Origin of the sequence: Paralteromonas sediminis, from assembly GCF_003820355.1 — a bacterium.
Taxonomy (GTDB): Bacteria; Pseudomonadota; Gammaproteobacteria; order Enterobacterales; family Alteromonadaceae; genus Alteromonas_F; species Alteromonas_F sediminis.
Genome location: NZ_RPOK01000002.1, coordinates 1 through 115,343 on the forward strand (window position 1 = coordinate 1; position 115,343 = coordinate 115,343).

Genomic DNA, 115,343 nt, shown 5'->3' on the forward strand with positions numbered 1-115,343 from the left:
CAGTGATTCTGGACAAGGGCTAAAAGTGTTCACCATCAGACCAGAATAGGTGTTCACGATGTGCCAGAATCAGTGTTCACGTTCGTCCAGAATGAGTGTTCATGATCGGCCAGAATATGCAGTTTGTTTATATCAGTTCTCGCGTACGGTGGCCGAACTGTATCAATCGACTTTGTGATAAACGCTTTAAGTGAACCTTGTGAATTGCGATTTGTACGCTCTAGCTCGCCCAATTCTATTATCCAATGACGAATACAAGTTAAAACACTGTCTTTTGAATCCGGGTTTAATTCAGCACCTTCCAGAAACGCGCTAGGCATTACAAGTGCAATGCGCTCAACAAAAGCTGTTTTTCGAAAAGACTGATCACCCTGTAGGACAGGTACCAATTTACTCTTGAACATCGGCTCATATACACTTGCCACACATGCCACCAGCCAGCGTTTTAAAACAATTTTTGCTATCTCTGGTGATTTGGCATTAAGGCAGCCGATAACATCACTGACACGCTCTTTACCGTCCCATTCACCGCTGTCTAACCAATCTTTTATTGGGTGATATTCGTGATTCAAACAAACAGCAGAAAGGTGGTCGTCAATAGTAGTTTTCGGTAAACCGTAACGACTTGCTGCGCTAATTAGTTTACTGCGGACTTGATCAAAGTTGTTCAATACCAAATCACCGCATATATCGTGTACCTCAGGTTGAAACTTCATCATATTAAAGCGAAAACCTAGGCCATGATAATTTGCAAGGGCTAACAAGTTTTCGTCTGTATTTGCTACTCGGAGATTGCCATTTGAATCCTGACTATAATCGGGAAATCTTGGCGAATCTTTCTCTGTGTTTTCTGGCAGAGCAATAACCAGTTTCTTAATTGGCAAAACGCTCATTTGGCTCCCCCACTAAAAAGGAGCTGTGCTTTTTGGTTGTGATTATTGATAGCCCATTCTTTTTTATTAAATCGGTCTACATCGGGAAAATGACGCAAGGCCACCTCTTTTAGAGCTTGTTTAGTATCACCTCCATATTCACGAATGGTAATAAAGTCGAACTGATCAATGGCTTTTCCTGTCGCGCATGGGTCACTCTCATGATGTGAATAATAGCGTTCCCGGCCATCTGTAGGACTTTGGAGAATATACGCACCAGCCGTTTTGCTGGTGGACTCTGGCGGTAACCATGCTTTGTTTTGCTTTACATAACCAAAACTTGTAAGTAACTCATCCCAGCCATAATTACTGTTGAACAGGTCAATAATGCTCACCTGTTTGCCAACAAGACTTTCTTTAATTGTTGGTTTAATTGCATGACTGCTTAAACCTGCAATCGCTTTCTCTTGTTCAATATGTTGCTTTTTACAGAACTCGATAGCTCGTTTCATTAATATGCTGCAATTTGTCTTTAACGGCATGCCCTTGGAAACGTGGTATTCATAATGGCTACCATCATAAGTAACAGGCAAATACATTATTTGCTGCGGCCTACTGGCGCAATCATCAGCACGAAATACATAGCACAAATAGGCTTCTAAGGTAGCCCAGGTCTTATAAGTCAAAGACTCGGCTATTTCGATGTAAACACGAAAGCGGTTGCCGTTACCCCGTTGTTTGTGACTGGCAGTTGTATGGACTACGAAGGATGAAATACCCATGTTTTCTAGCGTATCCGTAACACCCTCCATATCGAAAGGTGTTTCATCAAGGTCAAGTCTGAGCAGGGTGAAATTGTTGTGCTCTAGTATCGTAGACTTTTGTTTGTCTGGCGCATCTGTTGCGGCGATGATGGCTGATTTAGCCTTAGCTTGCTTTGTGTCAATCGCGCCTAAATAAGGTGGATTTTCTACAACTTTAACTAAATCATCCCAACCTATAAAACTAAAATTTGTGGTCACTTTGTGACTTTTTGCTGATAAAAATTTAAGCATGGTTTAAACTCTCGTTGGAGCTGGTGGTTGAACTCGCCAAAGCTATGCCACCAGCTAAAGAAAAGGAAAAGACTACTCTTCGGATTGGTCTTTTTTTTGCCTGAATTGCGGGCTATTGGCCGCTTCTGGGTAAAGCTCGAATAGCCTTGTTTGAGCAATCACAAGTTCTCTGCTCAGCTTTGTTAACCTGAGATAGGCACTTTTTGCATGTGAATATGATCCCAGTAAGTAAAGAACTTCGCGTTCAGCTCTAGCAAGGGCATCAAGCTGCTCATCGCCAGATAAGTGCCTAGGATCGAGCTTCAAAAACGTTTGGCGCTCTCCTTTTATTCTGACGTTGTGTATGTACCAATATCTATACTTTTTGCCTCTTAGATCTTGGAGAGGACTGCGCATATCCTCTCCAATCAATTGAGCGATTTCATTTCTGTCGTGCGCTCTTCCGTCACTTAATAATTCCAGTAATTTTCTAGCAGGCGTTCCGCGTTTGGGAAAAGACTTCTGTTTCATTGTTCACACTCCTTACCTGCTACTTTTCCTAACCAGTTTTCCAGCTCAATCTTTGAGTAACGAACTGTTTTCCCAATTTTTATATGTGGGGGAGGGGGATGGCCAAGTAGTTTGCCGCCAGCCATTCTTGATGCTCTAAGAGTATATTCAGCCAAGTCTAGAAATTCAGCTGATGATTTGGTGCTTAAGTAGTTGTTGTCACTTGCCATCGGTTTATCTCCGTTATTTAAAATACGGTGATTAAATTACATTTGGCTTGCAAATGACTAAATACAAAAACTCATATTAGTTTTTGTATTGATTAAACAATCTGTAACGGTAGTGGCTATTTAGTGCGTTTTTTAGTGTGTCTTTGAGAGTTGATGGACTTGGGTGGTTCTTAAGGCCCTCAGTGAAAAAATCTAGTTCCATCAATTTTGTAGGTGTTAGCGGTGCTAACTTATTGACTAACCTATAGTTTTCGATGTCTAGTAGCTGTAAAACTTTATACTTGATGAAGTTTTCCTTCTCTATATCGATACTCCTTTTGGCTTGTTCAATTTTACCGTAGAAGTGTTCGTCATAGAGTTTTTTTGTATTGTCCAAAAATTTTTCAAAATCATCCTTGATCTGATGTCGATCAATATTTAGGTTAACTTTGATTATTGCTGTGCCTATAGCAAGATCTAAAGAAGGGTCATCGGCATCAGTATCCAAAAGTCCTGAGCGGATCATTTCGATTTCCTTAGAGAGTTCCAAAACCTCATCTTGGGTTATTGGTGCTACAGATGTGTGAGCTGGGCATACTGATTCTTTTTCGCTAAATTCTATTCGAGGTCTGCCACAAATTATTTGGAGGTAATTCCGGTTTGCTCTTTCTTTAAACTCATTCCCTAAGGTCTCTGGATACTCATGTTGCTCGTAATATCGTATCTCCCATCGAGCTGTTAGCTGCTTCGCTAACTCTCTTGCGCTAATTTCATCTACCCAATTGTAGTTATTCTCATCAAACCAACTTGGAGTGTCAGGCGTATTGCGGCTATAGCGTTTGTTCAACTTTACCTCCGATAGCTGAAGACACCTTATTAGACCAATCACTAAGAGCTACCTTTCGCTCTTTCATATAGTCATATTTGTTGTACACCCGCATCATCCCTTGTAGTTCATGATTTAGGATTTTTTCAATTACAGTTAACTCTATTCCCATCGAGGCCATATGAGTTTGGATAGTTCTGCGAAAATCATGTGGTGTAAATTTTTCAATTTCTAATACTTTAGAGTGTCTATTGATTGCTCTGGCTACGCTTCTCTTGTCCATTTGCTTTTGGCCCTTGTTAGCGCCAGTTAAACAAGGGAATACAAACTCTGAACCCAATCCTTCATAGCGCTTTTGAACTATTCTAAGCAAGTTTATTAATGTCTTAGTCAATGGCAACTCATGACCTTTGTTACTGTTTTTACGACCTTTTACATTTTCTGGCGGAAACCGCCACACCTCGCTATTAAAATCAATGTGCGACCATTCTGCTAGCGTTACTTCACCAACTCGACACCCTGACAATAGAAGGATTTTAATGACGGTTTTAATTTGAAAACTAATGTCAGTTTTTTCTAAGTTGTTTAATAGCAGTTTGATTTCATCCAATGATAAGTAACGATCTTTTGGTTTTTCTTCTCCACCGACATTTATTTTTTTTATGCTAATCAGCGGATTTGTATTTACCAGCCCTCTAGATATGCCAAAGTCAAAAGCTTGCTTCAATAACGATAGAGTCTTATTCGCTTGAACGCCACCAGCATCGGGCTTCTCTTTGGTTTGGGCTCTGCGTTTTATGGGGTCTAATACTTGAGTAACAATTTGACGACTATCTATTTCATCTAATGGCACATTACCGATCTTGGGTAAAACGTCCTTGTCAAACACCCGAATAGCTTCATCAGGTCTTTTTCTTTTTGGTTTTATGTACTGTTCCACAAATTCAGAGATTAGATTCGAAACTTTCTCTTTGCCTTTTTCTTCTAGTCTAGCTTTATACTCTTGGTTTTTGATCTCTTGCGGGTCTTTGCCAAGAGCTACGACTCCAGCCAAGGCTTTTGCTTGTTTACGAGCTTCATCGGACTTCAATACATCAGTATGAGCTATTTTAAAGTTCGCTTCTTTTCCTGCTCGTCCTCCTAGCTTGTAGTAAAAGTAATATGTTGACTTGCGTGTCCCGTCAATTTTGATGCGTCCGAATCTGACATGAAAACCTTTTATTTCCGTATCGCTGATACGATTGATCTCTGGAGGTGCTTCCAGAATTCGCTTGTCGGTAATTTTCAGATTTAACGAGGGCATATTTTCTTATGTCGAACCTGTGTCGAACATTATTGTGCAACAAGGATAAACAGTAGGCAATGAATAAAAACTAAAAAATCTATTTAAATACTGATAGTTGTTGCTTATATTTTATTGAAATGTGTTTTTGATAGTTTACGATTGTTTCTCGCAAACTCCATGGGGTGTCAGGGGTCGGAGGTTCAAATCCTCTCACACCGACCAACTATCTTCCTGATATCATAAGATTTTTCCAATTTTTTACGGCTCTACCCCATAAACGGGGGATCAGCATTCACCTTACACGATTGATAACATATCTGCCCTAATCAAATAACACAAAATTAGTTTGATTTGAGCTTAACTATATTTGTATTAACCGGATTATTGTTGCCAAAATAGGCCTTCAAAAGTTTACGTTTGCTGCGTGAAATGGGGATCCTTTTCTTATCCTGCATAATACATTGAGCGTTATTACCCGTTATAACTACTCGATTAACATAGGCTTTATTTACCCAGTGTGAGCGATGAACCAAAAAGCCATCATCTTCAAAAGCGTCAGCCAGTTTATTTATACTTCCTAATATTAGGGCTGAACCTAATTCGGTGGTCACATTTAAATAATGTAGGTCTGAAGATGCGTACATTATGTTTTTGCCAATGTTTTCCGGTAGCTTCAAATAGAACTGGTCTCTATCGCTGTAACTGGTGTTTTTATCTTGTGCTTTGTCCAACTCTTTTGTGTTAGGTGGTTGGGGCGGTTCGTCCTCGGGTTCAGACGTTATTCTATCATCGTTGAGAAAGGTACTATTTAGTAGAATAGGCAAATTAACCAATACCCAAACAATAATCAGTGCTGGCATTGTTTCTATTGATTGTACCAACAGGGCTGGGGCAAATCCGGTTTCAGCAAATTCGTCCAACAAACTATCAGGCACCCGGTCCAAGTTAGGAAACCAGCTTTCAATAATTACAAATGCTGGACTGATTATAATACTCGCGATAAGTCCGGTAACTACGATTAGAAATAGATCAGAAATTGCAGCAGACGCCAACCGTCTGACGATAAGACTTGCAATCAGAATACCCACAAGAGAGATACTAATTTGTGCTGTCCAGAATAGCAGGCGTTGCCAAAAGCCTAAGCCAGCACTCGCCTCAGGTTCTATGGCGGTGAATAGCATAATGATAGTTATCCCGACAACTGTCAGGCTGACACTAACTGGCGCCTGTCCTATTACACTTCGATTGATCACCATAGTCGTCTGCTGGCTGAACATTACTTTTTTGTCATTTACCCATTGGTTAGCACCCATAGTCAAGCACCCTAACATGTTCGGCTGTTTTTTTTCATGAAAGGAATTTAATGAATACTCTAGTACACAACCGTTGGTGAAAATCTTGTGCCATTCGTACAATTCTCCTCGTGCTACAGCGCATAAGTCAGCATCCTAGCCAGACCGAAATCAACGTAGTTTGGATATAACGTATTTAAAGAAAAAAATTTCACTGCTATTTATTCTGCTGGGGTTATCACTGCAGACGATGGCCCAAGTCACCGCTGCAAATACTAATTCACAATTGGTTATAAAGGTAATCAACGCGGCAACTAAACGCCCAGTCAATGATGCGAATGTTAGCATTCAGTCACAGGTAGATGGAGCTACCTTTAATGGAGTGGTAACCAATGGCGAATATGTTATCTCGCTTCCAAGAGGGCAATATGCGGCAACGGTAGTTCATCCCAACTTTAAAGCTACGCAGCTCCCACGCTTAGTCATTGAATCTAATCGGGTTAACACCTTTACGATAGAGATGCTTGCTGCTGGCTCTGATGTTGAGGTAATACAGGTGTTTGCGGATCAATCACGGGTACAAAACAGCGGATCTGCCGGTACTCGTTATCTTGATCGAGAATTATTGCGCAGTGCTACTGGCAGTGGCGGTGATATCTTGCGGGCTCTAGATGGCCTTGCCGGTTTATTTTCGAGAGGTGAGTTTGCCAGTTTTACTGTTAGAGGCAATGGACCGCGAGATAACTTGATATTTGTCGATGGTTTCCCATTTCAGAAGATCGTGCACTTTGCAGATGGTTTTGGCGAGCAAGAGGCCATTGAAGGTGGAGGGCGTTATTCTATATTCGCCCCAAATATTATTAACGGTGCAGAATTTCAGCCAGGCGGTTGGAGTGCCGCCTATGGTGGTAAAGCTGGCTCGCTGCTTAAGTTGAGTGTTGCGTCGGGCAATAGTGAGCAATCAACGTATACTGGCTTGTTCGATTTTGCTGGATTTGAAGCCGGTTACGAAGGGCCCAACCCACTAACACAAGACGGCACAATGCTGCTGTCGTTGCGCCAGCAAGACTTTGGTCGGCTGTTCGATATTATCGGAATTGAGGATATCGGCTCTCCGAAGAATACTGATCTTATTTTCAAAACCAGTACGTCGCTTAATGCCGACACTGATCTTGAGACATTATTAATTTATGCAACCGAAAAAAATACTCGGGATTTGACCAACGCTCTGGCGTCAGATGAGGATGATCCTGGTAACTATGAAGACTTGGAGTTAAGTAACAGTGAAGCCGACAATTTGCTACTTGGTTTAACATTAAGCCGCTTTGTCGGAGAAAGTGGTGTATGGGATAACCGTCTTTACTATCGCTTGTATGATGAAGACGGTACATTCGGTGAGGCTTATCCTGATCTAGTACCTGAGGATACGCCTATGGAAGCCATTCCGATCCGCGAAGGTATATTAACCTCTGCGAGCAAAGAAACTGAGTTTGGCTTGCGCAGTGATTTTAGCTACCTCAATGATTTTGGTCAGATGAGCGCAGGTCTACGTTTAGCTTATCTGGATTTGGACTACTCATTATCCCTGCAAAACAATTGGATCCGCTTTCAATATGATACAAAAGACGCGCCAGCAGACCCAACTCAACGCTACGTAGTGCTCACACCTGATTTAATAGATACGGCGTACCAAGACAGTGCGCTATTGAGTTCAGCATATATTGAGCAGAATTTTGATTTCAACGCTTTTAGCTATCGCGCAGGTTTAAGAGTTGAAAATGATGGCTTTGCTGATAAAACCGAAATCCTTCCTCGCTTTGGGGTTAACTGGACATTGTCTTCTCGAATTAATCTCGCCGCAACAGTTGGCCGTTACACGCAAAGCCTACGCTTTAGTGATAGAGCCAGTGACCCAGGCAATTCAAATCTCCAGAATGAACGTGTGGATTCGTTCAGTGTGGGTGTGACTTATCAAATCAACAATAATTGGCAGTTCTTGCTAGAGCCTTATTATCAGCGCCTATCCAACTTACTGGTAGAGACAGACGGGCTGGCGAATGCTTTCAGCAATGCGGGTGAGGGAAAGTCGTTTGGTTTCGATACGGGACTATTCAAACGGTTCGATAATAGTTGGTCATTAGACATCCAGTATTCATACAACCAAAGTGAAGTGAAAGATGGGCCACAACAAACCTACTATGATTCTGATTTTAATCGACCGCACTTTTTCAGCGTTGGCGGGCTTTGGGATATCAACGAAAGCTGGAGCGTGTCAGCACGCTTTAAGTTTGCCTCGGGAACTCCAACGGACGATTTCATTGTTCATGCAGATGTCTTGGGTGAAACACCAGTATTCGAAAACTACCGTGGCCTCAGATTTTCGAAAGAAAATATCAGTACGAATACGCAGCGCTTTGAGAACTTTAACTCATTAAACTTTAGAGTCGATTATCGAACCGAGTATAAGAGGACTGCGATTAATATCTTTTTGGATGTCATCAATGCTTATGGTGCAGATAATCCAAGCTCGACAGAGTTTAATGAACGTACAGGGCAGGATGTCATTGAAGAAGGTGAAGTATTTCCGTTCTTGGGAATTCGCGTAACACTGTAGTTGACGATAGGGCGGTAGGTTAGATGTCAAAAAGCCTACCGTTCATGCATCAATTCATCCATTCATACAAAAGTGGTCTGTAACAATGGGCTGTGTAGAGAATAGCTGAGTAGTAACGAAGGTATTTGACAACAAAGGAAACGAAACATGAAACAAGCAAAAGTGATCGGCGGAGTTTTGGCTACCGCAGCTTTCCTAACGTCTTTGTCCAGTAGTGCGGAGGATTTCGACTGGTACTTAAAACCAACATTTGGGCTCAGCACGTTATCTGATCAAAGTGGGCGAGTAAGCGATGTACTGAACCAAACTGGGGCCGTCGACGTGAATCTTGATGCGGGCTTAAACGCTGGACTTGGTGTAGGGTATTTCGTGGATGAATATTGGGCAGTTGAACTGTATTGGGAATATAGGTCAAACGATTCTGAAACCATCTTGCCGGGTGATATCGTATTCACTGACGGGAATTTTGCTTCTAGCATGTTTGCCCTAAACACTTCCTACTATTCCAATCTAAACGCTGATTGGCGCTGGTTTATTGGGGCCGGAATAGCTGTCTTGCAGGAAATCGACATTGATCTAGAAGATGATTCTGGCGAGCGCTCGTTCTCAGGAAGTGGAGATCTCGGTTTTCAGATATTCGCAGGTATAGATTATGAACTCACTCAAAACTGGTCATTGCAAGCCGAAGTTCGATATTTGACTGTGTCAGGAATTGATATGGTAGCAGAAGAAAATGTGACCGCAGGAGTCTTCCAAGACTTTGACTATACGCCTATCAGTCTGCAAGCGAATTTAACTTATAAATTTTGACGAGAACTTGAGTTTCCAAGGTGGCAGAAGAATACGCTTTTTTAAAATGCGTATTCTTTTGTGTTGTTGCCATTGCTAGCGGTGCCCAACACCCTTTTTTGCACCCCAAATGTAATGCTATGTATCACTATATGTTGCTATGTAATGTGATCAGGTAAATTTCAAATCCTCTCACACCGACCAATTCTACTGCTCTCCAGCTTGTTAGCTAAAATTCAATAAAGATAATATTGGGCTCTACTCCATAAACTAATCTTTCTTCACTCGAGAGAATAACGCTAGCCTTTTACCCACCTCGGTGAACAATGCTACTACCAGTAAAATAACAATACCGATGATAGCTATTTCCATGCCTTTTCCAATGTCTGTAAATATTGAGAGAAGCCCGCGCGAGAGCAATACATTTACAAATATCATTACCAATGCGTATATCAGTAAAAGTATGCTTTCTTTTAAATTTCGCAACATATCAACTCCCTACAAGTGATTAGAGGGCTTTTACACTTTGAAAAAGAATCTCTTTATTAAATAAATTAATCGAGTTGCTTTTTCGTAATCAGCATTTGCAGACTACTTAAGATCATTCTTTCGACTGCAAGATGCTTAATATGGCAACAGAGGGGAGTAGGTAGAACACACGGTATGCTACTGTAGTCAATAACCTAAGTATTGGTCTTCTTGGATGTACTTGTATGATTGATGACGGTTCAGGGAATGTTTCTTAAGCGTCAGAAGTAATAGCCTGAGGTGTAATCAGGTATCATCGATCCATTATACTTTATTGCATCGAGAGTTAGAGAGGAAAAGTAATAGTGGTTGTAAAAGGATTTACTATAGGGCTGTTATTCATTAGCTTGAGCGGCTGCGCTTCATTTATCGCCAATCAAATGACAAGCCCCAAAAAATCTAACATAGATGGCAATATCTCAGAATGGGCCGTTGTGCAACAATTGTGTGACAGCAACAATTACTGTGTTAAAGCAATAGGTTTAGGTGAGCTTGCCGCAGGTGATCATAGTCTAGAATTTAGTTTTCACATCAATGATAACAATAAGATCTGGCGCTACGAAACTAAAAATAGCGGTGTAGAAACCGCTAAACCACTTGCGGATCATTTGATATTGCTCTTCGCGGGTTATAACCAACCCACTGAAGTCTTGTATATACATCAATTATGGCTTCAACGCATGACGGGTGCAGAGGTCATCGTTATACCTAGTGCTGAGAACACAGAAACGTTTAAATTTGGATTAGATTACGCACCTCCAATCGTTGCTGAAATTCAAAGATTAAACCCTGAAAAAGTGCACCTTATTGGTTTTTCAATGGGCGCATTAGCAGCAAGCGAGGTTGAAAGAAAAATTGACAATGCCAAACTCTATTTAGTCGCGCCAATGATCGACTTTGATTATTCAGCAAAAGCGATTTACGACATTCTGTATAGGGATAAAATATACGCGACGTTTATCTCCGAAGATACGCTAGAGGATGCAATTCAAATTGTTTATGAGGAGTCAGGAACAACATTAAAAGATACTGACTTAATAGCAAAACTGAATAGGGTGAAATCTCCTACATTTATCTATGTATCTGATAAAGATAGGGTTGTTGAGTATTCTTCTTTTGGCTCCATTCCAAATGAAAATGTTTATGTAAATTTCTACGGAGAATTAAATCACTTGGAAATGGTTGCTCTGTTAAGTCAAGATTTAATGACTGACTTCGTATCTGATTTGCTTGAGAGACCAGTGCTTCAAAGTGAAGTTTCAACTTTAGGTATATTGTGTGATTTTGATGATGATAATTGTCTAAATCAATTGCCTGATTAGCGCACAAAAAATAAGGCGAGTTCAGGGGGAATTGTCATTCTGTATGAGTTTAGCCTCTTGCTTTAAACAATGCTTCCAGTTGCTCAATTGACAATGTTTGTGAAATTAGCTGTCTTTCGTTTATAAGGACGGATGGAACGCTTCGCACTCCCAACTCTACAGCTCTGTCATTGTCTTTATTTACTGCGTTAGCTGTTCTACGTGAGGCCATTACATTTATAAAAGTTTGTTTGGAAAAACCCACGGATTCGGCTACATCCAGAAGAACCGGAATGTCTGATATATTGCGATTTTGATACAAATGAGCGTATTGAACAGCATCAAAAAAACGCCAATGCCCACGTTGTCCTCCTAATTGCTCAGCAGCCTTTGCTGCTATTGCAGCATAAAGGCCGCAGGGATAGCTAAAGCTGGCTTGGCGCATTCCTTCGATATTTATTAAGCTAGGATTTTCCGAAAATAGCTTACACTGCTCCCATTGTTTTAGAGCATTAATCTTTGCATTTTCTAGCGTCACAAATCTAGCAGCTAAATCGTTTTCGTTACGCTCAAGTACAAAACAGCGATGGATAATTTTTACATCAAACCTACGAGCTATTTCATGCAGACGTGGAGATAATAAATAACACCACCCACATACAGCATCATGAAAAAATTCGATGTTGTTCAATTATAAATCCTTTGCCGTTTTGTGAGCATTTTAGATTTATGTAGCTCAGTTAAATAATGAAATAAATAGTTTGGTAGTAATGAACAATTTCATACATCTATCTCATATGGATTGGTATCTTAATGTGTGAGCATATTCTAAAAAGAATGTATTCAATTTTAATAGTGAAAGTAATGGAGAGAATTATGTTTCATGTCATTTATGAATGGTGGGTAGCAAAGGAAAATATTGATAATTTCATTGACGTTTGGCGCAAAGCTACAAATCGAATCCATAATACTGTTGATGGAGCAAAAGGGAGCTTTATGATCCGTTCCTGCAATGACTCTAATAAAGTCGTAACAATAGCTAAATGGCGCTCTCGATATGCCTGGGAAAAGTTTTGGCTGGATGCTGATCCAAAAGAAATGAGGCAAATGCGTAAGATTGGAGAGAGAGTCTCTGTGGAAGTTTTTGAGGAATTAGGTGATGAGACTGTTTAGTACGTTTTCATTTTTATTAGTCAGTCAATAATCAGTTCGAAGTTTGCCCAATACTCTGTTGAATTCGAAAGATTGATTCATTACTTCAACTTTTATCCCACTTACATTTTTTCGTGCTTAATCACCCTTATCGTTCTGATTAAACAGAGTGAGATTCAGCATGATTTTTTCTTCTTCAAATTTTAAAGAAGGCTGCATTGATAATAAATAACGCAGTATTAATTTGAATGTTCAAAAACTATCGTAGTTGCAAGAAGAAACTAACTCGCATGAAACAATCAATGTGACTTTTCGTTTATCAACATCGATTTTAATCATTTTTTTATCATCTAGCTTCGCACTAACCTGACTGCTATCAAAAAATGATGGATGAGGCTAGTCATGACTACGATAGAGTTTTTTCATGATGCGGTGTGCGGATGGTGCTATTTGCTATCCCCCCGTTTACGTAAGATCGCTGAAAAATACCCAGTGAGAATAGTGCACCGTACTTTCGTATTGCAACACAATGAACAAGAGATGATTGCTCGCTTTGGCTCTCTCTCAAATGCAAAGCAAGAAATATTACAACATTGGAAACAATGTCAGCTTTTTTCTGAGAACCCGGAGTTAATTAATGTTGAGCGCATGCGTATTGCACCTTTTGACTATCCCACCGGCTATCTGGCAGCTCTTTATGCCAAAGCTATTGAGCAGCTGTGCGGACAGCAAGCACATTGGGATTTTTTTGATGCAGTGCAGCGTGCGCACTTATATGAAGCCAGGAATATAGCTGATGCTCAAGTGTTAAACGAAATCGCTAAAGCTCAGGGTTTTGTCAATGCAGAATTGTTTACGAAGCTTTGTTCTCCGTGCATTAAGCAAGCTGTCATGAAGGACAAGTTGCGTGCTAAGGACTTTGGTATACATACAATCCCCTCGTTAGTTGTGAATGGTAAAAAAGTCGTTTCCCAGACGCTTTCACTTGCCCAACTTGAGCAACTGATTTCAACGAATGAAACAGATCAATATGCGGAGGAGAAACTATGAATATTGTATTAGGCGCGCTGTTTGCCATTGCGATGCAGTCAGCAATGGCCCAACAGTATGTGGGTACCAGTCCATGGGGTGAGCAGGACGAAATCGGTCGCCTCAACATGATGACGCCAGAAAGCCAAGCGGCTGTCATGGCTAACATTGATGCCAGAAACGTTTACGACCTTTCGGTCGAATATTTTGTTGGAATGCCGAGCTGGCAAGCTGCCGGTGACCCTCACTATCAATTCTGGATGACGCATACGCCACGTGGGGCAGTGGTTGATAACGTGCTCGGTATGGGCAAACGGGTTAATCAGCATGTTAGCTACTCGGGTAGTGCCATATCTATGTATACCCACACCGGCACACATATTGATGCGTTCAGTCACTTTGGTTTGGATGGTAAAATCTATAACCATTTCAGTGCCGAAGAACACCTTGGTGACAAAGGCTGGAAACGCAGTGGTGCGGAAACCATTCCTCCGCTAGTCGCTCGTGGCGTACTGATTGATTTACCGAAAGCAAAAGATCTCGATATGTTGCCCGACAATTACAGAGTAACAGTTACAGATATCGAACAAGCTCTTGAGCAACAGAAGGTGACGTTGCAGGCAGGCGATGTTGTTTTAATACGCACAGGGCGCATGCAAGACTACGAACAAGCTACACAATTCATGGCCAATTCACCGGGCTTAGGTATGGCAGCAGCGACTTACTTAGCCGAAAAGGGTAAAGCGATGATCATTGGGGCCGACAATCTCAGTTTTGAGGCATTTCCGTCAGAAGTCGAAGGTAATTATGTTCCGGTTCACACGTACCTGTTAACCCAAGTCGGCGTGCCTATTATGGAGCTAGTGAACCTAGAAGAACTTGCAGCAGCAGAGGTTTATGAGTTCGCTCTTGTCGGCGGCTCGTTGAAGTTACGTGGTGCTGATGCTGCACCGCTGCGTCCCCTTGCCTTCCCATTCAAAACGCCGTCAACAAATACAAACGAGGACTAAACCATGGCTATTTTAGAAGCATTGAACTGGCGTTATGCCGTTCGTGAATTTAGTGATATGAAATTATCGGACGAAACTATTGCAGAGCTGGTAGAAGCTACTCGCTTGAGTCCTTCGGCATATGGCCTTCAGCCTTACAAATTGCTGGTGGTTAAGTCTCCAGAAGTGAAAAATAAGCTGCTTCCATATGCGATGGGTCAAACTAAAGTTCGCGATTGTTCGCATCTATTTATATTAACAGTGAATACCATAATTGATGCGCAATTCATTGAACAGCACTTTGCACATGTAGAACGTGAGCGCTGTCTTGACGCTGGAGAATTGGCAGGCTTTACGCAGCACGTCAAAGAAGTCATGTTGTCGATGTCTGTTGAGCAACTTCAGCACTGGGCTGAGAACCAAGTTCATATTGCACTTGGAAACTTATTGACGACCGCTGCATTGAAACAAGTCGATGCTTGCCCAATGGCAGGCTTTGAAAAGCAGGGCTTCGACCAGGTGTTAGGTCTTACAGAGCAGGGGCAAAAAAGTGCGGTTATTTGCGCTTTAGGTGAGCGCGCGGTTACTGATACGAGCAGCAGTGAACGAAAAGTGCGTTTACCAGCTAACAACTTCAGTTTGGAGATCTAGGTCATGCTATTGCTAATGGCGTTATTCGCTGGCGCCCTCATTACATTGCAAGCGGGAATAAACAGCCAGCTAGGTGTTTTACTGAAGAACTCCCTGATGGCCACCGTGGTTGCATTTGCTTTGAGTATCTTGGTCAGCGGTCTTGCGCTCATTAGCTTTACCAGCCAATGGCCCAACTGGAGTGATGTGCGCGCAGTCCCCTGGTACTTATGGTTTGGCGGTGTAATAAGCGCCACAGGTGTAGGCCTGTTTTACTTCTTGATACCTAAAATGGGGGTGGGTGCTATGATGTCCTATGCACTTACTGGGCAACTAGTTCTTGCTGTTTTGGCAAGTCATTTTGGTTGGTTTGGTTTACCGCAAGTCTCGTTGAATCAAGCTAAGTTGATCGGGTTAAGCGCAATGATTGCTGGTCTTGTTTTGTTAAATAGGTAATTAAATGAATACTTACCTTACGAAAAACTACATGAACTTGCTCGACCTTTGGCGTTGCTATGGTGCTAAAAAGCAAAACGGCTTGTGGTTTTCAACTGGATGGCCCAATCGCGTTTGGCACGAGTTGCTGGATACAGAGCAGACGCTGGCGAGATTAAAAGAAAACGAGCTAAGCTCAAAGCAGCAACTCGCGTTGGTAACGGGGCATGAAACGAAGCTGGAAGGATTACGTGCAGAGGGAAGTCTCACTTTGATGCATTTACACCTCACGGGGGAGCACCAAGAGCTTTCTAAGGGAACGGACTTGGAATTTATTCATAGTAACGATGAGGTTGATATCGGTGCTTTTATAGAAATGTGCAGCGAAGGTTTTGGCTATTCAATGGAAGTCGCTCCTTTACAACGGGCTGCTAATACAAAAGGTGTAAGAGTAGGATTTTTACGTGAGCACGGCGAGCGTGTGGCGACCATACTTTTGTATCAGCAGGGAAAAACCGTAGGCGTCTTCCAGGTGTCCGTGCCGAATGCATTTAGAGGCAAAGGTTACGCGACTGAAGTAATGATGCACTGCATACAGTGGGCGCAACTGCAGGGCATAGAATTAATGACCTTACAGGCTTCTCAAATGGGGCTAAATCTCTACCGACGTTTGGGCTTTAAGGAATCAGGTACGTTAACCTTTTGGAGAATGTAATGCATCGTATATCCCTAGAACAGTGGCGTATGTTTATTGCAGTTGTCGATAATGGTGGTTTTGCACAAGCGGGGGATGCGCTTTATAAAACGCAGTCAACGATAAGTCATAGCATTAAAAAACTCGAAAATACCGTAGGAAAGTCATTGTTTGAGGTAGTTGGGCGAAAAGCAGTACTTACAACATATGGAGAAAGCCTGTTGGCAGAAGCGCGTACTCTAGTCAGTCATGCTGACGCACTAGAACACGAGGCCATCACTCAGCACTCAGAAGTTCGAACCAACTTCAATCTCGCTGTTGATGTTCTATTCCCCCAACCTCAACTTTGGCGAGCTCTGGCTCGATTGGCTGATGACTTCCCTGAGCTTAATGTTCAATTGCATGAAACTGCACTATCGCGCTGTGGTGAGTTACTTGACGATGGCACTGTTGATATAGGTATAGCGAGCTCGATCCCAAAAGGTTATGTATGTCAACTGGTTACAACAGTTGATCTCTGTGCAGTTGCCCATTCGGAGCACCCATTGGCTGGTGTTAAAACACACTCTCTAACTGACTTAGAACAGTATAGGCAAATGGTCATCCGAGATGCGGGGTTACGCAATAATGTGAACTCAGGTTGGCTTGGTTCTGTGAGTCGTATGACCGCAAGCCATTTCGAACAGGCTTGGCAGGGTGTTGTCCATAAGATCGGTTTTGCTTGGCTTCCGATTTGGTTTATAAAACAAAAAAACAATCCTGAGGTTGAGGAGTTGAAGCTTGATAATGGACACATGCGCACAGTTGCACTACAGCTTGCTGTTCGTCCTGAGCTAGCATCGAGCAATGTGGTTAGCGCATTTGTAACCTACTTAACGGAAAAACAAGAGCATGAGTAGTAAAATTTCGCGTTGGCAGGGGGCAGGGCTAGTTGCCACTACATTACTCGGCACGGGGGTTTTTATTTTGCCGCAGCTGACCATTGTCAGTTCGGGCTCCGACAGTGCTATAGTATGGCTGCTCCTGACTGTAGTGATTATGCCTGTGGCGCTGGTGATGGGTAAACTCGCCGCGAGTTTTCCTCATGCTGGAGGCCCCGCTCATTACGTAGAAAAAGCTTTTGGGGCTCGGTTAGGCCGCAGTTTAGGCCTTTTATTTGTTTGCGTGGTGCCATTTGGAGCGCCGGCAGCCATGTTGATTACCTTTACCTTCTTCACTGGCCTCACCGGGATTACCGGGCCTTTACTTTTGATATGTGAGTTAATCACTCTGTTCGGCTTGTTCCTAATTAATCGGCGCGGATTAAAGTTATCTGCCGTTGTTCAGCTCGGTATCACAATCTTTATAGTTACATTTGTCCTAGCCCTTATATTAACACCGACAGAGCAAGTATCTTCGCCGTGGCAACCTAGGGTTCCTGAGGTGGGGCCCTTATTAAATGGAATTGGCATCGCCTTCTGGAGTTTCCTTGGACTTGAGGCGATTACCCATCTTGCCGAGGAGTTCCGTTGGCCCAGGCGAGACGTTATGCCGGCAATGGTCTATGGATGCCTAATGGTGGGTGGTATCTATGTGGCGACTGCCATTCTGTTATTGTTTTATCCGAGTATGACTGAAATCGCGATAATGGGAGTTGCCGAGTTAAAGTTTGGAAAAGCAGGCGCAATGCTTATCGGCATACTTGGTATAGCGGGTGGCTTGGCTGCGGTAAACGTCTATCTAGCGAGTCTATCGCGTTTGCTGGCAAATTTTGCTCAGCAAGGAGTCCTTCCTGCTACTTTGGGTAAAAAAAATAAGCACGGCATACCAATCTGGGCTATTACTTTTATTCTATCAATCATTGCTGTAATGCTCGTCTTTACTTTTATAACCAAACTTGATTTAGAGGCTTTGATTACGGCCGCCAATGGCGTATTCGTGCTTATCTATATGGCCACAATGTTTTCAGCATGGCGTTTATTAGCCAAAAAGTATCGTTTGCTTGTTGGTATTGGTTTGTTTTTGCTCACGGGTATTATGTGGAGTATCGGAATACAGATGATTTACGCAGTAATTTGCTTTGTTGTTATCGCTAATGGGCTCAGTACTCGTGAATGGTATGTTGCAAAAAATAGGAAATTATCATGATTAAATTGGGCATTATCTATTTTAGCGCAACCGGGGCTACTGAAACCTTAGCTCAGCAAATTGAGCAAGGCGCTCTTGCTGTTGACGACGTTGAAGTTATGCGTTTTCTCATTGACAAAAGACTGCTTATCGATGGGCGCTTTGTTGAGCAAGACGTTCTCACTCAGCTTGGTAAGTGCGACGCCATCATATTTGGCTCGCCAACGTATATGGGTGGGGTTGCTAGTCAGTTTAAAGCCTTTGCCGATGCCACCAGCGAATTATGGTGTGAACAATTGTGGGCGAATAAATTAGCTGCTGGTTTTACCTGTGGCAGCGCCCCGAATGGCGACCAATCAGGTACCTTACATTATTTTTTCACACTGGCTTGTCAGCAAGGTATGTTGTGGGTCAGTATTGACGCGGCGCATGGCTACACCAAGCACAATATTAATAGGTTAGGTAGTCAGCTTGGTGTGGTTGCGCACGTGAACGCCGAAGGCGTACATGAAACCGATAAAGCTACAGCAAACTATTTAGGGCAGCGGGTTGCTGTATTGGCAAAAAAATTCAATGAAAGCGAGTTTCAATGAAAAAAATAGCGGTCTTCGGTAAGCCTGGAAAAGGGAAGTCGACATTCAGTAAAGTATTAGCTGAAAGATATTGGCATCGCACTCTACCAATTTGATTCTATTGCTTCCAAGTGCAATAAAACACAACACGATACTTTCGTCTAATAATAGGATACTCGATGGTCTTGGTCCGATAAACGCATTTATCGAGCGTCTTAAAGCTGCCGATACTCTGATTTATTTAAACTTGTCTTATCCTTTGAGCTATTGGTTAGTTACGAAACGACTTTTAAAAGGGGGCTTTGTAAAACCGGAGGGGTGGCCTGATGGCTGCTCCATAATTAAAGGTTCTATTGCCAGTTATAAAGCGCTTCGAATGAGTCCGAAGTTCTGGAATAATGATTTCGAAGCTCGCTTAACAACAGAGTATCCAGACAAGTCTGTTCACATTATTCGTAGCCTTGTAGAGCTAAATAAATTTCTACAATGCGTTCGCAAATAAAACTTCGGAATAGCTACGCAACGTTGTGTTGGCTGTGCTCTTTTTTTTCAATAAACTCGACAATGCCTTCTTCGATAAACTCAGTGTCGCTGGACCACCTAAAGGCTAAAGCGACAGCAGCTATTGTGATTAAACATAAAATAACGATAAGAACTTTCAAATCGCTAGATACCTTTTTTGTTAGCGTCTCCGCAGATTGGGTACTATGCTGAGCCTTTGTTTCGTCACCCAGAGTTAATGTAGGCTGACTTAATAAAACATAATTAGAGGGGCAGGTCTTATCAGCGGCATCGCAACAGCAAAATTTCAGTCCGTACGTTGCTGAGTATGATGATGGTTACTTATATGGATATGGCTGGTCTGTTGTTCCGTTTGAAGACAAGGAAAACCTTGTTTGGCACAATGGTATGAGCTTTTTCGGAAAAGCTGAATATTGGCGCTTACCGGAGCAAGGTCTCATGATTTTTGTGGCGTCTCACGAAGGTGAAGTAGAGCCTTGGTCTATTGCAAATGCTATATACCAAACTCTATACAAATAAAATAATCCAGAGGCGCAATGTGCCAAATGGATCACGTCACGTGGTACATTGCGAGCTTAAACCTAGTGAATTTAGTCGTGCTTTATGTATTCCAAGCTACCATTCATCAATGTGACTTTTCCAGCGTCCGAGACTGACAACTTAATGGAGCGACGCAGTGAACCAAGATTCACAATATAGCCTCCCTCTTCTTCTTCGTACAGGGACCCTTCTAATACGCCAAAGCTCAGCCATAAGTGGTTTTCTTTTTCAGTTAAAGTGATTACCGGCCAGCCATTATTGTTCTCATAAGTGCCAAGGAGGTTTTGCCACGTTACAGAAAAGGGCACACGAGCTTTAGGATCAAGGGCATTTTCTTGTTCACGGGTAATACTTTGTTCGACGCCTTTAAGTTCCTCCCCATAGCGCGACTGCGCCAATTCAGGTGCGATAACTAAGTTATAGGCGAGATTTGCCGCCAGATGAGGTACTAAATACCCACGCTGGTCGTTGAAAAATGCTATCACTGCGACACCTTGCTCAGGCATAAAAGAGGCATGAAAACTTATTCCTGCGTAGCCGCCAAAACGAGTTAGGATAGTGTTGTCATGGTAGGTAGCAATGTCCCATGCCAAGCTATAGCCGGTTCGTTCATAGGTATAGTAAGTTTTTTTCTGAATTGTGGTTGACGAATGTAGAAGCTTAAAAAAGTTAGCCGCCGCGGAAAGTTCTTCCCCTTGGTTTAAATTGAATTGTAGCCATTTTGCCATGTCACCTAAGGTCGAAACGCTGCCGCCTGCAGCATGCAGCGTCTTATCTGTTTTGTACAGCCCTGTACGTAAAACCTCGCCATCAGCTCCAATCTCGATACTGGGTAAAATAGTGCCTGTCGGGTAGGCACTTAATGTTGAGCTAGTGTTGTGCATACTAAGCGGTGAAAATAAACTTGCGGCCATTAATTTTTTCCAGTTCTTTCTTGTTGCGTTTTCTATAGCGCGAGCTGCTAAAATGGGGCCTGTATTGGAGTATCTGAAAACGCCTGTTGGTGCTACTAAAGTATCGGTATTAAGCGCATCTATCAGTTCCGCTTCGGTCTCGTAACCCAAAAAGGCAGTTTTAAAAGTATGCATGATACTGGTGAAGCCGGCTGTATGGTTGAGCAGCTGCTCTACTGTAATGGTGTCGCTCGCAATTTTTGAATGCGTAATCTCATTGGCTAAATAAGTTTTGATCGGAGCGTCTAGTTGGAAATTACCTTTGGTAGCCAAAACTTGAGCCAGAGTGCCTGTGAAAGCCTTAGTATGTGAAGCAATCAAAAAAGGCGTCTCAGTAGTAAGCCCATTACTTACTGCGTCATTGCCTTTTGTGTTGAGCGTATAGGAATATCGAAGCCCATTTTTATCTACAACCGCAAGTAACAGATCGCCTTTTAGTTGATGCTTTTGGTAAAACTGTTCAAGTGTACTGGGCAATTGCTGCTCGAGTCGTTGGAGGGACGTGTCGTCGACACCATCAGCATTTGCATAGCTAATTAGTGATGTTATCACTGTCATTACGACAGCAAACGCGAAGCTTTTCATAGTGAGTTTCCAATTGTTCGTTGACTAAAACTGATTAGAAACACCGACAGTAGCTTTTGGATGCAACGATTTAGTTTTCTTCTATGCGAAGTACTAACCCACCTAACAAACCAATACTTGTTATACCAAAAACCAACATCGGTGATTGAGTGAAGAAGCTCGTAATTGCGTCCCAGTTTGAATTGTTTGACAGACCCACGAGAAGCGCGGTTGTTATGGTCGCCGCTGCACCCGCAAGCATGAGCACGCGCCTACGGAACCTATGTCTGAAGTTTACGTTATCAATGACTTTCTCAACAAATTTCTCACTAGATTCAGTTTGTTGGTAGGCAAGTAGCCTGGTGAAATCTTGCTCGGAGGAATTGTTCATTTTGTGCTCCCTGTTTGAGATTCATTTAGCCAGCCGGTCAGCTTTTGCTTTCCTCTATTGATATGAGACTTAACAGTACCTAACGGAAAGTCGGTGATTGTGGCAATTTCTTGATGACTCATTCCTGCGCTAAAGGCAAGGGTCATGCAGGTACGCTCTGAAAAGGAGAGTTTCGTCATAAGCTGTTCTACCAAAATTTCATTTTCAGCATTCGTATAAGTTGGTTGACTAAGTGTTTGGTCAGTGAGCTCCGCTTCTTGTTGATAATGCGCTTTACGCATCTCATTCAAAAAAGCGCGATAGGCAATACTGTGTAACCACGTACTGAAATTCGCCTCCGCCCGAAATGTGGCTAGTTTATCGTAGGCGGCTATAAAAACGTGTTGGGCGAGATCATCAGCAAGTGTTCGGTTACCTTGCGTCAGCCGACAAAGAAATTGCCGAATAGGCTGCTGATAACTTCGTACCAATGTCGTGAACGCATGTTGGTCGTCGTTGACCAGAATGCGCATAATAAGGGTTTGGTCATTCATTTTTATTGATTAGTGAAATACCACCAAAAGCCAAACCGACGAACAGCGGGAAGACGCCAAAAACAGCACCGACAATGAAGTTTTCACTGATAAACCCGCCCGCAAAACAAGCAATACCAATGGCTGTCAGCAGCAAACCTTTTCGTAAATCACGTTTTGACTGATTCACATTTGCGCCAAGGTTTTTTAAAAGTGCTGGCGACAACTCACCACCGTTTTGTAGGTGCAGTTGCAGTGTTGTATGAAGTTGTTGTTTTTCACGCGTACCCATATAAAGGCTCGCAATGATCACAACCGCTATACAGATAATGCCAATAACAGGTATCCAAAGCTCAGACATAGAGGTTCCTCATTAACTCTAAATTATGGTCTAAATATATAGACACGTTGTGATTACGTTTTAGATGCACCAAGGATGATTTTTTTCAAATTATGTCTTCAACGTAGGGGATGATATACATTGAAGATTCCTCGAAATGCATCTCCTGCAAACACCATGTTACTTTATTATGGGTTAAATGATGCGTCTTCGAAGGTGAGAACCGTTGAATGTGCATTAGAAAGGTATCATCAAAAAAAACAGTTCAAAGGTTGTAAGATTAACGTTTCATCATGCTCTGAGACACCAAATCCTCTCACACCGACCAATCTCTCTGATCTTGACAAGAAAAACGTCTCTACCCCAAAAACAAGGCGCTACTACAAAACCCTTTACCCCCTAGTCCAACAATTTGCCCTCAATCCAACTGGCTATAGCATCAGTGTTAGTAATATCGCCCTCATAGACATGTGTTGGCTTATAAGTGGCGTTAATTCCTCTTTCACGACCATAGTGAATTGCGGTTGGATACACGAGTTGATCTATGCCGCTGGGAAAATCTGACGTAATCCTTTTCAAATATTTCGTATCTCTAGAAGTTTCATAAAATCAAATGCTCTGCACGCCGAAAAAGTAATAATTAGCACCGATTTTTTCATACCGTAGTCGCTGTAAGCAGGGTACACTTTTGTAAACGAAATGTTGTAAAGCACGCGGTGTTGTCGCGTAAAAGGACACATATGAAATCGCTTTTCCATCCTCGAAAATGGGGCATTTTAGCCCTTCTTACCACGTTTACCTTGCCTGTTTGGGCACATGAAATCGGCCTGCAACTCTACAGTCTGCGCAATCAAATGGCTGAAGATGTACCATCGGCGATCGAGCAAGTCCGAGACTGGGGTATCAATGCCGTTGAGGGTGGGGGAAATCTTTATGGCTATTCAGTAACAGAATTTAAATCGATTCTGGATAAAAATCATGTTGAGGTAGTTAGCGTAGACACCACTTATGAAGAGGTTCGCGACAACCCTATAGCCGTTGCTTACAAAGCGAAGTTTTTCGGCGCAAGATTTGCCACCGTATACTGGATCCCGCACACCGGCATGTTTGATATAGAAAAAGCGAAAGAAGCGGTGGACGTGTTCAATAGAGCCGGTGCGCTGTTGGCAGAAAATGGGATTACCTTGCAATATCATCCCCACGGTTATGAATTCTTTCCGCATGAAGAGGGTACGATCCTCGACTACATGCTGCAAAATGTCACCGAAGCCAAGTTTCAAATGGACGTGTTTTGGATAAAGCAGGGGGGGCAAGACCCTGTAGATTTCTTGACGCGTTATCCTGGTAAGTTCACGTCATTGCATTTAAAAGACAGGGCGCATGGTACTGCCGACACAACCAATGGTACAGCCGATGTAGAAGTCAACGTGGTGCTTGGGTCTGGTGATGTTGGAATTGATAAAGTGGTTGCGGTAGCCAAGCAGCAAGGCATTAAATACTTTTTTATTGAAGATGAGTCTTCACGAGTTTTATTGCAGGTGCCTAAAAGTATTCGTTATCTGTTGGAGCTTGATGGTCGCACAGTAGGCTTTGATTAACCACAATTAAGAAGGCGCACCATGCATACGTCAGTAAACAGCGGATCCGAGTACAACAACTTACCTTTTATTCTCGCAATCAGTGTTATCGCGACATTAGGCGGCTTTCTATTTGGTTTTGATAGTGGCGTAATCAACGGTACCTTTGACGGACTGCAAAACACATTTCGGTCAGATGCATTCGGTACTGGCTTCGAAGTGGCCAGTATGCTGTTAGGATGTGCGGTTGGAGCTTTTACCGCTGGTCGTTTGGCTGACTATTACGGTCGCCGTAAAATGCTTATGGTTGCCGCTGTCTTTTTTATTGTCAGTGCATGGGGCTCTGGGGCGGCTGACACGTCTACAACCTTTGTAATCTTTCGCATTTTAGGTGGCTTTGCTGTCGGCGCTGCATCGGTAATGACGCCTGCTTATATCAGTGAAATTGCCCCGGCAGCAATTCGTGGCAAGCTCGCAACATTACAGCAAATCGCGATTATATCAGGCCTGTTTATTGCGTTTTTGAGTAACTACCTAATCGCTGATATTGCAGGAGGTTCAACGGCACAGTGGTATCTGGATTTTGAGGCCTGGCGCTGGATGTTTTGGGTGGAGCTTGTTCCTGCAACCTTATTTTTAATTGGGTTGCTATTTATTCCTGAAAGCCCGCGCTTTTTAGTGATATCCAAACAGCAAGACAATGCCTTAGCGGTGCTAACTAAGCTGTATTCAACACGTGCAAAACAGGTTTACGATGACATTAAACTGTCTGTCTCGCAAAGCCATACTCCGGCTTTAAAGGATCTCTACGATAAACCACGTCGCCGTATTCGGCCCATATTATGGGTAGGCATTGGGCTGGCAACGTTTCAACAGCTAGTGGGGATTAATGTTGTTTTTTATTATGGCGCAGTATTGTGGCAAGCCGTGGGTTTTTCCGAGAGCCACGCTTTATTAATTAATGTAATAAGCGGTGCTGTGAGTATTGCAGCCTGTGTGTTAACTATTTTGTTGATCGACAAAATTGGCCGCAAGCCCATTATGATGATGGGCTCCATTGGGATGACGATCACATTGGCAACCATGGTTTTTGCTTTCGCGAACGCAGATGTTGCGACCGGTGGCAGCCTCGATTTGGGTGATTATGGTACGTTAGCATTAGTAGCAGCTAATGCCTATGTGGTCATGTTTAACTTCTCTTGGGGGCCGGTAATGTGGGTGCTTCTTGGAGAAATGTTTCCCAATCAAGTTCGTGGTGCAGGTTTGGCCGTTGCTGGCTTTTTCCAATGGGGCTCAAATTTTCTTATTACGCTGACTTTCCCACTGATGTTAGGCTCGATTGGTTTACTTGGCGCGTATGGATTTTATGCGTTCTGTGCAGGTGTCTCGGTCGTATTTGTCAGTAAGTATGTGTTTGAAACAAAGGGCAAGCGGCTTGAGGAGATGGCTGGGTAGGTTGAAATACACTACGGAAATGGATAAAGATGGAGCAGAAAAAGACTAACTGTTACTGCTCCAACATTTAAAGGCTTGTTTATTTACGCCTTACACGCATTAGGCCCATACCCAACAATAACAAACCGACAGCCGCGGGTGCAGAGACTTCTGATGCTTCAAAGTCAAACGTTGTATTTTGCCCATCAATACCTAGGGTGAACGCATCGACAGCGACCTGTGAACCTGCAGCCCAGCCAGATCCGGCTTTGAACAAAACAGCACCAAAACTTGAATGTAGGCCTGCATTGGGGAAAGCATTCAAGATATCTGCAATCGAGCATGGCGCGCCAATACCGCATATCTGTGCTGATGCTGTGTCATTGGCAATGGGATTTCCGGTCATCCACCAACGCCCTGCAAGCGCATCCCACGTTTGCCACATGCCGTCTTGCACTTGATTATCATAATAGGGCTCATAGACTAACCGACCTTGCCAATTGAGCGCGTTATCTGTTAAGTCATAATCAATATTAAACTGCAGTGCAGCACTTATTGTGTTATTTCCTACCGTGTTATAGGTGGAGTAATTGAGTGCTGTAAGTGCATCGAGTCTTACATCTGATAGGCCGAAACCAAGCACCATCCCAGAGGTGTTGGTGTCTAAGGTAAATTGTGCAGATCCTGTTCCTAATGGCGGTGTACCAGGACCAGAGACAAAATGAACACTGCCTCCGGGGCCACCCTCAGCAAATGGCACCCAACCGTTCATGTCGTCTGGAGTAACGGTAATAACGGCTGCGCTTGCAGATGTCATCCAGAAAAGAATAACCAAAAATAAACCTAACACTTTTTTGTTAATCATCATTTTCCTTACATATTTAACGTCTATGTAGAGCTTAGAAACAAAGCAAGATAGGTACCGGCTTTTAAAAAACAAATAGAAACAAGTAGATACACTCTAATGTGATTTTTGTGTTTAAAATTTGTAAAAAAATAAGACAGTTAATGTAAGTATAAAGTTGATTGAATGAACGTTTTATCCGATGCTTTGCATTGGCCTTACTCACAAAGTGTGATGGTAAGTAGGAAGTCGTTATTGCTTGTGCCCTAGACTATTTCGCTTTCGCAATTTCACGACAAACCCTTCACAATTGACTTGTTAATGTGTCGAAAAATACAACAGATGGGCACATTATATGAAGCGTGTAAGTATACTTTTAGTTTTGATATTGACGTTATCAGCATGTCAACAGCGTCATCTCGACATATTCCCTGAACTTTCTAATGAGGCTCTTCTTACCAAGCAGCTAACCGTAGAGCAGATGCATGATGATATTGATGCCTTTCTTGAAGGGGCGCTAACGCGTCATCCTGAAATTGAAGAATATGCTGATGTTCCATCGTTGAAAGCACAAGCTGAAAAGCTAAAAGCAAGTATAACGTCGCCGCTGACCCGTATTGCGTTTTATCGTGTTGTGGGCAAGTTGTCTCCGTTTTTTCAAGATGGTCATTCTTTCTTGATTTGGCCATATCAAGAGTTAAATCTTGCTCGCGACCAGGGGCATAAAACATTTCCTTTGTCGGTTACGGTTGGGCAAAACGGACAACTCCAACTAAAGCAGGCTTACAAAATAGGCGACCGCTCCATCCCTTCTTCTACTGAAATTCTTTCAATTAATGGTGTCGAGAGCGACCAGATTTTGAGCACATTAAAGCAATATGTTGGAGGTGAAACCGAGCTACTGAGGGAACATGTTGTTGCCATGCGTTTTGGTATTGGTTTGTGGGCGTACTACGGCTGGTTGGACAGCTTCAATATCGAGTTGGAATTACCGGATGGAGCACAAAGCGTTTCTCTTCAAAAGGACGGACTATGGCCTGAAGCCGACGCACAGGCAACAGGTATGACAGCAAGCGAAGCAGGGAAAGATCATTATTACAAGCGGCTTTCTGAAGACGTGGGATTTATTTATCTTGCGCATTTTGATGTTGAACCTGATACGTTCGAAACCTTCATCGATGACACGTTTGCCACTCTTCGGGAGCAGAAAATCAAACATTTAATTATTGATGTACGTGATAATCCAGGTGGGAATACTGATACAGTCACTTATTTAACAAAACATTTAGCGGACAAGCCTTTCAGAATGATTTCTAAACTGAAGGAAAAGCTAAATGAAGAAAATCGAGGCTGGTTCAATTACAAAGGAGAGGTAGGCGAAATATTACTCTCAGATTGGGATGATTGGGAAACCCCGGTAGCGGAAAATAAACGTTTTCACGGTAGCACCTATTTGCTGATTGGCCCAGTAACCTATTCAGCTTCCATTGTGTTGGCAACCACGCTAAAAGACAATGACATAGCAACGTTAGTCGGTAAAACAACAGGAGGCTTTGCGAATCAGTCTGCACAGGGTAACTTATTCAACTTGCCGCATTCTGAGCTAAGGGCCTACATCACAACGCGAATGTTGGTGAGACCAAACGGCGAACTTGCTCGCCAAGGTGTTGTGCCACACTATAATGTAAACGATTATGCGATAGCGCGCTGTCAGCAAGCTGATGGTAATAATGATCCTTCATTAGCGTTAATCGATTTGCTTTTGAGTGGCGAGTTAGAAGAGTGTAAAAAGGTGGTCACACAAAGTGGAAAACAATAAATGTACCGTATTGGTTGTGGAGGATACACACGACATCGCTACGCAGTTGTGTGATTTTCTTGAAGGTAAAGCGTTTATTGTTGATTACGCAGAAACGGGCGGACAAGCTATTCAATTGGCCGCCCAAAACCGGTATGACGTCATCATTTTGGATTTAATGTTGCCAGACATAGACGGTACGCAGGTGTGTAAACACATAAAGCAAACCAGTGACACAGCTATACCCATATTAATGTTAACTGCGCGCGATAGCATTGAACACAAAGTGCAGGGCTTTGGCGTGGGTGCCGATGATTATTTAACAAAGCCTTTTGTACTTGAAGAGGTGTACTTAAGGTGCGTTGCCCTCACTAAACGCCACCGGCTTCACAAGTCAAAAGTAATAGAGTTGGGGGATCTTAAAATTAATGTGAGTACCAAAGAAGTTGAACGTCAAAATCGCGCCATCACGCTATCGACAAAAGATTTTCAAATATTGAGTTTATTGGCTGAGGCTTATCCCAGCGCTGTCAGTAAACGAGAGCTAGTTGAAAAGGTGTGGGGCTCAGACGCGCCAGAAACTGATGCAGTAAGGAGTCATATGTATACCTTGAGAAATGCCATTGATAAACCCTTTGCAACTTCGATGATAAAGACGGTCCACGGGATTGGCTTTAGGCTCGTGGTTTAAGGTCAACCTGAAGTTTGATGAAAGTTAACACCAGCACCCGAATTTCTTACGCTATTACCAAGCTAGTGCTCGCAGTTGCCCTTACCTTAACATTTTTATATAGCGTATTTGTGCTGGGATACTCTTGGGTAATTGAAGACAATATTTTCAACCGCTTAGTGGCTCAGCAAGTTACCGCAATTAAGCGCAACTACGACATGACAGGCATTGCTGATGTCTCCAAAGGGCAAATATACCAGTTGCATCAGGGGTGGGATGCCGTACCAACGTCCATACGGCAAATGTATAGTGAAGAACCACATCGTGTTGAATATACGCTCGAAAATGGAAAAACCTATCACTTGGCACACTTTTACCTTGGCAATGACGAGTTTGTTTTATTGGCCGATGTGGAAGGTTTTGAAGTTAGTCGAGATTATTTGTCAGGTATTCTGATTTCGTTACTGGGTGTGAGTTTATTTTCTTGTGCTTGTGTCATGTTGCTCGGCTGGCGAATGGGCCGTCGAATCGCAAAGCCCATAGAAGCCTTAGCCGGGGAAGTAAAAACACTACATAGTGACCAGCAAAATTCGGTAACGGAATTAATTACCACTACGCAGATCAACGAAGTGAGTGCGCTGGCAAAAGCCATTAACGATAGCTTTACTCAACTTAATAATGCACTTACCCGGGAAATCCATTTTACCAAAGATATTAGTCATGAAATAAGAACACCTATCAGTGTATTACAAAATGCGCTGAGTCAGAGTATTCAAGGAGAAGTGAACGCAGAGCATGGCGCCAATACTGTTTGTTTTTCAGCGCAATCTGTTCAGCAGATGAAAAACGCTACGGAACAGCTGGCTCAGACTACCCATATACTGCTGGCATTAGCGAGAAATGAATCGTCGATTAGAGAGTCTTTGTCGCTTAATCAAGTGATAGAAAAATGTGTATTAAGCCACTTCGGTTTAAATCATACTCAAAAAGGTGAATCACTTGAGCTCGATATCTCTCTGCCCCATGAAGATATCGTCATCAATGCCAACCGAAATCTGCTAGAAATACTGGTCAATAATTTATTGTCAAATATTGTTGCCCATGCCACTGGGAATCGAGTCGACCTTCAATTAGTAGAGCGATGTTTGACGTTAACTAACCAGTATGAACAAGACTTACCCGACAATTTACTTTTCAGCGGTAGTAAGGGACAGGACAGTACCGGAATAGGGCAGGGCCTAAGCTTGGTAAAGCGCATTTGCGACGCTTGTGGCTGGGGTGTCAATGTGCAAGTGAATACTGAAATGCAGTATTTCACTGTCATCATTGATTTTCATTGATAGCATGCATTTTTCTTAGAATTTGCTTCTTTTCTTCACAAAAGCGCGACACCCTGTAGCTTACCATTTTGTTCATCATTGAGGAGAAATATGATGAACAAAATTGTAACCCTGATATTGCTATTGACGCTGTTCCTGTCGGATGTGATTTTGAATGGGATGGCATTTGCTGATTCCACTTCTAAAAAGGGGGGAACGGCAAAGAGAGTCGCCATGTTGATTTCTGGTCATGGGAATGTTGATGAGACCTTGTCCTACGATTTAGAAGAACTGGTTCAAAGCTATTTAATCTTCCACCGTAACCAAATAGACATTGACATCGTCACGCCAAATGGTGGTCCTGTTCCTGTTAAAAGCAACAAAGATGACGTGCCATATGTGTCAACTTTCAAAAAAGATACCAATGCACTGGCAATGCTTGCAAATACACTGTCAGCAGAACAAGCCAGTCAACGTCACTATGATGCCTTGTTCATTGTGGGCGGCGATGGTGCGGTGTTTGACTTACCCTTCGATCAAAATACCCAAAAGTGGATAACCACCTTTGCTCACGGAGGCAAGCCGATAGCTGCTGTATGTCACGGGCCTGCTGCCTTAGTCGATGTAAAAATGCACGACGGGAGTTATTTTGTTGCCAACAAGCTCGTCAACAGTTTTACCTTTGTTGAAGATCACGCATTTAAAAAAGAGAACATTGAGAAATACCCACTGATAACGCAAACAGAATTGGAAAAAAGAGGCGCGCGTTTTGTCGCAAACCGTCCTATGTTGCCTTTTGTTGCCATCGATGAAAACTTGATCACTGCACAAAATCCAACGTCAGTTGCAAAGGCGGCTGAGACATTACTACTTGCCATGGGTATTCAACCTGTTGCGCGCCAAGCTTATAAGGATGAAGCGTCGATGGAGCTCATTGCGAAGGCGCGTAACATGGGAGTGTCGCACATTGACTTTGCCATGCTTCATACGCCAGAGCGTTACGATATGATGTATCTTGCACTATACGGCTTATACGCCTTTCCATTAGCAGAAACTGAGCAAGACAAAACTATTGAGCTTCAAATCATGGAGAAGATAGGCGAGTATTTTAAACACCCGCAATATGCCACGCATATGATAAATACATTCCTGAATGCCGGTGATCGTGAAAAAGCCAAGTTTCATTTTGAGTTGGCAAAGCAGCAGTTCACTGACTTCTCATTGCCTGAGGCAATAAGTAATAAGCTTTGAATATTTGTGGGCAATGACTACGCGCAAACGTCATTGCCCTCGTTACTAAAAAGGTGTTTTTATGATGCACTTAACGAGGTTTACAACAGTAATACTACTATTTGTTTTACCCTCAATCTCATGGGCATCGAGTTGCCCGTCCAGTTGTCAATTAGACCAAATAAAAACCTATTTTTCCGCTTTGGATAAAATAAGCCGACATGGTTCAACTATTGAAGACGTTGATGCCTTTTTGGCGTTGATGCACAGCGACGTCAATTATGTTCATGTGGAATACCACGCCAATTTTGATAAAGCATCATGGCGAAAAGCGTTTATTCGTAATCTTGAAAGAGGGGCATATCAAAATACAGAGAAACATGAGAAGCGCATTATCAAGCGTATTTTTGGTAAAAATCACGTTGCGATTGAATATGCCCATGGCGTAGTACTTGAAAATGGCAGCTGGCAGCCCACGGAGCCTTTATTGGTTTTATTTGGGTTCAAAGACGGAAAAATATCGCTAGTAAAAGAGTTATGGTGATAGCATGGCGCGCTTGTGGCCAATGCAAAGCTAATTTTTGATGCTTCTTACACGTTTGAAGGCAATGAAAGTTCACAAAATTGCATCGCAAAGTGCTGAAGACGCTAGTAAGCTCAAAGGATTGTTGCCTAGAAACATGATGCGAATTTTAGACAATTATAATCATATACGTGAGCAGCCATTGGTATTTTTTTGCTGAATAAGTGTCGCTGTGCTTTAACTTTGTTGGTTTACCTTAGATGCCTTTTTTGTGTCATTGCAGTGCACAAATATTGATTAAAGGCAAAGTAAGCTATGACTTGCTTCTTACAATAAGGCTTTGGTTGATCAATTTCTCGTCAGTAAGAATAGCGTTCATAATTGTTTCTTCTGTTTGTGTAAGCAAATCCAAAACGGTCGCTTTAACATGGGCTGTATCTCTGCTTTGCATCGCTTCAAAAATTTTAAGGTGTTGATCCTGGGAAAAAGGGAAGGCTGCCTTTGATTTGATATAAATCCAATACACCCGCATAGCGATATACTCTAGCTGTTGTACAAAGTCGACCATAAGCGGGAATTCTGAATGCCTCGCAATGATGAGATTAAGGTCTTTATTTACTTTTAATTTTTGTAATGCGATGTCGTCATTTTCTACCTCCAACTCTTCATGCAGCATGCTGGCTAACTCACTAATTTCATCTATATTTACGTTTGAAGCAGCGATCCCAAAAACACTCGGTATCAGCATTTTACGCAGTAGAAAGTTTTGTCTTATATCATGCAATCTCAACGGCGAGACTTTGGTTATCCGTGGTGAAACATCAACCAGTATTTGCTTTGAAATTAATCGTTCCATTAAATTTCGTGAAATTGAGCGACTAATTCCATAGCTTTCATTGAGAATACTTTCCGACACTTTTTGTTCAGGCGCCAGCGTTTGCGTGACTATCGCATCCATAATTTTCTCAAAAGCATTATCTATATCATTGATTACGTCTTGCTTTTTCATTACTGCTCGCTCTCCCAGTTTTCAAAGACCCTAATCTAATCGCATTAAATTAGCAATATTAGCCATTTAAATCCCGGTTAAAGCTTATCAAAATATAATTAATACAGCCATAAAATAAAATAAGGCTGTACAAAATTGATTTTACTGTCTAACCTTAAAATGAAATATGCAATGAAACAGAGTGAAGATCGTGTTGAAGAAGCGGTTCAGCTCATTGATTAAACAATAGAATAGGGTGCGCAATGCTAGTTAACGGACTCGTATCCACACTGGAATTGATTGGTTGCCTCACAATTTACTCAGCCAGCTAGACGAGTAGGAACAATGACCATGAAACGATTTATGACGGGTGGATTTTTGTCCAGATACCTTACTAGATACATGCTATTCACTATCTTTATGGTTGCAGTATTACCTATGATGGCAAAAGCAGAGGATATTTATTCCGCACTCAACGACGATATTGCACGCTATGCACATTCTCTGGGCATTGACGCAGTAGCTATCGAAGTTGTTGATTCGCAAGGCTCCGTTTGGTCTTACGGTCTCGGAGAGGTACATACTTCAAATAAGTTAGTAGACAGAAATACACCCTTCCGAGTTGGTTCTGTAACCAAGTTATTTACAGATATTGCACTGATGCAATTGGTTGAAAAAGGGGTAGTCGACCTTGCCAAACCTGTAAATCACTACCTGCCAACATTTGCTCCTGTAAACCCTTATGGTGTTGAAATTACGGTGGAAATGCTGCTTACCCACAGGTCTGGCTTAGTTCGCGAACCGCCAATTGGTAACTACTTTGATAGTGAAGAGGCGTCACTTGATCAAGTGATCGCAAGTATTAATAGGACAACATTGGTATATGCCCCGGGCAGCAAGGTTCAGTACTCAAACGCCGCCCTAGCAGTCGTTGGACGGATCGTGGAAGTCATGAACAACATGCCTTTTGACAGTGTTATTCAGCAACAACTCATGCATCCACTGAATATGCAAAATAGCTACATGAGTATTGTGGATGTTGATCTGAGTACAATGCCGAAGGGATACATGCGACCTTATCACACCGAGCGTTTCCCCGCGCCAACCTTTGATCTTGGTATTTCACCTGCTGGGAACATGGTTTCCACTATGCAGGATTTAGGAAAGTTAGCGACAGCATTGATCAATCAGGGCAAAGCAGAGAAGGGGCGTATTTTACAAGCGAAAACGCTTACAACAATGTGGACGCCTGTTGATGAGCATGCAAGCGCCCGAGATTATGTTTTTGGCTTAGGGTTTATTCTTAGTTCAATAAATGGAGAGCTAGCCGTATCACATGGCGGGGCTGTTTATGGTTTTGCAACACAGTTTCTAATTTTGCCCGGTTCAGAGCTGGGGGTTGCAGTTTCTGCAAACGTGGATTTCGGTAATGGTGCGGTTAATCGGATAGCAGAGCATGTACTTAGTTATATATTGGCTCTGCGACAGGGAAAGCCAAGTGTTCTATTTCAACACAGTATCGAAATTAACAAGGAAGTGGCCAATTCAATGGTAGGCACTTATGCAAGCAAGGATAGCAGGATAACCGTCCGCAAAAAAAACAATGACATCTACATTGAGTGGCTCGGTGGGCTCTCACTGCGACTTATGGATTCTGTGGACGGCATTGTCATTGATGACCCTGTTAAATTTAGCACAGATGTTCAGTTTGATAATGAATCTGTTACGGTTTTTGGCACCGAGTTTAAAAGGATTATTGACACAAAACCTGAGACTGCAAACCCTGGTTACACAAGGTTTATTGGTGAATATGGCGATGATCATAACCTTCTTTACGTCTTAGAAAAAGATAATCAGCTTCACGTTATCATTGAATGGTTGGCACACTATCCCCTTGAACAGGTTGGTGAAAATACGTTCGTTTTTCCTGAATATGGTCTGTACCCGGGCGAGCAACTTACTTTTTCCGCAGCTACTACAGAACAATTATCGTCATTTGTTGATCTTGGTGAAATCCGGTTTACAAGGAGGCTGGCACAACAAACACTCACCAGTCCCGCACTTTCTAGCAAGAAGAAGGATGTATATTCAACCTTGTTTGAAACAGCTAAGGCAAGCTCGCTTCCCAAGCACTTCAATACGCAGGTTGAGGGTAACGCCGCCTTGGATTTGGTTAACTTGGCTACTCTTTCCGACACCATTGCGATCGATATTAAATATGCAACGACTGACAATGTGTTTGGGTTTCAGGTGTATTCAAGTGCTAATGCTTACCTTCATAAAGATGCTGCCAAAGCATTACTGAGTGTACACAAGCGACTGAGCAAGCACGGACTTGGCTTAATTGTATTTGATGCCTATCGCCCATGGTATGTAACGCAATTCTTCTGGGCAATTACACCAGAGATGCAACGCAAGTTTGTGGCAAACCCGGAAAAAGGATCACCGCATAATCGAGCGGGAGCTGTCGATGTGAGTCTTTATGATCTTGCCACGGGAGAAACGGTAACTATGGTCAGCGCATATGATGAAATGACCGAACGTTCCTATCCTTATTACCCCGGTGGTACCTCCATACAGCGATGGTACCGAGATCTCTTAATAACCGAGATGGCATTGGCCGGCTTCAATGTTCATAAGAATGAATGGTGGCACTTCGATTACAAACAATGGGAACAGTTTCCGTTGATGAATACCTCTTTTGAAAACCTGCAGTTATCGGAATAGTCATATGAAAACAGTTTCCCATATTTTTACTAGTGCTTGGCTCATACTACTTTGTGCCTTTGCGGTTGGCAGTGTTGAAAGTTCATGGTCAACGCCCTTGCAAAGCCCAGATAAAGAAGAAATTGATGGGTTGGAGTTACTCATAACAGAGCAAATGGACAAACATAAAGTGGCCGGTGTGACTGTGGCACTTGTTCATAAAGGCAACCTTATTTATGCAAGAGGTTTTGGCTACGCTGATATTGAGAACAACGCGCCTGTCATCGCACATGACACTTTGTTTCGATGGGGTTCTGTGTCTAAGACATTTACATGGATAGCACTTTTGCAGTTAGTGGAGCAGGGCAAAGTAGACCTGGATGCCGATATTAACAACTATCTGGTTGATGTAAGTATTCCTGATACGTTCGAACAGCCAATTACTGTACGAGATTTAATGTCTCACATGCCAGGATTTGAAGATTTGATACTAGGGCATATTTTTGAGAAAGATCCTGAGCAAGTTCTAACACTTACTGCGTACCTGCAGACTTTTAAACCTGAGCGCGTTCGGCCGCCTGGGGAATTGTTTTCCTACTCCAATTATGGATCGGCACTAGCGGGTCAAATTGTTGCAAATGTGTCAAAAATGTCGTTTGAAGATTACATCGAAAGGCACATCTTTATGCCACTGGGCATGGCAAGTTCAACCTTTCGAGAACCTTTACCAACAAAGTTCAAAGAAAGTATGAGACCAAGGTTGGCATCTAGGGTTAGTAAGTCGTTTTCTCCCTCAGGAAACACTTATGAGCAGGTAAATCATTTTACCTTTATTTCGGGAATTGGGCCGGCTGGTGCCATGTCTGCGCCTGTTACAGATATGGCTCAATTCGCATTAGCACTATTGAATCAATGTAAAGGGCTATTGGCTGTGGAAATGTGTTCCATGATGCGGGAACCCTTAACATCGATGACTGCAGCAAATCAGATTACGATCAATTATGGGTTCTTTGAACACCGTGAAATAGCAGGTCACCTCCGATTTGGACATAACGGAGGTACTGACTATTTTCACTCGGAAATGGGTATTTACCCAGAGTTGGACTTCGCAGTTTTACTCTCTACCAACACTACGACAGGCAAAGGCTTTAACAAAGAAATAGAAAAAGCCATTGTCGAACGTTTTTTTGGCGTTGTTAATAAGCCAGTTGTTCCAGTAAATGCTAACGATACCTCAGAGCCTGCGAAGCTAGCGCGCTATTCAGGTTACTACATTGATACGCGTAGGCCTGTCTCTAACGCAGAAATTTTAGTTACATTCACACAGCCATCGACGCGTGTTTCTGTTGAACCTGATGAACAGCTTTCGATAGCAGTGGGCAGTGAGCTGTTCAAAGCAAATTGGGTATCAGGCCATTTATTTTTCGACAAGGATAAAGGTCGATATTTTGAATTTGTGGAAAACGAAAAAGGGGAGATTATCAACCTTAAATCGTTAGGTTCATTAGACCGCGTGTCAACCTTTCAGACACCAGAGACCAAGTTAACACTTATTCTTATCAGTGTTGCAGTCATTTTCTTATCTTTTTTACTCGTGCTAGTGCTTTCTCTCAAACGGTTTTCGGTGCGAGAACGTCCTTCTCAGCAAAGGTTCAGGCGTGCACTGATCTTAAGTGGGTGCGCATGGGTGATATCTCTGGCACTGTTGTTATATGGGATTATCCATGACATCGGAGCCTACGCCTATCCATACGACTTCCCGTCTATTTGGATAAAGGTGGCCAGTGCATTTTGCTTGTTTTCTTCCTTTGTCACCCTAATACCCATTCAAGCAATGTTGTCTTTATGGTCAGACACAAACGTGGGCAAAGTTTATAAGATGGTTAGTCTTATACTCATCGTTAACTTGCTATTGCTCATTTCTCAATTGTACTCGCTTAACCTGCTCAGATTGTATTTCAGCTAATAAAAAATAATAAAACGGGCCGACAGAGCGTCTCTATCGGCTCGCTAAACTTTTCACCCTACGGATAATGCGATGAGAATAAATAAAGTGTTTAAAAAGGTGTTTACGTTAGTAAGTGTGAGTCTCTTGAGCTTCACCTCAATGGCCAATATGTACGATTTAGTCATAGAGAATGGCAGGGTGATTGATCCTGAGACTGGATTAGATGCAGTGAGAAATCTTGGTATTACAGCCGGTAAAATTTCAGCCGTGACCACTGAGCAATTGTCTGGTTCACATGTCATTAATGCTCAAGGCAAAATAGTCAGCCCTGGCTTTATTGATATGCACGCACACGGCCAAGACATTTTGTCAGGTCGCGTTCAGGCATATGATGGCGTCACTACTGCGCTCGAATTAGAAGGCGGTATGCTACCGGTAAGTGACTATTACGATGCTGCTGCCAGAGAAGGACGGCCAATCAACTATGGCGCATCGGTCAATTGGGGAAATGCCAGAATTGCAACCATGCTAAATGTTGAACCCGTAGCCGATATCGACTGGTTTCTAGCTGCATTCTCACAGCCAGACTGGCAATTCAAAATAGCAAATAAGCAACAATTGAACAAAATAGAGCAGCTTGTGGCGCAAGGACTTGATCAAGGAGGCTTGGGCATTGGGATCCTGATGGGATATGCGCCTGGAACAGGCTATAAGGAGTTTTTTGCTATGAATAAGTTGGCAGCGTCGCGGGGCGTGCCTACTTTCACCCATGCTCGTTATTTGTCCATGCTCGAACCTCGTAGTTCGTTCCAAGGGATCAACGAAATCATTGCTGCGGCCTCTGGTACTGGGGCACATACACACATAGTTCACTTAAATTCGATTAGCCTAAGAGACATCGCCACGATTGGGGATATGATTGAAACGGCCAGAAGCCAAGGATTACGGATCACCACAGAGGCATACCCATACGGAGCCGGTGCAACGGGTATTGGCGCAGCTATGTTTCGTGGTGACCGATGGAGAGAACGCACGGGAGGGATTTCAGCGCGCAATTTCGATGTTGATGGTAAGCGACTTACTGAGGAAGAGTTTGACCAATTCCAGTCTAAACAGCCAAATACGAAAACGATTGTTCATTTCTTAGAAGAAGACAACAGCATGGATATGCAGTTTCTAGAACAATCATTGTTATTCCCAGAAGGCGTTATTGCTAGTGATGGCGGTGATTGGCGTTTTGATGGCGCCTCTGTATCACAAGAAACCTGGCCACTTCCTGATAAGGCATGGAGTCATCCGCGTTCAGCAGGGACCTATGCCAAATTCATCGGTACCTTTGTCAGAGACAAAGCCAAAATCTCACTCATCGAGGCAATTAAACGCGTGAGTTTTGGACCTGCTAAACTACTTCAGGATGCCGTACCTCAAATGAAATACAAAGGTCGTATCCAAGTCGGTGCAGACGCTGATATCGTTATCTTCGATCTGGATGAAATAAGAGATCGCGCCACTTACGTTCGCCCTGCTCAGCTCTCACAAGGCATCGAACATGTGATTGTCAATGGCACACTATTAATTGAATACGGTCAGATTGACCTTTCGGTACTTCCTGGGCAGCCAATCAGAAACCCTATCAAAAATGAGCCTACAAGCTCATGAAAGATTTCTTTCGCATTTACCTCGTTCCCGGTTTTGTTTTTCAGTCTGTCGTTATTGGTGGAGGCTATGCCACAGGGCGTGAACTCATTGAGTTTTTCTTCGCAGCGGGGCCTATCGGAGGAATACTTGGACTCATAGTCGCAGGGACGATATTTGGCTTAGTCTTAGCCGTAGCGTTTGAGTTTGCTCGTGTGCATAACGCCCATGATTATCGCCTATTTTGCAAAGCATTATTGGGTCGATATTGGGTGTTGTACGAAGTCGCATTTTTGGTATTGCTTGTTTTAATTCTCTCCGTACTTGCGTCGGCTTCAGGTGAGCTACTCAATCAGTATGCAGGACTGCCCATTGTTTACGGCACTGTGCTTATGATGACTATTGTTGGTGGTTTAACGTACTGCGGCAGTGACACAATTCAGCGCTTTCTCATGTTCTGGTCACTATTGTTATATGGTGTTTACATCGCCATGTTCGTGCTGACTTTTTGGATTAAAGGCGAACATGTTGCGCATGTGTATCAAGCATCCACTGTGGGACATGGCTGGGTGGCAGCAGGTGTACTTTACTCTGGATATAATTTAGCAATAATTCCAGTTGTTCTGTTCGCAGTTAAGCAGCACATTTCGGCAAAGCAATCAGTGGGGGCTGGCATGTTTGCAGGCGCACTATCTGTGATCCCTGCAATATTGTTCTTTGTGTCTATGATGGCTATGTACCCTCAAGTGGGAAACTTCAGCTTCCCATCTGCTGCTTTGATGAATGCACTGGAGCTGCCTCTGCTTTCAATGATATTTCACATCGTCATATTTGGCACATTCATTGAGACTGGCACCGCACTTTTGCATTCGGTAAATGACCGCATCGAATCAAGCATGCTCGATTTAAACCGCACATTTCCAACGTATTTACGACCTTTGGTTTCCATCGCCTGCCTTGGAGGGGCGATCATCTTAGGCAACAGCATGGGGCTCATAGCGCTTATTGCACAAGGATATAGCTTGTTGACCATGGTTTTCATGGTGGTGCTTGTCTTGCCTCTGATCACTGTAGGTATTTGGAGAATACGGCGCTTCACGCCATCTGTACCTAACTAAATACGCATTAATTATCAAACTTCGAGCCAGAAAAGCCATCTGGTTACGACTCATGGGAGACAACTATGCATGACAACCCAATACACCCACCACACATAGTATTTTTGGGCGCTGAAACCAATATTGGCTATGCGAAAACGGGAACAGGACTATCGTATTGGCGACCGGAAAGGGTGGTTGGTCAATTCTGTTTACCGGGCTGCACCATAGACCTTGGGGTTCCAAACCTGACACTTGAAGACGCGGCTATGGTCGGTGTTCGTTCGGTGGTTCTGGGCACTGCGCCTGTGGGTGGCAGCATACCCGTTGAGTGGGTAACGCATTTAGAGCATGCCATTACGTTGGGGCTAGATATTATTTCTGGCTTGCATCAAAAACTGGAAACCATCGGTTCCCTCAAAAAACTTGCGCTCCAACATAATACGCGGCTCATTGACATCAGAACACCACCCAAAGATATTCCCGTTGGTAGTGGGAAACCACGCACAGGGAAGCGCCTTTTAATGGTGGGTACAGACTGTGCAGTAGGAAAAAAGTATACGGCCTTGCAGCTAGAAAGGGACTTACATGATGTAGGTATAAATGCTGACTTCAGAGCGACAGGGCAAACCGGTATTTTAATTGCCGGCAAAGGGATCCCCATTGATGCAGTGGTGTCTGATTTTGTTTCAGGCGCGGCTGAAATGACGTCGCCCGAAAGCAGCGCTGATCACTGGGATGTGATTGAAGGACAGGGGAGTATTTTTCATCCAGGCTACTGTGCCGTCAGCATGGGCTTGTTGATTGGCTCTCAGCCAGATGGCTTTGTGGTATGCCATCAAGCGAATAGAGAGACATTTTTAGGATGGCCAGATTTTGCGCTTCCATCGATTAGCGAGGTGATAGATAGAACAATTGATATAGGTCGCAAGGTGAACCCTTCCATTCAGTGTGTTGGGTTAAGTATCAATACCTCTTGTTTAGATGAACATGAGCGAGCTGCTTATCTCAACAAGCTATCACAACATTATCAATTGCCTGTAGTCGATCCTTTAATAGAGGGTACCAAGTCGATCGTGCAATACATGGCAGGCAAAAGCTTATTTCAAATTGAAGAAGGGGCAGTGCAATGAAAATGTATATTCAAAAAGTCAGTATTCCGTTAAGACACTCTTTTTCAATTACAGGATATCGGTTTGATGAAACGAAAACGGTACGTGTCAGTTTACAAGATGGACAGTTTTGTGGCAGAGGAGAAGGGGTGGGCGTCTATTACATGCAGGAAACACAGGACAGCATGTATGAGCAACTCTGCGCCGTCCAGCAGGAGCTAGAGGGCATTATCAATCCTGAGCCAAGTGTAAGTGAAATACTTCCTCCAGGTGGCGCAAGAAATGCGTTGGATTGTGCTTTGTGGGATTTACAGGCAAAGAAATCAGGCATTTCGTTGTATGACCGCTTTGGCCTAATGCGGAACCCTCTGACTACGGTTTTTACCATTGGCATAAATAACAAAGCCGTTATGGCTGATGCAGCTCGTCAATGCGCACAATACCCAACCCTTAAGGTTAAACTTGACAGTGTAGAGCCGATTGAACGATTAGAGGCAATAAGAAAGGTGAGACCAGACGCAAGCATTATTATTGATGCCAACCAAGCGTGGACGCTTGATGAATTAAAAGAATATGCACCTGCTTGTAAAAAGTTAGATATCGCTATGATTGAACAACCTTTGGCACGAGGACAGGATGAACAGCTGGTGGAATACCAGTCTCCGGTTCCTTTAGGTGCTGATGAAAGCTGTTTGCATGATGGTGAGTATACCTATGCCGCGGCGCGCTATCAGGTTATTAATATTAAACTCGATAAGTGTGGTGGATTAACGACAGCATTAAAGTTGATTGAGATGAGCAAAGCAGATGGCAAACAGCTTATGGTTGGCAATATGATTGGTACATCACTATCCATGGCTCCCGCTCATTTAATAGGGCAGGCGTGCAGCTTTATCGATTTAGATGGTCCTTTGCATCTAGCGCAAGATGTCATGCACCCAATGCACTATTCGCCACAAGGTATGGTGTCGGCCCCAAGCCAAGCATTGTGGGGGTAATGCAAAACTACGGTTCGCCAGTATAATTGCGTAGGTTATCGATTAAGCAATTACCAAATGCATTCGCCGCTGGCGATTGTGCTCTTCTTGATGGGGTCAGTAAACTCAACGGTGCCTTACCTGATATCCAATCGGGTAAGACTCTGCACAGCAAAACGGTTAGCCACCTAATTACTTTGTCTAGGTAGTCACACCTTTTGCTAATATTTCTTTTTCTCTAGCACTTGCATACACAGTGTCCCATTCTTCCAATTTAGGTTGCATCAGCTTAAACCAAAGAGGTGGTATCAAAGCGATCCCAATGGTTGTAATGTATCCTGCGATCATGGTTGGCGAATCGGGCATTGCTTTAAGTTTTTCGAATGGCACAGCGCCCTGTGCATGATGATGGCTGTGTCTGGGCAAGTTAAACATCGTCCAGCAACTTACTTTGCGATTACTATTCCATGAATGTCTAGGCTTAACTGGTTGTCTTGGGTCGCGAACTAAACCGTAATGTTCCATGTAGTTGACGACTTCCAGTATAAATTTGCAATTTATGCCGACACAAACAAACATGACGAGCCCACCAGTCCCACCGAGTATAAAGGCAATAAGCATCAATACAGCACTCATTAGCCAACCACGGATACAACGATTATGAACCGACAATATGGGCTGATTTACTCGAGCTAACCTTTTTAACTCTATCGCCCAAGCGGCTTTTTGAGTTCCGATAAAGGCTTTTGCAAAATGTACATAGACATTTCTACCACGAGGGGCTGTTGCAGGATCGTCTTTAGTCGCCACTTTGGTGTGATGATTATAAACGTGTTCAATTGAAAAATTAGCGTCAAATGAAAATGCTAGCAGCCAACGTCCTGTGCATACTGCCAAGGGGCTAGCAACGCGGTGCACCAATTCATGTGCCACCACAGTGGCTACACCGCCAAGGAGTAAACCAAGAAATGCAACACCACTTACCTTATGCCACCACAGTGTATTTTGCTTTGCATGATATAAATCGTAGTTTAGCCAATTTGAAACGGTAGTCACTGCGGCAAAATTTTGTGCTGTTCCCAACCAAACAGAACTCAAAAAGATGATAACTGAAAGTGGCAATGCACTATATAGCATGAGATCAAGTACGCTTTTATTTAACAGAGCAGGCTCACTAGTATCATCGCCAAGTAGCGCATCACCTGCGACGTAAAGCGTGACATAAACCGCAAAACCGATTGGGATATACAAGCCTCCCATCCATATGACAACAATGCCTAAACAAGCTGAAAGGTAAAAATTGAAAAACTTAATATAATGCAACACTAAGCGCACCTGTAGTTACTTGAACTGCCAAAGGGCATAGCGCTAGTGTGCATTATGTTGTCTTTTATGAATCATAGCTAAAGCAGACAACGTCCGGTCATTTGTTGCCACATCGCTCGAAATCTTTGTCTGAGTTGGTTACAGTGGTAAAACAAAAAATTACGATGAGCGTGGATAGTGCCCCTTAGCGTCCCAACGTTTTACATTGCGCAATTGAATCAACTATTGATTGAGCAAGGGTTTGATTTGAGAGCGCTCTTGCGCAAAAAAAACGCATCATTGGACGCACTTCAGCGCCCAAGCGCCACGCTATCATTGAAAGCATTTGACGAATTATTAACGGATATTGCCACACAAACAGGCCAGCCTCATTTGGGTTTACTGTTGGGAAAACGGTTGCAAGTCTCTCATCATGGGCCGTTTGGGCTAGCCATGGCGAATAGCGAAAATGTATTTGATGTAATAAATCTTGTTAGCGAATTTCTCAGTGTTCGTCTGCCTTTTTTATCGCTTAGCGCTGAGCACACAAAGCACAATGTAATAGTAACTTTAAGCAGCCTGCACCAAAGTGGTTTTGCCCACCAGTTTGTTATTGATGCGCTCGCAATGGCTTTTCTTAATATACAGAACGCATTATTTAGCAAAACAAAAACACAGCCTATCAAACGGATCTTATTCGATTACCCATTACCTGAAACGATGAATTTGCAAAAGTATTTCGAAGGAATCGCTTACACTGACAGCCATCCATTTTGTGGCATGATTTTAGACAAAGAAGCCTGCCGTACACAGCTAGAACATTATGATCCGGTTGGCCTTCAATATGCCAAGGAAATGTGTGCTCGCGAAATTACTGCACTTAAGGGGGCGCTCACAACATCAGAAAAAGTACGGGCGCTTTTTGAAAGTGAAGCAACCTTGCCTTCGCTGGAAAAAATTGCGTCTTTATTGTGTGTAAGCAAGCGTACATTGCACCGCCAATTGGAAAATGAGAATACCAGCTTTAAGCTACTTCGGGAGTCATGGTTAAAGTCTAAGGCAGCTAATTATCTATTGGTAAAAAATCTAAGTGTTGAACAGACTGCTGACTTGCTGGGTTACACGGATAGTGCCAATTTCAGAAGAGCGTTTAAGCGATGGTTTCATATATCGCCATCGAAGTTTGCGGCGCAAAATACTCTCTGAATAGCGCTTATTGGCGGCACTATGCTCGCTGTTCGACCACTGGCGCATAAAGAAATACGTTGTCGCTAGGCGAATACCAGAATTTGACAGAAAGCAGGGTCCGGCAAATAAACGTAAAGACACTTGGCCAGTATTTACGCGCTATCACCGACATGTGTGTGCAGATTATCCAGCAGATATAGAGCAAGCGCTTTTGCAACAGGCGACTGCGCTCGTCGTGACGGAGTGAGCAAACTCAATTGGGCTTTGCCTGACGTCCACTCTGGTAAGACCCTTTGTAATGTCCCATTACTGATTGCATCACGACATGTATAAGCGGGTAAACTGACAATACCCAGTCCATCAATGGCTGCATGTTTTAACGTGTTCATATCATCACTGCAAAGCTGGGGATGGTGGGGGACCGTCGTTTTCAATCCTTGTTTGTTTTCAAGCGTCCAATGTCCATTTGTAGGTTGCCAGCCAATTTTCAAGCTCTTTCTTTTAAACAGGTCATAAGGCGATCTTGGCGTGCCGGTATCCGAGAGATAGCCGGGGCTGGCAAACAAGTGCCAAGAAACAGCGCAGAGGTTTCTCTGAATAATACTAGAATCTGGCAATGTATCTGTATGTCCTCGGATTGCTAAATCAATACCCGATGAAACCAGGTCAATATTTTGGTTAGTGACCTGTTGGACAAGCTCTACTTTCGGATATTTTTGTAGAAAGTTAACCAGTAATTCCTTAATGGCAAACTGAGCCACACCCAGCGAACAGCTCATTGTTACTCGTCCATTGAGAGAGAGCTTTCTGCTTTCTATTGCTGCTTCAGCTGCTTCCATCTCATCGAGTAAAGCACGTGCATGTTGGTAAAACATCTTGCCTGTTTCAGTAACATGAAACTGACGAGATGTGCGCTGGATCAACTTGATATCCAGTCTTTCTTCCAGTTTTGATACATGCCGGCTTAGTCGTGATTTTGGCATATTCAGAGCCTGTGCAGCAGGTGTAAACCCTTGCTTCTCAACAACATGAACAAAGTAGTAATAGTCATTTAAATCAATCATTTTTACTTCATGTACGCCGTTACCTGTCTTTATTGTTCTAAATATAGAACGGTAATGTCTATTTTTCTATCTTCCAAATCATATTGTTCTATCACTAGAATGGTTGTGTTCGCAAGCAAATAACATTGGGTGAGTGAAAAATGAATGTAGAGATCAAACAATCAGGTAATGCAGCTGAGCAAGTATTGATAGATGAGAATGCGTTGTCGGTTAAGCCAGGCGAGTTGTTTTCAGTTGGAGAGGGTTTTGAAGCCTTGGCTTACCGTGCTAAGAATTTTTCAAAAGCGATGGACCCGCTGGTGATGGTCGACCACTATCGCATGACCAGCCCCACGTTTGGTCCTCACCCACACGCTGGCCTATCGGCTGTGTCTGTTATTTTTGAAGACAGTGAAGGGCCTTTTCACAACAGAGACTCATTGGGAAACGACTTCGACATTATGCCGGGCGATCTTTACTGGCTCAAGGCCGGATCTGGAGTGGTTCATGATGAGGCTCCGCGTGTGGGTTCAAATATCCATGGACTGCAGGTTTTTGTTAATTTACCTGCATCGCTAAGGCACAGCCAACCGGCATCGTTACACGTTAAAGCGCAAGATATGCCAGCAATAAATTGTGAAGGATGCCGAGTTCGTATTGTGCTAGGTGAAAGTAACGGTATTAATGGTCAGCAGTCACCCGCTTTGCCCATGACGATCCTCGATGGTCATATTGAGTCAAATACCTCATTTAGTCATCAGGTTAAGCCGGGTGAAAATGCTTGGATAAATACTATCAAAGGCGAGCTTATGGTAGTTGTCGGTGGCGAGGTAGTGCGGTTATTAACAGGTCAGGCTGTTGCTTTATCTAACATCAATAAAAAAATATTTTTAATCAACCCTAGTGCTGAAAGCACCCATTTCACACTATTTTCTGGTCAGCCAGTAAACGAACAATATATCCAAAAAGGCCCGTTTATTATGGGTTCTGAAGCAGAAATGTTGCAAGCAGAATCTGATTTTACCTCGGGTAAGTTTGGGCAACTGTGACAACACTTTACATTGAAATGATACTGAATATATGGAGAAGAAAATGAACATTTTAGCCTTTGCAGCCAGTAATAGTCGTAAATCGATTAATAAATCCCTGATTGCCTATGCCTCAACACTATTGGCACACCATACGGTTGAGGTATTAGATATTAATGATTATGAAATGCCGATTTATAGTAGTGATCTAGAAGAAGCACATGGGATCCCAAGCGCGGCGGGTCGATTCCTTGATAAGATAACGTCGGCAGACGCTTTATTGATTTCCTTTGCTGAGCATAACGGCAATTATACAGTTGCGTACAAGAACTTATTTGATTGGGCTTCGCGTAAAAATAGAGACGTATATCAAGGTAAGCCTACGATTATGTTATCAACATCCCCAGGCCCCGGGGGCGCAAGCAGTGTATTGAAGTTGGCCCGTGAATCTGCCCACTTTTTTGCTGGAAATGTCATCGGATCTTTGTCCGTCCCAAACTTTTATGACAATTTTGATAGTGAGACGGGCCGACTTGCAGACGAAGCATTGAACACTCAGTTGATGGGTGTTCTGGCCGCACTTCAGAGTCAGTAACAAGCATGCCCACTCAGAAATACTATTTTTTGACGTTTACCTTTATCATGTCGTTTTTTATGTCTGCGGTAATGTCATTGAGTATGCTGGTGTTAGCGTCAGCCAACCTGGCTGACGCTTTAGCAAACTGGCCAAAAGCTTGGGGGGTCACTATGTTGGTGGCTTTCCCGGTCAGTCTACTTGTGGTGCCGTGCACCCAAAAGATCGTGTCTAAAATTCTGTCGGCGTAGAGTACCCCGAAATATGTTGCGTTTTTACTTCGAAGCACTGCGCCTCTCTGTTAATACACAGAGAGTGCGTTTTTGCTATGGACGCAATATCGTTGTAGTCACTGAGTGAAATATTTGTCGCTGGGGTGCCGTTAATGTGTGTAACTACGTCACCCACCTTAATGCTCGTTTGACTCATAGGGAGGTTGGGAAACACAAACCTCACCACAAAATCACCACTTCTTATCTTACGTAACTCCAGACCTAACAGGTTGTAATCGGTAACAAAAGGCTTTTGAGGAATGAGATAAAAGGCTTCATTTTTGTAATCGATAACGGTTTTAAATTGATTCATTAATGCATTGCCTAAAATCCACCAGTCATCTTCATCATCACTAGGGATAAGGTTTACTTTGACATCTTCTATGTCGATGCCACCTAGAGAAAGCTGTGGTAGTGACACACGATCATGCTCAACTTTTCCGCTTAAGCCAAAGTCTGCAGCTACTACGCGGGCAGAGGGCAGCGCAATATTATTAGAAGCAGGGTAAGCGGCACTGAGTTTGACATAATGGCGGCTTCCGGTATCGATAATGAAAGATTCTTCAACAGTGACTTCGTCACTAAACGACAGCGTACCGTTAACCGAAATCTTGTTCATAAAACTGTCCATGGGTAGCTTGTGTGCATTTTCCTCTGCCGTATAGGTGTTTGCAGACAGATGAATCGTGCCAGCATTAGCGTCAAACTCCCAGGTAAAGTGACGCATCATATCGTGGCCGATCACGCCATCATAAATCGCTTCGTCTTCGCGTAAGTAATATTTGGTTTGGGATACCGGTATGAGCGCTGCTTTCATGCCGTCAAAGTAAACGCCCCCTAAATCAATTCGACTGATATCAGTTTGGTAAGCTTGGCTTTTTCCTTCCTCACCCCAACCACTTAGCGCTAAGTCAAAGCCGCGGCTCAGGTTCATTTTTTTGACTTTAGGGGTGTCCATCAGAATTAAGAAGCGGGCACCTGTATCTAGTAAAAAGAGCAGCTTTTCCCCATTAACGGTGGCATATACATATGGCTTCTCTCCCTCGTAGAGGGCTTCAAGGTTGATGCGTGTACTGTCTACAAATACAGGCTCCACATTAGAGTTGATTTGCATCATGCGCAACGAATTGGCAACACTGCAACCATTGAGGATGATAAGTATAAAACAAGCACCAATAAGTTTGATAATAGGGGATGTAAACATAGTAAGTTTGGCTTCTTTAAATTGCGATAATAGCAAGTTAGCAACACCGGTGTGAAAACCCTGTGAAATGTGGTGAATGAATCTTGCTGGCCTAACTAAGAAAATGATTTAGCGCATGGGTAAGCCGGACCGTAAATCTAAAGGCATTAATTTCTTAGTCGTTCATGCCGTTATTGATGTTTAAGCGATGAAAAAAGGTGTCAATTGCAGCAAGATTATGCTGATTCTTCTCGACAAACGCTTCTAGGTGGGATTGATACTTTTTCCACTTATCAGCATTTGGTGGCGAAACGGTTGTTCGCGACAAGGGCAGGCTAGTGGGAAGTTGACTCGGTAAGTCAATGTCACAGAAGTTGGCGAGACGACTAAGTGTATGTGAAGGATTGCTGGTCAGTTGTTGGTAGCTCACACTAGTCAGATTTTCTGATGGAATATCGCTAAGGTTCTCAACTATTGACTGATTGGCCGCAAGCCACTGAAAGGCAGCAATATCAATGATTGACTGACCTTTCATCGTTCGCCATCTTCGTGGCAACAAAAAACACCAGGAGTCACGATCAAAGTCGGGCAAGTTGCGATAGGTAACAAATTGCCCTGTGCGCTTTCCTCGTTCCCAGGCTTCTGCAATACTTGCAATATTTTGTTTCGCTTCTCGATATAAAAATATAAATTTTGCATCGGGAAAAACGCGACGGATAAAAGGGACGGCAATAGCGTTTCTAGGTGTTTTTTCGATCAATTTTATGTGTTCAGGACGACGCTCTGGAGGCAAAGATACAAAAGGTTCACCCTGACTATTTCTGGCCAAGTAAAGTAAGCTCGCTCTAAACAAATTTGCGGTTTTTGGGTCGGCATGAGACGCATCTAAACTCCCTGAGTCACAATGCGTGTTTTCAAAACGTAAGTGCGGCAAGCTTGCATAGACAATATGGCTCTCACCACCGATACTCCACAAGCCTTTCAGTTTTTGCATTTGCTCAAAAAGTAGGTTACTCCCTGATCGCGGTGCAGACAAAATAATCACAGGCTGTTTTAGCTTATTGGCGACGCCTTGCGATGACAAAACACTATCCAAGTGTTGTGCGGATAGGTTGAGTTGCTGTGCAGGACTATTCATTGGTTGGCTATTGTATTGACGAATTTATTGGGTAGCATTCGCACGGTACACGCATCAAAGACGTGTCTTCACACAAAGTGGGGTTGCACATTTCCTCTTGGTGCTTGCTTAACGCACAACAGCAAGGTTCTCCCGGTATAACCCAATCAAAAATTAAATGAACCCGTTCACCACCGCTCTCATTTTTAACGGCGTGCTCTCGTCTATTGTTGATTTCTACGATTTCTCCCTCTTGCAAACAACGGGTTTCATCGCCTACCGTAAATTTAACCTGCGGGTTGGTAATAATGGGAATGTGGATGCGATGAGAGTGTGCTAACGAAAAGTTCTTGTCTTGATGAGGATCGATTTCGCCCTTTGGATTGAGTCTTACCAAGTTGGCTCGAATGCAATAACCTTGACCATACTTCTCGGCCATCGCTTTCCCTATTGATGTATTATCATAATGATCAGCAATCAAGCTCAAAATCGGAGAAATGGCCTGCCCAAACATTTGCAGTGCAGGGTGTTGCGTAGGGTTCATATGCCGAAAATCGAGATCGTAAACCAACCCGATAGACTGGGTGTCTTTGTGCACATTATAGCGCTCTTGTCTTGATTGATCGGCCACCCAATGTTGAGGGGTTAGTTGATTAACCAACGCTTTAATTTTTGAGACATCAGCCCGCCCTAAAAGCTTAAAATTTCCGTCAAAATTCAACCTGTTCTCCTTCAATACTTCTTCTGAACGCTTAGACACTCGCGCCACTATAACGACTAAAGAGAAAAGCGACAATAGTGGTAAATTGGCTTACTAGCATGATATTGCCGCGCAACAGTAAAGAAGATTACTTGTTGCTTTGATTGCCTAATACCGCACAACCCATTAGCATTAGGCAATGGTTGATTGGTTATGTTTAGGTGTAAAGATGAGCAGTGCTGCTCTGCGAAACGTATTTGCCACTTTGCTCTGGTTTGGGTACTTGTTTGTCATTTCATTTGCGCATAGCAACGAATCACTCATTGTGTATACCGAATTGTCTCCACCCTATCAAACCTATGATGGAAAGCGGGTCGGTGGTATCGCAACCGAGCGCGTCAGGGCACTGTTGGCACATGCAAACTTGAAGGCCACAATTGAGATGGTGCCTTGGGCAAGGGCAATGAAAAAAGTGCAAGAGTCCGACAATACATTGATTTTTTCGGTTGGTCGTATCCCTGAGCGTGAAGATCAGTTTCATTGGATTGCGCCGGTTGCACGATATGAAATGAGCTTTGTGGCGTTAACCAAACGACACGACATTACACCAGAAAGGTTAATCGATTTGACGTCATACACCTTTGCGGTACAACGCAATGACATGAGTTATAAATGGTTAAAGAGGAAAGGATTAACAGAAAATAAACAGTTGCTCGTTTGTCCCGATATCGCCTGCTCGTGGCGGTATATCATGGCTGGGCACGTAGATTTAATGTTTGAAGACGCGAGTTTGATAGAACAAACCGCAGCTGATTTTGGTTATGATGCCAATCGTTTGAAAGTATTAAAACGCGTACCAGAATTGGCCGTTGATGCTTACTTAGTCGCGCCGAAAACCATGCACCTAGCCACGGTGGAAAAGCTGAAAAAGGCGGCAGAGAAAATTAAGTAGCTATTGTTCTGAACATAAGCGTTCAGACTAGCGAGAAGTGAATGTGTAAGGCACACTTACACAGAAAATCATTATTGGATTTGCTCAATGGCTGGTTTACATCAACATTTTAATCAACGGGAACAAGGTCGCTTCGAATTTCAATACCTCTTGAGTGCAGGTACTAAGCTAAAACGTACGCCCAATCTGAGTGAGACACAACAAGGTGACTTGGAAGATGCGATTCGGTTGGGCGCAAAGCAGCGAGCCACGACAATTATGATTCCGCGTTGTTCCTCTTTACTCTGTGATTATGTGGCAACACAGATAGAGGCGGCGCTTGATAACACTGTTTGCTTTATTGATGTACCTAAAATGGTGCGAGAGTACGATGGTTCGGCTGTCAACAAAACGGTTAGCCGATTGTATGCTGATGCTGAAACTAGGCATTGGATCCTGTTATTTAACGAAGCGGATGAATTGTTTGGTAAAAGAGCTGTGACAAAAAATAGCCACGAAAACTACCAAAAACAGGACATCAATTACCTACTAGCACGTGCAAACCAGCACTCTGGAATGTCTATTTTTTCTCTTGTTGATGCATTGCCGCCCAGCGTCTCACCAAAAAGGTTTAATTATTTGCTTTAACTTTCAGGTAGTAATCGCATTCTTTCGGCAGATATATGGCGATGCTGTCTCAGTATTGAATTAACATAAACGTACTACTCACTCCTCCTGCTGGTCGTATTTTTCCAATTTGTTGTAAAGCGTTTTTACAGTAATGCCGAGCTGGTCTGCGGTACGTTTTTTACTGCCTTTATTTTCTTCTAAAGTGTTAAGGATGGCTTCTCGTTCAATATCAGCGAGAGGGATCCCAGTTGGTACTGTATTTTCCTCGGTAATTTTTTCTGTCAGCGGAACAAAGGTTAGGTGTGTTTCTTCTATTACGTTATCCGCCATTACAAACGCACGCTCAACGGCGTGTTTAAGTTCCCTGACATTACCCGGCCAATCATGTTCAACAATACGGTTAAGTGCAGCCTGAGAAATAGACTTGTTGGTCTCCTCGACAGCGTTTCGGTAGGCCAAAAAATGCTCGGTAAGCCCAATAACATCATCACTACGTTCCCTTAGGGGAGGGACATGGACGGGTATTTGCGCGAGACGGTAGTACAGATCTTCTCTTAATATCCCGTCGGCAACCGCATCCGAAGGGTCTCGATTAGTGGCAGCAACAATGCGCACATCTGCATATTCGGCGGTATTACTTCCTACAGGCCTGAATTCGCCCAGTTCTAGCACACGCAATAATTTTACTTGATGCTCTATCGGCATTTCCGTTACTTCATCCAAAAACAAGGTGCCGCCTTTCGCTTGTTCAAACAAGCCTGTGTGATCTTTATGTGCACCGGTAAATGCGCCTTTTACGTGACCAAATAACTCGCTATCGATAAGTTCGGGGCTTATTGCACCGCAATTTAATGCAACAAAGGGGCCGTCAGCACGGACGCCCACATCGTGAAGTGTCTGTGCGATTAGCTCCTTTCCCGCACCACTTTCCCCCATCACAAGTACGTTGAGGTCTGAATTAGCGACCTTTCTCAAGGTCCTAAACAACTTCAGCATGCAGGAAGAAGAGCCAAGAATGTGACCAAACTGATTTAGGCTGCTGCTGTGTATCTTTTTTGTATTAGACTGAGCAGTCGCTCCATCTTCGTAAAAGTCGTCGACAAGTGTTTGTACGGTTTTAAACTCATAGGGGCTGCGCAAATGGTAGCCGGCACCCAACTTCATAAATTTGTCTAAGAACACATTAGGTTCACCGCGACTTAAGAAAATGAATTCAGTGTGCAAATGAAGCGATGCAGATTTAAGGGTATGTAAATCGTGCTCAGTAAAGTCATTGGCCTCGATTATGGCCATATCAGTTTGACTGTCTTTTACCTGTTCAACCCAAGGTTCAAACTCACTCGACTTAGCCAACAGGAACTTTCGTGCAATATCACTGCTTAAAATAGCGTGCTCTGTTTCTCTGTCATTAATGTGTAAGAACAGTTTAGGTCGTTGCATTCGCAACCTCTTGTTTTCATCGAATACCGTTTCTTACGCAATTTTTGTAAAAACAGAGCACTATGGCTTTTAGCGAGCGACAATCGACTACCCGTTAGCAAGCTGTCGCAATACGTAATGAAGGATCCCTTCATGTTCGTAATACTGCCATTCACTTTTAGTGTCTATTCGCACATTTACAGTGAATTCTACTTGGTCACCGTCTTGTTTCTTAGCTATCACTGTTACTGTGTCTGGATGATCTGCCAATGAAGGGATTGAGAAAGACTCCGAACCATCAAGACCAAGCGATTGTGCGCTATCACCGGGCTTGAATTCCAAAGGCACGACACCGAATCCAACCAAATTTGACCGGTGAATGCGCTCATAACTTTCTGCTATCACGGCTTTTACACCCAGCAGTCGTGTGCCTTTAGCGGCCCAGTCACGGGAAGAACCGGTACCATATTCTTTGCCGGCGATTACAACCAGTGGAACTTTGTTCTGCTGATACTGCATGGCTGCCTGATAAATGCTGGTGGTTTTCTGAGTTGGGAAATAGCGGGTAAAGCCGCCTTCGGTGTCTGGTACCAACTTATTCTGCAACCTGACATTACCAAATGTGCCGCGCATCATAACTTCGTGATTGCCCCGACGTGAACCCAAACTGTTAAAATCTGATGTCGCAACGCCAGCTTCAGTTAAATACTCACCCACTTCGCTGTCAGCTTTTATCGCGCCTGCCGGTGAAATGTGGTCTGTTGTAATGCTATCGCCTACTAATACCAGACACTGGGCATCGTTGATGGCCTCAATTTTTGGCGGCGTTGCCGGCATGTCTTCAAAAAAAGGTGGGTTTTTGACATAGGTTGAAGCCGGCCAGGTATAGGTTTCGCTGCTAGGTGCGGTGAGGGATTGCCACTTTTCAGAACCCTCAAATACGTGTTCGTAACTCTGCCTAAAGAGGTCAGACGATAAAACTCCTGCTACTACATCACCCACTTCTTTTTGGGATGGCCAAATATCTCGTAAGAAGACGGGGTCATTGTTTCGGTCATAACCTAGCGGCGAATTATAGATATCACATGTCATGCTTCCCGCTAACGAATACGCCACCACAAGAGGTGGCGAAGCGAGATAATTAGCGCGTACTTCCTGATGAATACGGCCTTCGAAATTGCGATTACCAGAGAGGACCGACGCCACTGTAAGGTTGCCCTCCTGTATTGCCGTTTCTATTGGCTCAGGTAAGGGGCCCGAATTCCCTATACAGGTTGTACAACCAAAACCCACTAATTCAAAGCCCAGTGCATTGAGCGCATCCATTACCCCAGCTTTTTCAAGATAGGCAGGCACGACCTGTGATCCCGGTGCTAATGATGTCTTAACCCAGGGTTTTGGTGTCAAGCCTTTTGCCAATGCCTTCTGGGCGAGTAATCCCGCTGCCACCATCACTTCCGGATTGGACGTGTTTGTACAGGAGGTGATTGCGGCTATGACAATGTCGCCATGTTTAAGGTGAAACTCTTTGCCTTTATAGTTGACAGCGATGGCGTCATCTTTTGGCGGGGTGCCTATTGCACCAGCACCACCATCTTCATCGAACACTGACAGCTCGGGGTCCTTAATCTCAATGCCCTGCAATTGCATATGCTCAATAAATGCATTGTGAGTGTCCGACAGTGAAATTCTGTCTTGAGGGCGCTTAGGGCCTGCAATACTAGGTTCAACATCGGCCAAATCTAAGGTTAATGTATCACTATACTGGGCATCTTCTTCACCCTTAACTCGCCACAGGCCTTGCGCTTTGGCGTAACGTTCAACCAACTGGCAATGTTGATCGGAGCGCCCGGTTAATTTTAGGTACTTAATGGTTTCTTCATCTATAGGGAAGATGCCGCAGGTCGCGCCATATTCAGGTGCCATATTGGCAATAGTGGCACGATCGGCCAGCGGGAGGTCACTAAGCCCATCGCCAAAAAACTCCACGAATTTACCGACAACCCCTTTTTTGCGAAGCATATCAGTCACGGTTAGCACTAAATCGGTTGCTGTGGCGCCTTCGGGCAATTTGCCGACAAGTTTAAATCCAACCACCTGTGGGATAAGCATACTAATGGGCTGACCAAGCATGGCGGCTTCGGCTTCTATACCGCCTACACCCCAACCTAATACACCTAGGCCATTTATCATCGTTGTGTGTGAATCTGTACCCACTAAGGTGTCAGGATAAAGTGCAGAGCGTTGATTGTCGTCAGACTGCATAACTACACTGGCCAGATACTCCAGGTTGACTTGATGCACAATACCCGTGCCCGGTGGAACCACTCGAAAGTTATTAAATGCCTGTTGACCCCAACGCAAGAATCGGTAGCGTTCTTCATTCCTGCTGAATTCCAGTTCAATATTTTTTTGCAGTGCTTGCTCGTCACCAAAGTGGTCGACCATAACGGAGTGATCGATAACAAGATCCACAGGCACTTGAGGATTAATCGACTCAGCGCTGCCGCCCAGAGAAACCACAGCGTCGCGCATGGCTGCTAAGTCGACAATTGCAGGCACACCGGTGAAATCCTGCAACACAACACGTCCCGGTGTAAATGCAATTTGTTGTGAAGGTTCCGCAGAAGCTTGCCAGTTAATCAGCGCGTGAATATCGTCGACTGAAACATGCAAACCATCTTCGTTGCGCAGTACATTTTCCAATAAGACTTTTAGAGCAAAAGGCAATTTACTGACCTTTTGTGTCTCTGCCAGCTTGTTAAGCGCAAATATTTGGTAGTTTTTGTCGTTGCAAGAAAACTGGCTTTTGGTTTTTAACGAGTCAATACTCATATATGCTCCCATTGCTTATTTTTGATGAACGCACATTTATTGCGGCTACGCTGCATTCGGTAAGTTGGAAAATACAGTCAGAGAAGCCGGGTGGCTTTCAATGCGCAGTGACTGTGCTGTGCTAACTTCGCCGTCGACCACATAATCAAACTCACGATCTGATTGAACATGTATCGTTTTACACTGTTTGAATTGAACAGCATTGTCGAGTTTTTCATTAAATACGCCATTGGCGGTAAATGTTGCCAGCGTGGTGAGAAAATGGGTGCTGTCCTTGCCTTCAATCCAGTTTACGTCCAGTAATCCATCCTGAATATCTGGGTTGCCTCCTCCTTGTGCCAAGAGCGTAGTGAAGGGGGCGGCATTGGCAATCACAAGACTCTGTGTTTGTATGTCTACTTTTTCGTTGTCGTCTAGGACGATATGAAATGATGCGGCCGGAGAATCAATTAGGGATTCAAAGAAATATTGAATGTATGCCCATTGGCCTTTTTCATTCTTTTCTTCTCTGTCTGATTTTTTGATCATATTGGCTTCAATACCAAGTGCACACAGAAGCAACACGCGCGTGCCATTGCAGGTGGCCGTGTCTATTTTGCAGGTTTGACCGTTTATAATCACATCCAGCGCGCTATCGACAGGTGTTAATTTACTTGATGTACCCAAGAGCACCATGCTCAGGGCGTTAGCAGTTCCTAAGGGAATGATGCCCAAAGTGCAACGGGTATCTGCCACTGCATGCGCGACTTCAGCCAGTGTGCCATCTCCACCACAGGCTATGATCGTTTGATAGCCTTGACTCAGTCCTTCTTCAGCCAGTTGCTGTGCAGAGACATCCGGGGTGGTTTCCTTAATGTTTAATAAGTATTCAGTCGCCAACCGTGCCTTGATGTACTGCTTCTCTGCGGGCCATTTTCCACCCCCCGACACCGGATTGGCGATAATAAGCGAGCTCGGTAGATGGAAGAAGTCTTTATCATTTCGCATTGCCGTCAATGCCCGATATTGCGCGGTATTTAATCTGGCAGTTTCCCGAATGGTACTAATGCTTTTCATTGCATCAGGAAGTGTCAACGTTTCATCCTGAGAGAGTAAATAGGCTGCTGTTACTAATACAGAGCGGCCCCGTCCTAACGCACAGTGTATGACGACTTTTCCGTTGTCTAATATCTGATTATGCAGCCACGTTATTGCCCGTTTTAGATCTTTGCTATTTGGGCTAGTGTGGTCGAGAACGGGAATGTTTAAGTAGCGCAGCTCGTTATCTTCAGAACTCCAGTCTAGTCCGTCAAATTCTGCGGTAACGTCAAGAATACCGGTTACGCCTTTGTCTCTGAGCTCTTGAATGTCGGAGGGGAACAAACGGCAAGCAAGGAAAACGTGCTCATTAATCTGTTGAACGGGCGGCACCTTGTCTAATCTTCGAGCAAAGAAATTGTAGATCGATGCGCCCACTAAGAATGGCCAAAACAACCACCGAATATAGGCTGGGATGGCACCGTTTCCTTTTTTGCGGAAAATGGAGGGCTTGTTCGCCACATAGGCATACGAGACAGTGAACAGGGAGGCTGCAATCCAAATTAGCACCAAATTAAGCAAGAGTAGGGTGGGTCGAATGAATATAAGTGTACTAAAAATGACCACCGCAATGCCTATATAGTACTTTACGATCTTCACGCTTCCTCCTGGTTAGCCCGAGCTTTCTTCTATGAAAGTATTAACTGTAGTCGGGATGACTGCAAAAACCATGCACACAGGCAATTAAGTCGTGTCGTCAGAATAGTAAAACCGCTGAAGTGCTTGAGCTAACTACTCTATGGTGGTTTTAATCAGGCTTGGAGTATGGTGCAGCTTGCCATATCGATAAAATACTCGTACTGAAAAATGTTTCACTTTTCATGTAAAAATTATAAATGATGTTTGGGAACGCTCAGCCTGAGCGCAAAATGAAATTGGTTAAGCTTATAAATATCAGTAGGTTACCTTTTTATTGTAGATTTGGTACATAAATGGCTTTTATTCAATGTGTCTTATAACTAAGGAGCCTACAATGAAAATTTTTGAAGCCATTCGCAAAGATCATGAAAAGCAGCGATTATTGATGAAAATTCTTGTTGAAACATCCGGTGACACGCCAAGCAGACGAGAATATTTCGCCGAGCTAAAACAGCAGTTAAAAGATCACGCTGAAGCAGAGGAGAAGTTTTTCTATAGGCCACTGATAAAGGAAGATAGAACCATTGAGCAATCTCGTCACGGCATGCATGAGCACCACCAAATCGATGAGCTTGTTGAGCAGTTAGATGAGACTGAAATGAGCTCTCCTGCATGGCTGCACCATATGAAAAAGCTGCAGGATAAAGTGCTACACCACTTAGCTGAAGAGGAGCGGGAGGTATTTCAGCAAGCCGGCATTGTGTTGACCGAGGATGAGAAAACCAAGCTGGCAAAGTCTTACGAAGCTGAAATGGCGTAAAATGCAATTATCAGTTACTTATTAGCCAGCCTGATAGTGCGCATTTAGCTCACAGTTGTTAATAATAATGGACATTTCTCTGTACAAGGACGTTTTATTGACGTATTGTCGTGCGGCTTTGGAAATTTAAAGCTCATCTTTTACTGCACTTTGCGATTCTCTTTCCTCTTTACTGTGTTTTAAGTCGAACTGATATAGTCATTTGCTCTAACTGTACGTGTCTTTCGTGGTGTATCTAAGGCTAAAACGGTGCACAGGCACCCGCATATATAACAATAATGGGTAGAGTTACCCAAGAGGTTCAACAATGACGCATATAGTGAATGGCCAGCATATTAGTGCAATGCCACCAATAACAACCATATCGGTAAATAAATTCAATGTCGCTTTTACTGACGAAAAAGGGGCCAAAGTAGTTAGCTTTACAAATGTTGCTGATAAAAAGCAGTTTGTACGTTGGCTAATTTCTATTTGAAGGTAAGGTTAGCTGCATACGCAGAGGCACATTATTTCTTTTCATAGCTGCTTTGTATAACCCGCTTTTTAACCCTAAATGGATTGCTGAATTGACAACATCAAGGGCTTGCAAACTGCTCTTGAATTCTTTGCTAAAAGCAATGTGCACAGAGCGTCGTTCAATCATATTCGGGTCAAATGCGATTGCATTTTTATAGTTGTTTAATTCCGTGTCTAGTAGAAACAGACCGTAGCTTTCAGACATGATGAGACGGTCAATTTTGTTGAGAAACAATAGCCGAAGGCCTTCTTGTGCGGTGGCCACCTCAAGCAGTTCCTTTGGGTGATACTTGGCCAGTATTCTGTCGTGATCACCCACTCTGACGCTGGCGATAAGATCTTTATTTTCGGCGCGGTTGATATGATAAAAGCCGCCAAACACCCCATAGCCAAGCGGTTGGGAGAAAACAGCCCAGTTATCCCTGCCTTCCAAATTGGCAGCGAGGAAAAGACCATCAGCTTGCGCTTGTTGGACATACAGCTTAGCTCTTGCCCAAGGCACAATGATGGGTGTTACTTCATAGTCCAATAATGACAAGCTTTCGGTAATAAATTCCCAGTTAGCCCTGTAAATTGGATAGTTAGCAGATACCATCTGGTTGTGATCATGCCCAACTGCCAGGGTGAGCTGTTTCGATGACGCCTCAGCATATAGCGTTAGCGATAACATTAGGAGCAAAGTACAAGACGCGAATCGCACAGCAGGTTTGTCCAAGTCAACAGAATATACAAGTTACTTGTAAAGATAGCATGCTGTTTCAGAATCTACCGTGTCGATTCGCATAAAGGTACAGTTAGAAATGATAGACGATATTGGCAGACACGCTTCGGCCCGGTGACGAAAAGCGCGCGAGGTTTTCTTCCACAGTGCGTCCTCTGACTTCACTCGCTTGCCAATATTGGCGGTCAGTAATATTGAATAAGCCAAGGTTCAATACAGCATGTTTGGTCAGGTCAATACGCGCCAGCATATCCAGTGTCATGTATCCCGGCGTTTCAAATAATTCTGGCGAGGCCGGATCTGAGTTGAACTGGCTATCATCCCGCTCAACGGCAGTCGCTACGACTTCTACAGACCATGGCTCTTCCTCGGAGCCATACCCAATCCCAAACACGAGTTGCGCAGGCAAAATTGACTCGATTTGCTGCCCGGTTTGTTTGTCTTCACTGTCCAGCCAGCTTGCACTGGCTTGCACTCGCCATCCGTCAAGTGCATCAAAGTGCGCACCTGGATAGTAGCTGATTTGCCCATCTATACCGCGTATTTCAACGTTCTCTCGGTTAGTTGCCTGAAACTGAATAAGCTGGGTTGCCGGATCAAAGCCCACCATGGTGCGTGACTCAATGAAGTTGTCATAGTCATTGAGATAGGCACTCACGCTCCAATCTGTACTGTCTGTGTTTGCGCGTATGCCTACTTCCCAGCTGTCAACACTCTCAGGTTCAAGATTAGGGTTGGGCAAGGAAGTATAGCCTCCTGCGAAATTGGTAAAGCCAATATTTACATCGTCAAAGGGGGGAATACGGAATCCTTGTGCAAATTGCAGCCAAACCGAGACGTTGTTTACGAGCTTATACACAGTGCCAAGTTTAGCCGACAGCTTACTGTCATCATATTGGGCAATGTCTACGCCAGGGTTAGCATTTTCAAACAAGGGATCAGAAAAGGGTGTCACGCTAAAGGTGTCATAACGCACACCAGGACTGACGCTCAATTTACCCTCCATAAACCGAATTTCATCCTGAATAAATAGCGACTTCTCAACCACTTCAGACACAGGGAAATCGCGTGCCGGAAACACAGAAAACTCGGGTAAAAGTGCACCTTCACGGGTCTTTGTGCTGCCGTTTCTAACGGCCTCGCTGTCGGTTTGTTGCCACTCCATACCATAGATAAGATAGTGCTGGCCCCAGCCAGAAAACTGTTTGTCTGCCTGCATAATCAGGCCTTTGTTATCCTGAGAGAATTCACTGCTTCGTTGCCTGTAAAGGTCTTCGGGGCTATCGGATTGACGAGTCGCCAAACCAAAGCGCACTTCCTTTGTGATTTGGGTATTATCAGTCGCTTGGACGAACATGCGCAAACTCGCTTTATCGAGCAATACGTGTTCACCTATGTACTGATAACTTAATTGAAGTCGTTGCCTTTCTCGCTCATCATCGCCTTCGCTTTCTTTTATCAAGACTCCACGTACACGTGTGTCAACACTGGACAATACTTGCGTCTCACTGTTCCCCTTCAGGGAATCAGCCTGAATTGTTAATCTGTGATGGTCTGAGGGCTGATAAATAAGTTTTGCCTGTAGTGCGCGACTGTCATTGTCTTGTGGGTCGGAAGACTGCCTGTTAGTCCCAGTGCTGTTGTCGCTGGTGAAATAGGAATGTGTCTCTTGGCTATTGCGTTGTGTGGCGCCTATTACCCATTGCCAATCACCTGCTACACCGGCAAATTGTCCATTTAGCAGCTTTTCATTGGCTGCCGAGTCATAACCCAGCTTAAGTTTTGCTGCTACAGTCTTGCCGTCTTGTAAATAATCAGAGGGGTCTTTGCTGGTAAAGGCCACCACACCACCAATGGCGTCACTTCCATACAGTGTGGATGCCGGACCTCGTATGATCTCCACCTGTTTAATGGTATCAATATCGATAAAGTCACGACGAGCAGATAAAAAGGGGCCAAAACTAAATTCATCTGCCATAGGCACGCCATCTAGAAGGATCAATACTCGGTCGCCATTGATACCCCTAATGTTGAAACCTGCCAGGCCATATCGTCCGTTACCCTCTACCGATACACCGGGTTCGTAACGCACGAGATCGCGAATGTTTCGTGCCGCGAGCTGGTCAATTTGCTTTTCGTTATAGGTAGAGACGGTTGCCGCAATTTCATTAATTTGTCGCGATGATCGAGTGGCATGCACCGTTATGGTTTCAAAGGTGCTTTCATCGTTGTCTAGGTTCTCTGCACTCTGTGCACTCTGAGGAGAGGTGAGGGCCATAGCTATTGCAAGAGTCAGAAGGGTGTTAGGGAACAAGCGTTGCATTTTTCGTTGCGTCTCCAAGTTTATTGTGAAAAAATAATGTAAACGATAATGATTCGTATGTGCAATAGGGGTTTAAATGAAAATGTTTCAGTTGCTGTTTTTTACAGCAGCCTTGTGCGTGTTTTCGTGTGGGGTATCGGCAGAAAGGCGAATTGTGTCTGCAGGGGGGAGCGTGACTGAAACCTTGTATGCACTTGGTGTAGGAGACGACATAGTGGCGGTAGATACAAGCAGTAGTTATCCGTTGCCAGTGCATAGTTTACCGAAGGTGGGTTACTACCGTCAGCTTAGCCCAGAAGGCGTGTTGTCAATGCGTCCAACCATGCTGGTAGGGCATAACAATGCGGGGCCGCAGGCAACACTCGACGCGCTCCGTCGAGCGGGCCTTGAGTTAACGTTAGTGCAGGCACCACAAAATATTCAGGGCGTACTAACGGCCATTAGGGTGCTGGCTGAACGGTTTGGCAAAGAGGACGAAGGAAAAACGCTAACAGTATCAATACGTGAGCAGCTCAAGCAGGTCGCGAAAGAAGGTGTAGATCGCCTAAAAGTAGGACTCATTCTTACGTCTGGGCAGCGGGGCCTGACAGCCGCCGGTAAAAATACCATGCCTGACGATATTATTGGGCACGCCGGAGGCTTAAACGCATTCTCTACCCATGACGGTTACAAAGCGATTTCTCCAGAATCCTTGTTATTGGCGCAGCCAAACATTCTCTTAGTGCCTTCACACGTTGCACGAGAAGGCGTAGAGGTACTATGTGACTCTGAGCTCTTGACACTCTGGGTTAAGCAAAATGGCTGTAACTTGCATGTGGTGGACAGCATCATGTTTATGGGGATGAGTCCAAGAGTCGGTGAGTCCGTGCAGGCACTTCACCACACACTAAGTACTTTTAGCCAGGAACACTAATATGGCTCGTGTGGTGATCCCATGTGCACAGTCATATGAGCGCGTAAAAAGAGCGCTCTCTAACTTGCACACAAAACGTCAACGCATCATTTTGTTATTGACTAGCCTGGTACCTGCAATAGCTTTATGGTCGGTGCAGCAGGGTGCAATGCCTGTCGATGTAATTGATGTGTTTAAGCATTGGTATTCAAACAGCCTAAATGCCGAATATGCGATGCACTGGCTGGTGCTGACTGAAATACGCCTGCCCAGGGTGGTACTGACTGTGATTACCGGCTCTATGCTTGCTGTAAGCGGTGCTGTAATGCAAGGGTTATGTCGTAATCCACTTGCCGACCCTGGCCTGATTGGTGTGTCGTCTGGCGCGGCTTTATTTGCTGCAGCAGCACTCTTATTTGGAGGGTGGTGGAATATACCTGCTTCCTCCTTACAAGTAGTACAGCCGCTTATGGCATTTGGTGGAGCACTTATCGCCAGTGTCATAGTTTTCAGACTGGCTCGCACATCCACGGGGGTAAACACCTTACTATTAATATTGGCCGGGGTAGCAATCAATGCCTTGGCAGGCACACTTTTGGGTTTAATTAATGCGGTTGCTGATGATGATACATTGCGCAGCATAGTATTTTGGACCATGGGCAGTTATGCCAGTGTAACCTGGCTGGAAGTCATAATAACGGCCTTGGTTGCAGCTCCTATACTGGCATTCTTTTTCTCCTATCACCAGTCTCTCACACTCATGTTAGGTGGTGACAACGAAGCGAGGTGTTTAGGGGTGGCAGTAGATAAAGTCAAAACGCTAAGTCTCATAGGGGTAGCGCTGGGTACCGCATTAGCTGTGTGTTTTACCGGAATTGTAGGTTTTGTTGGGCTGGTGGTACCCCATATTTGTCGTCTTATCTTGGGGCCAGATTACCGGTATTTATTGCCAGCGAGTGCATGTCTTGGGGCTTTGTTAGTCGTGATTGCTGACGCCTTAGCTAGAACGCTTGTGGCGCCGGCCGAGTTACCTGTCGGCATCATCACGTCATTAATTGGCGTACCTTTTCTTCTCTATTTGCTGGCAAAACAGCGGACGAGGGTTGCGCATGCTTGAGATATACAGTCTGAGTATTGATGTAGCCGATCGACGAATTGTTAGCACGATTAATGCCTCGCTAGCACCCGGTCAGTCTATGGCTATTTTAGGTGCGAACGGAGCTGGAAAGTCAACGTTGCTATCTGCACTAAGTAAAGAGCGCATGCCAGCAAAGGGCAGTATTGTGCTAAAGGGTAAAAATATTCATGGCATGCCCCTGCGTACGTTAGCGACATCGAGGGCGGTTATGCAACAGCAACAACCCTTAAGCTTTGACTTTACCGTGTTGGAATACCTACTACTGGCTCGAGCTTGCCATAATGAGCCAAAACAACAGTCTATGTTATTTCTCAGTCAGGTCGTCAGTGAACTACACCTGTCTGATTTCCTTGAATGCCAACTGAGTCGGCTATCAGGTGGTGAGCGGCAGAGAATTGAATTTGCAAAAGTGTGGCTTCAAGTGCTTGACGAAAATGACGTAAATGGAAAACTTCTGTTACTTGACGAGCCTACTTCTGCATTAGACATTCGCCAACAACGACTATTTTTCAAACACTTACACCGCTTTTGTCAACGTGGTGGCATGGTACTTACTGTACTCCATGACATTAATCAGGCGGCTCAGCACATGGACCACCTGCTTCTGCTTCTCAAAGGCAACCAACTCGCTTGCGGACCTGTTGCGAAGGTCTTTACTAGTTCAAACATCCAGCGGTGCTTTAACGTAGACGGCCAGGTTACCTGGCTGTCAGGACATCGCTTTCCACAATTTTTTACACACGCTATCAATCAGGAGATCGCATGACTCAACATAGCTTGGCGCAGACACTATTCGACGCGCGTAAATTAGCACGCCAACAGCATTCTGGTGTACTTTCAACACAAAGCCTATCAATGAAAGGCTTTCCATTTGGCTCGGTTACCCCCTATTTGATGAATGATGAAGGGGACCTGATCCTTTATGCCTCTGATATTGCCCAGCACTCACGCAATATGAAAGCCGAGCCACAGGTAAGTCTGTGTATTTATGATGGCAGCCAGGCAGACAGTCAGGCCAATGCCAGATTAACTTTTATGGGACAAGCACAAGCGCTGAGCTGTGACCCAAAAGAAGCTAACGAATACTTTAATTTGTTCCCACAAGCTCATGGTTACGTAAATGCGCATGACTTTCGTTTTTACCGTGTTAAAGTTGAACGACTGCGGTACATAGGCGGATTTGGCGATATCCACTGGTTAAAGGAAGCAGACTGGCGGATGCCTATACCTGCATGGAAACAGAATCTGGCGAGTATTATCGAACATATGCACGAGGACCATGCTGATGCACTGGCACTCATTGTTAATCACTGCTTGGGGACCAATGCGGTAGAGGGTGATGTAGAAATGCTGTCTGCCTATGCTGAGGGGTTTTATGTCTCATTAGCGGGCAATCGCCACTTCATTCCTTTTGTTGCGCATTGTCTTGGCGATGGTGCTATTCGTAGTGCGATGGTGACGTTAACGCAGCGAGCACGTCAGTCAGAGTCAGTTAGCCAAGTGGCCGTTGCATAATTGCTTTACGCATTGTTTATGAATGAATTGGTGTAAGAAGTTAGACATGCAGCTTTTGGGCGCATAAACTTAATACAAATCACGGAAATCATAGTAAGCCGCTCTTGAAGAATAGCCTGTTTGTACCAAAGCGTATTTACCGCATGCGGCTTACTTTATTCGCGCTATTGACGATAGCCCTGCTTGCCTTGATATTTACTGCCGCTTCAGCGGTATATTTTTTTAATCAACAGCATACACTTAACTCCCGTTTTTATACTTTAAAGGTGATGGCGCAGGATATTGCGCTACACGATGAAATATTAACCATGTCGACGCTGGCGGCCACGAGTCACGATGCTGAAAAGTGGAAAGCGAGGTACGATAAATACGAAGTGTCTTTGGATAACTTGTTAGAAAAAGCGTCAGCAACAGATGCCAAAATTTCTCAGTTTTTTGACGACACAGCAGAAGCGAACACGGCACTGGTGCGGATGGAAAAGCGCGCATTTGAATTGATTAAACAGGGTAACAATGAACAAGCGTTAGCGTTATTGCAGAGTATTGAGTATCAAAACTACAAAATAGCGTTTGGCTCAGGCATTGCCAATGCTATTGATGAAGTGCTGAAAGAGACACAATTAAGCTTGGACGAGAGCCTTGAAAATCGCGGTCGAAACCTGATTATTTCTATGGTGTTATCGTTTATTTTGGTACTAGTTTTATGGTTTTACTTGATTCGCTATGTTCGTCTAACGGAAAAAGCCATTGAAGGTATTGCCAAAAAAGATGAACTTTCCGGTTTACTGAACAGACGTGAATTTAACCGGATTTTGTCTCATGAAATGAACCGTGCGAGAAGAGAAAACAAGCGTTTAATGTTGGCAATACTTGATTTAGACAATTTTAAAAAATTTAATGACAGATACGGTCATCCAAAGGGCGACGATGTGATAAAAGAGGTTGGTACCTTGTTAACCCGGTTAAGTCGTCGTGCGAATGAGTCCGCTTTTCGGGTAGGTGGTGAAGAATTTGTGGTTATTGCTACCTGTGACACTGAAGGCGAGGGGTTCGAAAAAAGCCAGTCAATTTGTAGAGAAGTTAGTTTGCTCAATATCGTTCACGAGGACAACCCACCATACAATAAGGTTACGGTATCTTGTGGTATTGCATTTTCAGATAGTGACAATGGACTGACTGCACTAGAATTATATTCTAGAGCTGACAAAGCATTATATCAGGCCAAGGGCGATGGGAAAAATCGCTTCAAGATATTTGGGCACGACAGCTCTGTTGTTTTACCTTGAATAAATAGGTGATTCATCTAAAAAGTGCTGCGAGAGAAAAGTAAATAGATTTTCCTAAACAGCACATTCAAATGCAGTGCAAAATTACTCATGAATGAATATATAAACAAGCGAATAAACGAAGACTTGTATAAACGCATCCGTTTAGGTGCAGTTTTTTACGTTATCGGTATTTTAGTGAGTGCGCTGAGCGATGATTTATATGAGCATGCGCTCCCACAAATCATATCCGCTACAGTATTTTTTATTGTATTAACGGTTTTGCGCTTTTATCTGCCTAAGCCTCCCGAACACATTGACGCAACCCGACACTGGCGACGTAACATAGCCTTCGTTTCTATGCTTAGCAGTGTGGCGTGGGGTGCTGCAGTTGCTTGGGTTGCCATGCATCCTGCATACGATACAGCCATGCAAACTATGTTATTGTGTACTATAGCGTTTGCTACCGCGACCGCCTATCAGTTCTGTTTGGTACGCACGGTTGCACAGATCAATTGCGTACTGTTTACCTTACCTTTTGTGTTGACGATTATCATTTATCAACCAGAAAAATATCCATTGGCCATAGCAATAAGTGTGTACTGTGTTTATTTGGTGCTGTCAGCGATTCAGCTACAGCGCCAATATCTGTCTTCTCTGAACACGGAAATGGGGCTATTTGAAGCGAAAAACGAATTGAAAAGCTTGTCTCTAACAGATGAACTGACAGGGTTAGCGAATCGAAGGCACTTTCGTGTTCATTTTAGTGAAGCATACTCAAATCTGAAGTCCAGTGGCGACAACTTTGCCATTTTGCTCGTCGACTTAGACCTGTTTAAACGGATAAATGATGAGTACGGGCATTTGGTAGGCGATCAATGTATTCAGTTTGTAGCAAATGTTTTGCAAGCTGTTTTTACGCGAGATTGTGACTTAGTGTCGCGGATAGGCGGGGAAGAATTTGCTGTTGTATTCAGGTGTGACGGGTTGCATGAAGCTGTTGTCCTCGCAGAGAAGATTCAAAAAAGGCTCGGTGAAGACAGTATTGAAAGCGCAGAAAGTAAAATAAAAGTCACTGCAAGTATCGGTATTGCATTGACCGATAGAACACTGGAAGAAAGCGAGCATGAACTGTTTAAGCGCGCCGACGACTTGCTCTTTGAAGCGAAAAGCGCAGGTAGAAACTGTATTAAGTATTAAACAAAAAAATACCCACTTTGAAAGCGGGTATTTATTGGATACATATAATGCAAGCAGATTAAACGGTAACGTTTGCCGCTTGTGGACCTTTTTGTCCTTGCTCAACAGTAAAGTTTACTTGTTGGCCTTCTACAAGTGTTTTGTAACCTTCAGACTGAATTGCACGGAAATGTACGAATACATCTTTGCCGCCATCAGTTGGAGTAATAAAACCAAAACCTTTATCTTCGTTAAACCATTTTACAGTGCCAGTTACAGTAGACATGTTAATTCCTCAAAAAAATACTTAAATGGTACACACGTACCGACGCTTGCCTCGTGGGTGTTACTTACTTGGATGGCTAATGGATGGAAACGTCTTACGGGAATTAAACAGCAATTCTTTGTGAAGTTAACGAGCAAAAGCAAAAATCGAAATAAATATACGTTACAAAAGCTTGCGCAAGATAACATGAATATCCCGCGAATGCTAAATTTTATTTCTCATTGAATCAGAAACGCATTCAGAGTTTCTCTTCCAAGCTTCCTACTTCGAGCATTGGCGATGCATCAATATCTTCGGCATCCATCATATTAGCAATGCGTTGCATGGTTGAGACCATAAGGCTTTGCTCCCAGTCTTTGAGTAAAGAGAACCGGTTGGTAAAGTGTTCTTGAAAAGGCAAGGGGGCATCTTTTAGCGTTTCCTGACCAAGTTCAGTTAAAAAGACACCCACTTTGCGTTTATCTTCTGTACTGCGAATGCGTTGCACATAATTTTTGGCTTCAAGTCGATCCAATATACTGGTAACAGTTGCCGCACTTAAATTAATATGGTCTGCAATTTGCCGCACCATGATGCCAGGGGCCTTGCCAATGTCTTGCATGACAAGCAGCTGGGGGCCGGTTAATCCTACTTCGCGACTGAGTTGTTTTGACCTAAGATCGATGGCTCGAATAACTTTTCGCAGCGCCACCAATAATTCTTCGTCTTTTTGCATAAGCATTCCTAACTGCTAACCCTATACCTGTGTTTTTATCGCAACAAGTGCAAAAAGTGCAGATGTTTGTGATATTGATCGATTATATCGTTAATCACGGCGACTGTAGACCATCCCATAATATCGTAGTCCTGGCCGCCTTCGCTCAAATGAACTTCTGCTCGATAATAGGATTGTTCGTCATCGGTGTCCAAAGAATTGTTATCTGTATTAACGAAGTCCGGCTGAAGGTGCTTCTTTCGGTGAACACCATATCTAAAATCATGTTCCTCGCCATGCGAAACCCACAATTCTAATGCACTGTCGTTTTTAACGATTTCTACCTGTATGCCGGTCTTTTGAAGCTCAGATTTTACACTCTCAAATGCGGGTAAAACGGCGTTATCGAAAAAGTTTTGCACTGCTTTTTTATTTGGGAAATTGACGATATTTTGTAGCCGTTCTTGCCAGCTTTCCTTATTAGAAGAGAGCGACGAGGGCATTGCATGCAACTGCATACTTTCTCGTTTATAGCTCTCAACACGTAACGCCTTGACTAAGCCAGTCATGGAAAGCAACAGGATAATTGCAAAGGGTAGGGCTGCTGCAATTGTCATTGTTTGCAGTGCACTAAGCCCACCAGCAGCCATCAGGATCATAGCGACTACACCTACGCTCACGGCCCAGTAAACCCGTTGCCATAACGGGGTTTCATTGCTGCCGTTTGAGCAGATCATATCAACAACCATGGCGCCAGAGTCACAGGATGTGACAAAAAAGATAACGACCATACCGATGGCAATCACTGAGAGCAAACTGGCAAATGGAAATTGATCTAAAAACACAAAAAGTGCTACAGAAGAGTTGTCATTTACCATTTCTGCCAGCTTCTGACTGTCGCCATTTAACACAAGGTCAATAGCCGAATTGCCGAATACTGTCATCCAAAAAAGGGTGAATGCGGAGGGGATAAGAATCACACCCAGTACAAATTCCCGAATCGTTCTGCCTCGAGAAATTCTGGCAATAAACAATCCGACAAACGGTGCCCATGCAATCCACCAACCCCAGTAAAAAATTGTCCACCCACCTATCCAGTCAGTTTTCTCGTAAGCAAATAAGTTAAACGTATTCCGAACTATGTCAGATAAATAGGCCCCTGTATTTTGTAAAAATGCTTGCAACAGAAATATGGTAGGACCCAGAGCAAGAATAAATATGAGCAAGGCCACGGCAAGAATCATATTGGCCTCAGACAGTCTTCTAATGCCCTTATCAAGGCCGCTCATAACCGACACCACTGCGATAGCAATAACGCCAATCATCAATAAAATTTGATTGGCGACGCTTATTTCAATGCCAAACACATATGCCAACCCAGCATTAATTTGTGATGCACCTATTCCCAATGAAGTGGCAACACCAAAAATCGTACTGGTGACGGCAAACACGTCTACCGTGTGACCAATCCAGCCGTAAATCTTGTCACCAAAAATAGGATAAAGTGCAGAGCGAAGTGTTAAAGGCAAGCCATGACGAAAACTAAAGTAAGCCATGACCAAAGCGACCAGGGCATAAATCGCCCAAGCGTGAAGACCCCAGTGAAAAAATGTTGTTTTCATGGCTTCTTTTGCAGCAGCGACAGTGTTTGGCTCGGCATTTGGCGGCGCTAAAAAATGCATCAAGGGTTCAGCGACACCGAAAAACATCAGCCCTATCCCCATACCAGCGGCAAATAGCATAGATAACCAAGTGATCAAGCTGTAATCGGGTGTTGCATGGTCTGGCCCCAGCTTTACTTCTCCGTATCTCGATACACCCAAATAGGCAACGCCCAACAAAATAGTCGCGACACTGATGACATAGAACCAACTTCCATTTTCAACAATCACAGCCTGCATTGTGCTGAAAAGTTGGTCAGCGTGCTGTGGCAGGAAAAAAGCAAAAACCATCAGCGCTATAATGGCGACAGATGAAGGATAGAACACTTTCGGATTTAGACGGGCTTGGGATTGCTCTGATTGCACTTCAGCGAGCTCCGATTACTAAGATAAAACACAGTATACAGAGGATAAAGTGAAAGTGTTCAGGAATAAAGATGAAAGTGAAAAAGGTTGAACACTATTTAATAATTGATTAAAAAAGTAGTAAAAACTTTGCTCATTTGGTTTAAACTGAAAATATACAGGTAGTGTACTAATTAAAAAGCTATTTTGATTCAACCTGTTAAAGAGAGTTCAAATAGCAATAATTCAAATTAATTCACACATAACTAATAAAGGCACAATCACTATGAAACTTGCAAAAGTAAGTTGCGCTGTTCTAGCCGCACTGACTGCTGGGGCCGGACTGGCTCAGGAAACGTCGAATAAGGCAACAATAGAAACTATCGAGGTTACCGCCACAAAACGAACAGAGTCTATTCAGGACGTACCCGTTGCGGTATCAGCACTGAGTGGAGAAAGTCTAAAGAATCTAGGCATTAGTGGCTTTCAGGATTATGTTGAGTTCTTACCCAATGTCACTTTTCAAGGTACCGGACCGGGACAAAATGAGGTTTATATAAGAGGTGCGGCGACCAATCAGACCGCTATCACGGTGTCGTCCGTTCAGGCTCTTCAGCCCTCAGTTGCAATTTATTTAGACGAGCAACCTATTTCAATGCAAGGTAGAAATCTAGATGTCTATGCCACAGATATGCAACGTGTTGAGGTGCTTCCAGGGCCACAAGGTACGTTATTTGGCGCAAGTTCACAGGCAGGTACAGTAAGACTGATTACGAATAAACCTGACCACACAGGCTTCAGCGCAGGCGTAGATGTTGATTTTGCAACTACAAAAGGGGGCGATATCAGCAATGCTGTTGAAGCCTTCATGAATTTCGCGCTAACTGACGATTTTGCGTTACGTGTCGCTGCGTATACCGACCATCAGGGTGGTTGGATTGATAATGTGCTGAGTGTACCTGGTCAAGGTGGATACATTGGCAGCGCCGTTCATATCGATCGCATTTCAGGTGGGGTACTGACAGATCCACAGAATACACCTGTTGATAGCCCCACAAACGATGAACTCGTTGAAGACGATTTTAACGACGCGACTTATGCAGGTGCACGATTTAGTGGCTCTTACATCATCAATGATGACTGGACACTATTAGTACAACACACTGAACAAAAACTCGAGACAGAAGGTGTGTTTGCCTATGACCCTTCCTATGACGGTGAATCCTCAGTAAGCCGCTATGAGCCTGAGTCTAATGAAGATGAATTTGGACTGACAACCTGGACGTTAGAGGGGCGCCTTAAGCAGCTTGAAGTCGTCTATGCAGGTGGATATCTGGACCGTAAAATTGACTCAACAATCGATTACATCGGCTACACAAACGGCGGTGCATTTGCTGCCTTCTATGCTTGTAGTTATGGCGGTGCTCCAGAGGATGAAATTTGTCATAACCCAGAGGGGTTCTACAAAGAGTCCACAGAAAACTCGCGCTTGACGCAAGAACTGCGCGTCAACACGCCTGCTGACAAAGACTGGCGTGTAACCGCTGGTGTGTTTTACGATTCGCTTGAAGTCAACAGTGTAGGCTTGTTTCAGCTGGGAGCTGAGGATAAATTCTTTGATCTCAACAGAACGCTAAATGGCGGTGCCGATGGACGTTATGAGGGCATTAATAGTACAGGGGGCAATTTTGGACCTCTAGTGAGCTTTGTGAATGATGTTACTCATGAACTGAATCAGATCGCGTTATTTGGACAAATCGAATACGACCTGACCGATAAACTCACCCTTAGTTTAGGTGCGCGCTGGTATGATGCCGAAGATATCTATCTTGGGGCAACCACATCATCAGATGTGACTGAGCAGATACGCGCTTTAGGACAAGGTGGTCAGGCGCTTATTGATTTCTTTGGCGAAGATGAGGGCAACGCCATGATCGCCGCCATTCAATCTGGCCAACTGGATACCAGTTTACTGGGCGGCGACGGAAAGCTGGAAGTTGACGACACTATCTTCCGCTTTTCAGTTGATTACAAGTTGACGGATTATGTACTCCTGTTCGCAAACTACTCTGAGGGTTTCAGACCGCCAGTAACAGCGCGTACCGGTGGCCAGCTTGCCAGAAACCAGACCGCAGGCTCTGCATTTGAAGGGTTCCGAATTCCTGTCTATTCAACCACAGATACGCTGGATAATTACGAATTGGGTATGAAGGGCGACTTTTTTGATGGTCTCCTAAGACTCAACGCGACTGCTTATTATTCAGAAATCTCTGATTTGCAAACATCACGTTTTGACCCCACCAATATCGCATTTTTCTACTTCACGGATAATGTCGGTGAGGCTGAAATTAAAGGGCTGGACGCAGACTTTACCTGGTTGGCAACGGATAACCTAGTGATAAGCGGTGCTTTAAGTCTATTAGACACTGAGATAACCCGCCTGAACAGTACCATGGTTAATTTGGCGCCGCCTGTTGGCAGTAGCCTTCCGTATTCGGCAGATTTGTCGGGTAACCTCCGGGCTCGTTATTACCACGAATTTGAAAATGGTTATGAAGGGTTTATTAACGCCGCAATTGCTTACACGGGAGATAGACTGTCCGGCATGTTTGCAAATGCCAATATCTATGAAGACACTCATCATCTGGTATATGGCATGGGGTCTGGGTTAGAAATTGAAAATGAGATCCCTGCAGGGACGTTCCAAGGCGTGTCTTATACAGATCGTAACGGTAACGCATTTGCCGGTGGACGCTATGTGGCACAAAGTTATGTGCTGGTGAATGTATCAGCGGGTGTGACAAAAGATGACTGGCGCGCTGAGTTGTATATTGACAACTTAACCGATGAAAATGCACAGCTCTACATTGATGAGCAGCAGTTTACGCCAAAAGTCGTTACTAATAGGCCACGGACAATCGGAGTAAGGCTGTCTTACGACTTCTACTAGTAGTGAGTACAAAAAAAGGTGAGAACTCGTTCTCACCTTTTTGTTATCTTATCATTCTGATTTATAAATAAATTCGACGCGCATGCCCGATCCATATCGCGACATTAAACACCTTATTCAGTCCTCAGCCTTTAGTCAGGCCTTATCATTGGCCGATGCAGCATTGGCAAAAGCACCTCGAGATGTTGAGATTCTGTATTTAAAAACCGTCACATTACGCTTAATGCAAAAGCATACTGAAGCGATAAGTACACTCAATTTGATATTGGCTGTTCAGCCCGCTCATGCCAGAGCCCATCAAGAAGCCGGGTACTGTTATCTTGCTCTCAATAATATTGAGACGGCAAAGCAGGCTTTTCACTACGCTTGTATGGCAAATCCTGCCTTGGTGAGTGCGTGGAAAAAGTTGCTGGAACTGGATCCTAATAATACTGAGGCCGCTGAACGTGTTAACGATTTATCTTCTCTGAACAAAAAGTTGCTTGCGGCCATGGATCTCATGTACGAAGGCAAATATGCACTAGCAGAAACTATTTGCCGTGAATATCTGCAGTCCGATACGCACAATCCAGACGCAATGTGTCTATTGGCTGAGATTGGCATTAAAACAAAAGTTTATGACGATGCGGTTTTTTTGCTTGAAACCTGTGTCGAGCTTCACCCACACTATCAGCCCGCAAAGTTAAAGTATGCCGACTTGCTCAACACATTAGGGCAACATAACAAAGCCCTGCAGGTCGCCAAAGAGTATCTGCAACAACTCCCCAACAATCTCGTTGCGCAAACTACACTTGCAGCAGCCTATATGGGAGTTGGCGATTTGGACAAAAGTCTGGCGATTTACGACGCTATTCTTGCTATTGAACCCAAACGTGCAGGTATTCACTTGCAAAAGGGGCACGCGCTTAAAGCGAAAGGCGCGTTTGAGGATGCCGTTGCCAGCTACAAAGCGGCATATGGCTTAAAACCTAGCTACGGTGATGCCTATTGGTCTCTGGCGAATACAAAAACGTATCGGTTTAGTGAAGATGAAATTAACACCATCAAGCAGTTTGCTGATCAAGATGAAAATAGGAGCCTAGACAGGGTCCATTTTTGTTTCGCACTAGGTAAAGCGTATGAGGACACACAGGAATATGCTTTGTCATTCGACTATTACGCTAAGGGCAATGCATTAAAAAACAGTATGTTAGGTTATAGTGCAGAGACGAATACAAAACTGGTTAACTTGCAAATTCAGCATTGCAACACGGATTTGTTTTCTCAACGCGCATCAGGTAATCCTACTTGTGCACCTATTTTTATTGTTGGCTTGCCAAGAGCTGGGTCGACATTACTCGAACAGATCTTATCCTCACATTCAAGTGTGGACGCGACCATGGAATTACATTCCATTTTGGGCATGGCAATGCGGCTTCGCGGCCGAATGACAAATGATACCCCAGCGTATCCAGCTAATTTACATGCATTGTCAGATCAGCAATTTGCTCAGCTAGGGGACAAATTCATTGAAGACACTCAACCCTACAGACAGGGGGCGCCACTATTTATTGATAAGATGCCAAATAACTTTATGCATATCGGTTTGATCAAGTGCATCTTGCCTAATGCCAAGGTGATTGACGCAAGAAGAGAGCCAATGGCCTGCTGTTTTAGTGGCTTTAAGCAACTATTTGGCGAGGGTCAAGAGTTTAGTTATGACCTGAAGAATATGGCGGCATATTATAATGACTATGTCAGGTTGATGGCACATTGGGACAAGGTTTTGCCAGGCTTTGTATTGCGGGTGAATCACGAAGAGGTAATCAATGATCTGGAAGGTCAGGTGAGGCGAATGTTGGCCTTTTGTGATTTACCCTTTGAGCAGGCTTGTCTCGACTTTCATAAAAACAAACGTGCTATTAAAACACCAAGTTCAGAACAGGTACGCAAACCAATAAGTCGAGAAGGGATGCAGCAATGGAAACATTACAAAGCGTTTTTGCAGCCTTTGATAGATGCTCTAGATTAATTAAATGGGTCGCTCCACTTCTCATCCACACTGACACTCTCATCGGTAAGCGTGCCTAGAAAGGCAACCAAGGCGGCTTTTTCATCTTCATTAAAATTGAGTTGTATCGGGTTGCCAGCTTCATCGGTCAGCGCTGGTGATAGCGTTGGATGGGCTTGGATACCACTGTTATAGTGTTCAACAACCTCTTCTAGCGTGGAGAATCTACCATCATGCATGTAAGGCGCAGTTAACGCGATGTTTCGCAGACTGGTGGTTTTAAAGCGGCCTTCAAAAATTGGGTTGTTAAACACAGAACCCGCCCCTGCATCTGTCGTTGTTAAATCCAGACCGTTGTTTTGTGGGCCTGGGTTAGCACTAACAAAGGCTTCAGTGGTATGGCATCCAAAGCATGCGCCACCACCATTAGGTATAGTCCTAAAGAACAAAGCTTTCCCACGGTTTTCCTGTTCGGTGAAGTTTGGGAAGTTTTCACCCGGTGTTGTTACCATGGTGCGCCCTTGATCATATCTACTGGCGTAACTGACAATGCTTCGAACAAACTGAGCTAGCGCCAACGCAATTTTTTCTTCCGTGACCTCGCGACTGCCAAAGGCATTTTCAAATAACTCAGGGTAAAAGTCTTGTGCAGTTACTTCAGCAACCAACTGCTCAAGTGTCATCCCCATTTCAACCGGATCCTGAAAAGGCATAAGCACCTGTTCTTCGAGTGAAACCGCTCTTTCATCCCAGAAAAAGCGACCCCGTTGGTAGTATCTTGCATTGATCAATGTCATGGAGTGACGGTCAGTACGACCGCCTTCAAAGCCAATGCTAAATGCGTTGTCGTCGGAAAAACCCAGTGCTTGCTGATGGCATGAAGCACAGGAAACCGTGCCATTGGCGCTCAATGCCTTATCATAGAAAAGCACTCTGCCCAAAGTGGCACCATCATTGGTAACGGGATTACTATCAGGCGTATTGTCAAGCCCGTTTATTGATGTTGGCAACGGCTGTCCAGGTACGTTTGTTGTGAAGTGAGCGGGCAAGTTTAGCGTCTCATAATCAAAGGGTGTTGAGGGTAGGTTTAACACTGTTGTTGGCGCTGTAGGTTCAAACTCAGACTCAGAAGCATTTTGTTCAACTTCACTGCCTCCACCGCAAGATGCCAGACCGAACAGTACTGCCAAAGTGATTAAAGGTTGCGATAGTTTGTAGTCAGACATGATGACCCCTCAACGGCGGATTAAGACATGGTATTGATGACGCTAGTCTAGGCATTGGGGCGTAAAGATGTGTCCGGTGAGTGTAAAGGTTTGGTAAAGACATTCACCAACCATTGTCATTCTATTAATTTGTTAGTGAATTCTGTAGTCTAGTCGAGGATTAATTTTTGGAGGTATTTCGCAATGTTGCGAGTTCTTGCATGTGTAGGCTTAGGATTAGCGCTCAATACGGGCATATCAGCAAAAGAGGTGATGACACCTGAAAAACTCTGGCAAGTTAAACGCGTCAGTGCGTTGGGATTAAACAAAGACAATAAACACGTAATTTATCGTGTAACCACACCCAGCGTAGAAAATAACAACTTCAGCAGCAAAGTTTACCAAGTGCCGCTAAAAGGTGGCCAGCCACAGTTATTAGAAGATTATCAGGGACTCTTATCTAACCCTAAAATTTCGCCAGATGGCAGCAAGAAGCTGTTTCATGAAACGGTAAAAATCAAACCAATACTGGCAGCAGACAAACACACAGATTTGTCTGAGGCGAATGCCTATGTATTTGATGACCTCAATTACCGGCATTGGGATACATGGAAAGATGGCAGTGTTAAACATGTTTTCTATCAGGATTTACGAACCGAAGAGAAAGTAGACATCATGGAAGATATGCCCTTTGATAGTCCTACATCACCGTTTGGCGGGCCTGCTGATTATATTTGGGGGCCAAAGGGCGAAAACATCTACTACGTCAGCAAAAAATATATGGGTGTTGAGTACGTAACCAGCACGGATACCGATATTTATCGCTACAACCTGGCCAGTAAAGAGACCGTTAATATTACTGATAGCAATCCTGGTTATGACAAATATCCTGCATTCTCCGTAAATGGTCAGTTGGCATGGTTACAAATGGATGAACCGGGTTATGAAGCTGACAAAAATGACATTATCATTATGGAGAAGGGGAATTCAGTTAACCTGACTGCACACTGGGATGGTAGTGTATCTAGTTTCAAGTGGAGCCATGATGCTAAGCATATTTACTTTATCGCAGCCACAAAAGGCACGGTTCAGCTGTTTAGGGTTGAGGTAACGACTACCCCAAGTGCAAAACCTAAAATTGAGCAGTTAACCCAGGGACAATTTGACGTTAATGGTATTGTTGCCGTGTTGGATGGTCACTTGGTAGTGAATCGTAACAGTATGAATAGTGCAAGAGAGCTTTATCGCTTCGACGTAAGCAGTAATGATCTAGTTGCACTAACAAACGTTAACGATGCGTTTTATGCTGGTCTTGACTTACCCACTGTAAAGTCGCGAATTGTGAAAACGCAAGACGGCAAGGACATGCTGACGTGGGTAATTTACCCTCCAAACTTTGACGAAAGCAAAAAATATCCTACGCTCCTTTATTTACAGGGTGGGCCACAATCACCGCTTTCACAGTTCTATTCGTTCCGCTGGAACTTCCAGGTTATGGCATCACAAGGCTACATTGTTGTAGCGCCTAACCGTCGTGGTATGCCAGGTCATGGTGTGAAATGGAATGAAGATATCAGTAAAGACTGGGGCGGTAAGGCCATGCAGGACTATCTGGATGCCATTGATGATGTAATGAAAGAGCCATACGTTGACAAAGCGCGTATTGGTGCGCTTGGTGCCAGCTTTGGTGGCTATTCTGCGTTCTATTTGGCGGGTAATCACGAGGGCCGTTTTAAAACCTTTATCGCCCATTGCGGCATATTTGATTTGCGCAGTATGTATGGCACGACGGAAGAGCTGTTCTTCGTTAATCACGACATGGGCGGAGCCTATTGGGACAAGGACAATGCAGCTGCAAGTAAAACCTATGCTGAATTTAACCCAATTGACTATGTACATAAATGGGATTCACCCATGTTCGTCATCCATGGCGGTAAGGATTACCGGGTTCCATTAGGTCAGGGGATTCAGGCGTTTCAAGCAGCCAAGCTGCGAGGGCTGAAGAGTCGATTCTTGTACTTTCCAGAAGAAAATCACTGGGTGCTTACGCCACAAAATGGGATAGTTTGGCAACGCGAGTTTTTTGCCTGGTTAGAAGACACGCTTTAATTCAGCCAACAAGACAAAACATGAAAAGATGCCAGTGTTAAGACACTTAAACACTGGCATTTTTTGTTCAAATTACGACTATGACGGAGTGATGAAATGAAGATATGGAAATTGAGTGGACTGTGTGTACTCTTGTTCTTAACACACACTTCTTTTGCGCAAGACTTGAGTCCAGATGCGCCGATTTATAACGTATTCGATGCGATGCGCAAGCATGATGGCCAGAGCCTACAAGCCCAGTTCACGGATACTGCGATTTTACAGCGCGCACTGCCAGACGGGTCTATTAAAACCAGTGAAATAGATGCATTTGCCAAGAATATCACTCATGCCAGTGCGTATTTAGATGAGCACTTATTATCAGTTGATATTAGACAAAACGGCAATTTAGCGTCTGTTTGGACGCCGTATGCTTTTTACAGAGATGAGGCGCTCAGCCATTGCGGCGTAAATAGTTTTCAAGTTGTCAAAACGGTTAATGGATGGAAAATTCAGCACCTAATTGACAACACCTATCAAGGGAATTGCCTCGAATTTATTAACCAGCATAAGTCGTCAAAGTGATAGGCAAGCCGCGATGTGCTTTGCCCAAAATGCGGGTGGATGGCTAAGTGCATTTTCACCGATGTTAATTTCGCAAATACATGATTGTGTATTGCCGGAGCGGGGCAGAGGCAGCACTAATATGTCTTTTTGTTCGGCATAGTCGATGATCTTTTTTGCCAGTACGTCTGTCGACAAATCGACCTCCAAATGGAACAGATTGACTTTAGGCGGGAAGGCAAACCTTCCAACACCTATGCTGCTCAATTCATTGTAAAGTGCAGCAGTAAAGGCCACGTAGTCAGGCATGCGGTTTAAATAGTTTGCTATACCATTTCGTGCAGCAAGCACATCAGGGTATTGCGTGATGGGGTTGCCACCCGCTCTACGTGCCCAGATTTTCGTGTCAGCGATCAAAGACTCGGTACCCAGTAGCATGGCACCCACTGTTCCCCCCAGATCTTTGTAATAACTCACGTAAATACTGTCAAACAAGGCCGCAATGTCTGCCAGTGATCGCTGGTAGTAGGGGGTGGTTTGCCATAATCGAGCACCATCCATGTGCAGCTTGATTTTGTGCGTGTTGCACCACTTACGTAGTTTTTCCAAATCGTCCCAAGTAGGAAGCGCGCCACCAATCTCACGCATGGGTAGCTCAACAAACAACGCACACACGGTATCAGGGTTTAGACTATCAAGGTCTTCAATAGAGAGGGGTTGATGTGCCTTGCCAACAATGGCGACGTCTAACCCCCACAAGGCTTCAATTGCTCTGTGCTCATGCAAAAGCAGGTGGGATGTCGGGTGTAGGGCGACCGACTGCTTATTACTCTGCTCACTGTAACATTTTGCCGCAGCGCATTGAGCAAGAGTGCCAGTGGGTAAAAATACACTGGCAGGCTTGTTGAACAGCGAACACATAGACTGCTCAAAATCACCCACAAGTCCGGCACTGCCATAATTGTCTCGTTCATCGGTGATCTGGACAGAATTGGCGAGCTGCAAGAGTTCGGATTTGATGTCTGGCACAGGATGACGTTGAATGGACGCAGATACCGATTGGCTTAAGGTGTGGTATCGCTGTTTATATTCTGAAGCAATGAGTGTCATATGATGCCTTTGGTTTTAGATAATGTCTTGTAACTTGAGTTTTTGGCGTTCTAATTAATACTTTGTATTACGTAGTAGGTCTTTCTGTCTATAGTAAAACATTGAAGCTACCCACTTTTATTATTCCAGCTCTAATGTTGATGAGCTTTCACGTTCGGTCTGAAGAAGCGCAAGTGGCTCCTTCAGAGGGACTGAATGAACTACTGGATATGAGTTTGCAAGAGTTGCTTGAAGTCATAGTCACAGTGGGAACTCGCGGTGCTGGACGAACCACGCTTGATACACTGGCGCCGGTCGACCTAATCTCAACTGAGGAACTCAGGGTAACGGGGCAGGCTGAGCTGGGCAAAGCGCTACAAGAAATCGCGCCTTCGTTTAATTTTAACAATACTACGATAAGTGACGGCTCAGATATCATTCGCCCGGCAACCTTGCGCGGGCTGGGACCAGACCAGACGCTCGTATTAATCAATGGTAAACGCCGTCATCAGCAAGCATTGGTGCATGTCCAGGAAACCGTAGGCAAAGGGTCTGCCGGCTATGATATTAATGCTATACCCCTTTCTTCGATTGATCGCATTGAGATTTTACGTGATGGAGCGGCAGCACAATACGGTTCTGATGCCATAGCGGGCGTTATTAACATTATACTTAAGAAGCAAACCGAAAAAACACTGGTACAGGCTGAGCGCGGTCAGACGTATGCGGGAGACGGTGCCAATGCCACCATCAGCCTGAACAGCGGTATCGGAAATGAGCATTTATGGCTCAATATGACGCTAGAACAACGAGACCGCGGGGAAGTTAACAGAGCTGGGGTGGCAGATTTGACATCAACACAAGGGGTATTTATAGGCAATTGGTTGACGCCTGATGGCAATCCCGTACAACGACTCCGAATTGGTGAAGCGCAATCTGACAACCGTTATCTTTGGGTGAATAGTGGGGGTCAGCTAACACCACGTTTATCATTCTATATATTGGGTGGCATATCGGATCGCGAGGGGAAATCGTATGGATTTTTTCGCGGGCCAGACTCAGAGCGAACAATTCCAGCGCTTTACCCTGAAGGATTTTTACCTGAATTATTGACGCGTGTTGAAGACGAATCAATTACCGCAGGTCTACAAGGTGATATTAATGGGAACTGGGTATTTGATACCTCACTGAGTTGGGGCCAGTCAGAATTTAATTTCTTTTCAAACAATTCTGCAAACGTCAGTTGGTATTACGAACCAAATGGACAGGGCAGTATCATTGCTCAGACGCCTACCAGCGCCAATGATGGTGCATTGAAATACCTGCAAGGTGCTGCAAATGTCGATCTATCAGGTGACCTTGTTGTGCAATGGCTACCCGAGCCCTTGTTTGTTGCCGTAGGTGTTGAGCTGAGAAAAGACGCCTATCGCATTACTCGTGGCGACCCTTGGTCCTATTTGTACGGACGCAGTGATAATCCACGTCTCAATATCACTAATATAGATAACGGAGGATCTGCCCCTCCAGGTATTCAGGGGTTTCCCGGATTTACGCCAGAAACAGAAGTAGATGAAAGCCGACATAGTAAGGCCGTCTATGCAGATTTAGAAACTTCCCTCAGCGACAGCACTATGATGGCTGCTGCCGTTAGATGGGAAGACTACGAGTTTGCCGGAGACAATGTCACCGGAAAGCTGTCATTCAGACAAGAATTTGCAACGGACTTTGCACTGCGTGCTACCTTATCAACAGGCTTTCGAGCACCAGGAGTTCAACAAATTTACTATGCGCAGGTACAAACCACGCTGGTTGATGGTGACTTAAGAGAAACCGGTACCTTTAATAACACCTCTGATGTTGCTGCACATTTTGGTATCCCTGCACTGCAAGAGGAAACGTCCAGGCAAGCGAGCATCGGTTTTGTAATGCAACATATTGATGACTTCTTTTTAACCGTTGATATTTATCAAATTGATATCGATGACCGTATTGTTCTGTCAGATCCAATTGTTGGCTTTTCTGATGAAGTAGAAAGGATCCTTGATGCCAATCAGCTGGGGGCGGCACAATTTTTTACCAATGCTATTGATACGCGTACCAGAGGTTTAGATGTTGTCGGCACATATAGGAGTGAACTAGGAGGCGGAACACTCAAGCTGCAGGCCGCAGTTGGCTTGGTTGAAACACAAGTACGGGCGTTAAATTCGTCTTCAGCCATTGTGCCCAGTAGCAGGTTATTTAATGCGGCCCAGATAGAAAGAATTGAAAAGGGACAGCCGCGGGAGAGAGCTACTCTATCAGCCTCACTGGTGAAAGATAACTGGAAGTCCAGTGTGGTGATGCATTATTTCGGTGATGTCTCAGGCTCTGCCTTTACAGGGATTTCACAGACGTGGTCAGGTAGATGGCTCACTGATATATCATTCGATTATGTTGTAAGTGATAAAGTTACCATAAGTATGGGCGCTAACAATCTCTTTAATATTACTCCCTCGCATTGGGGAGAAGCAGGCAAGCCGTTGTCTGAGGCGGGGTTTACTTTCGGCTGGGAGACGCTGCCATTTGGTATTAGTGGTGGCTATTATTACTTGCGTCTCAAATCATCTTTTTAAATTTTATCTCAGATTTTGAAGAACTCATGCTTTTTTGGTGATCCTGATTTGTATCTTTTGGTGTAAATGTTATAACATCACAATATTCTTGGTTGATAAGTCTCATCCTTTACTATTACAAAAACGAAGGCACAATGAAAAGAACACTGAAATTGAGTGCAGTTGCCACAGCAATTGCGTTATCAGGTATTGCTCATGCAGCAACGTTAAGTGGTGTGGTTACAGATATTAGTGGTAACCCTATAGAGGGGGCAGCAGTCTCTGTGCATGGGAGCGCAAAAAAAGCACTAACAGACAATAAGGGGCGCTATGTCATTGAGAACATACAGGACGGTCATGTGCATGTTCGTGTGCATTCACCCAGGTATGTCCGGGGCAGTCAAGAGTTTGATAATGCTTCTGGTGACTTAACGGCAAACTTTGTTCTTCAGCCTTCCGCGATTGAAAATATTATAGTGACTGCCAATGCGTTCGACACCTCAGTATTAGAGTCGGTCACGCCGGTAAGCGTGCTTACCGGTGATGAATTACGCAAGCGTCAGGCAACGACGATTGGAGAAACCCTAAAAGCTACACCAGGTGTGCACAACAGCTACTTTGGGCCCGTTGCTGGAAACCCAGTAATTCGCGGCAACGACGGCCCGCGGGTAAAAATCACGCAAAACAGTCTGGACGTGTCCGATGCTTCCCGTGTGGGTGCCGATCACAATATTGGAGCCGAATCTGCCAATGCCGTGCAAATTGAAGTATTAAGGGGGCCAGCAACACTCTTATACGGAAGTGGTGCCATTGGCGGTGTGGTTAATGTCGTTGACAATAGAGTGCCTTCGGATTTGGTCGACGGCACAGAAGGAAGCGCTGAACTTCGTCACGAAACAGCAACTGGCGAAGAGTTTGCAGCGATAAACCTAAATACCAGTGCTGGGCGGATCGGGTTTCACTTCGATGCCTTTGACAGGACGACTGACGATACCGAGATACCGGGTTTTGCTGACGTTGATCCTGAAGAAGATGCCATGCCGGGTGTGTTAGAAAGCAGCGCAGCAGATACCCAGAATATCACAGCGGGTATCTCTTACATTGGTGATAGTGGTTATATCGGGTTTTCGGTACAACAACTTGACAACCTATACGGTATTCCAGGCGGGCATTCTCACCACCATGGACAAGAGCATGACGAACATGAAGAAGACCAAGACGAAGAACACGATCATGATGAAGAGGGTGAAGAAATTGTTCAGCTAGATGTAGACAATCGCCGTTATCAGGTTGAAGGTTTGTGGTATAGCCCTTTTCACAATATTGACAATGTAAAGCTCAGCTATGGCTATTCTGATTACAAGCATGTCGAATTAGAAGAAGGTGTCGTCGGAACGCAGTTTGCCAATGAAACTTCAGAGCTGAGGCTGACGGCAGAACACCACACGATCAATGGCTGGCATGGCGTCATGGGGCTGCATCTAAGTCAATCTGATTTTGAAGCGGTTGGCGAGGAAGCCTTCTATCCCTCAAGTGAAACAGACATGTTCGCCGTTTTCATTATAGAAGAAAAATCCTTTGATAACGTCACTGTTCAACTAGGTGCAAGGTACGAGAAAAATACCCTATCGGCGTCACCCTTTGACGTGCCGTTAGGACATCAGGACGGCCATGACGACCACCATGATGACGAAGATCACGAAGAGCACCATGACGATGACCATCACGACGAAGGCCTCACTGAAATTGTTTTTCCTGAATTAGATTATCAAAGCTTATCACTGTCTGCTGGTGCGAATTGGGAATATGCAAAGGGCTATTCATTAGCCGTAAACCTTTCTCGTTCTGAACGTGCACCGACAGAGGAGGAGCTCTTTTCCGCAGGCACGCACTTAGCCACACAAACCTTTGATTTAGGTCTTTCGTTTATCACAAATGAAGAAGGTGAAATTGAGACCCGAGGTGGAAAGGCAGAAGAAGAAGTTGCTACCAACATCGACCTGACCTGGCGAAAGTTCTCTGGAGATTGGGGCTTTACCGTTACCGCTTTTTACAATCAGGTTGATGATTACCTTTATCAGGTAGATACCGGTTTTACCTTCGGCGGCGAGCATGAAGAACATGATGATGACCACCACGACGAACACGGTGATGACAATCATGATGATGGCCATGAAGATGAACATGGACATGAAGGTGAAGAAGAAGGACTACCCATCCTGAATTTCCGCCAAAGCGATGCTGATCTTTATGGTTTTGAAGCAGAAATACACTACCAGCTAAGCGATATTTGGAATCTCCAGATGTTTGCTGACTATATCAGGGCCGATACTGACAATGGCGATTTAGCGCGTATTCCACCGCTTAGAGTGGGCGGTGAGGTGGCTTTTTCGTATCAAGGTTGGAACGGTGATTTTGGTGTAACCTGGTATGATGATCAAACCAATACCGCTGAGTTTGAAACTGCAACCAAGGGGTATACCCTTATTGAAGCGGGTGTTGACTATAGTTGGTATACCCAAAACGTCAATTGGCTGTTTTTTCTAAGAGGGACGAACTTAACTGACAAAGAGGCGAGGGTGCATACTTCCTTTTTGGCTGACAGAGCTCCTCTCCCGGGCAGAGGGTTTACCTTAGGTGTGAAAGCAACGTTTTAATACACTATTCAATTAAAAACACAAAAAAAAGCGCCTCATGTCAGTGAGGCGCTTTTTTTATGTAGATGTTGCAGCTTATACAAATCCAGATTAGATTTATAGGAACAGAGATGGAGTGTGTTTTGAAATCTTTAAGCCAGCTTCTTAGACTATTTTGCACCCTTGTATTGACACTCCCGGTTTTGATCAGCGGGTTTAGCGCCCATGCACAGCAACAAGTAGTATTCGCTGATAGCCCCTATCCACCTTATGTGCTGGGTGAAATCGGAAACGAAAAGCCCTTCGGTGGAACGGCTGTTGACCTCGTGAGGCAACTGTTTGATGAATTGCCTGACTATCAGGCTTCATTTCAGTTAATGCCTTGGAAAAGAGTATTAAGAAGTTTGCAAGAAGGCTCAGTTGATGGGGTTACAATGGTGGCATATACCCAAGAACGCGCTACCTACTTGGACTTTTCTGCTGCACTGGTTGAATATCAGCTGGCACTGTTTTATTCAAAAGAAGCGTTCCCAAATGGGTTTGAGTGGGAAACCCTTAGTGACCTGAGCGAATTTAATATAGGGGTGGTTGAAGGCTATCTTTCGGACAGCAAAATGCACGAGTTTGTTGAACAAGGGGCGCCATTAACACTACTGCGGTTGTCAGGTACTGAAGATCAGTTATTTGGTATGTTAATGCGCGGTAGAGTCGACCTAATTTGTTTTAAACTGGGCTCAGGCAAAACCTTACTCCGGCAAAAAGGTTGGAATGATATGATACAACCCAATGCCAAGCCTGTGTATCAGGGGTCGTATCACCTAGGATTTTCAAAAGCGATGCAACATCAAGCATTAATGGAGAAGCTTGATGCATATATTAATGCGTGGCAAGAAACAGGTAAGCTTCAGGCTATTCTTCACCCACACAGCCCGGATAATTGACTATAAAATTGACTAAAAAGTCTAAACCCGATATTACTTAATGAAGAGCGCTGTAGTCACTTAATACGATAAAGCGTAATTTTTATTTTCTATCGACGGTTTTATGCTTAATTTTGATACGTTTTCAACAGTTAAGCCGAGGTTGGTTAATAAGATTAAACAGGGAGTTCAGGTAGTAAGGAACGCTGCATTAACCTTGGTTCTAGTGACCTGTAGTATGGCTAGTCATGCTACCTCTGTTATGTTTGTTTCGCCGTCCACACCCGATGATCCCTTTTTTAGTCGCGTCGAACTCTTTATCCGTATGGCGGCTGAAAACCTAGGTTTTGATCTTACCGTCATTTATGGTGAAGCCCATCGGATTTACCAGCAACAAGAGTTAGAGCAGTACTTAGCAAAAGAGCAGCCAGATTACATGCTGGTGCAAGTATATGCGGGCTCGGGAAAGGCATTGTTTGAGTTGTTAGACAAGTATCCAACCGTCAAAGTCATCAGTTTAGAGCATCTACTACTCAATCACGAAACAGAAGAGGTTGGTAAGCCGGGCGAAATATATAAAAACTGGATTGCAGAGCTGACGTTTGACAATGTTTCTGCCAGCGAAACACTGAGCCGGTATTTACTGAAAGCGTGTGAACAAGAAGCACGAACCGATAGATGGGGAATTGTGGGGGTAAATGGTCTCCATGGTCAAGAGGCCTTGCAGCGGCATGCAGGCTTAGTTGAAGCCGTAAACCGCACCAACCTCTACGAACTGCACCAGGTGGTTAACGCAAAATGGCAACGCGAATTGGCGCAAAAACAAGTTCGTACCTTATTAAGCCGATACCCAAAGACCAGCGTCATTTGGTCAGCTTCAGATTGGATGGCGCTGGGTGTTGCAGACGCAATAGAACCCCTAAAGCGCACTGGACAACGCTTTTGTATTGGTGGGTTTGATTGGATCCCAGAGATCGTTGACGCCATCCAAGCTAATCGCATATCAGCCAGTATTGGCGGCCATTTTATGTTAGGTGCATGGGCCATGGTGATGGTTTATGACCATATAAAAGGAGTGATGCCAAGGGATATCAATAGTGACAACCCCATTCTTAATCTTCAATTAATGCACGCCGGAAACCTTCAGGAAATCGCGCCTTTACTTGAACGTCAGGCATGGAAAAACGTAGATTTCCGTCAATATTCATTGTTTTACAATGACCAACATCAGGATTACCAGTTCAGGCTGCCCTTATCAGATCCCGCTGAATGAATTAACCAGACAACTAAAATCTGACGCTGTATTTTGCATTCTCAGATGATACTATTTTTGTCATATAAATGGGGTAATCAGTTTTATTTTGGAATCAAGTATGACATCTATTGTCAGGGTGGCCATTGTTGGCGCGGGCACAGCGGGTTGGCTGGCCGCTAATCATTTAGGCAGGACATTGTGTAACCGGCCGGAGGTGCAAGTTGATGTCATTGAATCACCTGACGTCCCTCCCATTGGCGTCGGTGAAGGCACAGTACCTAACATCCGCAATACGCTCAGACAATTTGGCATATCAGAAACTGAGTTTATTCGCCGTTGTGATGTCACCTTCAAGCAGTCAATAAAATTTGTTAACTGGCTAGACAGAAGCAAACATGGTGAGGGAAATTACTATCATCACTTGTTTGATCGCCCCAACAGCCATGGCGTAGATGCAACGCCTTTCTGGTTAAACGGGCATTATGCAGGTGCTTACGCCGACGCGGTGGGACATCAGAATCAAGTATGCGAAGCGATGTTGGCTCCTAAGACCATTACCACGCCCGAGTACGAGGGGGTAACCGGTTATGCCTATCATTTAAATGCTGCAAAGTTTGCTGCACTTTTGGCTGAAAATGCGCAACAAAAATATGGTGTCGGGCATGTATTAGCCAATGTTGATGACGTCGTTTTGGCTGACAATGGCTCAATTGAGAGTCTGCAAACTGCCCAGAAAGGCGTGCTCACTTATGACTTTTATGTAGACTGTAGCGGTTTCAATGCCCTGCTGCTTGGCGAAGCGATGAATGTGCCTTTTGTCGATAAATCAGACACTCTTTTAATTGATAAAGCACTGGCCGTTCAAGTACCCACCGATAAAGATGCTGTGATCCCACCTTATACCGTTGCTACTGCGCATCAAGCGGGGTGGATTTGGGACATTGCCTTGACAGAACGTCGTGGTGTGGGCTTCGTTTACGCTAGTAAGTACATGTCAGACGAAGAGGCAAGGGAAAAGCTGTCTCGTTATCTTGGTCGCTCGCTAATGGACCTCAACGTTCGGCACATTCCAATGAAAATTGGTTATAGACAGTCCTTTTGGCACAAAAACTGTGTTGCACTAGGGCTTGCGATGGGCTTTGTTGAGCCACTTGAAGCCACGTCAATATTATTGTCTGATTTTGCTGCTAACTTCTTGGCTGAGCGTTTCCCTTCAGATACCTCTCAGTTAGCGAATTTATCCGAGCGATTTAATAAAACTGTAGGATATGCATGGGACAGGACCATCGATTTTATTAAACTGCATTACTATTTGTCTGACCGAGCTGATTCCGCATTCTGGACTGATAACCGCAAAGAAGAAACGGTACCTGAGTCTCTCAAGCAGCGTTTAGCATTGTGGACTGATTATCAGCCCTGTGCAGAAGACTTTTTCTCTAAGTTTGAAGTATTCGATTTAGATAATTATTTGTATGTATTGTACGGTATGCATTATCCAACAGCGCCCCCGTTATTGTCAGATGAAGAAAACCATAAGGTGAAGCAGGCACTAAGCAAACAAAAAGCCTACGCAAAGCACTTAGTCGAGCAGTTGCCAGCACACAGGGCGCTGATTGAAAAAATCAAACAGTACGGATTACAAAACGTTTAAAAGGTAACCGGCTCAGGGTAGTGCTGGCCGTAGGTCTTGAGCAGTTGCTTTTTATGATCGTTAAAAAACGTGCTTTGGTGCTGACAGTATTTTGAGGCGTCGATAGCATTCGCATAGTTTGTGTCTAGAGGCACAGAACGCAGTGTCCTGGGGAAGCGGCCTTTACCCGCAAATAAGCAGTACCAGCTCGGCGCAAGATACATAGTTTGCGCGTCCAAATCATGTACCAGCTTTTCAAAATGCGTATCAGGATCATCCCAACCTGAGAGTAAAGCTTGTAATGTTGACGAGTGGTCTTGGTTCTCGCGGTTGTCTATCCAGTACTGACTGTCTGTTCGTGTATTGAGGCGATAGTGAGCGGTAATATAGTCTTTTACTGCGTCAAAAATCCTATTGATATCAGCATTGTATTTATCTTGAAGGTGCGTTGAAGCAATTTCCTTTCCTGAAGTACGTGCTTCGTCCACAATATCGATGAACCGTTCTATTGTGTATTGAATACAGCTAATTGCGGTGGCTTCCAGTGGCTCGATGAAACCCTGTGAAAGTCCAACGGCCAGAACATTGTGATACCAATGCTGCTCAACTCTACCCAGTTGCATGTTTATCAAACGAGCTTCGCCTTGGGACACGTTACTACCGATGTGTCGCCTTAGTTCGGCTTCAGCAGAATCATCGCTGATATGTTGGGAGCTGTACACGTAACCATTTCCAACGCGATTGGATAATGGGATAGACCATGCCCATCCGTTACTCATTGCTGTGGAGGTTGTTTGGGAAGCTACCTTATCTTTTAACGGGACCGAGGAGGGGATAGCAATAGCCTTATCATTGAGCAGCTGAGAAGAAAAATCTACGTAATCCGCATTAAGTGCCTGGCGGATCAGTAAACCCTGAAAACCCGTGCAGTCTAAATACATGTCACCACACAAGGCACCGGTACGCGCCAGTTGGATTTGGGTGACATGTCCCTCTTTCGCCCTCTTAACGGCAACAACCGTGTCATTTATGTGTCTAATGCCCAGCTTTATGGCTCTACATTTTAAATAAGCGCCTAGTTTCGCTGAGTCAAAATGATAGCCGTAATCCAGCTCCTTGCCGCTTGCTTGCTTGCTAACTGGGCTGCGTTTTCCCTGAGCAAGCTTCGTTTGTAACCAAAAATAGTCGGGATGAGCTTCTACATCGTAGCCCTTGCGACGCAAATTAGCGTTATAGATAAATGCGCTTCCTGATTTCCAGTCTAGCTCGGAATAAAACGGATGAAAGTAGGCATTCTGTGACAGATGGCTACTCCAGTTGGGAAAGTGGATACCGCACTTATAAGTTGCATGACACTGTGCCATCCACTCAGTTTCTGCAATGCCTAATGTGCGAAAAAAATGTCTAAGGGAAGGCGTAGAGCCTTCCCCTACACCGATAATCCCTATTTTTTCAGACTCAACAACTGTGATTTCCACACCAAAGCGAGCCCAGGCATGCTGGAACAAACTAGCAGCCATCCAGCCAGCAGTGCCACCGCCAACAATAACCAGATGTCTGAAAGGGTGGATCTGTGACGTCATTGTGCTATATCTACTTAAATTGCTTCGTTGTCAATCGTGAAATCTGACCAAGCGAGAGTAGATGTGCGTAGACGAGAGGTAATAATCCTTTTTTGCGAATTTCACTAAATTCGTCGTCAGGCAAATTGTTTAACGCTTCTTCATCTAATGTGTAAACACCATCGATTTTCACGGGCGACTTGCCTTTTCCATGTTGCACGGTTAACTGCTTACTCACCAAGAGTTTCTTTTTCGCAAAATACTCTGTGATAACCTTCATGTTTTGCATCTGCTCTGTAACAAATACCACCGACTTTATGCGATTTTGCAGATACTCAGTTTGTTCGCCTTTGTCGTCAAAGAGAGGCTCGCCTTGGTCTTGGCTCACTAACTCGCTCTCTTCATCAATACAAATAACTAAGTTATCAGCGTTGTCTTCTGTCCTGGCAACAGTAAGTGGGGCTAATGTAAAACTACTCGGTACCACCTGTGCCTCCCAGGTCGTATCTTGGCAATAAAGGTTTTTGCCTTCTTGCAATCCCATCAAGGCAACCGCTACAAACTGTCCAGTATCTGAATCCTTAACAAAAACAATGGGAAATTCCGATGATAATCTGGGAATATCCTGTGGGATAACAGGGATAAGGTGAGATTGTTTAAAGCGCGAAAAGTCACGTGATTCGACTAATTTGATGTCACTGTGCTTTTCTTTACTAAGGGGTACTACTTTTGCCATATATATTCTCAGTTCAAATAAGTTGCGTCCGTGTTCACTTAATCGATACGAAAAAATGAAGCCACGGATAATCTACCTTTAGTGACGTCGTCACTAAAGCCAAAGTTAGGCTTAATACAGGGGCTGTGCAACATGTTGCCTTTGTAAATCACCAATCGGTTAAATTTAGCTTCAATATGATGTACACATTCGAATAGACGATTGCTGTCCCCAATGTAGCCTGAAAATTCGTCAGGATTTGCTCTGACATCTTCCAGAGAAGACTGAAAGATACCAAAGCCAGCTTCATCGATACACACTTTTTGTGATTGTTTGTGCCGGTAAATATTGGTACCGCCATAGTCCGCGTCAAATAAATAGTGCACACTCGCAAATTCGTAAGGATCGATAGAGTCAATATGCGGAATTTTCTGTGTGCTCGCCAGTTGGTCGGGGGGCGTAGTGACCATGGACAACATACAGCGATGAATCGATAAGGTTTGGTCATCTGAGACCAATGCCAAGTCGGACACTAATGCCTGCATCATCTTTTCATAGGCTGTTGGCACCCTGTCTCTGATACCAGGGTAGGCCGTGCCATCATTAATTGCAGGTTGCATATAGGCTGTATTGCGCGCAAATAATACGATTTCCTCAGGATTGACGAGAAGGTTATCCACCACGAGTAGGTGTGCGCTCTCTTCCTGTACGGGAATAACGGTGGTTTTGCGATTTGGGTTCAATTGAAGCGGTTGCAACGAGATATCCTAAAAGCAATCAAAGTATGGTATGAAAACGTGTCGTCTTTACAGCATGAGATGGTTGCCAGACAGCGTTGTCAATAAGCCGAAAAGGTTAACAAAAATGCAGCATTTTATCCAGTGAGAGGGCAATCATAAAGGTTGTGTTGTTATTTCCGGTAATTGACCGTTAGGAGAACGATGACCTGATGAAAAAAGGGGCATATTGCCCCTTTTCTATTTAACATCCTGGTTTTTTTCAGGGGGTAATTGCTCCCTCGCTGTGCGCATCAAATCCATATTTTTTGTGCGCTCTAGGGCTTTTACTTTGTTATGCATGGCCGCTTTGGCCAAAATATGTGCTGTTACAGGTGCAGTGATTACTAGGAACAATGTAATAAGTAGTTCATTGATACTGAAAAAACCTTGAACAAAGGTCATGTATATCATAGAGGCAACGAGGATACTGCCCAGCCCAACAGTGGTGGCCTTGGTAGGGGCATGTAACCTTACATAGAGGTCTTGCAGGCGCAACAGACCAATGGAGCCAATCAGCACAAATACGCTGCCAATCACCAGTAAAACAGAAATAATTAACTCGACAGTAAAACTCATCCTACTTCCCAATCCTGTTGCGTTATTCGATTATGTCGCCGCGAAGAAGATACTTTGCAAACGCAACACTACTCACAAATCCTAGCATGGCAATAAGCAGGGCGGCTTCAAAGTACAGGCTTGTTCTGTTGTACATACCGTGCAAAAGGATCAATGCGATACTGTTGATATACATAGTGTCGAGTGCAAGGATGCGGTCAACAATGTGAGGGCCCACTAGCAGCCGCCACAGATTAAGGACCAAGGCAATGCACAGCGAAATAGCGACAAATATAATGGCAATATCTAGCATGCAAAAATTTCCTTAATCCGTGACTCATAACGTTGCTTTATGACATCGACCAGTTCTTGCTCATCGAGAGGCATATTGAGCACATGAACATACAACCAGGCTTTGTCTTTCGTGACTTCGGCACTGACTGTACCTGGTGTCATGGTCACTGTGCTGGCTAGTACGGTAATTGGAAAATTATCCTTTAAATCAAGTGGAACAGCGATAAAACCAGGATTGATTTTGTTCATGGGCCCTAAAACTAGCTTAGCCACTTCGATATTGGCGACAATAATGTCCTTTATTACTAAGAGCACATAAGAGACGACCTTTAGCGGCTTTTTAATCGAAGGTTGTGGGACTTTTAGTGGGGCACACAGCAAAGGGATGATAATTCCTAAGAGAGTACCCAGCAGAATATGACCAACGCTGAGCGAGGCATTTATCATCAACCACACTATCAGCAGCATAAAGCTATGAAGAGGCATGGGAACAAGGCGAGCGAGCATACTCATTGACCACCTCCGGTTAGATTCATTATGTTGAGCAGACCATTCAGGTTGTGGAGCTGTGTGGCAGCATTTGTCGTGTACTCTAGCATTGCTGCCCCAAAAATAACCAAACTAACAGATGCTGCCAATAATAATACTACGCCACTGATTTGCCACCTGGAAACCGCACCCTCACCGTCAATACCGCTATTGGGCGCATGACGCCAGAAAAGCGTAGTACCGGCTCTGGATAATGCCACTATAGTTAATAAACTCGATATTAACACCAACGACCACACCCATATTTTGTCCTGATTCAGCGTTACTGATTGCATTATAACTAGTTTGCCCAAAAAGCCAGAAAAGGGAGGAAGGCCGGCAACTGACAGGGCAGCAATAAAAAACAGCGCCCCCAGGAGAGCAGGTTGATGCAACTTTCGCGCGACGACAAAGCGATCAAGGGCTTTGCCGCGTTGCTGGCCTAACATCTCTGCAATAAGGAACAGTGCACCAGTAATGAGAGTGCTGTGGACCAGATATAACAAACCCGCTGCCGTTGCTTCTGGCGTCCTAATAGCAAACGCGAGTAATAGTGTGCCAACCGACACTACCACCAAGTTACCTGCCAAGGTGCGTAAGCTAGGGCTAGCTAGGGCGCCAATGGTACCTACTATCAATGTCAGTATCGCCAAAGGCCATATCAGGCTATCAATGAGATTAGCCAGTTCTCCTGCATTATCACCGAAAATGATAGTATAAACGCGGAAGATACAATACACCCCGACTTTGGTCATGATGGCAAACAGGGCGGCTACCGGGGCCGTCGCTGCCGCGTATGTACGTGGCAGCCAGAAATGCAATGGCAGCATTGCCGACTTTAGTCCAAACACAATAAGCAACAACGATGCACCTGCTTGTGCAATTAGCGCCTGACTGTCAGACAATTCAGCCACGCGCAGCGACATGTGTGCAATATTTAATGTGCCAGTAGTACCGTATAGTGTACCCAGTGAAATCAGAAACACACTGGAACCTATTAAATTCAGGATCACATAATGCACATTCGCAGCGGTCCGCTGTTTACCGCCTCCGTGGATCATCAACGCGTACGAAGCAATTAGCAGGACTTCAAAAAAAACAAACAGGTTAAACAAATCGTTGGTTAAAAACGCACCACAAATTCCAACAATCTGGAATTGAACTAAAGGATGAAAATATCGCCCCTCGCGATCTGTCCCGGCAAAGGAATACAATGATATGCCCAGCGCTAAAACGCTAGTTAGTAATACCAACATGGCAGAGAGCAGGTCTGCATAAAGGATAATACCAAAGGGCGGTTGCCAATCTCCTACGGCATACATCATGGGACCTTGGTTTACTATGGTGTAAACCAACCAAATACTGGTAAACAAATGCGCCAGGGTGATTACTGTAGTGGCTGCTCTTCGCGCATTATAACGCTCTGCACCGATGAACGGAGGGAGTAACATCAACAACCCCCCCACCATAGGGATCAAGATGGGTAAAATAGACAAATGCATAGTCATACTTTACCTCTACTTGAGTTTACCAGCTTTTTAGTATCAGGAGGTTCGCGGCCATCGACCAGATCATTACCCAAATCAGCCCTTCCGCGCATGGCAAGAATGACAACAAAGGCAATCATAGCAAAACCAATTACAATGGCAGTGAGCACTAGGGCTTGAGGTAAAGGATCCGCGTATTGCTCTGACGTACCAAGTACAGCAGCACCGTCTAGGTGCAAGCGGCCACTGGAAAACAGAAATAAATTGACGGCATAAGACAACATGGTTAACCCTACCACTATAGAAAAGGTACGCCCGCGCAAACACAAAAAGACGCCGCAAGCGGTAATCACACCAACACAAACTACATATAAGGTTTCCATCATTCCTCCGCTGTTGGGCGGTGCACTGAGGTGAGCTTACCCAGATTTGCTAAAATTAACAGCGTTGCGCCTACTACCGTTAGGTAAACGCCCAAGTCAAATACTAATGCACTTGCCAACTCGATTTCTCCTATCAAAGGAATATCAAAATAGTCAAACCATGTTGTCATAAAGGGCACGCCAAATGCCCAGCTAGCTATACCCGTAAAAGCGGCTATGAGTACCCCCCAGGCAATTAACGACTGATAGTTAATGGTTAAGCGTGGTTTAATCCAGTCTACACCGTGAGCAATGTATTGCTGTATTAGGGCGATACTGGTAATTAATCCGGCAATAAAGCCACCACCTGGCATGTTGTGTCCGCGAAGAAAAATGTAAAAAGAGACCAATAGAGCGAGGGGCAATAAGCTCTGCGAAATCATTACTAAGATAGGAGGGTGTTTATCCTCAGACCAGGGTAAGCCACGTTCATTAGCCGAAATCATGGACAATTTGATATCTGCAAGCAGTTTAAAGATACCCAACGCCGCTATACCCAACACAAGGATCTCGCCCAGTGTATCTAAGCCCCTAAAATCAACCAGAATGACATTGACTGCATTGGTACCACCACCTCCAGTTTTACTATTTGCAAGGTAAAAGTCTGAAATACTGTCTAGTGGCTGTGTGATAAACGCATAATTTATGGTCGCAACAATACCGCCGATAGCAGCAGCTATGCCAATGTCGCGAGCTACCCTACTGGGCGATGATTCTGTGCGGGTATTCTTTGGCAAGAAGTACAACGCAAGAATAAGCAGAATAACTGCTGCCACTTCCACGGCGAGTTGTGTTAATGCCAGATCGGGAGCAGAAAAGCGCGCAAAAGCTACAGACACAATCAGTCCGACCACTGATAGGGTGACAAGTGCTAGAGCCCGTTTTCTATGGTAAATCACAGTGGCAATGGCACTTAAACAGAGCAAGACCGCGGCAACAACCTCTACAAAAGTCACGGGTTGATTGTCGGGGTGTGTTAATGTCACGTTGTGGTTTAGTAATGGAACCGCTGTTAATAAAATGGCAAAGGTGAGTAACGCAGCGACATAGCGTTGTAATGAGCCATTGCTTAGCGCTTCATCAACACGGGTAGCTGCATTAACAAGCCACTGAACCATACCTTCGAATACTAGCTTTGCGTCAGACTCAGCGAATTGGGCCTGAAATCTGAACAGGTGCCTGCGAACCGCGTAGACCACAATACCACCAACAATGGCGATAATACTCATCAGCAAAGGAATATTAAAACCGTGCCAAATGGATAAGCTGTAATAGGGGAGTTCTGTCCGTAATACAGCTGTTGAAGCAGAAGCCAGTAAATCACCCACTACGAAAGCTGGGAACATGCCAACAATTAAACACAAGGCAATGAGTATTTCTACAGGGATTTTCATAAATCGTGGTGGCTCATGCGGGCTTTTAGGGAGGCCCTCCGGTTCGCCATTAAAGAACACATCATGAATAAAGCGCAGTGAATAGGCTACTGCAAATATACCCGCGAGAGTGGCCAGTACAGGCACCATCCACGACAGAAAGCCAAGGGTTTCCTGATTGATTGATTCAGCAAAAAACATTTCTTTTGACAAAAAGCCATTAAGCAAAGGTACACCAGCCATAGAGGCCGCCGCCACCATCGCCAGTGTCGCCGTATGTGGCATAAAACGCCACAGGCCGCTCAGCTGCCGCATATCCCGTGTGCCGGTTTCATGATCAATAATCCCGGCAGCCATAAATAATGAGGCTTTAAAAACAGCGTGATTCATGATGTGAAACAATGCGGCTACGGCAGCAAGTTGTGTATCCAAACCCAGAAGCAGCACGATTAAGCCCAAGTGACTTACCGTGGAATAGGCCAGCAATCCTTTTAAGTCGTGTTTAAAAAGTGCTACATAGGCACCCAATACAAGGGTAACAAGACCTGCCATCGTCACGATAAGGAACCACATATCCGTTCCGTTGAGCACCGGATAGAAACGCGCCAGTAAAAATATACCCGCTTTTACCATAGTCGCAGAATGCAGGTAAGCACTGACCGGGGTCGGGGCGGCCATGGCGTGAGGGAGCCAGAAATGGAATGGAAATTGAGCAGACTTGGTAAAAGCACCCAGTAAAACCAAAATAAGCACAACCGGGTAGAGCATGTGTTCTCTAATTAAGTCACCGCTGGCTAGGATCACTTCCAAATTGTAAGACCCGACAATATCACCGATTAACAGTAGGCCGGCTAACAGTGCCAGACCGCCTGCACCTGTTACAGTCAGGGCCATTCGCGCGCCTTTACGGGATTCCGTTTTTGCTGACCAAAAGCTGATAAGCAAAAATGAACTAATACTGGTAACTTCCCACGCCATCCAGAGCTGCAGGACATTATTAGCCAGTACAATGGACAACATCGCTGTCATAAAGAGAATTAAATAGGCGTAGAACCGCCCAGCCGCTTCCGAAGCAGATAGATAGTATCTGGCATAAAAAATGATCAATAACCCAATACCCAGAATCAATAGGGCGAACATGAGCGCTAGTCCGTCTAATCGCATTGATAAGACGAGCCCGGCAGCCGGTATCCATTCAAACGTTTCTGTGATTACCTCGCCAGCCAAAACAGCGGGTATCAAAGAGCCTATGTAGGCAAGGGCGATGGCGGGTGCGAGCATAGTAAACAGCGTGTTGACGGTGCGACCATATCGCTCTGTCAAAACCGGTACTATCACACCGAGCATCATAATGACTGATATCCAAAAGAGGCTCATGAAGGGGCTTTGCTCCGTTTTTTATAATAATAATACGTAAAGATTAATGAACTGATCAGGTAATATCTACCATATACTGCCAGACGGGCAAGTGTTATTAAAGCAGAGGCTGAATACTTCATCCATCTGATTAAACCCTATACTTACATAAGTTTACTGGTGGGTGAATAATGCACATGGCTTAAGGAAGGAAGTGTGGTCATTCCAATTGACGTTAATAAATATAAAAAAAGCCAACGGCAAGGCCGTTGGCTTTTTAATTCTGTTTGGCTAGTCAGGCCTTAGAAGCGGTATTGAACACCAACTCTGTAGCGTGCTTCACCTTCAAAGCTCCATGCTGGATAGCCATTGCGCAACTCAGGCTTAACTTCTGCGTCTCCTGTTGCAACACCAATCTGGATGCTATCTTCTTCAGTTAGGTTAACACCTTCAAAAGTGATATCAATGTTGTCAGTAATAGAGTACTTAGCGGTTAAGTCCAATGTGCCATAATCGTCGTGCTCACGGTTGCCGTAGAAACCAGGAAGTTCACGGATCATGTACTCAGAACGCCAGTTATAAGCTAAACGAACGTTATAGTTGTCAGTCTCATAGTAACCTACAAGGTTAATCGTATGTTTAGACGAATCAGAGAACTGCTCTATGCGGTCTGGGTAGTTATCAGCAGGTGCTGATGCATCAACATAAGTGTAGTTGGCCTGATAACCAAAACCGCTGTCGAAGCCGTCTTGCAATTGAAGCTCTAGACCACGGATTTCACCGCCTGAACCAGTACCTTTAGTAGCAACAGTCCAATTATCTTTACCTGTATTAGGGTCAGTGATACCGATGCTTTGATTCAGAATTTGGTCGACTTTAGTGAACGATGAAATGTCTTTGATGAAGTAAGTCGCGCTGATCATCGCGTCTTCGTCAAAGTAATATTCAATGCTCAAGTCAGCCTGACTTGCCTTGAAAGGCTCTAGGCCAACGTTACCAGTAGTGATAACTTCGTTACCATCTACATCGTCTTCATAACCTGCAAGGCTTGAGCGAGCGAACATATCAGTATAGTTGGCACGAGAAATAACTTGTGCTGCTGATACACGAACAATAATGTCTTCAGTTACGTCAAACGCAACGTTTACGCTTGGAAGCACTTCGTTGTAGTCTGCTTTCTCGGTGCTCAATCCATTCGCATAAGTGCCGTTTGCATTAAACGCATAGTAGTCAGATTCTGCATCAGTAGAAATGTAGCGAAGACCGAAGTTTCCGCGGATACCATCACCATCAAAGTCAGCCATTACGTATAGGCCCAAGTTCTCTTCCTGGATTGTACCGTAGCCAGACTTGTAGCCCACAGACGTGTTGTCGAAGCTTTGAATCGCAGCAAAACCGTCAGCTAGCATAGTACCAATGATGGGCTTAGGTAAGGTGTATCCCGCACCGGAAGAAATGGTTCCAGAGTAATAACGGCTTGCATCATAAGCTGCAATAGAAGCAACGGTGTTCGTGGTGAAGTTTTCTTGCACTACTTCATGGTCAGCCCAGCGAACCCCTGTTTTGATTGCGGTAATTGCACCAAAATCTACAGGGAAGTTGAAATCGACTTGTGCATAGGTTTCTTCATCACTGTTAGGCTGTTTCTTCAGTGCCCAACCAGCAGATGAAAGCTGACCCTGGAAGTCAGAAGCATCGAATGATTTATTCGCTGCGTCAATCTGAATAACTTTACCTGTTGCATCATAGGTACCAGCGTAGTCAGCTGGTGTACCTAACCAGAAACCATAGTTTGCAGTGATATCAGTACCACCGTCAGACTTGGTATGGCCTAGGCGACCTTCAGCTTCAAAGCTGTCGCCTACATATTTGAAATCAAAGTCGACAGTGTCAGAAGACATGGTGCCCTGACGTGCCCAAGTTTGTGCCCAACCTGGGTTGGCACCCGTACCAGGACGTCTGTAGAAAACACAAGTGCCATCAACATTACGTTGCTCACAAGCAGCATCTTTGTCATCAGGGAACATTACGAACAAAGAGGTGTTAGTGTTATCAGCAGCCAATTCTAGGCTGATTACATTCAGTCCGAATTCCCACTCATCAGAAGGACGGAATTGGAATGCTGCGTTAATAGCAGTACGCTCACGCTCTTGTAGGAACGTTGTGGGAACGATGTCACCCCAGCCTACTAGTGATTCGATGCCGTTACGCTGGTAGTTAGTTTCTGCGTAGGCACCGGCGATAAGCGCACCAAAGGTTTCGTCTTCGTTTTTCCAGCTGTACAAACCTGAAACATCTGGGTCCGTTTCTTTTGATATGGAACCGTAGTCAGCCTTTACGCCACCGAAGAAAGTGTTCGCGTCTAGGTCAAGCGGCTTACGGGTTTTAACAATAACCGTTCCGCCAATACCGCCTTCAACAATATTTGCCTGTGAAGATTTGTATACTTCAATGCCGCCAACGATTTCAGGTGGAAGTAGGGTGTAGTTAAAGCTACGATCGATATCTTGCTGATCATACCAGCCAGTTGATGCAACAGTGTGACCGTTCAGCAATGTGCGTGTTAGCTGTGCAGATGCACCACGGATAGACACTTGCTGACCCTGACCAAACTGACGGTTCACGGCAATACCAGAAATACGGCCTAGTGCCTCACCTACGTCACTGTCTGGGAACTTACCCACGTCTTCAGCAGATACCGCATCGACAACTGCATTTGAAAAACGTTTTTCGTTCAAAGAAGCTTCAAGAGAACGACGAATACCACGTACCTCAATAACTTCTACATTTTCTTTCGCTTGTGCGCCTGAATCTTGAGCTACCGCTACGCTTGAAAAGCTTGCACCTACTGCTAAGCTGATGTTTACGGCTAGTAAACTCTTTTTGAAATTTCTTGTTAACACAGAATTCCCCTTGCTTGAATTATGATGTTTACGTTTAAGTCACTTCTTGCTGAAAACGCTGACAGCGTTGTCAAATAACATGACAGCGTTGTCACACGATTAATGCAAACACTACACTCAAAATTACATTTTTGCTACATTTTTTTTCTCATTTTTTAAACAATCACGGCTGCAATATTGTTAATAAATGTTTTTTGTTGATGTTTCTTTAGAAGGGCGTGTTCATTTTGTATATAAAAAACAATGGGTTGCTGTGTTTATCGATTTGGATCATTTTTTTAAAGAAAAAAGGCGATTTGGCGACAATTTGAACGGTAATTTAGTTCAATAATTTTTGATTTTTTCTTGAAAATACATTTTTGGGCAGCAAAGAGTGGCGGAAAATTCACACTTTCATACCGGTTAAAGAGGAGGGCATTTAGGCTTCACAATTGAGTTCAATGAAGTCCTCGCGAGAGAACAGCGTCTCATATTTTTCCTGCAAATAGTGAGTTTGTGCACTCCATTCACTGACGGATGTTGCAATGGATGAATAATGTGATAAATCTGTACTGCCACTGGCTGCTTCATAATTTGCTACGGATTCACTGACTCTGATCATAGTCGTGGCATATGTGTCTCGTTGAAAGTCGAATAGGGCGCCGATTTCCGTTGCCAATTGAAAATTGGCGTGAAGTAGGTAGCCAGACTCACCGGCTAGTGTCCAGGCTGAATAGCGAAGTGATTCCTGAACGAGCATACTCTTAAAGTCGGTTTTTGGCAGTGATGCGTCGGGTTGGCCGTTCAGTTGCGTCATCGACGCATTAGTGAGGGCGAGCAGCCCCCTCTGACGGGGCATGTATTCACTTTTAAGCAATACCCTATTAAATGCTAATTCCGACTTTACATTACACAATGCAATTAACGTTCGCTCCTCAATGTCTTTTTCTTCATCCCAGTCTTGTAACGCGAAGGCAAAAATAATACTCGCACCCACAAACGCAGATTCGGCAAACACCGCTCGCCAGTTGATAGGGGGCTTCTTGTGTATCACCTTAACAGTTTGCTGATGAAGCTCGTTTTCTGATTGCTCCATATAGGTGCTATATCCTTCTAATTAACTAGCAACAGGCTACGGAACAACACGTTAAGCAGATGAGACTTGTTAGTCAATGACTTAGTTACTTCTTGATGAAACCTTGGACGGTTGCTTTGTAACGGGACATGTCTCTTTTTGCTGTAGACATGAGAGAAATGAACGCACTACAAAGTTTTGTAAAAATGTTACCTAATCAGAATTGACGGTGGGTGAAAACCCTTTCTCAGACAGCCAGCTTAGTGCACTTTCTTCACAGCCGAATATACCCAGCTGAACCTCCGCGTTTTTATATATGCGCTCAAATTGCATTTTCACCATTGACTCAACTGTCGTTTCGCCGGTGACTAATGCGCCCATTGCCATACCGTGCTTGGCGCGCCATTCAATCGATTTTTGCAACTCGACTTCAGCATCGTTGGTGAGCAGTGCAGAGCCATGAAGAAGGCCTAAGAACGCCCATCTCTCACCATTAAAGCTGGTTATTACGTCAATCATATCCTGACTGTAGCGGGCAATTGCACTTTTACTGGCAGTGCCTTCAGCAGACACAGCCACTATATTACCTAACACCGCAATTTGATATTGTCCAAACTTGCTTTTTAGCATGGCATCAGGATTATCAAATATCTTCATTATTCTCACTTTACAGCAATCCTGCTCCTACATGTAGCAACAATAATGAGACAAGTAAAGTGCTCAACCCATTACAGCCTTAGGAGAAATCGGCAAACACTTTTTTAATGTCTTGCTGTGCAGTATTGTCCGCTGTGCCCCACATAATAGCGCTGTGAGAATGCATGATGCCGTTGTCAAATTTGAAGCCATTTATTCTGTCTTGCGCCACTAACAACGGGCCATCCAAATCGACAAAATCGGCATCCTTGCACAGTGAGTAAGCGGGAGCCATAGCCAAGGAGGTGCCGACCATACAGCCAACCATAATGCCCATTTTTGCTTGTTTCGCTGCGTTGAGCAGGGCCAGGGCTTCAGATAACCCTCCGGTTTTATCCAGCTTGATGTTCACGTAATCGAAACTGTCTTTTAGTCGTGGTATGTCTGATGCCGTATGACAAGACTCATCTGCACATAAGGGAACGGGAGAGTTAAACCCTTTGAGCTGGTCATCCTGATCGGCAGGAAGTGGTTGTTCTATCAACACAACATTCATTTCTGCCAATGCATCTACGATCCGCAAAAGTAGTTCAAATGACCACCCTTCATTGGCATCAATAATAAAGCGGCTAGTGGGACATGCAGCATGAATAAGCTGCATTTTTTCTAATACAGAGTCTGCATCCAACTTAATTTTTATTAAGTCAGCGTTTTGCAGTAAACGCGCCTCTTTTTGCATAGCCTCAGGCGTATCAACACTGAGTGTCTGTGCCGTTATACTATGCGATATGGCAGGAATGCTAACGAGTTCATTGATGCTTTTTCGTTGTCTTTTACACTCAAGATCCCACAAGGCGCAGTCCAAGGCATTACGCGCGGAACCTGGTGGCAATGCTTCGCTAATGCGTGAATGTGTGATGTCAGTGAGCGCATCGCTTGCTTTGAAAGCTTTCAACTGAGCCATAACGCTCTCGATTGATTCACCGTAGCGATTATAGGGCACAGCTTCCCCCCAACCCCAATGCGTGCCATCTGTTATAGCAACAACAACAACATGTGCTGCCGTTTTAGCGCCCCTTGAGATTCGGAACACTTTCGCGAGTGGAAAAGACTCTTGCGTGACTAACATTGAGCACTTCATACCAGCGCCTCCAAAATAGGGGTGAGTTCATGACGCATAGGGTCTATACAGGGCAGGCCTGTTTCTCGACTGATTGCTGCACAAACCGACAAGGCCTCTTCTTCACTCACGGAAGAAGAGTTTAGCGAAACACCAATCACCTTAGCACTCGGATTAGTTAGCCTGGCCTGCATTTCGTTCATCGCTATAGTGTCCTGTAAAGTAGGAAATGCTTGATGAGGAAGGCCTCGCATGTGCGTGCGATTTAGTGCATGACATACGACTAATGCGTCGGGTTGCGAACCGTGCAGTAAACCCAGACTGACACCCGCAAACGCAGGATGAGAAAGCGAGCCTTGACCTTCAATAATATCCCAGTGCGAAGCGGGAGCATTGGGCGATAACGATTCTGCAGCACCGGATATAAAATCTGCAACAACGCAATCTATTGCTATGCCTGAACCAGAGACTAAAATGCCACACTGCCCCGTAGCTCTGAATGTCGCATCGACGCCGTTATCTCGAAGTGCTTTTGTTAGACTAAGAGACGTATACATTTTCCCTACAGAGCAGTCTGTACCCACAGTTAATAGTCGCTTTCCCGTGCGTTTAACTCCATTCGCCGTGCGAAATTTTTCTTTGGGATGGCGAATATTGATCAACTGACGCTGTAGTCTGCTTGCCGCCTCTTTGAGAGGCGAAAACTCTTCCAGCTTGTCGTGGAGGCCACTAACAATATCCATACCCAGATTCAGTGCATGAAGGATGGTGGGTAACCACTTTTCATCAATAGTGCCGCCGCTGTTAGCAAAACCCAATACGAGACTTTTAGCGCCTCTTTCTACGGCATCTTCAATACTGAGCCGTGGTAAACCCGTTGAGACTGAGCAACCCGGCATGGCAAGTTCGCCCACACATTTCTCGGGGCTCCAGTCAGCAGCACTTTTGGCCATTTTTATACTAAGTGGGTCACTGGCGTCACCAATAAAAAGTAAATAAGGAGTTCTAATATTCATACCAATAGTGAAGTTATGGTTGCAATATTATCATCATAAAGCGAGCAGCCAGATTTGGCACTGATGATGATTGTGAGTGCTATAACATTAGGTTATGGCCTTATGTTGCTTCAGATCTGATTGCCAGTTCTTTCTCGGTAAACTGCAAAAACTCAAGACATGCCCTGGAAAGGGGGCGTGACTCCATGTGTAACGCCTTTATATGAAAGGGTAGAGGGGGGCAAAATGAGGCAATTCCTACCTTGTCACAGCGGTTAGCCTGTGCTGTTAATAAATCGATAGTACAGCAGCCAATGCCTTGCTGGACGAGCCCCGTCGCAATGTAATAGGTATCTACATTAATGGCGCTAGAAATTGTTGCGCCCCCTCGATTCAATCGATTGAATACCATTTCTCCCAATGGCCCACTATTCCAAATACCAATTAATTCCTGCTCAAGTAACCTTGTCGTTTCTATCGTCGTGGGCAGGTCTGGAAAAACTGCAGTCGGATAAACTACGACTATCTCACTACTGCCGAGTTCGATTTCAGAGACTTGGGGGATACTGGGAGACTCAAATAAAATAGCCAAGTCGCATCGGTGTTCTAACAATGCTTGTGCAGCCTCTTCATTGTGAAGAGTTTGAATTTGAAACTGAATATTTGGGTGAGTTTGGCGAAAATTTGCCACGGCACGTGGGATCAGATCGAAACCCAATGCCGGTGTAATGGCTATGTTAATGGTACCATGCTCACTATGCTTAATGTTTTCAGACAACTTTTTAATAGAAAAGAGTTGCTTATACGCTTTGTCCACTTCAGAAAAAAGAAGATGGGCTTCCGAAGTTGGTATCAATTTACCCTTGTTACGGTCAAAAAGTTTAAATCCAAGCTGCATTTCTGCATGGGCGAGCACTTTACTTACAGAGGGTTGTGACACACACAAAAGGTTAGCGGCATTCGTGATTGACCCTGACGTATATATCGCGTGGAAAACTTCTATATGGCGCAAACGCATGAATAACGGCTTTTTGAAAACGAAGTACGTAATGGTAACGTAATTGCTAAATAATTAAAATTATTCGGCATGCTTGGAATAAATAATTTTTCCATATCAGGTTTGAAACATATACGTCGTATAAATTACATCTTTTCGTCATATATCGGCATTACCCTTTAACAAAGCGATTCTGTGAAGGTTCTAGCCATGCCGATAAACCGCGATAACATCAAATTTGTCTTTCATATAGGCACTGGGAAAACAGGTACCAGTTCTATCCAGCAGTATTTAAGTACCTTACCCGAGGCAACCAGCAAGTTTTTCTACACAGGTTATTTGTTTGAACGATTAAAGACTAAACGCTATGCATGGCAACGCGTAACGGGAACACCTGAATTTAATCAAATTCCAAAAGAACAATTGAGTGCTGAGCTTGAACTCGTCTTTAGTGATGCCATAGATGAAGCAATGTCACGGGGCGCTGATACGATTATCTGGAGCAATGAAGCACTTTGTAATATGTGCTGGTTACCTGACCTTATAAAGCAAGTCTGGACAGGCGATATTACAACGTTGTGCTTTGTTCGTGAGCCAGCGAGTTATTCCGTGTCGGCTTACTTCCAATGGGGTATAAAACATAAAATATACGCTGGCGAAGTTCCTGCATACGCTGATTTTATTCGTAGACATCACTTTGTGCATGCTGACATTATCGAGAGCTGGAAAGCCATTTCTTCAACGTTTTTTATCCTGAATTATGATAAAACCGACAATGTGGTTGAGACATTTTGTCATAAGCTTGGGGTGCCGGTACGCGGAGCCGCGAGTAATAAACGTATCAACACCCGGCACAATGTCACTCAGTTGTATGCATCAGCGCTAGCCAACAGTAGCGATGAGGCGCCTTGCCTCTATGAACTGCCATCAGAATGGGAGCAAATGGACAATCGCGATCTGGACTGGTTTTCTGAGAAATTACCGACGGTAGAACAGATATCCGAGCACCTGAACAATAGCCAACGTGAAACCGACAAGCTGAATGCACTTCTCTTGTGCTGCGAAGGTGAAACTAGTCTTCTTGAGACGGGCGATACAAGCACATTATTGGTCGATAAATCATCGCTAGTGAATGCGCAAAAAGTACTCGCTCAGCATACGTCCAGTCTAGTGATAAAGCAGCATAAAGAGATTCAGCAACTCATGAGGCGAGTAGGGCAACAGGCCCAGCAAATCTCAGACCTGGCGCAAGAACTGAAGAATGTCAATCAGCGGCACGCCCATGCGCTCAGCGAATGTAAAGAGCAGCTTGAAAAAATGAAGTCGCAGTCGCTGAGTGTTCGAACGGTTTATAAAAACTTACAGGCCCGTTTCAGCCGGTTTGCACGCCTTTACTAGGTATCTGCTAAGTTTTAAACCGCGTTAACTGTGCCGTTGTTTTGTCGAAAGACTCAACCAATGTACTATTCGCTTCAAAGGCGCGCTCCACTTGCTGCATATTACTTTGTGCCAATTCATTTAAGTGGTGTGTGACACGATTCACTTCTTCTGTTGTAGCAACTTGCTGTTCTGCCGCTGTCGCAACAGAAACAATATTGTCAGTGACTTGAGTGATAATCTCGCCAAGTTTGTTCATCTCTTCATGGGCAGTTTGTGCTGACTGTACGGAGGTATCCGAAAGCGATACACATTTACTAATCAGCTCAACGGCCACTTTTGTTTCTGAATTTAGTGAATCACTGACTTCTCGTATCTGATCGGTACTGCTCTTTGTATTGCTGGCCAAGTTTCTTACTTCGTCTGCGACGACGGCAAAGCCTCTGCCATGCTCGCCCGCTCTGGCTGCTTCTATTGCGGCATTTAATGCCAGCAAATTGGTTTGCTCTGCCACGGCCTGGATACTATTCATTACCTCTGCTATTTGCTGCGTTTTGCCTTCTAAGGAATGCACAATATCATGCATAGCCTGAAGTTCTGACTTAAGTCCCATGGTGACATTACCTGCATCAGAGATGGTGGCTTTTGCCTGATTGGTTGAACCGAGTGCACTGTCGGACAGGGTACTGGCCTCGTTAGTTCTTTTCGAAACATCGGCTGTCGTGCTTGCAATTTCATTCATTGCCGAGGCAATGGCACCTACTTCTGACACACTTGCATTGGTTGACTGTTGAACCGTTTCATTGACGGTATTTAATGTTTCTATATTGGTTCTAACCGTGTGACTGGTGTCTACCACGCTCTTGATAGTGTCTCTTAGCGTCCACATCAGGCTGCCAAACGGACTTTCCTTTTTAGGGTCCAGTTCGCAGGCCCGATTCAGATCAATTTCATTGGGGTTTTCGAGTATGAGATTGACACTGCGCTGGAGCGTGAGTCCGCTAACGCCTTCTTTGAAGTTCGCGCGCGCCATAAAGCCTAAGACTACGCCTTCTGCAACGGCAAAAAAAGCATGCAAAAACAAAATGCCAAAGACAAGGTTATTTTGGTCGAAAATGTAAAAGCCCGTGTCATTTTTTTGCAAAATGTAGAACAGCACATGATGAACAGCGACAAATGCTACGCTGGAAATGAAAATTCTCCAGTCTCTGTACCATGCTAATAATGCAAGAAGCGTGAAAATCTCGAAATGCACTTCTGTCAGGCCCATTGACAATTGAATGTGCAATGCCGTGAGTGCCTGCACCGCTACCGCAACGGTATGTCGGGTGAGAGGAGCAAAAGGCGCTGTTGAAATCAAAAACAGGGGGAGGCTGACCGCAAGTGCAGAAACGATAAGGGTTGACAAGATTGTCCCCACATAGAACCCTATAACAATGGCAACTAGGGCTTGCAAACAGAGTACTGCAGTAAATAACTTATTGGCCGAGCGAATCCATGGATAATCTTGCATTTTAAAAACCTTTTATTATTTAGCCTATTACTGTTATTTCGACTTTTTCATCACTTATATCTAGTCTTTGTGTATAAGATGGTTTTTTATATTTACATCAGCTATTTATAGTAAAGCAGGAATTCGCTTGTAATGAGAAATATTTTTCCAACTTTTATTGTGAAAGCCAGTGATTAGCAAGATCAGTTTAGGTATTTTTGGCGCTTGGTTTTGCCTTGTGGTAATTGGATTGTATGTGAGCATGCAAACCAGTCAGTCACCGTTCGACCCAGAGTACCGATTAGCCAATGCTTCGGGTGTCATGGATTTTGACACTCAGTTAGCGACGCAATTTCTAGCGCAATATGAACACACTGCCAATACGGTATTCCATATTCAACAAGGCGATTGCAGATGCAATATTTACTCTGAGCAACATATCCGCATTCTGAATAACCTAGGGAGAGAAAATCAACTGAAGTCTAAAGTCATAGATATTTCGACTGCGCCTTGGTTACGCGACTGGATACCTTCTGTCCCTGCTATTGTTGTGTTTAATGAAACTAGCCGCTTGGCTTATCTGGGGCCGTATGCTCCAGGCCCCTTTTGTGCCGTTGCCGACAGTTTTGTTGACAATATTATTAAAACGCTAAATACGAACGAATATTTAGGCGCCGTGATTATTCATGATACACAAGGGTGCTACTGTAATCTGTAAATAGATACGCTTCATTAAGGCGCATTATTCAAGGTACTCCCACTTCACCCAGTCTACTTCCATTTCCCACGTTTCTGTCATGGAAGCCTGGTTTATTTTAGCGAAATTGAGGATGGCAAACATGGGCTCCGCCAATTCGTCAGCAATGCCCTCATTGCGATAGACTTCCTTACCATTAAACAAAAACACGATGTCTTTGTCACGCCACTCAACGCCATAGTTATTAAACTCAGCAAGTGTAGCCTGGCGCACTAACATTAAAGATTGCCAGTCGCCCTTGTCACAGGCACCCTGATTTTTAATGGTTCTGGCCGCGTAATGATCAGGCCCTCCGTCACTGTGGTGCTCAAAAATGTCTATTTCGCCAGAACCTGTCATGGGCCAGCAAACTGTTTCATCTGCCTCTTCTACTGGTGGCTCATTGTTATACGCACCGAGTAGCCACCAGGCGGGAAACATGCCATCTTGCCCACTGTTTTTTACGCGCAGGCGTGCTGTCCAGCGGCCTTTTGAGAACTCCTGACGATTTTTGGATGAAATTCTGCCAGCAACATACTGGGTGTCATAATGTTGCTTGCCGTGTTTATCCACATTGTCGCAAGACACTTTTTTACCCAGGTCTACGACTCTTAATTTCAGTGTTCCCTGACTGACTTCTCGCGTGCCATATAGTCCGTCTCTAACATAACACTGATCTTCATTGTTAACCCATAGGATCTGATCTCGCCAGTTATTGGGGTTGAACGAATCAAAGTCATCAAAAAAGCCCACCTTCCACGACGGACCGTTTTGGCCATGTGCCAAACCAATAGCACCCATGGTTAAGCCTGCAATCAGTGCAGACAGACGTAAAAAATCCAAGACAATATTTGCCATTCGTGTTCTCCAGTCATTCACACAGAAAACACTATACCTTGGTAAAATTAATTCAACTTAATTGAGGTGAACTGGCTTCATCTATCTATATATGTATGTTTGGTAGCGCTACAATAGCGCCATTCTCATCCTGCAAATATCGCGATATTAAGGTCGGCATGGCGGAACTTTTTAAACATGTATTTAATCCTGACATGGTAAAGTCTGTGGGCCAACACTTACACACACATTGTGCGACCTTTGATGTTAATGGCTTTGAACAAGCGGTTTGCAATAAGCTTGAACAACTTGAATTTAAGCAGCGCAGTCAACTCATCTGTGAAGCCTTAATCGCCCATCTTCCCGATGATTTCGAGTATACAGCACAGGTACTGCTTAAAAGCTTGGGTTTGCCATTGCGTTTAAATGCCAGTCAGCTAACAACCGATGCGCATGGGATTTCGGGGTGGGCAATTTTGCCACTTGCAGACTATGTTGCTTTTAAAGGGCGCGGGCATTTTGTGCTGGCAATGACGTTGCTCAAGGAAATGACAAAGCGCTGCACCTCTGAATTTGCCATTAGGCCATTTTTAAAAGATATGCCTGAACAAACTCTGGCTATACTGCATCAATGGGCTGAGGATGAGGACCCACATGTCAGGCGTTTGGCGAGTGAGGGGGCAAGGCCTCGTTTGCCCTGGGGGATGCGCCTGCAGCGATTTGTTGAAGACCCTAGTGACCTAATACCACTTTTGGAGAAACTGAAGGACGATGACAGTGAATATGTGCGTCGGTCAGTCGCCAACAACTTGAACGATATTGCAAAGGATCATCCTGACACTGTCACTGCTGTAGCCAAAAACTGGTTAAAGGGGGCGAGTAAAAATAGGAGAAAACTTGTTCAGCACGGATGTAGAACCTTGGTTAAAAACGGTCATTTAGATACCTTGCAAGCACTCGGATATATGTCGCCTGAAGCCATAATCTGCACGGTGACTGTGTCCGACCGGCAGCTCATTTACGGCGGTTCCATTGATGTTCGATTAAAGATTACAAATGAAAGTGCTGCAGCGCAACACGTGATGATTGACTATCGTGTCCATCATCAAAAAGCTAATGGCACTACTTCAGCAAAAGTTTTTAAATGGCGGTCGATTTACCTCAAAGGCAAAGACTCTATCACGCTCAAAAAGAAGCACAGTATCAGACCTATAACGACGAGGGTTTACTATCCAGGCGTGCATAAGATTGACGTGCAAATTAACGGGGTAGTAAAGGGCAGTACTCAATTTGATTTGATCATGCCCTAATCGTTTATCTACGAACGTTAAAATAAATTGATTTGAACGGAAAGGTCGGTTTCACCTACTGTGAAACGGGCTTCTTCAAAATCGGGCTCACCAAAGCGACCTACGTTGTTGCTAAACCCGTAACTTTCCTTGGGAATACCAAGTACATTGAAGTCCAGTTTTTGGTTATCGTTTTCATCATGAAACATTTTAATGGCATACTCGCCAGGTGCTAGTCCCTCAAACACCACATCGACTTTTCCTTTTGTCGCCTTAACCATCTGGTTTTTAGCGTCTTTATTTGTCTTGTAGGCCTCTTGTCCCTGATAAAGCGCTACCAATACATGGCCACTGTCATCGCGAATATTGTCGACGGTTAGTGTTAACGTTACTGCGTCGGCTGCACTGACCCCTGAGCAATAAAATAACACGCTTGTTAAAAGTGCAGCGCTAGCTTGTTTAGATAAGTTAAAAATACGTGTAGGTATAATCATCATAGTGTCCTTAGTGTCAACGTTCTAATTTATAGTAAACAGCAATGGGGCTTTGAGCAGGTGCCAAAAGTCACTATTTGCATAATGCTGATACCACAGAACTGCGCATCACTTTAAAGGCGGGCAGCATACCGCCCACGACACCAATTAGCATGCTGACCCCCAGTGTCTTAAGCATTAGTTGGGGAGTAATTGAAAAGTTGAAGACCAGTTGACTTAGGCTTGCTGCATTCTTGGTTGCTGCAGTAAAACCATCAAGTAGTAAATACATAGGGACTATGCCACTTAGTGCGCCCAGCAGGGCCAGTATTGTGGCCTCGATGATTAACGCGATTGAAATGGCAGCAGGCGTAAAACCGATGGCTTTTTGCGTGGCAATTTCACGTTGTCGACTGGTTATAATGCTGAACATAGTATTGAGTGCAGACACCACGGCGCCTATGGCCATAATAAATGTGACCGGATAGCCGATCCAGCGGATTAGCCTTGTGAGCCCTTGTCGCTGTGCATCGAAAAAGTCTTTTTCCAGTATGGCTCTAACACTAAGTCTGGGATCCGCTTGCCAGGTCTCGATGAGCTGTAACAGGTTTGCCTCAGGCTTAAGAGCCAACCTTACAGATTGTATAGAGCTGCCTCTTTGGTATTCACTTTGTACCACGTTAAGGTCTGCCCAAATTTCTGACTCAAAAACACTATTGTTATCTGCAAAGATCCCTGTTACTAGCCATTCACTATTCCCTAACATGATCTTCTTACCTACTTGAATCTCGGGGTACTTTTGAGCGATAGCCTGACCCACCAGCACTTGTCTGAGTCCGGGTGTAAAGTGCTCGCCTGTAAGTAGCGCAAAATTGGGGCGAAATGAGTAAGTATGGGCACCAATACCTCTGAGTGACAAGCTTTTAGCTGCCCCGTCTTCAAATTTATACTCTGCGCTTACAAAGAGTTCGGCTGATATTTGCGGCCGATTATCCTTATCGCGGATAATGGCAGCATTGTTCGCCAACAAGTTTACTTCTGCAGGGAAAAGCACGCTTTGTAATTCAGTGGATGCGCCTTGTCGCATGACCAATAGAGTGTTGTCGGTTCCGGATTGCATCATGGTTTTTTGCATGCCATCAGACAAAGCCAACAGTCCAAGAAATACCGTTGAGACTATGGCAATACTGATAATGCAAATGAGTGACATGGCAACACGCCTAACATTGCTTTTTAATCCAATAATGGCTAGTGAGAGGGTCTGCTTGATCACGATTGGGTTCCTAAATCAGAGGTAATGCTGCTGGCTGCAAGGGTAATGGCGGGAAACACGCTGCTGATAATTGCGCCTAGTGCAATCATTAATGCCATTTCGATGAACAGATTAGGGGACAGAGAGATGCCCGGAAGAAAGTCAGAAAATAGGTATTGCAGTTGATCAAGGGCAATAAAGCCTACCAACCCGCCTAAGAACGCACCAGAACCAAAAAGGAGTAATGACTCTAGAAACAGAAGAATGATTAAATAACTACTGGAGAACCCAGATGTTTTCATGATCGCTGTCTCACGGCGACGCTCCCTGATAACCTGCATCATGGTATTGCACACTATAAGCAGCAGAGTAAAAAACACCGCAATCACCGCGAGTCTTAAAATCATGGC

The 115,343-nt window shown here is 44.2% G+C and carries 101 protein-coding genes (1 of these 101 running past the window's edge); 50 read left to right on the forward strand and 51 right to left on the reverse strand.

Annotated features, from left to right (window positions below; all coding sequences use genetic code 11):
- Positions 1-53: 53 nt before the first annotated feature.
- The 7 genes from DRW07_RS05270 to DRW07_RS05300 form a co-directional block, all read right to left on the reverse strand.
- Positions 54-893, reverse strand: coding sequence for a VapE domain-containing protein (locus DRW07_RS05270; RefSeq protein ID WP_205665368.1), 840 nt, complete (start codon positions 891-893; stop codon positions 54-56).
- On the reverse strand, positions 890-1,927 hold the full coding sequence (locus DRW07_RS05275) for a hypothetical protein (protein WP_124026862.1): 1,038 nt from the start codon (positions 1,925-1,927) through the stop codon (positions 890-892). The genes DRW07_RS05270 and DRW07_RS05275 overlap by 4 nt, the downstream gene beginning before the upstream one ends.
- Positions 1,928-1,999: 72 nt before the next feature.
- On the reverse strand, positions 2,000-2,437 hold the full coding sequence (locus DRW07_RS05280) for a hypothetical protein (RefSeq protein WP_124026863.1): 438 nt from the start codon (positions 2,435-2,437) through the stop codon (positions 2,000-2,002).
- Positions 2,434-2,646 carry a MerR family transcriptional regulator gene (locus DRW07_RS05285; RefSeq protein WP_124026864.1) on the reverse strand — a complete coding sequence of 71 codons (213 nt, stop codon included), beginning with the start codon at positions 2,644-2,646 and terminating at the stop codon, positions 2,434-2,436. Before DRW07_RS05285 ends, DRW07_RS05280 begins: the two co-directional genes overlap by 4 nt.
- Before the next feature lie 76 nt (positions 2,647-2,722).
- Positions 2,723-3,472: a DUF6387 family protein gene (locus tag DRW07_RS05290; RefSeq protein WP_124026865.1), complete on the reverse strand. Its 750-nt coding sequence runs from the start codon at positions 3,470-3,472 to the stop codon at positions 2,723-2,725.
- Positions 3,456-4,754 (reverse strand): tyrosine-type recombinase/integrase, encoded by a 1,299-nt coding sequence (locus DRW07_RS05295; protein WP_124026866.1) that lies wholly within the window; start codon positions 4,752-4,754, stop codon positions 3,456-3,458. The genes DRW07_RS05290 and DRW07_RS05295 overlap by 17 nt, the downstream gene beginning before the upstream one ends.
- Before the next feature lie 323 nt (positions 4,755-5,077).
- On the reverse strand, positions 5,078-6,049 hold the full coding sequence (locus DRW07_RS05300) for a LytTR family DNA-binding domain-containing protein (RefSeq protein WP_165870409.1): 972 nt from the start codon (positions 6,047-6,049) through the stop codon (positions 5,078-5,080).
- A 160-nt stretch (positions 6,050-6,209) separates the two neighbouring features.
- Between DRW07_RS05300 and DRW07_RS05305 the strand changes: the two genes are divergently transcribed.
- Positions 6,210-8,642 (forward strand): TonB-dependent receptor, encoded by a 2,433-nt coding sequence (locus tag DRW07_RS05305; RefSeq protein ID WP_124026868.1) that lies wholly within the window; start codon positions 6,210-6,212, stop codon positions 8,640-8,642.
- 147 nt (positions 8,643-8,789) lie between these two features.
- A complete protein-coding gene (locus tag DRW07_RS05310; protein WP_124026869.1) occupies positions 8,790-9,452 on the forward strand; it encodes an OmpW family outer membrane protein in 663 nt (220 codons plus the stop codon).
- 249 nt (positions 9,453-9,701) lie between these two features.
- Here the strand turns inward: DRW07_RS05310 and DRW07_RS05315 are convergent, their stop codons facing one another.
- Positions 9,702-9,920 carry a hypothetical protein gene (locus DRW07_RS05315; RefSeq protein WP_124026870.1) on the reverse strand — a complete coding sequence of 73 codons (219 nt, stop codon included), beginning with the start codon at positions 9,918-9,920 and terminating at the stop codon, positions 9,702-9,704.
- 344 nt (positions 9,921-10,264) lie between these two features.
- Here DRW07_RS05315 and DRW07_RS05320 point away from each other — a divergent pair, with 344 nt between their 5' ends.
- The gene (locus DRW07_RS05320; protein WP_124026871.1) at positions 10,265-11,281 is read left to right on the forward strand and encodes a hypothetical protein; all 1,017 of its coding nucleotides are present in this window, start codon (positions 10,265-10,267) and stop codon (positions 11,279-11,281) included.
- Positions 11,282-11,330: 49 nt separating this feature from the next.
- On the opposite strand, the gene DRW07_RS05325 is transcribed toward DRW07_RS05320, so the two are convergent.
- Positions 11,331-11,951: a DsbA family oxidoreductase gene (locus tag DRW07_RS05325; RefSeq protein WP_124026872.1), complete on the reverse strand. Its 621-nt coding sequence runs from the start codon at positions 11,949-11,951 to the stop codon at positions 11,331-11,333.
- Positions 11,952-12,136: 185 nt separating this feature from the next.
- On the opposite strand from DRW07_RS05325, the gene DRW07_RS05330 reads away from it, so the two are divergent.
- The 9 genes from DRW07_RS05330 (at position 12,137) to DRW07_RS05370 (ending at position 18,888) form a co-directional block, all read left to right on the forward strand.
- A complete protein-coding gene (locus DRW07_RS05330; protein WP_124027548.1) occupies positions 12,137-12,433 on the forward strand; it encodes an antibiotic biosynthesis monooxygenase family protein in 297 nt (98 codons plus the stop codon).
- A gap of 381 nt (positions 12,434-12,814) precedes the next feature.
- Positions 12,815-13,462: a DsbA family oxidoreductase gene (locus tag DRW07_RS05335; protein ID WP_124026873.1), complete on the forward strand. Its 648-nt coding sequence runs from the start codon at positions 12,815-12,817 to the stop codon at positions 13,460-13,462.
- Complete coding sequence (locus DRW07_RS05340; RefSeq protein ID WP_124026874.1) at positions 13,459-14,451, forward strand: cyclase family protein; 993 nt, start codon at positions 13,459-13,461, stop codon at positions 14,449-14,451. The genes DRW07_RS05335 and DRW07_RS05340 overlap by 4 nt, the downstream gene beginning before the upstream one ends.
- 3 nt (positions 14,452-14,454) lie before the next feature.
- On the forward strand, positions 14,455-15,081 hold the full coding sequence (locus tag DRW07_RS05345; RefSeq protein ID WP_124026875.1) for an NAD(P)H-dependent oxidoreductase: 627 nt from the start codon (positions 14,455-14,457) through the stop codon (positions 15,079-15,081).
- A 15-nt stretch (positions 15,082-15,096) separates the two neighbouring features.
- On the forward strand, positions 15,097-15,516 hold the full coding sequence (locus tag DRW07_RS05350; protein ID WP_240630515.1) for a DMT family transporter: 420 nt from the start codon (positions 15,097-15,099) through the stop codon (positions 15,514-15,516).
- A gap of 4 nt (positions 15,517-15,520) precedes the next feature.
- Positions 15,521-16,210: a GNAT family N-acetyltransferase gene (locus DRW07_RS05355; RefSeq protein WP_124026877.1), complete on the forward strand. Its 690-nt coding sequence runs from the start codon at positions 15,521-15,523 to the stop codon at positions 16,208-16,210.
- The gene (locus tag DRW07_RS05360) at positions 16,210-17,088 is read left to right on the forward strand and encodes a LysR family transcriptional regulator (protein WP_124026878.1); all 879 of its coding nucleotides are present in this window, start codon (positions 16,210-16,212) and stop codon (positions 17,086-17,088) included. Before DRW07_RS05355 ends, DRW07_RS05360 begins: the two co-directional genes overlap by 1 nt.
- A complete protein-coding gene (gene yjeH / locus DRW07_RS05365) occupies positions 17,081-18,316 on the forward strand; it encodes an L-methionine/branched-chain amino acid transporter (RefSeq protein ID WP_124026879.1) in 1,236 nt (411 codons plus the stop codon). Before DRW07_RS05360 ends, yjeH begins: the two co-directional genes overlap by 8 nt.
- Positions 18,313-18,888: a flavodoxin family protein gene (locus DRW07_RS05370; RefSeq protein WP_124026880.1), complete on the forward strand. Its 576-nt coding sequence runs from the start codon at positions 18,313-18,315 to the stop codon at positions 18,886-18,888. The genes yjeH and DRW07_RS05370 overlap by 4 nt, the downstream gene beginning before the upstream one ends.
- A gap of 1,091 nt (positions 18,889-19,979) precedes the next feature.
- Here DRW07_RS05370 and DRW07_RS05380 read toward each other — a convergent pair.
- From DRW07_RS05380 to DRW07_RS05400, 5 genes are all read right to left on the reverse strand, one after another.
- On the reverse strand, positions 19,980-21,467 hold the full coding sequence (locus tag DRW07_RS05380; protein ID WP_124026881.1) for a serine hydrolase domain-containing protein: 1,488 nt from the start codon (positions 21,465-21,467) through the stop codon (positions 19,980-19,982).
- A 70-nt stretch (positions 21,468-21,537) separates the two neighbouring features.
- Complete coding sequence (locus DRW07_RS05385; protein WP_124026882.1) at positions 21,538-21,837, reverse strand: hypothetical protein; 300 nt, start codon at positions 21,835-21,837, stop codon at positions 21,538-21,540.
- Positions 21,834-22,370, reverse strand: a complete 537-nt coding sequence (locus DRW07_RS05390; RefSeq protein WP_124026883.1) for an RNA polymerase sigma factor — start codon at positions 22,368-22,370, stop codon at positions 21,834-21,836. The genes DRW07_RS05385 and DRW07_RS05390 overlap by 4 nt, the downstream gene beginning before the upstream one ends.
- Complete coding sequence (locus DRW07_RS05395) at positions 22,363-22,710, reverse strand: DUF6249 domain-containing protein (RefSeq protein WP_124026884.1); 348 nt, start codon at positions 22,708-22,710, stop codon at positions 22,363-22,365. The genes DRW07_RS05390 and DRW07_RS05395 overlap by 8 nt, the downstream gene beginning before the upstream one ends.
- A 378-nt stretch (positions 22,711-23,088) precedes the next feature.
- On the reverse strand, positions 23,089-23,268 hold the full coding sequence (locus tag DRW07_RS05400) for a hypothetical protein (RefSeq protein ID WP_124026885.1): 180 nt from the start codon (positions 23,266-23,268) through the stop codon (positions 23,089-23,091).
- Positions 23,269-23,429: 161 nt separating this feature from the next.
- Between DRW07_RS05400 and DRW07_RS05405 the strand changes: the two genes are divergently transcribed.
- Together DRW07_RS05405 and DRW07_RS05410 are read left to right on the forward strand one after the other, a co-directional pair.
- Positions 23,430-24,287 (forward strand): sugar phosphate isomerase/epimerase family protein, encoded by an 858-nt coding sequence (locus DRW07_RS05405; RefSeq protein WP_124026886.1) that lies wholly within the window; start codon positions 23,430-23,432, stop codon positions 24,285-24,287.
- 21 nt (positions 24,288-24,308) lie between these two features.
- Complete coding sequence (locus tag DRW07_RS05410; protein ID WP_124026887.1) at positions 24,309-25,721, forward strand: sugar porter family MFS transporter; 1,413 nt, start codon at positions 24,309-24,311, stop codon at positions 25,719-25,721.
- Between the two features lie 79 nt (positions 25,722-25,800).
- Here the strand turns inward: DRW07_RS05410 and DRW07_RS05415 are convergent, their stop codons facing one another.
- Positions 25,801-26,568, reverse strand: coding sequence for a hypothetical protein (locus DRW07_RS05415; protein WP_124026888.1), 768 nt, complete (start codon positions 26,566-26,568; stop codon positions 25,801-25,803).
- Positions 26,569-26,899: 331 nt separating this feature from the next.
- Here DRW07_RS05415 and DRW07_RS05420 point away from each other — a divergent pair, with 331 nt between their 5' ends.
- From DRW07_RS05420 to DRW07_RS05440, 5 genes are all read left to right on the forward strand, one after another.
- Positions 26,900-28,363 (forward strand): S41 family peptidase, encoded by a 1,464-nt coding sequence (locus DRW07_RS05420; RefSeq protein WP_124026889.1) that lies wholly within the window; start codon positions 26,900-26,902, stop codon positions 28,361-28,363.
- Positions 28,350-29,033: a response regulator transcription factor gene (locus DRW07_RS05425; protein ID WP_124026890.1), complete on the forward strand. Its 684-nt coding sequence runs from the start codon at positions 28,350-28,352 to the stop codon at positions 29,031-29,033. The genes DRW07_RS05420 and DRW07_RS05425 overlap by 14 nt, the downstream gene beginning before the upstream one ends.
- Before the next feature lie 17 nt (positions 29,034-29,050).
- Positions 29,051-30,352 carry a sensor histidine kinase gene (locus DRW07_RS05430; RefSeq protein ID WP_124026891.1) on the forward strand — a complete coding sequence of 434 codons (1,302 nt, stop codon included), beginning with the start codon at positions 29,051-29,053 and terminating at the stop codon, positions 30,350-30,352.
- A 90-nt stretch (positions 30,353-30,442) separates the two neighbouring features.
- Complete coding sequence (locus DRW07_RS05435; RefSeq protein WP_124026892.1) at positions 30,443-31,582, forward strand: type 1 glutamine amidotransferase domain-containing protein; 1,140 nt, start codon at positions 30,443-30,445, stop codon at positions 31,580-31,582.
- Between the two features lie 61 nt (positions 31,583-31,643).
- Positions 31,644-32,105 carry a nuclear transport factor 2-like protein gene (locus tag DRW07_RS05440; protein ID WP_124026893.1) on the forward strand — a complete coding sequence of 154 codons (462 nt, stop codon included), beginning with the start codon at positions 31,644-31,646 and terminating at the stop codon, positions 32,103-32,105.
- 292 nt (positions 32,106-32,397) lie between these two features.
- Here DRW07_RS05440 and DRW07_RS05445 read toward each other — a convergent pair whose 3' ends face one another.
- Positions 32,398-33,093 carry a GntR family transcriptional regulator gene (locus DRW07_RS05445; RefSeq protein WP_124026894.1) on the reverse strand — a complete coding sequence of 232 codons (696 nt, stop codon included), beginning with the start codon at positions 33,091-33,093 and terminating at the stop codon, positions 32,398-32,400.
- Between the two features lie 330 nt (positions 33,094-33,423).
- On the opposite strand from DRW07_RS05445, the gene DRW07_RS05450 reads away from it, so the two are divergent.
- From DRW07_RS05450 to DRW07_RS05475, 6 genes are all read left to right on the forward strand, one after another.
- The gene (locus tag DRW07_RS05450; protein ID WP_165870411.1) at positions 33,424-35,799 is read left to right on the forward strand and encodes a serine hydrolase; all 2,376 of its coding nucleotides are present in this window, start codon (positions 33,424-33,426) and stop codon (positions 35,797-35,799) included.
- 4 nt (positions 35,800-35,803) lie between these two features.
- The gene (locus DRW07_RS05455) at positions 35,804-37,744 is read left to right on the forward strand and encodes a serine hydrolase domain-containing protein (RefSeq protein WP_124026896.1); all 1,941 of its coding nucleotides are present in this window, start codon (positions 35,804-35,806) and stop codon (positions 37,742-37,744) included.
- 72 nt (positions 37,745-37,816) lie between these two features.
- Positions 37,817-39,385, forward strand: coding sequence for an amidohydrolase family protein (locus tag DRW07_RS05460; RefSeq protein WP_124026897.1), 1,569 nt, complete (start codon positions 37,817-37,819; stop codon positions 39,383-39,385).
- A complete protein-coding gene (locus DRW07_RS05465; protein WP_124026898.1) occupies positions 39,382-40,479 on the forward strand; it encodes a hypothetical protein in 1,098 nt (365 codons plus the stop codon). Before DRW07_RS05460 ends, DRW07_RS05465 begins: the two co-directional genes overlap by 4 nt.
- Before the next feature lie 65 nt (positions 40,480-40,544).
- On the forward strand, positions 40,545-41,591 hold the full coding sequence (locus DRW07_RS05470; protein ID WP_124026899.1) for an N-acetyltransferase DgcN family protein: 1,047 nt from the start codon (positions 40,545-40,547) through the stop codon (positions 41,589-41,591).
- The gene (locus DRW07_RS05475; protein ID WP_124026900.1) at positions 41,588-42,568 is read left to right on the forward strand and encodes a dipeptide epimerase; all 981 of its coding nucleotides are present in this window, start codon (positions 41,588-41,590) and stop codon (positions 42,566-42,568) included. The genes DRW07_RS05470 and DRW07_RS05475 overlap by 4 nt, the downstream gene beginning before the upstream one ends.
- Before the next feature lie 180 nt (positions 42,569-42,748).
- Here DRW07_RS05475 and DRW07_RS05480 read toward each other — a convergent pair whose 3' ends face one another.
- Complete coding sequence (locus DRW07_RS05480) at positions 42,749-43,873, reverse strand: alkane 1-monooxygenase (RefSeq protein ID WP_124026901.1); 1,125 nt, start codon at positions 43,871-43,873, stop codon at positions 42,749-42,751.
- A gap of 177 nt (positions 43,874-44,050) precedes the next feature.
- On the opposite strand from DRW07_RS05480, the gene DRW07_RS05485 reads away from it, so the two are divergent.
- Positions 44,051-45,058 carry an AraC family transcriptional regulator gene (locus DRW07_RS05485; RefSeq protein WP_124026902.1) on the forward strand — a complete coding sequence of 336 codons (1,008 nt, stop codon included), beginning with the start codon at positions 44,051-44,053 and terminating at the stop codon, positions 45,056-45,058.
- Positions 45,059-45,192: 134 nt separating this feature from the next.
- Here DRW07_RS05485 and DRW07_RS05490 read toward each other — a convergent pair whose 3' ends face one another.
- Positions 45,193-46,104 (reverse strand): LysR substrate-binding domain-containing protein, encoded by a 912-nt coding sequence (locus tag DRW07_RS05490; protein ID WP_124026903.1) that lies wholly within the window; start codon positions 46,102-46,104, stop codon positions 45,193-45,195.
- A 140-nt stretch (positions 46,105-46,244) separates the two neighbouring features.
- Here DRW07_RS05490 and DRW07_RS05495 point away from each other — a divergent pair, with 140 nt between their 5' ends.
- From DRW07_RS05495 to DRW07_RS05505, 3 genes are read left to right on the forward strand one after another with little or no spacing between them, the layout of a single operon-like run.
- Complete coding sequence (locus tag DRW07_RS05495) at positions 46,245-47,132, forward strand: pirin family protein (protein WP_240630516.1); 888 nt, start codon at positions 46,245-46,247, stop codon at positions 47,130-47,132.
- A 43-nt stretch (positions 47,133-47,175) separates the two neighbouring features.
- Positions 47,176-47,706: an NADPH-dependent FMN reductase gene (locus tag DRW07_RS05500; protein WP_124026904.1), complete on the forward strand. Its 531-nt coding sequence runs from the start codon at positions 47,176-47,178 to the stop codon at positions 47,704-47,706.
- 5 nt (positions 47,707-47,711) lie between these two features.
- Entirely contained in the window at positions 47,712-47,936 is a 225-nt protein-coding gene (locus DRW07_RS05505) for a DUF2798 domain-containing protein (RefSeq protein ID WP_124026905.1), read from the forward strand.
- On the opposite strand, the gene DRW07_RS05510 is transcribed toward DRW07_RS05505, so the two are convergent.
- The 3 genes from DRW07_RS05510 to DRW07_RS05520 form a co-directional block, all read right to left on the reverse strand.
- A complete protein-coding gene (locus DRW07_RS05510) occupies positions 47,917-49,161 on the reverse strand; it encodes an aspartyl protease family protein (RefSeq protein WP_124026906.1) in 1,245 nt (414 codons plus the stop codon). The two genes, DRW07_RS05505 and DRW07_RS05510, sit on opposite strands and share 20 nt — an antisense overlap.
- Positions 49,162-49,315: 154 nt before the next feature.
- Complete coding sequence (locus tag DRW07_RS05515) at positions 49,316-50,278, reverse strand: sulfotransferase family protein (RefSeq protein WP_124026907.1); 963 nt, start codon at positions 50,276-50,278, stop codon at positions 49,316-49,318.
- Positions 50,279-50,285: 7 nt separating this feature from the next.
- The gene (locus DRW07_RS05520) at positions 50,286-51,017 is read right to left on the reverse strand and encodes an aspartyl/asparaginyl beta-hydroxylase domain-containing protein (RefSeq protein ID WP_124026908.1); all 732 of its coding nucleotides are present in this window, start codon (positions 51,015-51,017) and stop codon (positions 50,286-50,288) included.
- 169 nt (positions 51,018-51,186) lie between these two features.
- Here DRW07_RS05520 and DRW07_RS05525 point away from each other — a divergent pair, with 169 nt between their 5' ends.
- Together DRW07_RS05525 and DRW07_RS05530 are read left to right on the forward strand one after the other, a co-directional pair.
- Positions 51,187-51,909 carry a substrate-binding periplasmic protein gene (locus DRW07_RS05525; protein ID WP_165870412.1) on the forward strand — a complete coding sequence of 241 codons (723 nt, stop codon included), beginning with the start codon at positions 51,187-51,189 and terminating at the stop codon, positions 51,907-51,909.
- A gap of 87 nt (positions 51,910-51,996) precedes the next feature.
- Entirely contained in the window at positions 51,997-52,536 is a 540-nt protein-coding gene (locus DRW07_RS05530; protein WP_124026910.1) for an ATP-binding protein, read from the forward strand.
- A gap of 78 nt (positions 52,537-52,614) precedes the next feature.
- On the opposite strand, the gene DRW07_RS05535 is transcribed toward DRW07_RS05530, so the two are convergent.
- The 3 genes from DRW07_RS05535 to DRW07_RS05545 all read right to left on the reverse strand — a co-directional run bounded on the left by DRW07_RS05535 (position 52,615) and on the right by DRW07_RS05545 (position 58,449).
- Entirely contained in the window at positions 52,615-53,958 is a 1,344-nt protein-coding gene (locus DRW07_RS05535) for a sigma-54 interaction domain-containing protein (protein WP_124026911.1), read from the reverse strand.
- 87 nt (positions 53,959-54,045) lie between these two features.
- Positions 54,046-56,772: an aconitate hydratase AcnA gene (acnA, locus tag DRW07_RS05540; RefSeq protein ID WP_124026912.1), complete on the reverse strand. Its 2,727-nt coding sequence runs from the start codon at positions 56,770-56,772 to the stop codon at positions 54,046-54,048.
- Between the two features lie 45 nt (positions 56,773-56,817).
- Positions 56,818-58,449, reverse strand: a complete 1,632-nt coding sequence (locus DRW07_RS05545; protein ID WP_124026913.1) for a diacylglycerol kinase family protein — start codon at positions 58,447-58,449, stop codon at positions 56,818-56,820.
- A gap of 373 nt (positions 58,450-58,822) precedes the next feature.
- Between DRW07_RS05545 and DRW07_RS05550 the strand changes: the two genes are divergently transcribed.
- Positions 58,823-59,248: a hemerythrin domain-containing protein gene (locus tag DRW07_RS05550; protein WP_124026914.1), complete on the forward strand. Its 426-nt coding sequence runs from the start codon at positions 58,823-58,825 to the stop codon at positions 59,246-59,248.
- 460 nt (positions 59,249-59,708) lie between these two features.
- On the opposite strand, the gene DRW07_RS05555 is transcribed toward DRW07_RS05550, so the two are convergent.
- The gene (locus DRW07_RS05555) at positions 59,709-60,434 is read right to left on the reverse strand and encodes a type 2 periplasmic-binding domain-containing protein (RefSeq protein ID WP_165870413.1); all 726 of its coding nucleotides are present in this window, start codon (positions 60,432-60,434) and stop codon (positions 59,709-59,711) included.
- A gap of 124 nt (positions 60,435-60,558) precedes the next feature.
- Complete coding sequence (locus tag DRW07_RS05560) at positions 60,559-62,808, reverse strand: TonB-dependent hemoglobin/transferrin/lactoferrin family receptor (RefSeq protein WP_124026916.1); 2,250 nt, start codon at positions 62,806-62,808, stop codon at positions 60,559-60,561.
- Positions 62,809-62,884: 76 nt separating this feature from the next.
- Here DRW07_RS05560 and DRW07_RS05565 point away from each other — a divergent pair, with 76 nt between their 5' ends.
- The 6 genes from DRW07_RS05565 to DRW07_RS05590 all read left to right on the forward strand — a co-directional run bounded on the left by DRW07_RS05565 (position 62,885) and on the right by DRW07_RS05590 (position 68,818).
- Positions 62,885-63,721 carry a heme/hemin ABC transporter substrate-binding protein gene (locus tag DRW07_RS05565; RefSeq protein ID WP_124026917.1) on the forward strand — a complete coding sequence of 279 codons (837 nt, stop codon included), beginning with the start codon at positions 62,885-62,887 and terminating at the stop codon, positions 63,719-63,721.
- A gap of 1 nt (position 63,722) precedes the next feature.
- Positions 63,723-64,817, forward strand: coding sequence for a FecCD family ABC transporter permease (locus DRW07_RS05570; protein WP_124026918.1), 1,095 nt, complete (start codon positions 63,723-63,725; stop codon positions 64,815-64,817).
- Positions 64,810-65,604: an ATP-binding cassette domain-containing protein gene (locus DRW07_RS05575; protein WP_124026919.1), complete on the forward strand. Its 795-nt coding sequence runs from the start codon at positions 64,810-64,812 to the stop codon at positions 65,602-65,604. Before DRW07_RS05570 ends, DRW07_RS05575 begins: the two co-directional genes overlap by 8 nt.
- Positions 65,601-66,353, forward strand: coding sequence for a HugZ family pyridoxamine 5'-phosphate oxidase (locus DRW07_RS05580; protein ID WP_124026920.1), 753 nt, complete (start codon positions 65,601-65,603; stop codon positions 66,351-66,353). The genes DRW07_RS05575 and DRW07_RS05580 overlap by 4 nt, the downstream gene beginning before the upstream one ends.
- Before the next feature lie 143 nt (positions 66,354-66,496).
- On the forward strand, positions 66,497-67,639 hold the full coding sequence (locus tag DRW07_RS05585) for a GGDEF domain-containing protein (RefSeq protein WP_124026921.1): 1,143 nt from the start codon (positions 66,497-66,499) through the stop codon (positions 67,637-67,639).
- Between the two features lie 90 nt (positions 67,640-67,729).
- Entirely contained in the window at positions 67,730-68,818 is a 1,089-nt protein-coding gene (locus DRW07_RS05590; RefSeq protein ID WP_124026922.1) for a GGDEF domain-containing protein, read from the forward strand.
- A 58-nt stretch (positions 68,819-68,876) separates the two neighbouring features.
- Here DRW07_RS05590 and cspE read toward each other — a convergent pair whose 3' ends face one another.
- The 3 genes from cspE to DRW07_RS05605 form a co-directional block, all read right to left on the reverse strand.
- On the reverse strand, positions 68,877-69,083 hold the full coding sequence (cspE, locus tag DRW07_RS05595; RefSeq protein WP_124026923.1) for a transcription antiterminator/RNA stability regulator CspE: 207 nt from the start codon (positions 69,081-69,083) through the stop codon (positions 68,877-68,879).
- 238 nt (positions 69,084-69,321) lie between these two features.
- On the reverse strand, positions 69,322-69,798 hold the full coding sequence (locus DRW07_RS05600; protein WP_124026924.1) for a MarR family winged helix-turn-helix transcriptional regulator: 477 nt from the start codon (positions 69,796-69,798) through the stop codon (positions 69,322-69,324).
- A gap of 35 nt (positions 69,799-69,833) precedes the next feature.
- Positions 69,834-71,804 (reverse strand): BCCT family transporter, encoded by a 1,971-nt coding sequence (locus tag DRW07_RS05605; RefSeq protein ID WP_124026925.1) that lies wholly within the window; start codon positions 71,802-71,804, stop codon positions 69,834-69,836.
- 265 nt (positions 71,805-72,069) lie between these two features.
- Here DRW07_RS05605 and DRW07_RS05610 point away from each other — a divergent pair, with 265 nt between their 5' ends.
- Positions 72,070-74,733 (forward strand): TonB-dependent receptor, encoded by a 2,664-nt coding sequence (locus DRW07_RS05610; protein WP_124026926.1) that lies wholly within the window; start codon positions 72,070-72,072, stop codon positions 74,731-74,733.
- A gap of 82 nt (positions 74,734-74,815) precedes the next feature.
- Positions 74,816-76,744, forward strand: a complete 1,929-nt coding sequence (locus DRW07_RS05615; protein WP_124026927.1) for a tetratricopeptide repeat-containing sulfotransferase family protein — start codon at positions 74,816-74,818, stop codon at positions 76,742-76,744.
- Here DRW07_RS05615 and DRW07_RS05620 read toward each other — a convergent pair.
- Positions 76,741-77,949: a cytochrome-c peroxidase gene (locus tag DRW07_RS05620; protein ID WP_124026928.1), complete on the reverse strand. Its 1,209-nt coding sequence runs from the start codon at positions 77,947-77,949 to the stop codon at positions 76,741-76,743. The genes DRW07_RS05615 and DRW07_RS05620 overlap by 4 nt on opposite strands.
- Positions 77,950-78,132: 183 nt before the next feature.
- Between DRW07_RS05620 and DRW07_RS05625 the strand changes: the two genes are divergently transcribed.
- Positions 78,133-80,037, forward strand: a complete 1,905-nt coding sequence (locus DRW07_RS05625; protein WP_124026929.1) for a S9 family peptidase — start codon at positions 78,133-78,135, stop codon at positions 80,035-80,037.
- 96 nt (positions 80,038-80,133) lie between these two features.
- Complete coding sequence (locus tag DRW07_RS05630; protein ID WP_124026930.1) at positions 80,134-80,601, forward strand: hypothetical protein; 468 nt, start codon at positions 80,134-80,136, stop codon at positions 80,599-80,601.
- On the opposite strand, the gene DRW07_RS05635 is transcribed toward DRW07_RS05630, so the two are convergent.
- Positions 80,593-81,690 carry a threonine aldolase family protein gene (locus DRW07_RS05635; protein WP_124026931.1) on the reverse strand — a complete coding sequence of 366 codons (1,098 nt, stop codon included), beginning with the start codon at positions 81,688-81,690 and terminating at the stop codon, positions 80,593-80,595. The genes DRW07_RS05630 and DRW07_RS05635 overlap by 9 nt on opposite strands.
- Positions 81,691-81,830: 140 nt before the next feature.
- Here DRW07_RS05635 and DRW07_RS05640 point away from each other — a divergent pair, with 140 nt between their 5' ends.
- The 5 genes from DRW07_RS05640 to DRW07_RS05660 all read left to right on the forward strand — a co-directional run bounded on the left by DRW07_RS05640 (position 81,831) and on the right by DRW07_RS05660 (position 90,722).
- Positions 81,831-84,281 carry a TonB-dependent receptor plug domain-containing protein gene (locus DRW07_RS05640; RefSeq protein WP_205665369.1) on the forward strand — a complete coding sequence of 817 codons (2,451 nt, stop codon included), beginning with the start codon at positions 81,831-81,833 and terminating at the stop codon, positions 84,279-84,281.
- Positions 84,282-84,415: 134 nt separating this feature from the next.
- A complete protein-coding gene (locus DRW07_RS05645; protein WP_124026933.1) occupies positions 84,416-86,917 on the forward strand; it encodes a TonB-dependent receptor in 2,502 nt (833 codons plus the stop codon).
- Positions 86,918-87,039: 122 nt separating this feature from the next.
- Entirely contained in the window at positions 87,040-87,837 is a 798-nt protein-coding gene (locus DRW07_RS05650; protein ID WP_165870415.1) for a substrate-binding periplasmic protein, read from the forward strand.
- 217 nt (positions 87,838-88,054) lie between these two features.
- The gene (locus DRW07_RS05655) at positions 88,055-89,089 is read left to right on the forward strand and encodes an ABC transporter substrate-binding protein (protein WP_165870416.1); all 1,035 of its coding nucleotides are present in this window, start codon (positions 88,055-88,057) and stop codon (positions 89,087-89,089) included.
- 100 nt (positions 89,090-89,189) lie between these two features.
- Positions 89,190-90,722: a tryptophan halogenase family protein gene (locus DRW07_RS05660; protein WP_124026936.1), complete on the forward strand. Its 1,533-nt coding sequence runs from the start codon at positions 89,190-89,192 to the stop codon at positions 90,720-90,722.
- Here DRW07_RS05660 and DRW07_RS05665 read toward each other — a convergent pair.
- From DRW07_RS05665 to DRW07_RS05735, 15 genes are all read right to left on the reverse strand, one after another.
- On the reverse strand, positions 90,719-92,284 hold the full coding sequence (locus tag DRW07_RS05665; RefSeq protein WP_124026937.1) for a tryptophan halogenase family protein: 1,566 nt from the start codon (positions 92,282-92,284) through the stop codon (positions 90,719-90,721). The two genes, DRW07_RS05660 and DRW07_RS05665, sit on opposite strands and share 4 nt — an antisense overlap.
- Before the next feature lie 10 nt (positions 92,285-92,294).
- Complete coding sequence (locus tag DRW07_RS05670) at positions 92,295-92,999, reverse strand: SapC family protein (protein ID WP_124026938.1); 705 nt, start codon at positions 92,997-92,999, stop codon at positions 92,295-92,297.
- 38 nt (positions 93,000-93,037) lie between these two features.
- A complete protein-coding gene (locus tag DRW07_RS05675) occupies positions 93,038-93,736 on the reverse strand; it encodes a DUF6445 family protein (RefSeq protein WP_124026939.1) in 699 nt (232 codons plus the stop codon).
- A gap of 219 nt (positions 93,737-93,955) precedes the next feature.
- A complete protein-coding gene (locus tag DRW07_RS05680; RefSeq protein ID WP_124026940.1) occupies positions 93,956-94,333 on the reverse strand; it encodes a Na+/H+ antiporter subunit G in 378 nt (125 codons plus the stop codon).
- A gap of 22 nt (positions 94,334-94,355) precedes the next feature.
- Positions 94,356-94,625 (reverse strand): K+/H+ antiporter subunit F, encoded by a 270-nt coding sequence (locus DRW07_RS05685; RefSeq protein ID WP_124026941.1) that lies wholly within the window; start codon positions 94,623-94,625, stop codon positions 94,356-94,358.
- Positions 94,619-95,119 carry a Na+/H+ antiporter subunit E gene (locus tag DRW07_RS05690; RefSeq protein ID WP_124026942.1) on the reverse strand — a complete coding sequence of 167 codons (501 nt, stop codon included), beginning with the start codon at positions 95,117-95,119 and terminating at the stop codon, positions 94,619-94,621. The genes DRW07_RS05685 and DRW07_RS05690 overlap by 7 nt, the downstream gene beginning before the upstream one ends.
- Positions 95,116-96,642 (reverse strand): monovalent cation/H+ antiporter subunit D, encoded by a 1,527-nt coding sequence (locus DRW07_RS05695; protein ID WP_124026943.1) that lies wholly within the window; start codon positions 96,640-96,642, stop codon positions 95,116-95,118. Before DRW07_RS05695 ends, DRW07_RS05690 begins: the two co-directional genes overlap by 4 nt.
- On the reverse strand, positions 96,639-97,004 hold the full coding sequence (locus DRW07_RS05700; RefSeq protein ID WP_124027550.1) for a Na+/H+ antiporter subunit C: 366 nt from the start codon (positions 97,002-97,004) through the stop codon (positions 96,639-96,641). The genes DRW07_RS05695 and DRW07_RS05700 overlap by 4 nt, the downstream gene beginning before the upstream one ends.
- Complete coding sequence (locus DRW07_RS05705) at positions 97,004-99,793, reverse strand: monovalent cation/H+ antiporter subunit A (RefSeq protein ID WP_124026944.1); 2,790 nt, start codon at positions 99,791-99,793, stop codon at positions 97,004-97,006. Before DRW07_RS05705 ends, DRW07_RS05700 begins: the two co-directional genes overlap by 1 nt.
- Before the next feature lie 281 nt (positions 99,794-100,074).
- The gene (locus DRW07_RS05710) at positions 100,075-102,675 is read right to left on the reverse strand and encodes a TonB-dependent receptor (RefSeq protein WP_124026945.1); all 2,601 of its coding nucleotides are present in this window, start codon (positions 102,673-102,675) and stop codon (positions 100,075-100,077) included.
- 418 nt (positions 102,676-103,093) lie between these two features.
- Positions 103,094-103,750, reverse strand: a complete 657-nt coding sequence (locus DRW07_RS05715; RefSeq protein WP_124026946.1) for a hypothetical protein — start codon at positions 103,748-103,750, stop codon at positions 103,094-103,096.
- 192 nt (positions 103,751-103,942) lie between these two features.
- Positions 103,943-104,386, reverse strand: coding sequence for a hypothetical protein (locus DRW07_RS05720; RefSeq protein WP_124026947.1), 444 nt, complete (start codon positions 104,384-104,386; stop codon positions 103,943-103,945).
- Between the two features lie 79 nt (positions 104,387-104,465).
- A complete protein-coding gene (gene dgcA, locus DRW07_RS05725; RefSeq protein WP_124026948.1) occupies positions 104,466-105,506 on the reverse strand; it encodes an N-acetyl-D-Glu racemase DgcA in 1,041 nt (346 codons plus the stop codon).
- The gene (gene dgcN / locus DRW07_RS05730; RefSeq protein ID WP_124026949.1) at positions 105,503-106,501 is read right to left on the reverse strand and encodes an N-acetyltransferase DgcN; all 999 of its coding nucleotides are present in this window, start codon (positions 106,499-106,501) and stop codon (positions 105,503-105,505) included. Before dgcN ends, dgcA begins: the two co-directional genes overlap by 4 nt.
- Positions 106,502-106,601: 100 nt before the next feature.
- Entirely contained in the window at positions 106,602-107,498 is an 897-nt protein-coding gene (locus tag DRW07_RS05735; protein WP_124026950.1) for a LysR family transcriptional regulator, read from the reverse strand.
- A 189-nt stretch (positions 107,499-107,687) separates the two neighbouring features.
- Here DRW07_RS05735 and DRW07_RS05740 point away from each other — a divergent pair, with 189 nt between their 5' ends.
- On the forward strand, positions 107,688-108,875 hold the full coding sequence (locus DRW07_RS05740) for a hypothetical protein (RefSeq protein WP_124026951.1): 1,188 nt from the start codon (positions 107,688-107,690) through the stop codon (positions 108,873-108,875).
- 7 nt (positions 108,876-108,882) lie between these two features.
- On the opposite strand, the gene DRW07_RS05745 is transcribed toward DRW07_RS05740, so the two are convergent.
- Complete coding sequence (locus tag DRW07_RS05745; protein ID WP_124026952.1) at positions 108,883-110,367, reverse strand: methyl-accepting chemotaxis protein; 1,485 nt, start codon at positions 110,365-110,367, stop codon at positions 108,883-108,885.
- Between the two features lie 169 nt (positions 110,368-110,536).
- Here DRW07_RS05745 and DRW07_RS05750 point away from each other — a divergent pair, with 169 nt between their 5' ends.
- Positions 110,537-111,064, forward strand: a complete 528-nt coding sequence (locus DRW07_RS05750; protein WP_124026953.1) for a DUF6436 domain-containing protein — start codon at positions 110,537-110,539, stop codon at positions 111,062-111,064.
- Positions 111,065-111,088: 24 nt separating this feature from the next.
- On the opposite strand, the gene DRW07_RS05755 is transcribed toward DRW07_RS05750, so the two are convergent.
- Positions 111,089-111,940 carry a glycoside hydrolase family 16 protein gene (locus DRW07_RS05755; RefSeq protein WP_124026954.1) on the reverse strand — a complete coding sequence of 284 codons (852 nt, stop codon included), beginning with the start codon at positions 111,938-111,940 and terminating at the stop codon, positions 111,089-111,091.
- 158 nt (positions 111,941-112,098) lie between these two features.
- On the opposite strand from DRW07_RS05755, the gene DRW07_RS05760 reads away from it, so the two are divergent.
- Entirely contained in the window at positions 112,099-113,229 is a 1,131-nt protein-coding gene (locus DRW07_RS05760) for a DNA alkylation repair protein (protein ID WP_124026955.1), read from the forward strand.
- Positions 113,230-113,246: 17 nt separating this feature from the next.
- Here DRW07_RS05760 and DRW07_RS05765 read toward each other — a convergent pair whose 3' ends face one another.
- From DRW07_RS05765 to DRW07_RS05775, 3 genes are all read right to left on the reverse strand, one after another.
- Positions 113,247-113,705: a DUF2141 domain-containing protein gene (locus tag DRW07_RS05765; RefSeq protein ID WP_124026956.1), complete on the reverse strand. Its 459-nt coding sequence runs from the start codon at positions 113,703-113,705 to the stop codon at positions 113,247-113,249.
- Between the two features lie 70 nt (positions 113,706-113,775).
- Positions 113,776-114,954: an ABC transporter permease gene (locus tag DRW07_RS05770; protein WP_124026957.1), complete on the reverse strand. Its 1,179-nt coding sequence runs from the start codon at positions 114,952-114,954 to the stop codon at positions 113,776-113,778.
- On the reverse strand, positions 114,951-115,343 hold the 3' end of the coding sequence (locus DRW07_RS05775; RefSeq protein WP_165870417.1) for an ABC transporter permease. The gene runs 768 nt beyond the window's last position; only the last 393 of its 1,161 coding nucleotides appear in the window; its start codon lies off the right edge, out of view; its stop codon occupies positions 114,951-114,953. The genes DRW07_RS05770 and DRW07_RS05775 overlap by 4 nt, the downstream gene beginning before the upstream one ends.

Coding starts and splice junctions, on each gene's coding strand:
- DRW07_RS05270 (WP_205665368.1), bottom strand. CDS start 893: ATGAGCGTTTTGCCAATTAAGAAACTGGTTATTGCTCTGCCAGAAAAC.
- DRW07_RS05275 (WP_124026862.1), bottom strand. CDS start 1,927: ATGCTTAAATTTTTATCAGCAAAAAGTCACAAAGTGACCACAAATTTT.
- DRW07_RS05280 (WP_124026863.1), bottom strand. CDS start 2,437: ATGAAACAGAAGTCTTTTCCCAAACGCGGAACGCCTGCTAGAAAATTA.
- DRW07_RS05285 (WP_124026864.1), bottom strand. CDS start 2,646: ATGGCAAGTGACAACAACTACTTAAGCACCAAATCATCAGCTGAATTT.
- DRW07_RS05295 (WP_124026866.1), bottom strand. CDS start 4,754: ATGCCCTCGTTAAATCTGAAAATTACCGACAAGCGAATTCTGGAAGCA.
- DRW07_RS05300 (WP_165870409.1), bottom strand. CDS start 6,049: ATGGGTGCTAACCAATGGGTAAATGACAAAAAAGTAATGTTCAGCCAG.
- DRW07_RS05310 (WP_124026869.1), top strand. CDS start 8,790: ATGAAACAAGCAAAAGTGATCGGCGGAGTTTTGGCTACCGCAGCTTTC.
- DRW07_RS05315 (WP_124026870.1), bottom strand. CDS start 9,920: ATGTTGCGAAATTTAAAAGAAAGCATACTTTTACTGATATACGCATTG.
- DRW07_RS05330 (WP_124027548.1), top strand. CDS start 12,137: ATGTTTCATGTCATTTATGAATGGTGGGTAGCAAAGGAAAATATTGAT.
- DRW07_RS05335 (WP_124026873.1), top strand. CDS start 12,815: ATGACTACGATAGAGTTTTTTCATGATGCGGTGTGCGGATGGTGCTAT.
- DRW07_RS05340 (WP_124026874.1), top strand. CDS start 13,459: ATGAATATTGTATTAGGCGCGCTGTTTGCCATTGCGATGCAGTCAGCA.
- DRW07_RS05345 (WP_124026875.1), top strand. CDS start 14,455: ATGGCTATTTTAGAAGCATTGAACTGGCGTTATGCCGTTCGTGAATTT.
- DRW07_RS05350 (WP_240630515.1), top strand. CDS start 15,097: ATGGCGTTATTCGCTGGCGCCCTCATTACATTGCAAGCGGGAATAAAC.
- DRW07_RS05355 (WP_124026877.1), top strand. CDS start 15,521: ATGAATACTTACCTTACGAAAAACTACATGAACTTGCTCGACCTTTGG.
- DRW07_RS05360 (WP_124026878.1), top strand. CDS start 16,210: ATGCATCGTATATCCCTAGAACAGTGGCGTATGTTTATTGCAGTTGTC.
- yjeH (WP_124026879.1), top strand. CDS start 17,081: ATGAGTAGTAAAATTTCGCGTTGGCAGGGGGCAGGGCTAGTTGCCACT.
- DRW07_RS05370 (WP_124026880.1), top strand. CDS start 18,313: ATGATTAAATTGGGCATTATCTATTTTAGCGCAACCGGGGCTACTGAA.
- DRW07_RS05380 (WP_124026881.1), bottom strand. CDS start 21,467: ATGAAAAGCTTCGCGTTTGCTGTCGTAATGACAGTGATAACATCACTA.
- DRW07_RS05385 (WP_124026882.1), bottom strand. CDS start 21,837: ATGAACAATTCCTCCGAGCAAGATTTCACCAGGCTACTTGCCTACCAA.
- DRW07_RS05390 (WP_124026883.1), bottom strand. CDS start 22,370: ATGAATGACCAAACCCTTATTATGCGCATTCTGGTCAACGACGACCAA.
- DRW07_RS05395 (WP_124026884.1), bottom strand. CDS start 22,710: ATGTCTGAGCTTTGGATACCTGTTATTGGCATTATCTGTATAGCGGTT.
- DRW07_RS05405 (WP_124026886.1), top strand. CDS start 23,430: ATGAAATCGCTTTTCCATCCTCGAAAATGGGGCATTTTAGCCCTTCTT.
- DRW07_RS05410 (WP_124026887.1), top strand. CDS start 24,309: ATGCATACGTCAGTAAACAGCGGATCCGAGTACAACAACTTACCTTTT.
- DRW07_RS05415 (WP_124026888.1), bottom strand. CDS start 26,568: ATGATGATTAACAAAAAAGTGTTAGGTTTATTTTTGGTTATTCTTTTC.
- DRW07_RS05420 (WP_124026889.1), top strand. CDS start 26,900: ATGAAGCGTGTAAGTATACTTTTAGTTTTGATATTGACGTTATCAGCA.
- DRW07_RS05430 (WP_124026891.1), top strand. CDS start 29,051: ATGAAAGTTAACACCAGCACCCGAATTTCTTACGCTATTACCAAGCTA.
- DRW07_RS05435 (WP_124026892.1), top strand. CDS start 30,443: ATGATGAACAAAATTGTAACCCTGATATTGCTATTGACGCTGTTCCTG.
- DRW07_RS05440 (WP_124026893.1), top strand. CDS start 31,644: ATGATGCACTTAACGAGGTTTACAACAGTAATACTACTATTTGTTTTA.
- DRW07_RS05445 (WP_124026894.1), bottom strand. CDS start 33,093: ATGAAAAAGCAAGACGTAATCAATGATATAGATAATGCTTTTGAGAAA.
- DRW07_RS05450 (WP_165870411.1), top strand. CDS start 33,424: ATGAAACGATTTATGACGGGTGGATTTTTGTCCAGATACCTTACTAGA.
- DRW07_RS05455 (WP_124026896.1), top strand. CDS start 35,804: ATGAAAACAGTTTCCCATATTTTTACTAGTGCTTGGCTCATACTACTT.
- DRW07_RS05460 (WP_124026897.1), top strand. CDS start 37,817: ATGAGAATAAATAAAGTGTTTAAAAAGGTGTTTACGTTAGTAAGTGTG.
- DRW07_RS05465 (WP_124026898.1), top strand. CDS start 39,382: ATGAAAGATTTCTTTCGCATTTACCTCGTTCCCGGTTTTGTTTTTCAG.
- DRW07_RS05470 (WP_124026899.1), top strand. CDS start 40,545: ATGCATGACAACCCAATACACCCACCACACATAGTATTTTTGGGCGCT.
- DRW07_RS05475 (WP_124026900.1), top strand. CDS start 41,588: ATGAAAATGTATATTCAAAAAGTCAGTATTCCGTTAAGACACTCTTTT.
- DRW07_RS05490 (WP_124026903.1), bottom strand. CDS start 46,104: ATGATTGATTTAAATGACTATTACTACTTTGTTCATGTTGTTGAGAAG.
- DRW07_RS05495 (WP_240630516.1), top strand. CDS start 46,245: ATGAATGTAGAGATCAAACAATCAGGTAATGCAGCTGAGCAAGTATTG.
- DRW07_RS05500 (WP_124026904.1), top strand. CDS start 47,176: ATGAACATTTTAGCCTTTGCAGCCAGTAATAGTCGTAAATCGATTAAT.
- DRW07_RS05505 (WP_124026905.1), top strand. CDS start 47,712: ATGCCCACTCAGAAATACTATTTTTTGACGTTTACCTTTATCATGTCG.
- DRW07_RS05510 (WP_124026906.1), bottom strand. CDS start 49,161: ATGTTTACATCCCCTATTATCAAACTTATTGGTGCTTGTTTTATACTT.
- DRW07_RS05515 (WP_124026907.1), bottom strand. CDS start 50,278: ATGAATAGTCCTGCACAGCAACTCAACCTATCCGCACAACACTTGGAT.
- DRW07_RS05525 (WP_165870412.1), top strand. CDS start 51,187: ATGAGCAGTGCTGCTCTGCGAAACGTATTTGCCACTTTGCTCTGGTTT.
- DRW07_RS05530 (WP_124026910.1), top strand. CDS start 51,997: ATGGCTGGTTTACATCAACATTTTAATCAACGGGAACAAGGTCGCTTC.
- DRW07_RS05535 (WP_124026911.1), bottom strand. CDS start 53,958: ATGCAACGACCTAAACTGTTCTTACACATTAATGACAGAGAAACAGAG.
- acnA (WP_124026912.1), bottom strand. CDS start 56,772: ATGAGTATTGACTCGTTAAAAACCAAAAGCCAGTTTTCTTGCAACGAC.
- DRW07_RS05550 (WP_124026914.1), top strand. CDS start 58,823: ATGAAAATTTTTGAAGCCATTCGCAAAGATCATGAAAAGCAGCGATTA.
- DRW07_RS05555 (WP_165870413.1), bottom strand. CDS start 60,434: ATGTTATCGCTAACGCTATATGCTGAGGCGTCATCGAAACAGCTCACC.
- DRW07_RS05560 (WP_124026916.1), bottom strand. CDS start 62,808: ATGCAACGCTTGTTCCCTAACACCCTTCTGACTCTTGCAATAGCTATG.
- DRW07_RS05565 (WP_124026917.1), top strand. CDS start 62,885: ATGAAAATGTTTCAGTTGCTGTTTTTTACAGCAGCCTTGTGCGTGTTT.
- DRW07_RS05570 (WP_124026918.1), top strand. CDS start 63,723: ATGGCTCGTGTGGTGATCCCATGTGCACAGTCATATGAGCGCGTAAAA.
- DRW07_RS05575 (WP_124026919.1), top strand. CDS start 64,810: ATGCTTGAGATATACAGTCTGAGTATTGATGTAGCCGATCGACGAATT.
- DRW07_RS05580 (WP_124026920.1), top strand. CDS start 65,601: ATGACTCAACATAGCTTGGCGCAGACACTATTCGACGCGCGTAAATTA.
- DRW07_RS05585 (WP_124026921.1), top strand. CDS start 66,497: ATGCGGCTTACTTTATTCGCGCTATTGACGATAGCCCTGCTTGCCTTG.
- DRW07_RS05590 (WP_124026922.1), top strand. CDS start 67,730: ATGAATGAATATATAAACAAGCGAATAAACGAAGACTTGTATAAACGC.
- cspE (WP_124026923.1), bottom strand. CDS start 69,083: ATGTCTACTGTAACTGGCACTGTAAAATGGTTTAACGAAGATAAAGGT.
- DRW07_RS05600 (WP_124026924.1), bottom strand. CDS start 69,798: ATGCAAAAAGACGAAGAATTATTGGTGGCGCTGCGAAAAGTTATTCGA.
- DRW07_RS05610 (WP_124026926.1), top strand. CDS start 72,070: ATGAAACTTGCAAAAGTAAGTTGCGCTGTTCTAGCCGCACTGACTGCT.
- DRW07_RS05615 (WP_124026927.1), top strand. CDS start 74,816: ATGCCCGATCCATATCGCGACATTAAACACCTTATTCAGTCCTCAGCC.
- DRW07_RS05620 (WP_124026928.1), bottom strand. CDS start 77,949: ATGTCTGACTACAAACTATCGCAACCTTTAATCACTTTGGCAGTACTG.
- DRW07_RS05625 (WP_124026929.1), top strand. CDS start 78,133: ATGTTGCGAGTTCTTGCATGTGTAGGCTTAGGATTAGCGCTCAATACG.
- DRW07_RS05630 (WP_124026930.1), top strand. CDS start 80,134: ATGAAGATATGGAAATTGAGTGGACTGTGTGTACTCTTGTTCTTAACA.
- DRW07_RS05635 (WP_124026931.1), bottom strand. CDS start 81,690: ATGACACTCATTGCTTCAGAATATAAACAGCGATACCACACCTTAAGC.
- DRW07_RS05640 (WP_205665369.1), top strand. CDS start 81,831: ATGAGCTTTCACGTTCGGTCTGAAGAAGCGCAAGTGGCTCCTTCAGAG.
- DRW07_RS05645 (WP_124026933.1), top strand. CDS start 84,416: ATGAAAAGAACACTGAAATTGAGTGCAGTTGCCACAGCAATTGCGTTA.
- DRW07_RS05655 (WP_165870416.1), top strand. CDS start 88,055: ATGGCTAGTCATGCTACCTCTGTTATGTTTGTTTCGCCGTCCACACCC.
- DRW07_RS05660 (WP_124026936.1), top strand. CDS start 89,190: ATGACATCTATTGTCAGGGTGGCCATTGTTGGCGCGGGCACAGCGGGT.
- DRW07_RS05665 (WP_124026937.1), bottom strand. CDS start 92,284: ATGACGTCACAGATCCACCCTTTCAGACATCTGGTTATTGTTGGCGGT.
- DRW07_RS05670 (WP_124026938.1), bottom strand. CDS start 92,999: ATGGCAAAAGTAGTACCCCTTAGTAAAGAAAAGCACAGTGACATCAAA.
- DRW07_RS05680 (WP_124026940.1), bottom strand. CDS start 94,333: ATGAGTTTTACTGTCGAGTTAATTATTTCTGTTTTACTGGTGATTGGC.
- DRW07_RS05685 (WP_124026941.1), bottom strand. CDS start 94,625: ATGCTAGATATTGCCATTATATTTGTCGCTATTTCGCTGTGCATTGCC.
- DRW07_RS05690 (WP_124026942.1), bottom strand. CDS start 95,119: ATGAGTATGCTCGCTCGCCTTGTTCCCATGCCTCTTCATAGCTTTATG.
- DRW07_RS05695 (WP_124026943.1), bottom strand. CDS start 96,642: ATGACTATGCATTTGTCTATTTTACCCATCTTGATCCCTATGGTGGGG.
- DRW07_RS05700 (WP_124027550.1), bottom strand. CDS start 97,004: ATGGAAACCTTATATGTAGTTTGTGTTGGTGTGATTACCGCTTGCGGC.
- DRW07_RS05705 (WP_124026944.1), bottom strand. CDS start 99,793: ATGAGCCTCTTTTGGATATCAGTCATTATGATGCTCGGTGTGATAGTA.
- DRW07_RS05715 (WP_124026946.1), bottom strand. CDS start 103,750: ATGGAGCAATCAGAAAACGAGCTTCATCAGCAAACTGTTAAGGTGATA.
- DRW07_RS05720 (WP_124026947.1), bottom strand. CDS start 104,386: ATGAAGATATTTGATAATCCTGATGCCATGCTAAAAAGCAAGTTTGGA.
- dgcA (WP_124026948.1), bottom strand. CDS start 105,506: ATGAAGTGCTCAATGTTAGTCACGCAAGAGTCTTTTCCACTCGCGAAA.
- dgcN (WP_124026949.1), bottom strand. CDS start 106,501: ATGAATATTAGAACTCCTTATTTACTTTTTATTGGTGACGCCAGTGAC.
- DRW07_RS05735 (WP_124026950.1), bottom strand. CDS start 107,498: ATGCGTTTGCGCCATATAGAAGTTTTCCACGCGATATATACGTCAGGG.
- DRW07_RS05740 (WP_124026951.1), top strand. CDS start 107,688: ATGCCGATAAACCGCGATAACATCAAATTTGTCTTTCATATAGGCACT.
- DRW07_RS05745 (WP_124026952.1), bottom strand. CDS start 110,367: ATGCAAGATTATCCATGGATTCGCTCGGCCAATAAGTTATTTACTGCA.
- DRW07_RS05755 (WP_124026954.1), bottom strand. CDS start 111,940: ATGGCAAATATTGTCTTGGATTTTTTACGTCTGTCTGCACTGATTGCA.
- DRW07_RS05760 (WP_124026955.1), top strand. CDS start 112,099: ATGGCGGAACTTTTTAAACATGTATTTAATCCTGACATGGTAAAGTCT.
- DRW07_RS05765 (WP_124026956.1), bottom strand. CDS start 113,705: ATGATGATTATACCTACACGTATTTTTAACTTATCTAAACAAGCTAGC.